Origin of the sequence: Phyllobacterium sp. SL163 (assembly GCF_049896885.1) — a bacterium.
Classification (GTDB): domain Bacteria; phylum Pseudomonadota; class Alphaproteobacteria; order Rhizobiales; family Rhizobiaceae; genus Phyllobacterium; species Phyllobacterium calauticae.
Genome location: NZ_JAFCVE010000009.1, coordinates 1 through 113515, shown reverse-complemented (window position 1 = coordinate 113515; position 113515 = coordinate 1). Strand labels below are relative to the sequence as shown.

The window sequence follows — 113515 nt, the reverse complement described above, 5'->3', positions numbered from 1 at the left end:
TGCCTTCATCGGCAGCTTTGCCCGCTTCTACGTCGAGACCAAGGAGCTGGAAGCGTCGCTGCAGAAGGCGGCGCTTTATGCGGCGGATTCGATCACGCGTCCGGGCACGCAGAAATCCTACGCGACGACGGCGGAGTTCGAGGCCTTCGTCGCTGCCAACAGGGCTTAAGGCCAATACCCGCAAGAATGAGGAACCAACCGTGCTGAAAAATCTCGATCCGCTGCTGAATGCCGATGTCCTCTATGCGCTGAAGTCCATGGGGCACGGCGACCGTCTGGTCATTTGCGATACGAATTTCCCCGGCGATTCCGTCGGCCGGCAGACCCGTCTCGGCCGCCTGCTGCGGATCGATAATGTGAGCGCGCCGCGCGCCGCCAGGGCCATTCTTTCGGTCATGCCGCTCGATACCTTCATCGATGACGCCGCCGCGCGCATGGAAATCGTCGGCAGCCCCGATGAGATTCCGGATGTGCAGAAGGAACTGCAGGCGGAAATCGATGCCGCCGAAGGCAAGCACTGGCCGATGGTCTCGATCGACCGCATGGCCTTCTACGAGCACGCCAAGAATGCCTATTGCGTCATCGCCACCGGCGAGCGGCGTTTTTACGGCTGCTTCATCCTGACCAAGGGCGTGATTGCGCCGGACGCAGCCTGAAATCTTTTGTTGCCGTTGCACTAAGCGTGGTGCGTGGTTCGACAAGCTCACCATGAGGGATGGAACGAGCTGCAGGAAACTATGTTCTGCAGCGTTTGTGATCAACCGTGCACCAGACCACTTCCCTCATGGTGAGCTTGTCGAACCACGCACCACCCAACGCCTTCAGACGTCCCGGCGCGGCGGCGCCGTCGAACCGCGCACCACCAGCGTTGCCTCGAGATAATCATCCTGCAAAGGCCCGTTGTCGGTACCCGTGATGGCGGCAAACGCCCGCGCGGCGATCTGCTCGACGGGCTGGCTGATCGTGGTCAGGCGCGGCGTCACCAGATTGGCCAGCGGAATATCGTCGAACCCGATGATCGACACGTCGTCCGGCACTTTGAGGTCGAGATCGCTGGCGGCGCGCAGAAGACCGATGGCCTGCTGGTCGCTGGCCGTGGCAATGGCGGTCGGGCGCTCATGCGGCGGACGGTCGAGCAGGAAGCGCCCGAGTGTTTCGCCCGACGCATAGTCGAAATGGCCCTCAACCGCCTCGCAGCGCACGCCTGCCGTGCCAAGCATGTTGAGGAAGCCGGCGCGCCGTTCGCGCGAAACCGGCGCATCGGCGGAACCGGCGATATAGGCGATACGCTCATGGCCGAGCGCCACGAGATGCGCAGCGGCAAGCGCTGCTCCGCGGTAGTGATTGACGGAAATGAGCGGCAATCCGGTAAAGCGCCGGTCGACGGCAACCGTCGCCACGTCGCTGCTCCAGCCCTTTGAGGCACCGAACTGCGTCGGCACGACGATGAGGCCGGTGGGATAGCTTTTGAGCAGGCTGTCGATCTGCGCCAGTTCGATCTTCGGATCGTCATTGGTGATCGACAACAGCACCGAGAAACCGGCCTGCGAGGCAATCGCCTCCACATGTTTTGCCAGTTCGGCAAAGAACGGGTTGGTGATATCGGGAATGACGAGGCCGATCATGTCCGTGCGGCTGCGGCGCAGACCGCGCGCGACGCCGTTCGGCCGGAAATTCAGCTCGCGAATGGTGGCTTCCACCAGTTCGCGCAGTTCCTTGCCGACGGTCTCGTTCTTCGCCAGAACGCGTGAAACAGTGCCGACGGAAACATTGGCCCGTGCTGCTACATCCTTGATGTTGACCATCTTCCCATGCCTGACCTGTTGCGGGTGCCGTGTGAAGCCGGCAACTCCATATATCCCTATGCTTTCGTCAATCTTTCACGATATTTGTCAAGGATTACTGCAAGGATAATCACAAATCCGGTGATCATCTGGCGCATGAAATCGCTGAGACCAAGCAGGATGAGGCCGTTGGCGAGCACGCCGATGATGCAGGCGCCGAGCAGGGTGCCGACAATGCTGCCGCGTCCGCCGCTCAGGCTGGTGCCGCCGATGATGACAGCGGCAATGGCATTGAGCTCGAAGCCGATGCCGATGATCGGGCTGGCGATGTTCAGGCGGGCCATGTAGATGATCGCGCCGATGCCGACGAGAACGCCGCAGATGGTGAATGCAGCCACCTTGTAGAAGAACACGTTGTGGCCGGCGAGGCGGGCCGCTTCCTCATTGTTGCCGATGCCGTAGAGCACGCGGCCGAACACGGTCTTGGTCAGCACGAACCAGCCGATTGCCACCAGCACCAGCGCAATCAGGAACAGGAGCGGAATGCCGTAGAAGGTCTGCGAGCCGAAGGCGTTGAAGGCGGCCGGGAAGGAATAGATGGTCGATGCATTGGTGACCTGCAGTGCCGCGCCGCGGGCAATGTTGAGCGTGCCCAGCGTGACGATGAAGGAGGGGATCGCCCACCAGGCGCTGATCAGGCCGTTGAGGAGGCCGAAGGCAATACCGGCCACGATGGCGCTGATGGTGGCGAGGAACACGGCAACAGCGGGATCGAGCCCCGGCAGCGTCATCACCGTACCAGCCACAACGGCGCAGAAGGACAGGACGGAGCCCACCGAGAGATCGATGCCGCCGATGAGGATGACGAAGGTCATGCCGATGGAAAGCACCAGATTGATCGTCACCTGCGTCAGGATATTGGTGACATTGCTGGAGGACAGGAAGTGCGGCGTGAAGGAAAACACGATGATCAGCGCGATGAGCGCGATGCCGATGCCCGCTTCGCGCAGCACGGTCTTGGTCGTTGTGGCGATGGTTTTGCTGCCCGCCTGCGCCGTGGTCAAATCAGTGGTGTCCATGGTTGCGTTCGTCCTTGTAGGCAAAGTTCAAAATGCGCTCTTCGGAAAAGTCCGCGCGTGCCACTTCACCGGCAATGCGGTGTTTCGACATGACGAGGATGCGGTCGCTGAGGGTGATGAGCTCGGGCAGTTCCGAGGAGACGATGAGCAGCGCCAGCCCCTTTTCCGAAAGGCCGCGCAACAGCGCGTAGATTTCGGCCTTGGCGCCCACATCAACGCCGCGTGTCGGCTCGTCGAGCAGCAGGATCTTCGGGTCATTTGCCAGCCATTTGGCCAGGACGACCTTTTGCTGGTTCCCGCCCGACAGGGTGGAGACCGCATCGGCGGTGTCACCATATTTCAGCTTGATCTCGCCGCCGAGCGCGCGCGTCAGCCGGGTTTCCTCGCGTTTGTCAAGAAGGCCGAGCCGCGAAACCTTGCGCAGGCTTGCTAGCGTGACATTGGCCGCAATTGCCATGCCGAGGATCAGGCCTTCCTCCTTGCGGTCTTCCGTGACGAAGCCGATGCCGTCACGAATGGCCTGTTTGGGATTGCGGTAGTGGCGCGGCTGGCCGTCGCGTTCAATCGTGCCGGACAGCGGCAGGTCGGCGGCGAAGATCGAGCGGAGCAGTTCGGTGCGGCCGGAGCCGACCAGTCCGGCGATGCCGAGGATTTCACCGTAATGCAGATCGAACGAAACGCCTTCCGCGTGCGGGGAGGCGGGATGGCGCAGGTTGCGCAGGGAAAGCGCGGTGCGGCCGCTCGTGTCGAGATCGCGCGCGGCGGCCATGGCGGCAGCAAGCTGGCGCCCGACCATGTTGGTAACCAGCTGATCGGTCGTCGTTCCCGCAATATCCGCCGTCATGACGGATTCGCCGTTGCGCAGGACCGTGACCCGATCACAGATGGAGAAAACCTCGTTGAGGTGGTGTGAGACAAACACGACAGCAACGCCCTTAGCCTTCAGGGCGGCGATGATCTGGAACAGCCGTTCGGTCTCGCGCGCCGTCAGGGTTGCGGTCGGCTCGTCGAGAATGAGAATGCGGCTTTCGCCCATCAGCGCGCGGGCGATTTCCACCAGCTGGCGGTGCGCCACACCGAGGGATTCCACCGGGCGGCGCACATCGACATCCCCCAGCCCGATGGCATCGAGCGCCTTGCGGGCTTTTGCGTAGAGAATCGGGTAATCAACCATGCCGAACGCCTTGCGCGGCATGTCCTCAAAGCAGATGTTTTCGGCAACCGAGAGGTAGGGCAGCAGGTTGAATTCCTGGTGGACGACCTGAATGCCGGCCTTCTTCGCATCGCCCGGCGTGTGCGGATCATAGGTCCCGCCGTCGAGTGTGATCTCCCCGGCATCCCGCTGGATGATCCCGCACAGGATCTTGATCAGCGTTGACTTGCCCGCACCATTTTCACCGACCAGCGCATGCACCTCGCCGGGGCGCAGCGAAAAGCTGACGCCGTTGAGGGCGACAACGCCGCCGAAGCGTTTCTTGACGCCCGAGAGTTCGAGCACCGGCCCTGCACCAGCACCAGCCGGTGCCGGAGCGGCTGCGCCTGCCATGTCAGTGTTTTCCATGATCATCGACCCGGTTGGCGGCTGTGCCGAACCAGACACAGCCGCGGTTTACCCCGCGTTACTTCACCTCGTCCGATGTCACGAGCTTGATGTCGGTCTTGACCCAGCCTTCGAGCGGCTTGCCGCCGGCCACGACGCCAAGCGCCTTGTCGATGGCGTTGGCGGCCATCTGCTGGCCGAACTGGTCGACTGTGGCAAGCAGCTTCTTTTCCTTCAGCAGCGGCTGGACAGCCGGGATGTTGTCAAAACCGACGACTTCGATCTTGCCTGTTTTACCAGCCGCTTCGATGGCCTTGACGACGCCGAGAACCATGGAGTCATTGGCTGCCATCACGCCCTGGATATCCGGATGGGCTGTCAGCATGTTGGAGAATACGGTGTTGGCTTCTTCGGTTTCCCAGTGGGCGGTGCGCGAGTCGAGCAGGTCGAGCTTGCCCGCCTTGACGGAGTCCATGAAGCCGAGCTTGCGCTGGGCCGCATTGTCGGCGCCGGGATTGCCTTCGATGATGACCACCTTGGCGCCTGCACCGAGCTTTTTGGCGAGCGCATCGCCGGCCATCTTGGCGCCTTCGCGGTTGTCCGGGCCGACAAAGGCGAGCTTCAGGCCTGCCTCCTGCTTGGCCTTGTCATCGAGCGCCACGTCGAAATTGACGACAGTGATACCGGCATCCACGGCACGCTTGATCGGCGGAACGAGCGCGCGGGAATCGGACGGGGCAACAACGATGGCATCGACCTTTTGGGTGATGAAGCTCTCGATGGCATTGATCTGCGTCTCGACATCGGTCTCGGACTGCATGCCGACGGCTTTCAGCGTGTAGTCGCCGCGCTTGGCCTCGTGGGCCTTTGCGCCCTCGAGCATGTTCTTGAAGAATTCATTGGCAAGGGATTTCATCACAAGCCCGACGACGGGCTTGTCGGCGGCATAGCTAACTGCAGGCATGGCGAGCGTGCCGGCCAGAAGGCTGGCGGCAATAAAACGTGCGAATTTCATTGTATTCCTCCCAGAATGACAAAAGACGTTCAGCGGTTTGCCACGTCCTCCAACATGGCGATGAAACGTTTCATTGCGCGGGCGCAATAGCGGCGTCTCAGCTCAATAGGAGCCCGAAGATCACGGATTTGTCAACATGAAACGTTTCATTCAAGAGATGGGCGGGCTGCTGCGAACGGAACGCTGCCTGCAGAACCTTACAGATAATCCGCGACGCGGTTGGCAGCCCAGTGGTAAAAACTGCCGGGAACAAGCGGCTGGTTGGTCGGGTCTTTCTTGTGGACGTGGAAGCCGATGAAATCCGGATGGTCGAGCGGTTCCAGTCCATAAGCCGGGTCAAAGATCCGCAAGGCATCGCGCGCCGTCCAGTAGTAGAAATTTTCCTTCGGCGCGGCATCCTTGAAGAAACCGTAACGCTTGGCCATGCGCGAAATGCCGTCATTGGCGAAGGCCGTGATGCCAATGGTGGCCGGGGTTACCTTCTGTCCGGTCATGCGGAACCATGCGGGGCGCATGACGCGGCGGCGAAAGCCCAGCCATGGCGGAACCACGACTGTTCCTTCCATATAGGCGTCGAACTCGCCGATGACGGGATTGTCCGGCGGCAGGTACATCGCCGATACGCCGAGGCGGAAGTGGTTTTCCCGGGCGAGGTAAGGCTTGTCAGTCGCCGGATGAAACTGCTTCATCAGATATATGTCGGTATCGAGCCAAAGGCCCTGCTGTTTCTTCATCAATGTGACGCGAAACAGGTCGCTGAACTGGGATACGACGTGGCCGGCATTCTCGATATCGGGAAAATCCGGGTCGATGCGCCGAAGATATTTTTTGTCCAGTATCGGCGCCGCATCGCAAATCTCGATGCCCTTGGGAAGGTTTGCGATCTCGTCGAACGCGTAGAGTTTCACCCGCTGTCCGGTCATCACCATCGATGCCAGACAGACCCGGTCCACCTCCCGAAGGCGCGGGCCATACCAGAAGGTGCAAATATCCATGAACTATTCCAGCGGAAAAAATTGTTAAAGTGCCAGTCCATCTATGAGAGTTGCTGATCCTGGTCAATCGCATTGTTAGACTAAAGTCGTAGACGTTTGGCCGCATTTCAACGACGCAAAACGTGAGGGAAGACACGGCCGGGTAGCGGAAATCAGAGTGGATCAATTTTCCACGGATCCGCATTTTTAAAAAAGCCGGACTCCCGCATTCCGCTTCGCTGGAATGAAGTTCTTTCATTCATTGTTGCGGCAGCAATAAATTGGCGCGAATTTGCCCCGGGTTGTGAAACCATCCTTTTCTTCCGGCGACGCGTTCCACTATGGTTGCCGCTCGTATCGGCACATCGTAAGACGCCGAAAAACAGTGGACAGTGATTTTCATGACCAAGAGCCTGACGCACCTTCAGCGTCTTGAAGCCGAAGCGATCCATATTTTCCGCGAGGTTGCCGCAACATTCACCAAGCCGGTGATGCTGTATTCGATCGGCAAGGATTCCTCCGTGATGCTGCATCTGGCGATGAAGGCCTTTTATCCGGCCAAACCGCCGTTTCCGTTCCTGCATGTGGATACCACGTGGAAATTCAAGGAGATGATCGCGTTTCGTGATTCAGAAGCGAAACGTCTCGGCTTCGACCTGCTGCTGCACAGCAACCAGGATGGCATCGACCAGGGCATCAGCCCCTTCGTGCATGGATCGAACACCCATACCCATATCATGAAGACTGTCGCCCTGCGGCAGGCGCTTGACAAATACGGCTTCGACGCGGCCTTCGGCGGCGCGCGGCGCGACGAAGAGAAGTCGCGGGCCAAGGAGCGCATTTTCTCCTTCCGCAACGCGCAGCATTCCTGGGACCCGAAGAACCAGCGCCCGGAAATGTGGAAGATCTACAACACGCGGGTCGCCAAGGGCGAATCCATCCGCGTTTTCCCGATCTCTAACTGGACCGAGCTCGACGTCTGGCAGTACATCCTGCAGGAGAACATCCCGATCGTTCCGCTCTACTACGCCGCCAAGCGGCCGGTGGTGGAGCGCGACGGCATGCTGATCATGCGCGATGACGAACGCATGCAGCTGCTGCCCGGCGAAAAGCTGCAGGAGAAGCTTGTTCGCTTTCGCACGCTCGGATGCTATCCCTTGACCGGTGCGATTGAATCCGATGCGGTGACCTTGCCGGAAATCGTCAGCGAAATGCTGATCGCCCGCACCTCCGAACGGCAGGGCCGCATGATCGACAAGGATGAAGCCGGTTCGATGGAGAAGAAGAAGCGCGAGGGCTATTTCTGATGAACACCGTTGCCCCGATCGAGGCTTCCGCCGCCGAGGAAATCCGCGCTTACATGGCCGAACAGGAAAAGAAGTCGCTGCTGCGCTTTCTCACCTGCGGTTCGGTCGATGACGGCAAGTCGACGCTGATCGGCCGTCTGCTCTACGACACCAAGCTGATCTTCGAGGATCAGCTGGCCGCCCTGCAGAACGACAGCCGCAAACATGGCACCAATGGCGAGGATATCGATTTTGCGCTGCTGGTCGATGGTCTTGAAGCCGAGCGCGAGCAGGGCATCACCATCGATGTCGCCTACCGCTTCTTCTCCACGCCCAAGCGCAAGTTCATCGTCGCCGACACGCCCGGCCACGAGCAATATACCCGCAACATGGCGACCGGTGCCTCCACCGCCGATCTTGCCATCGTGCTTGTCGACGCGCGGCAGGGTATCCTGCGGCAGACACGCCGCCACAGTTTCATCGCCTCGCTGCTCGGCATCCGCAACATCGTTCTGGCCATCAACAAGATCGATCTCGTCGATTACTCCCAGACCATTTTTGACAGGATTGTCGCCGACTACCAGGACTTTGCCGGCAAGCTCGGTTTCCAGTCGATCCAGCCCATTCCGCTTTCGGCCCGCTTCGGCGACAATGTGATTTCCGCCTCCGCCAACATGCCCTGGTACAAGGGCCCGGCGCTGCTCGAACATCTCGAAGACGTGCCGCTTGCCGATGCGGATGAGGAGCGCCCGTTCCGGTTCCCGGTGCAATATGTCAACCGGCCCAATCTCGACTTCCGCGGCTTCTCCGGCACCATCGCCTCCGGTGTCGTGTCACCGGGAGACGAGGTGGTCGTCGCCAAATCAGGCAAGTCCTCGCGGGTCAAGCGTGTGGTGACGCTGGACGGCGACCTTGACCGGGCTGTCGAAGGGCAGGCGGTCACGCTGGTGCTGGAGGACGAGGTCGAGGTATCGCGCGGCAACATGCTGGTGGCACCCGGTGCCCGGCCCGAGGTGGCGGACCAGTTTGCCGCGCATCTCGTCTGGTTTGCCGAACATGCGCTGATCCCCGGCCGTTCCTATATCCTGCGCACGGAGACCGATCAGGCGACAGCCACGATCACCGATCTCAAATACCGAATCGATATCAACAGCTTCGCCCAGGAAGCGGCCAAATCGCTTGACCTGAATGAGGTCGGCGTTGTCAATATTTCAACGCAGGAGCCGATTGCCTTCGACCCCTACAAGTCGAACCGCTCGACCGGGTCGTTCATACTGATCGACCGTCTGACCAATGCGACGGTCGGCGCCGGCATGATCGATTTCGGCCTGCGCCGCGCATCGAACGTGCATTGGCAGGCGCTGGATGTCAGCAAGGCATCGCGCGCCGACCAGAAGAACCAGAAGCCGGCGGTGATATGGTTCACGGGCCTGTCCGGTTCGGGCAAGTCGACGGTCGCCAATCTCGTTGAAAAACGCCTGTCGTCGCTCGGCAAGCACACCTATATTCTCGATGGCGACAATGTGCGCCATGGGCTCAACCGCGACCTTGGCTTCACCGAAGAGGACCGGGTGGAAAACATCCGCCGCGTCGGTGAGATGGCCAAGCTGATGGTGGATGCGGGCCTGATCGTGCTGGTCTCGTTCATTTCGCCGTTCCGTTCGGAGCGCCGCATGGTGCGCGAGTTGCTGGCCGATGGCGAGTTCCTCGAAATCTTCGTCGATACGCCGTTCGAGGAATGCGCGCGGCGTGACCCGAAGGGGCTCTACGCCAAGGCACTGCGCGGCGAGATCAAGAATTTCACCGGCGTCGACTCGCCCTATGAAGCGCCGGAGAATCCGGAACTGCATCTGCACACGGTCGGCCGCACGACGGAGGCACTTGCCTCGGAGGTGGAAAAGCTGCTGGTCGAGCACGGCATCATCTTCAATTACGATCAAAGCTCGTGGTCGATTTAAGGGCATGACCATCACCCTCCCGCCCCTCGATCATGCCGCCCTGCTTGCCGCCCTGGAAACAGCGGCCATTGCCGCCGGGCAGGAAATCCTGCGCATTTACGCTGATGGTTGTGATTTCGCGCTGAAGGATGACCAGTCGCCGGTCACGGAAGCCGATCACGCCGCCGAAGCCATCATCCTGGCGGCTCTGCGCAGGGCGACGCCTGACATACCCGTCGTGGCGGAAGAGGAAATCTCCGGCGGCCACGTGCCCGGCGATCTCGGCGCGCGCTTCTATCTGGTGGATCCGCTCGACGGAACACGGGAATTTGTCAGCCGCAACGGTGATTTCACCGTCAACATCGCGCTGATCGAAAACGCAGCGCCCGTTCTCGGCGTTGTCTATGCCCCCGTCCGCGGTGTGCTGTTCACGGGCGGCACTGCCGGCGCGCAGGAAGTTGCTATCGGCGAGGGCGGTGCGGTCACCGCGCGCAAAGCCATCGGCTGCCGCACCAGTCCGGACGACCTCATTGCCGTTGCCAGCCGCTCGCACCGCACGCCGGAAACCGATGCCTATCTGGAAAAATTCCGTATTGCCGACTGTGTGTCCGTCGGATCGTCACTGAAATTCGGCCTGCTTGCACGCGGCGAGGCGGATATCTATCCGCGTTTCGGCCGGACCATGGAATGGGATACGGCGGCGGGCGATGCGGTCCTGCGCGCTGCCGGAGGCATAACCCTGACGCTGGATGGCAATCCGCTCACCTATGGCCGCCGCAATCAGGCCGACGACGCCGATTTCGCCAATCCGGATTTCGTGGCCTGGGGAAAGCTATAGTCTGATCGCAATGACATTTGCGTGGTGCGTGGTTCGACAAGCTCACCATGAGGGATGTGGATTGGTGCAAGATCAATCGCGAAGGTTGCAGAGTGTAATTCCCTGCGATCCACGCCCTCCCTCATGGTGAGCTTGTCGAACCACGCACCGCGCTGTTGCCATCCGATCGCCGGTTACCCTGGTCGCTTCCTCAACAGGATCGTCACCACAAAAAACGCGCCGATGGAACTGGTAACGATACCGATGGGTAATTCCTGCGGCGCCAGCAACAGACGGGCCGCGAGGTCGCTGAGCAGGATCAGCAGGGCGCCGAGCACGGCGCAGGTGACGATCAGTCCCGCATGCAGCTGCCCGGAAAAACGCCGGGCAATGTGCGGGATCATCAGGCCGACAAAGCCGATGACACCAGCCACCGAGACAAAGATCGCGGTGGAGAAGGCGCAGACGATGAACACCGTGTTGCGCAGGCGCGTCACCCTTATGCCAAGGCTTTCCGCCGTGTTTTCGCCAGCCAGCAGGGCATCGAGATTGCGGTGGTTGTAGAGGGCGTAGACCAGGATGGCGGCAAGCCCGGTGAGGGCGAGCGGCAGGTTCTCCCAGCGGGCAAGGCCAAGGCCGCCGAGCGTCCAGAACATCACCGAATGCGCGGCGCGCTGGTCGCCGGCAAACACCATATAGTTGGTGAGCGCAGCAAACAGGAACGAGACGGCAAGGCCCGCCAGGATCAGCCGCTCCGGCCCCTGTCCCTGCACGCGCCGCACCAGCATCAGCACGACGATGGCCGCCAGCATGCCGCCGCTGAAGGCGGCAATCGGCAGCGTCCAGATGCCGAAGCGGTCGCCGATGACCGTAATCACCGAGACTGCTCCCGCCGCCGCACCATTGGAAAGGCCGAACAGGAACGGATCGGCGAGATCGTTGCGGGTAACGGTCTGCAGCAGCGCGCCGATAATGCCGAGCCCCGCGCCGACGCAGATCGCAAGGATGACCCGCGGCAGGCGCAGATCGACGATGATCTTGCCGACCGGGCCATTGACGACGGTATCGGAGAGACCGGCGGCATGGGCGAGGGCGCGCAGGACATCGCCGAGCGGAATGACCGTTGCCCCATAGGCAATCGACACGAGGGCGAGGGCCAGAATGGCCATCACCCCAGTCATCAGTGTCAGATGCTGACGGAAAGGCAGATGCACTCAGAATGCTTCCGGATGCATGGCCTTGGCCATCTTGGCGATGGCCTCGATATTGGCCGGTCCGGGCGTCAGTTCCGCATAGCGCAGGGCGACGAAGCGGTTGTTTTTGACCGCATCGGTTTCCTTCATTGCCGGATGGGATTTGAGGAAGTCGAGCAGCTTCTGGTAACCCGCATCATCCTGATAATCGAGGAGGACGAGGAATTCCGGATTGCGCGTCGCCACGGTTTCCCACGAAGTAGTGCCCCAGCTGGTGTCGAGATCGGTCATGATGTTGGTGCCGCCGGCTTCGCTGATCATCGCTGTCGGAATGGCAAACTTGCCTGCCGTAAACGGCTTGTCCTCGCCGGAATCATAGAGGAAGACGCGGGTGCCGCTCTTGTCACCGATCTTGGTCTTGATCGCGGCAAGTTCTGTCTTCCAGCCGCTGACGAGTTTATTTGCCTCATCTTCCTTGCCGAAGATTTTGCCGAGCTTTTCCATGTCGCCATAGAGCAGGTCCATGGTGGCGGCGGGCCGGGACTTGTCGAGATGAACGCAGCTTTCGGTCAGTTCAAGCGTCTTGATGCCATGCGGCGCAAGCGTGTCGGGGGTGACTTCACCGCCCGGCTTCATGCCGTAATTCCAGCCGGCGAAGAAGAAATCCGGTTCCGCCGCAATGAGATTTTCAAGGGTCGGATATTTCGGCGCAAGCTCGGGAATGGCGCCCAGCTGCTTCTTGAAGGCGTCGTCGAGCTTGTACCAGCCGGTAATGCCCGAAACCCCGACCATCGAGGATTGCAGGTGCAGGGCGAAGGCCATTTCGCTCATGTTGATGTCCTGGATGACCGCGCGCTTTGGCGCGGCCTCGAAGGTGACGGGCTTGCCGCAACTGTCGACCGTCACGGGAAACGCCCATGCGGGGGCGGACAGCGCCGATAAGGCGAGGGCGAGCAGCATTCTTTTCATCAAATTCTCCGTAGCTGAGCAGTTTGTTTTGTGGTTGGTCCGGGTGCTTCGAACACCATGAGGTCGCGATCCTGCGAGGGATGGCGCAGGCGCAGCACATCGAGATCGAAGACATCGCTGACGATGCGCGGCGTCAGCGTTTCGTCGGGCGTGCCGGCGGCGACGAGCTGGGCGGCATGCATGACGGCGACGTGGGTGGCAAACGGCGCCACCAGCGGCAGGTCGTGCAGGACCGCGATGGTTGTCACATCGAGACCGGCGACCAGCGCCAGCAATTCGCTGCGCGCTTTCGGGTCGAGGTGATTGGTGGGTTCGTCGAGAAACAGAATATCCGGCTGCTGGGCGATGGCGCGCGCCAGCTGCACGCGCTGCCTTTCGCCGCCGGAGAGCGAGCCGATGGGACGGCGCGAAAACGCGGCGATCCCGGCGCGGAGCAGGGCTTCCGTCACGATATCCCGGTCTTTCGCCTTGGTTAGGGTGCCCGTGTGCGGGATGCGGCCAAGGGATACATAATCGTCCACCAGCAATTGCGGGTCCGGCATGTCGGTCTGGCCGACGAAGGCAAATCTCCTGGCCCGTTCCTTCGGCGGCAGCCGGTCTATTGCCGTACCGTCGAGATGGACGTTGCCGGAGGAGGGGCGCAGCAGCCCGGCCAGCATGCGCAAAAGCGTGGATTTCCCGGCGCCATTCGGCCCGATGATGGCAAGACGCGCGCCGCGCACGATGTCGAGCGATACCTCATCCACCAGCGTCTGGCCGGCTGTGCGGAACGTCACCTCGTCGGCACGCAGGGCGACATGGCTCATGGGCGGATATCCGTGACTGCAGGCAAGGCACATGGTGTCAAATCCCAACCGGTAAACGTCGTCGCGTCATCGCGGACGCGTCGTTCTCGTATAGTAACGTTATAACATTAGTCAATGCCCGATATGTCATAGCTGCCCCGGCCGCGGCTGGCCGCCGGCGGTCTTGCACGGGGTGCAGAGGATAATCAGGTGGTCGGGTCTTGGCGTGGTCATGCCGGTGCCTTGCCTTGTGGACAAAGGTTAGGGGAACGCGGCCAATGCACCATCGCGACAATGCGGGAGAGGACATCGCATCGCTCCCGGCACACCCCGTCCGGTTCGAATTGTAGATGAGATGGCAGGTCTCCTGGCTCGCGGGTCTCAGCTTCGCCTTGCCTTCCCGACCTTCCGGTCAGTGGCACGTCAGGCATCGCTCACCGCTTACAGTTGCGGGGGCAGCCACGGTCTCGGTCCCTTTTGGGTACGCCTCACCGTGTTCCCTTTTCATCTCCCGCGTTGTCGTGCGGAAGAAACCATCGGCGCGGATGCTATGCGTCCAGCCGCGCAGTTGCAAGCACGTTTATGCGGCAATTTTTGCGGCTGCCAAAATTTTTGGCAAATGAAATATTTCAATTGGCCGGTAACTCGTTAGAGTGCGGGGAGCATTTGTGGAACCGCGGTTTTTTTGAATCAGACTTTTGAGGCGATATGGCAATTCACGCAGCAGTCTATCATCTGACGCATTACCGGTATGACCGGCCCATCATGCTCGGGCCGCAGATCATCCGGCTCCAGCCGGCACCCCATTCCCGGACAAAAGTTCTCAGCCATTCCCTGAAAGTCAGTCCGGCCAATCATTTCGTCAACCTGCAGCAGGATCCTTACGGCAATTTCCTCGCCCGCTTCGTCTTTCCCGAACCGGTGACGGAGCTGAAGATCGAGGTCGATCTCGTCGCTGATATGACCGTCTACAATCCATTTGATTTCTTCGTTGAACCGGTCGCCGAGACCTGGCCGTTCAGCTATCCCGAAGAGATCAGCGACGACCTGTCGATCTATATGAAGCCGGAATCGGCAGGACCGCTGGTTTCGGCTTTCCTTGCAACCATCGATCGCAGCCCGACGAACACGGTGAATTTCGTCGTCGATCTCAACGCACGTATCCAGCGCGAGATCGGCTATGTTATCCGCATGGAAACCGGGGTTCAGGAGCCGGACGCCACCTTGAACCTGCGCTCGGGATCGTGCCGGGATTCAAGCTGGCTGCTGGTGCAGGTCCTGCGCAATCTCGGTTTTGCTGCACGGTTCGTCTCCGGCTATCTCATCCAGCTGAAGCCTGATCTTGTCGCCATCGATGGTCCCGCCGGAACGGACAAGGATTTCACCGATCTGCATGCCTGGTGCGAAGTCTATCTGCCGGGGGCGGGCTGGATCGGTCTCGACCCCACCTCCGGGCTTCTGACCGGCGAAAGCCACGTACCGCTTGCCGCCACCCCGCACTATCGCAACGCTGCACCGATTTCCGGCATGGCGGAATTCGCCAATGTGGAATTCGGTTTCGATATGCGGGTGACGCGTGTGTCCGAGCACCCGCGCATCACCAAGCCGTTTTCCGACGAATCCTGGAATGCGCTCGATGCGCTCGGCGAAAAGGTCGACGCGATCCTGAACGAACGGGATGTGCGCCTGACCATGGGCGGCGAGCCCACATTCGTGTCCATCGATGATTTCGAATCGGGCGAATGGAACACCGATGCGGTCGGGCCGACCAAGCGCGAAAAGGCCGACAAACTGATCCGGCGATTGCGTGAGCGTTTTGCGCCGGGCGGTTTTCTGCATTACGGGCAGGGCAAGTGGTATCCGGGCGAAAGCCTGCCGCGCTGGACGTTCTCGCTTTACTGGCGCAAGGACGGCAAGCCGATCTGGGTCAACCCCGATCTGATCGCGCCCGAGAACGGCAAGGCTGACGTCAAGCCGGAAGATGCCGGGAAGCTGCTCGTCGCGTTGGCGCAGGAGCTCGGTGTTGAAGAAGAGATGGTGGCGCCCGCCTATGAAGATCCGGCGGAATGGATCATCAAGGAGGGCAATCTTCCCGACAATGTCGATCCGTCCAACTCCAGGCTGAAAGACCCGGAAGAGCGCAGCCGCATCGCCCGGGTTTTCGAGCGGGGCCTGACCGAGCCGAGCGGTTTTGTCCTGCCGGTGCAGCGCTGGAACAGCCAGGCCTCCGGCCCGCGCTGGCGCAGCGAAAAATGGAAGACGCGGCGCGGCAAGCTGTTCCTGGTGCCGGGCGATTCGCCCGTCGGATACCGCCTTCCGCTCGGCGCCCTGCCGCATGTTCCGGCCTCGGACTATCCCTATATCGTGCCGGTCGATCCGTCGGTGGATCGCGGGGCGCTTCCCGACCCAGCACCGCAGGCGCGTGAGAACATCCTGGCGGTTGCCTCTTTCACCGCGGACGAAGGCAACCAGCAGGAGCGGGTCGAGCAGGAACTGGGGGAAATCGGCGGGGCCGTGCGCACCGCCATATCGGTCGAGCCGCGGGACGGGCGCCTCAGCGTGTTCATGCCGCCGGTGGAGGCGCTCGAGGACTATCTGGAACTGGTTGCGGCGGCGGAAGCTGCGGCGCACAAGCTCGGCCTGCCGGTTCACATCGAAGGTTACAGCCCGCCGCAGGATCACCGCATCAACGTCATCCGCGTTGCGCCCGATCCCGGCGTGATCGAGGTGAATATCCATCCGGCGACTAACTGGCGCGACTGCGTGGCAACCACAACGGCAATCTACGAGGAGGCCCGCCAGACGCGGCTCGGTGCCGACAAATTCATGATCGATGGCCGCCATACCGGTACCGGCGGCGGCAACCATGTGGTGGTCGGCGGCGAAACACCGGCCAACAGCCCGTTCCTGCGCCGTCCTGATCTGCTCAAAAGCCTTGTCCTGCACTGGCAGCGCCATCCGTCGCTGTCCTACCTGTTCTCCGGCCTGTTCATCGGGCCGACCAGCCAGGCACCGCGCATCGACGAGGCGCGGCATGACAGTCTCTACGAGCTGGAGATTGCCCTCTCGCAGGTGCCCCGACCGGGCGAGGGCACACCGCCTTTGCCCTGGCTGGTCGACCGGCTGTTCCGCAATCTGCTGGTGGATGTTACCGGCAATACGCATCGTTCGGAAATCTGCATCGACAAGCTGTTCTCACCCGATGGTCCGACCGGCAGGCTCGGTCTGGTCGAGTTCCGCGGTTTCGAGATGCCGCCCAATGCGCGCATGAGCCTTGCCCAGCAATTGCTGATCCGCGCGCTGATCGCCCGGTTCTGGAACAATCCGATTCAGGGCAGTTTCGTCCGCTGGGGCACGGCACTGCATGACCGTTTCATGCTGTCGGCCTATGTCTGGCAGGATTTCCTCGATGTTCTCGCCGATTTGCGCGAGAACGGCTTTGATTTCCGGCCGGAATGGTTCGAGGCTCAGCTGGAATTCCGCTTCCCCTTCTGTGGGGAAATCGAAAATGAGGGCGTCAAGCTGGAAATCCGGCAGGCACTGGAGCCATGGCATGTGATGGGTGAGCAGGGTGCCATCGGCGGCACGGTGCGTTTCGTCGATTCCTCGGTGGAACGGCTGCAGGTCAAGGTCGACGGCTTCAATCCGGCCCGCTACAGCGTGGCCTGCAACGGGCGCGAGGTGCCGCTGAAGATGACGGACAGCCAGGGCACGGCGGTTGCCGGTGTGCGCTACAAGGCGTGGCAGCCGCGCTCCGGCCTGCATCCGATGATCCCGGTCAACACGCCGCTGGTTTTCGACATTTACGACCAGTGGTCGCAGCGGGCGATCGGCGGTTGCGTCTATCATGTCGCACACCCCGGCGGGCGCAGCTATGATACGTTCCCGGTCAATTCGAACGAGGCCGAGGCGCGCCGGCTGGCGCGTTTCGAGCCGCGCGGCCATACGGCCGGCGGATATGAATTGCGCAGGGAGCAGCCGTCGGGTGAATTTCCGATGACCCTTGATCTGAGAAGGCCGAGGCATTGAGATATGGTTGGCATCATGGCTGTGCGTGGTTCGACAGGCTCACCATGAGGGAGCGGGAGGATTGCAGGCAGACATATCCTGCGACGTGGCAGATTGACGTTGCAAACCACGCCTTTCCTCATGGTGAGCCTGTCGAACCACGCACTCCTGTCCTGCAGCACTCACAAACCGGTTATCGATAGACACATGTCACAGAGCGTGAAAACCAACCTACTCCCCGGTCTCCTTGCCAGCTACAAGCCCCTGCAGGGCGTGGCGGACGAGATGATCGATCCTAACGGGGCTGTTCGGCCCGGCTGGGAAAAGCTGCTGCGCTCGCTCGACACGCTCGGCCCCGAAAAACTCGCCACCCGCTTTGCCCGTGCCAACCAGTATCTGCACGATGCGGGCGTGTTTTACCGGGTCTATGACGAGACCGGTACGCAGGAGCGCGAATGGCCGCTCGCCCATGTTCCGCTTCTGATCAACGAGGATGACTGGCGCGCCATCACATCAGGGCTGACCCAGCGCGCCGATCTCCTGGAGGATATCGTTGCCGATATCTATGGTGACAACCGGCTGGTGCGCGATGGCCTGCTGCCGCCGGATCTGATTGCCTCGAACCCCGAGTTCCTGCATCCCGTCGCCGGTATCAAGCCGGCCAGCGGGCATTTCCTGCATTTCTGCGCTTTCGAGCTGGGGCGCGCACCCAATGGCCAGTGGTGGGTGCTGGGCGACCGCACGCAGGCGCCCTCGGGTGCCGGGTTTGCCCTGGAAAACCGCGTTGCCACCACCCGCGCCCTTTCGGATATTTCCGGCGCGATGAACGTTCACCGTCTTGCCGGTTTCTTCAAGGATTTCCGCGATTCCCTGCAGAGCCTGATCCACGATCCCGCAGGCCGCGCGGCCATTCTCACGCCCGGCCCGAACAATGAAACCTATTTCGAACACGCCTATATCGCCCGCTATCTCGGCATCATGCTGCTGGAAGGCGACGACCTGACCGTCAGCAAGGGCCGGGTCATGGTGCGCACCGTGTCCGGTCTGAAGCCCATCGATGTTCTGTGGCGGCGCATGGATGCCGCCTATATGGACCCGCTGGAGCTGAAGTCGGATTCGTGGATCGGCACCCCCGGCATGGTCGGCGCGCTGCGCCAGCGTTCCGTCTCGCTGGTCAATGCTCTGGGATCGGGCATTCTCGAAACCCGGGCGTTGCTCGCCTTCCTTCCGGCGATCTCGAAAGCCCTGCACGACCGTGATCTCGCCTTGCCGAGCATCGCCACCTGGTGGTGCGGCCAGGAGAAGGAACGCCAGCACGTGATGAACCGGCTCGACCAGATGATGGTCGGCCCGGCGCTGTCGACCCGGTTGCCGTTCGAAGACGTGCAGGCCACGGTTCTGGGGTCCGCCCTCGACGATGCGGCGCGTCAGGCCCTGTTGCACAAGCTCAAAACCGACGGCCGTGGACTGGTCGGGCAGGAAGCCGTCAAACTGTCGACGACGCCGGTCTATGTGGACGGCAGGCTGGAGCCGAGGCCCTTTGTCCTGCGCGTCTTTGCGGCGCGTCACGGCGATGGCTGGAGTTTCATGCCGGGCGGGTTTGCACGCGTCGGGTTCACGCTCGATACGGCGGCGATTGCCATGCAGCGCGGCGGGCAGGCGGCGGATGTGTGGATCACCAGTTCGGCGCCCGTGCGCAAGGATACGCTGCTGCCGCGCGAGGACGATGCCTTCCGCCGCAATGTGCCGGGCACGCTGCCGAGCCGTGCGGCGGAAAACCTGATGTGGATGGGCCGCTATATCGAGCGTGCCGAAGCCACGGCGCGTATCCTGCGGGCGTGCCATGCCCGCTATGCCGAGACGGCCAATGCGGAATTGCCGCTTCTGACGGAAATGCGCGATCAGCTCAAACCCCTCGGCATTGATCTCGATGAAGCCATTCCCAAGGGCCTCCTGCGTTCCATCGATGGCGCCATGCTCAGCGCCGGACGTATCCGCGACCGGTTTTCGCCCGATGGCTGGCTGGCGCTGCGCGATCTGTCGAAGACCGTGCACCGGTTCCAGGGGGTGGTGTCGCAGGGCGATGACGGCACCCGCGCCATGACGATCATCCTGCGCAAGCTGGCCGGGTTCTCCGGTCTGGTGCATGAGAACATGTATCGTTTCACCGGCTGGCGTTTTCTTGAAATCGGCCGCCGGCTGGAGCGCGGTATCCAGATGGCGCGCATCCTGGCAAACCTGTCCCGCCATGAAGCCCCGGAAGGTGCGCTGGAGATGCTGCTGGAAATCGGCGACAGCGTCATGACGCACCGCCGGCAGTACAGCGTCTATTCCGGCCGCCTCAGCGTGCTCGATCTTCTGGCGCTTGATCCGCTCAATCCGCGCTCGATCATTTTCCAGCTCGATGCGCTCAAAACCGAGTTCAATCTTTTGCCGCAGCGCGAGGCGGGTGCGCATATGTCCGCCTTTTCCAAGGATGTGCTGCGCCTGCACACGCAGCTTGCCATCATGGAATCCAGCGAACTGACCGCTGACAAGCTGCATCAACTCGCCAATGAAATCGGCGCGCTGTCCGACACCATCTCCGATACGTATTTTGCCTGAGGGGGTGAGGAATGCTCTATAACATCCGCCTCCACCTGCATTATGACTATGAACGCTCCGCAGCGGGCGGGCGCCACCATATCCGGGTGATGCCGCAGACCCTGCCGGGAATCCAGCGCGTGGTCGCCTCAAGTCTCTCCTTTGATCCTGCCGCGGCGGAACGCTCCGATTTTACCGATTTCTTCGCCAATACGGTGACCTCCATCGTCTACCGCAATCCGCACGAGACGCTCGATGTGACGATGACGGCCCGCATCAATGTGGCGCGGCCGCAGACCATGCTCGATGTTTCGCCTGATATCGCCGGTCTGATCCGGGAAATACGCGGCGTCTGGTCGGTGGCATCCGATGCGCCGCACCATTTCCTGACCTCCAGCGCCCACGCGGCCATCGACCCTGACATATCGGCCTACGCTGCGACAAGCCTCGGCAGGACGCGCACGGTCATGGAGGCGGCGGGCGATCTGTGCAACCGCATCCATGCGGATTTCGCCTATGATTCCGACGCCACCAATGTGCGCACCACGGCGCGGGAGGCGTTCGACCTGCGGGCGGGTGTCTGCCAGGATTTCAGCCACATCATGATTGCCGGCCTGCGCGGCATCGGCATTCCGGCGGGCTATGTCAGCGGTTTCCTGCGCACCATCCCGCCACCCGGCAAGGAGCGGCTGGAAGGTGCCGACGCCATGCATGCCTGGGTGCGTGTCTGGTGCGGGCGCGAGGCGGGCTGGCAGGAGTTCGATCCCACCAATGCGATGATGGCCGGCAATGACCATATCACCGTCGGTTATGGCCGGGATTATGCCGATGTCTCGCCCATCGTCGGCGTGCTGAAAACCAGCGGTTCGCAGGAAGCAAAGCAATCGGTGGATGTGATCCCGCTGGAGTAAAGAGCTTTTGTGCGTGGTTCGACAAGCTCACCATGAGGGAGGTGGGGGATTGCAGGGAGCCATATTCCGCAACGTTCAAGATTAGCGCTGCAGCCCACTAGGTTCTCTCATGGTGAGCTTGTCGAACCACGTATGATGGTTTTGCCAGCGTGTTTTGGAATATTGGAATAGTTTTTCTTGGTTTCCACGAAACGGGAGAATATGGTCTGCTTCAAGTGCCATTTGCGCCGGTGAATGGGATGAAATTTCGAAGTGCGATCCATGCTCCCCATTCCACCGCTGATGCTGACCACAGGTCCGGTTCCCGCCTATCCGCAAGTGCTTGCCGCGCTCGGAAAGCCTGTTCTTTATGACTATGATGCCGCCTTCCAGGCCTTCTATGCCGAGGTGATCGAAAAGCTGCGGCTGGCGCTGCGGCAGGACACGGCGCCGGTCATCATGCAGGGTGAGGCCATTCTCGGCATCGAAGCGGCTGCTGCCGCGCTGATTGGCTGTGACGATGTGGTTCTGAACCTTGTCTCCGGTGTCTATGGCAAGGGGTTTGCCGGCTGGGCCGCGCGCTATGGCAAGGAGGTCGTCGAGCTTGCCGTGCCCTATGACGACATCATCGACCCGCAGGCAGTTCGCGAGGCGCTGCGCCAGCGCCCGGATATCAAAATTGTATCGCTCTGCCATCACGACACCCCGTCCGGCACGCTCAATCCGCTGCGGGACATCGGCGCTGTCGTTGCCGAGCACGGGGCCTATCTCATTGTCGACGCGGTGTCGTCCTTTGGCGGGTTGGACGCCCATCCGCTTGAGGCGCATGCCGACATTTTCATTACCTCGCCATCGAAATGCCTGGGCAGCACGCCGGGTCTCAGCCTCATCGGCGTGAGCGAGCGGGCCTGGGCCAAAATCGAGGCCAACCCGGATGCGCCGCGCGGCTCGTTCCTCAGCCTTCTCGGCTGGAAAGGCGCCTCGGAGCCCGGAAAGCCCTTTCCGGTAACGCCGTCCATTGCGGAAATCTATGCGCTGGATGCGGCGCTGGATCTCTATGCCGCGGAGGGCGCCGAAAACGTCTGGGCCCGCCATGCGCAAACGGCTGAAATCACCCGCAACGGCCTGCTTGAGCTTGGCCTGAAGCTGTGGCCGAAAAAGCTGGAATTCTGCGCGCCCACGGCGACCGCTTTCAAGCTGCCCGGTGGTTTCAGCGACACGGCCTTGCGCGACCGGTTGCGCGATGAGCACGGCATCCTCCTGTCGCTCGGCCGCGCCGACACATCGGGCAAGCTGCTGCGCGTCGGGCACATGGGCGCGTCCGCCAAACCCGATTTTGCCCGCGCCACCATCAGGGCTCTCAGCCAGATTCTGTCCCGCCCACTCGGCCAAACCTATGCATAAGAGGATCGCAAGCATGTCCCGTATCCTGTTGAACCGACGCTCTTTTCTCCATCTGACCGCCAGCGCTGCCGCGCTCACCGCCATGCCGGGTCTTGGCTGGGCGCAGGGGGAAACGCCTGTCAAAGGCGGGCGTCTGATCGTCGCCGGGGACAGCGAACCGGCCAATCTCAATCCAGCCATCGTCGCGTCCAACGGCGTGTTCTTTGTCGCCAGCAAGATTGTCGAGCCGCTGGCCGAACAGTCCTATGACGGCAAGGACGGCCTGTCGCCGCGCTTGGCCACCGCCTGGGAGGGCTCAGCCGACGGCCTGACTGCAACGTTCAAACTGCGCGAAGGCGTGACCTGGCACGACGGCAAGCCGTTCACCTCGGCTGACGTTGCCTTCTCCGCACTCGAAGTGTGGAAGAAGCTGCAGAATCTTGGCCGCGTTGTCTTCAAGAACCTCGAGAGCGTCGAAACGCCGGATGACCACACGGCGGTCTTCAAATTCTCGCAGCCGACGCCGTTCCAGCTCATCCGCAATGCGCTGCCGGTGGTCACCTCCGTCGTGCCGAAACATCTCTATGAAGGCACGGATATCGCCAAGAATCCGGCCAACCAAGCATTGGTCGGCACCGGCCCGTTCAAATTCGGCGAACACAAGCCGGGCGAATATTATCTGCTGAAGCGCAATGAGGCGTACTGGCAGAAGGACCAGCCGCTGCTGGATGAAATCGTCTACCAGATCCTGCCGGACCGTTCATCCGCCGGCAATGCGCTGGAGGCCGAACAGATCCAGCTGGCTGCTTTCTCCGCAGTGCCGCTTGCCGATCTTGCCCGCATCTCCAAGGTGCCGGGCCTGAAGGTTTACGCCAATGGTTATGAAGGGCTGACCTATCAGCTCATCGTCGAAATCAATCATCGCCGCAAGGAACTGGCCGATCCGAAGGTGCGTCAGGCGCTTGCCCATGCCATCGACCGGGATTTTGTCGTCAAGACGATCTTCCTCGGCTATGCAAAACCGTCCACGGGGCCGGTTCCTGCCTATGACAAGGCGTTTTATGAGCCAGATGTGGCCGCCCATGCCTTCGATCCGGCCAAGGCGGAAGCGCTGCTCGACGAAGCGGGCTACAAGCGCGGCGCCGATGGCAACCGTTTCACGCTCAAGCTCCTGCCTGCCCCATTCTTCAATGAAACCAAGCAGTTCGGCGACTATCTGCGCCAGGCGCTGGCCAAGGTGGGCATTGATGCGCAGGTGGTCAGCAATGATACACCCGCCCATCTGAAGGCGGTCTATACGGACCATGATTTCGATATCACCGTGGCAACGCCGGTCTACCGTTCCGATCCAGCGATCTCCACCACCATCCTGTTCGAAAGCGGGCTGCCCGCCGGTGTGCCGTTCTCCAACCAGTACGGCTATGCCAATGCGGATGTGGACAAGCTGATCAAGGATGCCGCTTCCACCGTGGATAGCGACAAGCGCGCCGACCTCTATAAGCAATTGCAGAAGGTTGTGGCCGCGGACCTGCCGCTGATCAATGTGGCGGAATTCTCGTTCATCACCGTTGCCCGCGATACCGTGCAGAATGTGTCCGATAATCCGCGCTGGGCGGTGTCGAACTGGTCCAATGTCTGGCTGAAGGGGTAGGGCACAATGTGACACCGGTTATCTCTCCCCTACAAGGGGGGAGATCGCCCGCATTGTCCGCAGCAGACAAACCCGTTTGTCTTCCGGCATTATTGGCTCTAGTGTCCCCCTCCATTCGCATGACCTGTCGGAGCCCTTCTTGCCGCCACTCGCATCCTTTTTCCTGAAACGCCTTTTGGGTGCGATTCCGGTTCTGGCCGTTGTGCTCATCGGCAGTTTTCTGCTGCTGGAGGCGGCATCCGGTGATGCGGTGGATTCCTATGTCGCGGGTTCCGGCGGTATGGATGCCGACCAGCTGGCGCAGTTGCGCCAGGCATGGGGCCTTGATCAGGGCCCATTCCATCGTTTCATCGCCTATGTCTCGGCGCTCGGCCATGGCGATCTCGGCTGGTCGACGGCGTTTCAACGTCCAGTGCTTTCGGTGATCGTCGAACGCCTGCCGTTGACGCTGCTGCTGATGGGCATTGCCACGGCACTCGCCTTCTTCCTCGGTTCGCTGCTCGGCGTCATCGCCGGCGCGAAGCCCGGCTCCCTGCGCGACCGTTTCCTGTCCATCGGTTCGCTGGCGCTTTACGCTGTGCCCGGCTTCTGGCTGGGGCTGGTGCTGATCGTGGTCTTCGCCGTCGATCTGCGCTGGCTGCCGGTCGGCGGCATCGAGACCATCACATCCGGCAAGAGCGGATGGGCGCGCATGGCGGATATCGCCGCGCATCTGGTCCTGCCCGTCGCCTCGCTCGCCATGGTGTACCTCGCGCTGTATCTGCGCCTGATGCGCGACCGCATGAGCGAGGTCTGGCGCGATCCCTTCGTCACCGGCCTGAAGGCGCGCGGTCTCAGCCGTGGCCGCATCGTCTGGCGGCACGTGGCGCGCAATGCGGTCCTGCCTGTCATTACCATGCTCGGCCTGCAGGCGGCGGTCATGCTGGGCGGCAGCGTCGTGGTGGAAAGCGTTTTCGCCATTCCGGGATTCGGACGGCTGGCGGCGGAGGCTGTCTCGCGGCGCGACACGCCGCTGCTGCTGGGTGTCATCTTGTGCAGCGCCATAACGGTGATTATCGCCAATCTGCTGGTCGATCTCGCCTATGGCAGGCTCGATCCGCGCGTGAGGATCGGCCGATGACGATCTGGCGGCGTCTCAACCTTGAAGGCCGGGCCGGGCTGGTGCTGCTTCTTGCGCTGGTTCTCATGGCCTTGCTCGCCCCGTGGATCGTGCCGGGCGATCCGCTCGCCATCGTCGGCGAACCATTGCTGCGGCCTTTCTCATCGCAGGCGCATTGGCTGGGCACCGACCGTCTTGGCCGCGATGTGCTGTCGGAGCTTCTCTACGGCACGCGCACGACGCTGCTGGTGGCGTTCTTCTCGGCTGCGGCATCGCTCGTCATCGGCAGTCTGGTCGGCACGCTGGCCGGTTTTCTCGGCGGTATTGCCGATGCGGTGCTGATGCGGATCACCGAGGCATTCCAGACGGTTCCGGGTTTTCTGCTGGCGCTGGCAACAATCAGCGTGACCGGACCGAGCGTCCCGACCCTCGTTCTGGCCATCAGTCTCGGCACATGGACGCAGGCCGCGCGGGTGACGCGCGCGGAGGTGCTTTCCCTGCGCGAGCGCGATTTCGTGGCCGCCGCCCGCACATTGGGTATGCGGCCGCTGGAGATTGCCTTCCGGGAAATATTGCCGAATGCCTTTGGTCCGGCCGCCTCGCTCGCCGCCATTTCGGTGGCCGCGGCCATCCTCATCGAAGCGGCCCTGTCGTTCCTCGGCTTCGGCGATCCGAACCGGGTGACCTGGGGCAGCATGATTGCCGAAGGGCGCACGGTGCTGCGCGCGGCGCCCTATCTTTCCATCGTGCCGGGTCTGGCGCTGGTGGTCACGGTTCTCAGCGTGCATCTGATCGGGCGTGGCCTGTCGCGCAGTGAAAGGTTCCTCCAGCCATGAGCGAACCATTGCTGCGCGTGGAAAATGTCGGCGTGACCTACGGCAAGACCGTTGCGCTGGCGGATGTCTCGCTCGACCTCGACCGGGGCGGGCGGCTGGCTTTGATCGGCGAAAGCGGCTCGGGGAAATCCACTCTGGCCATGGCCGTTGCGGGGCTTCTGCCAAAACAGGCGCGCCAGACCGGCTCGATCGTCTTTCCCGGGACGTCGGGCCGCCCGCGTCTCGGCCGGGATATCGGTGTGGTGTTCCAGGACCCGGGCGGCAGCCTCGATCCGGTCATGAGGGTCGGCGACCAGATTGCCGAGGTTATCCGGGCGCATGAGGACACCAGCTGGATCGCCGCGCGGGTGCGCGCCGCCGACCTGATGGACCGGGTGCGTATCCCAAAAGCCCTGTCGCGCCTCAACAGCTATCCGCACGAATTCTCCGGCGGGCAGCGCCAGCGCATCGCCCTTGCATTGGCGCTGGCCGCCAATCCGTCGCTTGTCATCGCCGATGAGTTGACCAGTGCGCTCGACACGGTGGTACAGCGCCATATCGTCAACCTGCTGGACGAGCTGGTGCGCGAGGATGGGCTGACGCTATTGTTCGTCACCCATGACATCGCGTTGGCGTCCGAACGCGCCGACCAGATCGCCGTTCTCTACAAGGGACAACTGGTCGAACGGGGCACCGCAGCCGATGTTCTCGGCCAGCCCGCGCATCCCTATACCAAGGCGTTGATCGGCGCGCACCTGTCACTCGACACGCCGCGGCAAAGGCGGCTTGTTGAAATCAACCCTGACAGCCTGAACCTGCCATGAGTGAAACCGACAATTCCACTGTTCTCGAAGTGAAGGATGTTGCCAAGCGCTTTGGCGAGCGCAACGCATCGGGCCTGAAGAATATCGGATTTACCTTGCGGCGCGGTGAAACGCTGGCGCTGGTCGGGGCATCGGGATCGGGCAAGACGACGCTCGCCCGTCTCGTCATGCGGCTGGGCAATCCGGATGCGGGATCAATCCACCTGTGCGGCCACAATATCACGGCCCTGCGGGGCGAAGCCCTGCGGCTGCTACGCCCGAGATTCCAGATGGTGTTTCAGGATCCGCTGGCGGCATTCAATCCGCGCGCCACGGTCCGGCGCATTCTGGAAGACCCGCTGCGCCTGCACGATCTGGCGCCGAGGGACAACTATGGCCAGCTTATCGCCGCCGCGCTCGAACGGGTGGGGCTGAGCCCTGATCTGATGCAGCGCAGTCCGCTGGAACTGTCCGGCGGTCAGCGCCAGCGTATCGCCATTGCCCGGGCGATTGCCACCCGGCCCGACCTGATCGTGCTGGACGAGCCGGTATCGGCGCTGGATGTTTCCGTGCGGGCGCAAATCCTCAATCTCCTGCTCGATCTGCAGGAGGAAACCGGCGTGTCCTATCTCTTCATTTCTCACGATCTTGCCGTGGTTCGGGCCGTGGCCGACCGCATGATCGTGCTGGATGAGGGGCGGATTGTCGAAAGCGGCGAGACCGAACGGGTTCTCGCCGCCCCGCAGGCCGAAGCAACGCGGGTTCTGATCGATGCCGTGCCCAGGCTGCAGGTTCCCGCCGGTTGAGAACCTGGCGATCCCCGCTCCGGGAATAAAAATCCGCTCCCATGCTTTTCAAGCAATCGATTGGTAAAATTTGTTTCAAAGGTCGTCAGTCAATACAACCTGTGGTAGAAGATTCGCGTGGTATCGCCCAATAGTTCAATTTTTAAGGATGTCCTTCGCACGAAATTAGCCCGCAAACGCTAGTGTCGCGTGAAGTGGAATTGAGGTTGATAATTGTACGCTGAATATTTCCCTGTCTTTGCCGATCTCGTCCATCGTCTTGGGTTGGTTGCCCTGATCAGCATGGCCTATGGCTCCATTATCCGCGCTTTCAATCTGCCCTGGACGCGCGGCCTGATGGTTGGGCTTCTGTTCGGCGGTGCCGCCATCATTTCCATGCTCGACCCCGTCATCGTCGATGATGGCATCATCGTCGATGCGCGTTCCATCCTGCTGGCGCTCAGCGCACCGTTCGGCGGCGTTGTGGCGGTGCTGGTGTCGACAGCTCTAACGATCCTGTCCCGCGTCCTGATCGGAGGCGTTGGTGTGCAGGCCGGTGTCGTTGGTATTGTCATCATCGGCCTGATCAGCCTGATCTTCACGCTGGTCTACCGGCCCCAGACCTATTCCTGGAAACATTTCCTCATTCTCGGCCTGACGGTTCCGCTCTACACGCTGAGCATCTTCATCCTGCCGTTCGAGCAGGCGCTGCCGATTTTCCAGCGCATTGCCTTGCCGATACTGACCTTGAACGTTGCCGGGATTTTTCTCATCTCAATGTTCCTGCATCGGGAACGCCTGCGTGTCGACCGGGTGAAGACGCTGGAGGTGGACGCCCATACGGATCCGTTGACCAACCTTGCCAACCGCCGCCTGTTTGACCGGGTCGCGCGGCGCACCTTCCGCAAGGCGGCATCGACCGGTGGCGACGTCTTTTCGCTTGTCATGATCGACATCGATTCATTCAAGAGCATCAACGATCGTTGGGGCCACTCCAATGGCGATCTGGTGCTGGTGGAAATTTCCACCATCATTCGCTCGCTGGTGGGCAAATCCGATCTGGTCGCCCGCTATGGCGGGGAGGAGATAGCGATCCTGATGCCGTCCGCAGCCGCTGGCGAAGCCATGGCGATGGCCGAAGCGATCCGCCGGCGCGTCAACGAGACCTTTTTCGATCTCGGGCGCACGCGGGCCCATGTTACCGTCAGCGCCGGTGTCGCTACTTTTACAGCGCAGCATCAGTCAATGACGGAATTGATCGAGGAGGCGGACGTCGCGCTCTACCGGGCCAAGCGCCTCGGTCGAAACCGCATCGAGCTGGCGGCCATGGCTGCCTAGGGTTTGGATCCTACGCTGCTCACAGTAGGCTGTCGATGGCGCGGCAGCGTTGCAGCGCCCAATGCATGTCGTCGATCGCCCCGTCGACGGCGCTCTCATGGACCTGCTGCAGCCCGATGCGCAGCTGATAACACGCGAGTACGGTTTTGTCCTGGACGAGATCCGGCCGGTGAACCTCAAAATAGCGGGCCTGCTGCTCCATGCAGTCCAGCCACGGCCGCCAGAACAGGATATTGGCGATATCGTAGAGCGGATCACCGTACATGGCTTCCGACCAGTCGATAACGCCTGTGATCCTATGGCCATCGGTCAATACATTGTTCGAACCGAAATCCGCATGCACAAGCGCTCGCACATTGGGGCAGTGCCTGGCCAGTTCGGCACAGCGTCCGGCCATATCCGCGACCTGGTTATCGCCGGTCACGCTACCCCAGTCATAGGCTGACACGGCGGACAGGAATTCCTGCCAGCTTGCATTGCGTCCGTTTCCCGACGCATCGAACGGGCCGTAGCCGCGCGCTGAGCCAATGTCTGAGACAGCAATGGCCTGGAGGACATTGGCGACCGGTGCAAGAACCGGCGGCAGATCCTGCGGTGGCAAACCCTGCAGGGTGACACCTTCTGCCATGTGCGAGATGCAAAACCCGTTGCCGTCATCGAGAACGCCGTGAGCGACGACAGCGGGAATTGGCAGTGCGGGCGCGGAAAAATGCCGGCTCGCATAGGCGTCCTTGGCAAATCCATCAGCGGATCGGTTGATGCGCAGGACAAAGCGCTCGTTGCCCAGACTATAACGGAAGGCACGCGAATCCTCGCCTTCCGTGATCGGGACGAGCCGGACGGTCTCGCCCGTCAATTGCCGGAGCTTGCCTGCGGCGGCGGCCAGTGAAATATCAGGTTTTTGCATGACGGGAAGGCGGTCAGGCGCCGCCGGATTTTCCCCGTTCATGCACGATCCGCGCCATGGCCTGCGCTTCCGGGCCTTCCCTCTGCAGGCCCTCGGCAACGCCGGTCCGGTCAGCTTCAGCCCGGTTCTGGCTGACTTTCCATTTGCCTTCGATGCGGGTGATCGGGATTTCAACGCCGATAATGCCTTTCACCTGTCCGGCAATGAATGGCTCGGGCGCATCTTCCACGGCCCATGGCTGGGCGCGGCCACCTTCCTGCGTGCGGGTGAGGCTGCCGATCTGCCGGCGCAGCCATTCCGGATCGTCCTGTATCTGCGGTGTACCCCAGGCCTGGACAACCACGTAGTTCCAGGTTGGTACAACCTTGCCGTGTTCGCGCTTGGCCGCATACCAGGACGGCGTGATATAGGTGTTGGGGCCCTGGAAAATGACCAGCGCCTCGGCACCCGCCTGCAAGGCCGCCACCTGCTCGTTGGCCCTGGCCAGATGCGCGCGAAGGGTTCCGTTCGGCCCCGCATCCGCATCGAGCTCGAAGGGAATGAGGTTCGCCATCAACCCGTGTTCGCCGCTTGTCACCAGCATGGCCAGCGGATGCTTGCGGATCAATGCGTGCATCACGTCAAGGCGATCTTCACGAAACGCGGGTGGTCTGTACATGGATTGCTCCGGTCGATCTGGAGTGGTCATGGCTTCATGCCATGCATGGAACTTGGACTGGAATAATAGTGGATCGGTACGGCGGCGCAAGGCGCATGCATGACCGGGCCTGCCGGTACGGATGAATCTGGATTTTCCCGCTTGCTATTTCACGATGCGTCGTAAGATGATGAAGCGAGAAACAAGGAATGTCCCGAGGGCTGATGATGGACGAAGAACCCGAACTGGTTGTGTCGCGTTTGTCGAAGGAGTTCACGCGCGATGGAATCACCGTCAGCGTTGAGATTTATCGCCTTGCCGAGCAGAACGAATGGACGCTCGAAGTGGTGACCGAAGACAAGGATTCGATTGTCTGGGACGATCCGTTCGAAACGGACCAGGCTGCATTTGACGAATTTCTGCGTGCGGTCGAGGACGAGGGGCTGGCCGGCCTGATCGATCCCGACGGCGGCGATACGCTGCACTGACAGGCGCGTGGCATGTCCGCAGATCGGACATCGAATGGGAAAGCTGTTGAAAACACTGGTCGGAGTGAGAGGATTCGAACCTCCGACCCCGTCGTCCCGAACGACGTGCGCTACCAGGCTGCGCTACACTCCGTGACCAGCGATGCGGGGTATATACCGCCGAGTTTTTATGCCTGCAAGTCGTTTCATAAGCACTTCTTCAATTATACCCGTGCAAACATAAACCTTGTTCCGGAAATGGTTGAACCGGCCTTGTGATCGCTGCTGAAAGTCTTGTATCGGTAAAATACGGATGTTGCGATGTATCGCAAAGTCTGCCGGAAGAGAGCGAATTGTATATCGGACGAGATATCGACTGAAACAATGGGGTTGCATGCAATGACATCGGGAATGAAGCGGATTATCAGCTTTGTGATGAGTGGCGGTGTTGGTTCGAGGCTCTGGCCTTTGTCGCGCGAAGACTTTCCCAAACAGTTTCATAATCTTTCCGGTCAAGGTTCTATGCTGCTGCGCACCGTCAAACGCATGGGTGCACGCGGCGGCGAAATGCCTGTTCCGGTCTATCTGCTTGCCTCCGAACGGCATGCCGACCGCATCAGCCAGGATCTTTCCGGCGTCGATCTGGCGGGCGGGCGGGCGATTCTCGAGCCCATGGGCCGCAATACCGCGGCCGCCGTCGTGCTGGCAACCGAGATCACGCTGCGCGAACATGGCGATGATCTGGTGCTGGTCGTGCCCTCCGATCATGAAATCACCACGGACCGGGATTTCTGGAACACGGTGGAAGCTGGCACCGATGCGGCCATGGCCGGCCGGATCGTTGTGTTCGGCATCCAGCCGGACCGGCCGGAGACGGGCTACGGCTATATCGAGGTCGGACCGCAGAACGAAAACACGCGCGACGTTATCCGTTTCGTGGAAAAGCCGAACGAGGAAACCGCGATCCAGTATCTCGAATCGAAGAACTTCCTCTGGAATTCCGGTATCTTTCTGTTCCGCGCCAGCACCATGCGCGATGCCTTCCGTGCCCATGCGCCGCAGATCTGGGACGGTGCCGTCACGGCGCTCGACGAGGCGACAAGCAATGTCTCCGGCACCTACCTGCCGCACGATCTCTATGCGGAGGTGCCGTCGATTTCCGTCGACTATGCCATCATGGAACATGCGCAGGACATTGCGCTGGTCCCGGCGCGCTTCCGCTGGAACGATCTCGGATCGTGGCAATCCCTGCTCGAAGTCAGCTCGAGCGACGGCAGCGGCAATGTGATTGTCGGCGATGTCGTCGCCATCGATTGCGAGAACAGCTATCTGCGCAGCAATGGCCGCCTTTTGTCGGCCATCGGCCTGCGCGATCTTGCCGTCGTGTCGACCTCGGACGCGACATTCGTGGCGCCCGTTACCGAAAGCCAGAATGTCCGCAAGATCGTCGAACAGCTGGAAAAGACGGGACGGCTTGAAACCAAGTTTACCCCGGCGCAGGACCGGCTGCCGCAGGTCGGTGCCTATGAAAAGCGTGTGCGCCACTGGCTGTTCGAGGAAACGCTGCCGCTCTGGTCGACGGTCGGCGTCGACCGGCGCTATGGCGGTTTCCATGAGGCGCTGACCTTCGACGCCACGCCCATCATCAAGACCAAGCGGATGCGCACCACGGCGCGGCAGATTTATGCCTTTGCCGTGGCGCACGAAATGGGCTGGGACGGCCCGGCGCATGATCTGATCGACCACGGCATCCGCTTCATCACGGCCAATGGCCGCACGAAACGCGGCGGCTGGGTCAAGACCTTTAACCCCGATGGTACGGTCCTCGACGGGGCCGAAGATGCCTATGACCAGTCCTTCGTGCTTCTGGCGCTGGCGCATGCCCATCGGGCAGGCCATCCGCAGGCGCTGGGTCTTGCCACGGAAACCTTTGCCTTCATCGATGAGTATCTCGCCGATTCCAAGCTGCGCGGTTTTCTGGAAATGCCGGGGGATACCGGATTGCGCCGGTCCAACCCGCATATGCACCTGCTGGAATCCTTCCTTGCCTGGTACGATGTGACGGGCAACCGCGATTACCTGCAGCGCGCCGCGCGCATCGTCGATCTGTTCCGGCATCACCTCTTCGATGCGGAGACATGGACGCTCGGCGAATATTTTACCGATGACTGGGAGCGGGCACCGGGCGAAAAAGGCGAATGGACGGAACCGGGGCACCATTTCGAATGGGCCTACCTCCTGTCCAATTTTGCCAAGGCGTCGGGCCAGAAGGATATCATCCGCCACGCGCGCAAGCTCTACGCCTCGGCCATTGCCAACGGGCTGAACCGGACCACGGAACTCGCCTATGGCGCTGTATCCCGGCACGGCCTGCCGCTCGACACCAATTCACGCAGCTGGCCGCAGACCGAGGCGGTGAAGGCCGCGATTGCACTGGATGGCAATGGCGGACCGGACCTCAAGCCGGAAGTCGAAGCACGCGTGGGCCGTCTGTTCCGCTGGCATATCGAACAGGCGCCCAAGGGCCTGTGGATCGACCTGATCGATGAAAAGGGCAGGGCACGGGCCGAAGAGGTGCCGGCCTCGATCTTCTATCATCTCGTCTGTGCCCTGACGCAGTATGTGGATTACATCGGCAAGGCTTAATCCGGGGCTTGCACGGGCCAGGCACGCATGGCCGTTTCGGCAATGCCTGTCAATTCTTCGACACTGGCACCATCGCGCGCCTGCACCGACATGCCTTGAATGATGGTGCCATAAAAACGGGCAAGCTGGCGCACATCGGTGGTCTCCGGCAGTTCGCCCGTGCCGATGCCCTTGCGGATATAGTTCTCAATCATATCCAGACTGCCGCTGCGCATGGCGGCCAGACTATCGGCGACCCCTTTCACTTCCGATGCGCAGGAGAGAACCGCCGTCGAGATCATGCAGCCGCCCGGGCCTGCGGTGAACGTTTCCGCCGCGCCGCGCAACAGACGTCGGATCCCGTCATAAACCGTCTTTTCCTCCGTAAGCGCCGAGGGGAAATAGGCTCCGAAACTGCTGCGGTAGAGGTCGAGGACCTCCGCATACAGCGCTTCCTTCGAACCGAAGGCCGTGTAGAGGCTGGGCGGGGTAATGCCCATCGCCGCCGTCAGGTCGTTGATCGACGTGCCCTCGTAGCCGTGCTCCCAGAAAAGTTGCAGTGCTTTCTCCCGCGCCGCCTCCCGGTCAAAGCTGCGCGGACGGCCGCGCTTGCGGGCGGGTTCTTCAACGGTGCTGACAGATGGCTCGTTTATTTTCATAGTGACCACTAATAAAATTGTTGACGCGAAGCAGGCTTGTGCTAATCCTATTATATAGCGACCACTATTAAAAAAGGAACAGGCCGATGAACATACCAGTTGCTACCGCCCTGACAACACTTGCCTTGACCGCTCCGGCACTGGCTGCACAGGCCAGTTTCAAGGACCGGCTGGACGCCGTCATTGATCATGCCATCGCCGATCAGACCATCGTGGGCACCGTCATCCTGGTCGCCGAGAATGGCGAGATCGTCTATCGGCGCGCTGCCGGATTTGCCGATCGCGAGGCCGGGATTCCGATCAGGGAGAACGCCATCTTCCGCTTTGCGTCGATGACCAAGCCGATTGTTGCGGTTACAGCCCTGCGGCTGGTGGAAGAGGGAAAGCTGAACCTCGATGATCCCGTCACGCGATACCTGCCGGATTTCCGGCCAAAACTGGCCGACGGCCGCGAACCTGTCATCACCGTCCGTCAGTTGATGGACCATACGTCAGGCCTGAGCTACGGTTTCCTGCAACCCGCCGATGGCCCCTATCACAAGGCCAACATATCCGACGGTCTTGACCAGCCGGGGCTCTCCATCGAAGAAAATCTGCGGCGCATCGCAACGGTCCCGCTGTCGTTTGAACCCGGCACCGCCTGGGGGTACTCGGTCGGCATCGACGTTCTGGGCGCAGTGCTTGCCAAGGCCACGGGGAAAACGCTGCCCGAACTGGTGACGGAAAATGTCACAGGCAGGCTGGATCTCAAGGATACGGCATTCAGCGTGAGTGACCGGGCAAGACTGGCGGTAGCCTATGGCGATGCCAAGCCGCCGGTGCGGATGGAAGGACCGCACGTCGTGCCGTTCTTCGATGGCGGCGTCAGCTTTGCCCCGGATCGCATCTTCGATCCTGCTTCCTTTGCGTCAGGCGGTGCCGGCATGGCCGGAACAGCCGATGATTACATCCGCTTCCTCGAAACGCTGCGCAAGGGTGGTTCGCCTCTGCTGAAGGCAGGCAGTGTCGAGCTGCTGGCTGACAACCAGATTGGCGATATCGTCGTGACGGCCACGCCGCCGGGTTGGGGTTTCAGTCTCGGGTTTTCGATCCTGAAAGATCCTGCGGCGGCAGGCTCGCCGCAATCGGCAGGCACGTGGCAATGGGGCGGCGTCTATGGCCAGTCGTGGTTTGTCGACCCTAAGCGCAAGCTCACCGTCGTCGCGCTGACCAATACCGCCCATGCCGGCATGATGGGGGCATTTCCCGACGGTGTGCGCGACGCCGTCTACGGCAAATGATGGAGATGGCGGGACAGATCAATGTCCCGCCTCCACGCCTCAATAGGGGCTCTCGACCTTGCCCGTTTCCACATAGACCGACTTGATCTGGCTGTAGTGGTAAAGCGCAGCCAGACCGTTTTCACGGCCGACGCCGGACTGCTTGAAGCCGCCGAACGGCATTTCAACCGGTGCCAAATTGTAGGTGTTGATCCAGCATGTGCCGGCCTTGAGCTGGCTGATGACACGGTGCGCGCGGGACAGATCCTTGGTGAAGACACCGGCTGACAGGCCGAACTCCGTATCATTGGCGCGGGCGACAACCTCGTCCTCGTCGTTGAAATCGAGAACAGCCATGACGGGGCCGAAAATTTCCTCCTGCGCGATGGTCATGCCATCGGTGACACCGGTAAATATCGTCGGTTCGACATAGCAGCCGCCTTCAAAGCCCTGCATCTTCGGTACGCCGCCGCCAAAGGCGAGCGTGGCTCCCTCAGCCTTGCCCTTTTCGATATAGGCAACAACCTTGTCGCGCTGCGCCGCGTTGATCAGCGGTCCCAGATGGATTTCGGGATCGAGCGGATCGCCGAGGCGGATTGCCTTGGTGCGCGTCACCAGCCGGTCGAGGAACCTGTCCTTGATGCCCTTCTGGACAAAGACGCGGGTGCCGTTCGAGCAGACCTGCCCGGTGGAATAGAAATTGCCAAGCAGGGCACCGCCAACGGCGTTCTCCACATCCGCATCGTCGAAAATGATCAGCGGCGACTTGCCGCCGAGTTCCATCGTGGCGTGTTTCATGTGCGAACCGGCCTGTGCCAGCACCTTCTTGCCCGTGGGCACCGAGCCGGTCAGCGAGACCTTGGCCACGAGCGGATGATCGACGAGCTGCGAACCGACGTCGCCAAAGCCCTGCACCACATTGAACAGACCATCGGGCAGACCGGCTTCCCTGTAGATCTCTGCCAGAGCGAGGGCAGACAGCGGCGTGTTTTCCGACGGCTTGAAGATCATGGCATTGCCCGCCGCGAGCGCCGGGGCCGATTTCCAGCCTGCACCCTGGATCGGATAGTTCCATGCGCCGATGCCGACGCAGACGCCCAGCGCCTCGCGGCGCGTATAGGCATAGGAGCCGCCAAGCTCGATCATCTCGCCATTGAATCCGGCGATGATGCCGCCGTAGAACTCCAGCGCATCGGCGGCCGAAGCCGGATCGGCAACCAGCGTTTCCTGAATGGCCTTGCCGGTATCGAGCGTTTCCAGCTCGGCGATCTCGGCATTGCGGGCGCGCAGAAGGTCCGCCGCACGGCGCAGGATACGGCCGCGTTCCACCGGCTTGAGCGCCGCCCAGGCGGGCTGCGCAGCCGCCGCAGCCTGCACGGCCTGTTCGATCAGGGCCGGTGTTGCGCCAAACAGTTTTGCGATGATTTCGCCGGTCGCCGGATAGATCACATCGAGCGGCTTGCCGGCCTTGTCCTCGACGAAGCGGCCATTGATGAAATGCGATGCCTTCGGCTGCGCGCGCATGGTGTTCTCCTTGGGTTGTAATTTCAGCATAGGCGGTGTGCTATCGGTCACTCACTTCCCAGCGCGGATTGATCCACGGTTCCTGATTGGAGCGCGGCAGGGGATCGCGGCCAAGAATATGGTCGGACGCCTTTTCGCCGGTCATGATCGAGGGACCATTCAGATTGCCGTTGGTGACGCGCGGAAAAATCGAAGAATCCGCCACCCGCAGGCCCTCGACACCGATCACCCGGCATTGCGGATCGACCACGGCCATCGGATCGCTTGCCGCACCCATCTTGCAGGTGCCGCAGGGATGGAATGCGCTTTCCGCGTGTTCGCGCAGGAAGTCGTCGATGGCCTCATCGGACTGCACATGCGCGCCAGGCGAAATCTCGCGGCCGCGATAGGGATCGAGCGCCGCCTGGCCGAAAATCTCGCGGGTCAACCGCACCGCATGGCGGAAGTCCGCCCAGTCATCCGGATGCGACATGTAGTTGAAGACGATCGTCGGCTTTTCCAGCGGGTCGGACGAGCGCAGGGTGACGCTGCCGCGCGACTTCGAGCGCATCGGACCCACATGCGCCTGGAATCCGTGGCCCTTGGCTGCCGCCTTGCCGTCATAGCGGATGGCGGCGGGCAGGAAGTGATACTGGATATCAGGGTAGTCGACACCGGGTTTTGAGCGCACGAACGCGGCGGATTCAAAATGGTTGGTGGCGCCGTCGCCGGTCTTGAAGAACAGCCACTGCGCACCGATCCTTGCCTTGGAAAACAGCCCGAGTTTCGAATTGAGCGTGATCGGCTTCAGGCTTTCCTGCTGGATGTAGACTTCCATATGGTCCTGCAGGTTCTGGCCGACGCCGGCGCGATCGGCCACCACGGCAATACCATGCTCCTTCAGGTGCTGCGCCGGGCCGATGCCCGACAGCATCAGAAGCTTTGGCGAGTTGATCGATGATGCCGCAACGATCACCTCACGCCGCGCGCGCACGATTTCCGTCTTGCCGCGCCGGGTGATTTCCACCCCCGTCGCCCTTTGATTCTCGATAACCACACGCCGCGCGAAGCCATTGACGAGACTCACATTCCGCCGCTTCAGCGCCGGGCGCAGATAGGCATTGGCCGTCGACCAGCGGCGGCCATTGTGAATGGTCTGTTCCATGGCGCCAAAGCCTTCCTGCTTGGCGCCGTTGTAATCTTCGGTGACTTCGAAACCGGCCTGCCTGCCCGCATCGACAAAGGCGTGGAAGAGGGGATTGTCGCGCCGTCCACGCTGCACATGCATCGGACCGTTGGTGCCGCGCCACCCGGCCTCACCGCCATGGGAATGTTCCATGCGCTTGAAATAGGGCAGCACGTCCGCATAGGACCAGCCCGCCGCGCCACTCTCCGCCCAATGGTCGAAATCATGGGCGTGGCCTCGCACATAGACCATGCCGTTGATGGAGGAGGAGCCGCCGATCACCTTGCCGCGCGGGGTCACCAGCGTGCGCCCGCCCAAATGCGGTTCGGGTTCGGATGAGAACCCCCAGTCATAGGTGCTCATGTTCATCGGGAAGGAGAGGGCGGCGGGCATCTGGATGAACGGCCCCATATCCGTGCCGCCGAATTCGATAACGATGACCGAATGCCTGCCGTCCTCCGACAGGCGGTAGGCCATGGCGGAACCGGCCGAACCCGAACCGATGATGACGAAATCTGCTTCCATAGCTGGCCCCATTATTCGCCGCGCGGAAAACGCGCGTTTTCTTCCAGAACATTCAGATCCATGTGATTGCGCATGTAGCGCTCCGAGGCCTTCTGCAGCGGCTGGTAATCCCAGGGATAATAGGAGCCGTTGCGCAGCGCCTCATAGACCACCCAGCGCCGCGCCTGGCTTTCGCGCACGGCGGCGTCATAGGCCGCCATGTCCCAGCGCGCCCTGGCGGCGGCCGTGAACTGGGCAAGCAGCGCGGCATGGGCGGGATCACCGGCAAGGTTGGTCAGCTCGTGCGGATCCGATTCAAGATCAAACAGTTGCGGCGGATCGATCTCGCAATGCACGAACTTGTACCGGCCGTCGCGCATGCAGACCAGCGGGGCATTGGAGCCCTCCGCCGCATATTCCATCAGCACAGGGCCCTGCCGCTTGCCGCCCGCCATGACGCCGGTCAGGTCCTCGCCGTCGGTCCATGGTTTGACGGTGGCAATGTCGATACCGGCGAGCGCCGCAAGTGTCGGGTTGATATCGAGCGTCGAGGCCGGCTGGGTGACCAATTGCGGCGTGATGCCCTTGCCTGCAATCATCAGCGGCACGCGGGCCGACCCCTCGAAGAAATTCATCTTGAACCACAGTCCGCGTTCGCCCAGCATGTCGCCATGGTCTGACGTGAAGACAATGATGGTGTCGTCGAGCATCCGCGTTGCCCGCAGCACCTCCAGAATCTCGCCGATCTTGTCATCGACATAGGAAATATTGGCGAGATAGCCCTGGCGCGCCCGGCGGATATTATCGGGGGTAATATCGAATTGCGTGTAGTCGCAGGCCTGCATCAGGCGCTGCGCATGCGGGTCCTGCGCTTCGAAGGGGATGGCGGCAACGGCAGGTTCAAGCGCCGGCGAATTCTCGTAGAGATCCCAATATTTGCGCCGTGCCACATAGGGGTCATGCGGATGGGTGAAGGAGACCGTCAGGCACCACGGGCGGCGCGCCGGATCATCCGACGTGCGCGACAGCTGGTAGAGTTTTTGCGTGGCGTGAAACGCCACCTCGTCGTCATATTCCATCTGGTTGCTGGTTTCAGCGACGCCGGCGCCAGTGACCGAACCAAGATTGTGATACCACCAGTCGATGCGCTCGCCCGGTTTGCGGTAGTCCGGGGTCCAGCCGAAATCGGCGGGGTAGATATCCGTGGTCAGGCGTTCCTCTAGGCCGTGCAACTGGTCAGGCCCGACAAAGTGCATCTTGCCGGAAAGGCCGGTGTAGTAACCGGCGCGGCGCAGATGATGCGCATAGGTCGGAATATCCGAGGCGAACTCGGCGGCATTGTCATAGACGCGGGTGCGTGACGGCAGCTGCCCGGACATCAACGAGGCGCGGGCCGGGGCACAGAGCGGCGAAGCGGTATAGGTGTTGGCAAAGCGGGCCGAACGCTGCGCCAGCGCACGCAGATGCGGGGCATGGATGAAATCGGCCGGACCGTCCGGAAACAGGGTTCCGTTCAGCTGGTCGACCATCAGGATGAGAATATTCGGCCTTGTCATAGGGATGCTCCGGCGGCGGCTAGTTTCGTCGTCACGTAATCTTCCACGAGCGCGATTGCCGAGGCTGCCTCAGGCGCGCCATTGCGCAGCGCATGGCGGATATAGAGCCCGTCGATCATCGCGCCGGTGCCCTCGGCAATCTGCAGGGCGGTGTCCCGGTCGGTCATGCTGCTCAGCGCAAAGGCGAGGTTGGAGTGCATGCGCCGGGCATAGACACGCAGGAGCCGGCGGGTCTCGACCGACTGCTGCGCATGCACGTAAAAGGTCAGCCACGCCGCCACGGTCTGCGGCGCGAATTGTGAGGCGGAGAAGTTGACGGCGATGATGGCGGCAACGCGTTGTGCCGGTGTCTGCGCTGGCGCCAGCGCCGCCAGGAGGTCCTGCCCGAGTTCTTTCAGGAGATGGCGCATGGTGGCCAGGATCAGCTGTTCCTTGCCGCCGAAATAATGATGCGCCAGCGCCGGCGAAACCCCCGCTTCATGGGCGATTTCCGCGACGGTCACATCAAGCGAGCCGCGCTGGCCGATGGTGCGGATCGCCGCATCGATCAACTCCCGCTTGCGCAGTGGTTCCATTCCGACTTTGGGCATGCTGAAAAACCTCGTTCAGCGGCATTATTATTCTTGATTGACTGATCAATCAATAAAAATAGCGACGTTTTGGAGCGGTATTTGATGGGAGCGCGAACCACGCGGGATGGGAGATGCAACCACCGGCAAGCAACAAATGACTCATGAAGAAGTCACCAACCGCACGATAATTGCCAAACCACAGGCGCCGGTATTGCACTGCAACAAAGTCCTTTACCTTGAAACGATGCGGGTTCATGGTTACCTCAATAAGAATGACATTTTGGAGGAATGACATGACAGCCTGTATCGTTGGATGGTCGCATCTGCCTTTCGGAAAACTGGAGGGCGAGAGCGTGGAAAGCCTGATCGTCAAGGCGGCCGTCGCTGCACTCGATCATGCAGGCATCGGCCCGCAGGATGTCGACGAGATTGTCCTCGGCCACTTCAATGCCGGGTTCTCGCCGCAGGATTTCACCGCCAGCCTCGTCCTGCAGGCCAGCGATGCCTTCCGCTTCAAGCCCGCCACCCGGGTGGAAAATGCCTGCGCCACCGGTTCGGCTGCCGTGCATCAGGGCATAAAGACCATTCGCGCCGGCGCTGCCCGTGTTGTACTGGTGGTGGGTGTCGAGAAGATGACATCGACGCCGGGACCCGAGATCGGCAAGAACCTTCTCAAAGCCTCCTACCTGCCGGAAGAGGGCGATATCCCCGCCGGTTTTGCCGGGGTGTTCGGCCAGATTGCGGCGGCCTATTTCCAGAAATATGGCGACCAGTCCGATGCGCTGGCGACAATCGCCGCGAAGAACCACAAGAACGGTGTGGGCAATCCCTATGCGCAGATGCGCAAGGATCTGGGCTATGAATTCTGCCGGCATGAAAGCGAGAAGAACCCCTTCGTCGCCGGTCCGTTGAAGCGGACCGACTGCTCGCTGGTGTCGGACGGCGCAGCAGCGCTGGTTCTGACCGACACGCAGACGGCACTGAAGATGAAGCGCGCCGTGGCCTTCCGTGGCGCCGCCCATGTGCAGGATTTCCTGCCGATCTCCAAGCGCGACATCCTGCTGTTCGAAGGCTGCGCCGAAGGTTGGAAGCGCGCCCTCGATCAGGCCGGTGTCACCATCGACGATCTGTCCTTTGTCGAAACCCATGATTGCTTCACCATCGCCGAACTCATCGAATATGAGGCGATGGGTCTGGCCAAGCCGGGCGAGGGTGCCAAGGTCGCGCTGGAAGGCCAGACGGCCATGGGCGGGCGCCTGCCGGTCAATCCATCCGGCGGTCTCAAGGCCAAGGGTCATCCGATCGGCGCCAGCGGCGTCTCCATGCATGTGCTCTCGTCCATGCAGCTGACGGGCGAAGCCGGTGGCATTCAGGTGCCGGATGCCAAGCTTGCCGGCATTTTCAACATGGGCGGCGCTGCCGTCGCCAACTATGTGTCGATCCTCGAACGCATCAAATAAATCGTCCAATAGCGTTCTTTTCGAATCCGGGACTTCAAGTCCCGGATTCGTCGTGTCAAAAGCATCCGGCAAATCCATGAATTGAATCATCTTTTCCGGCAGAGGAAAAAGACATGTCGAACGGATGGAAAGAATCGGCATCCGCCTGGATTGCCGAACAGGCGGAAGACGGTGACTACGGCCGCGTTTATGTTCTCGACAAGCCGATGCTGGAACGCGTCAGCGGACGCGGCTTTAAAAACGCACTCGATGTCGGCTGCGGCGAAGGCCGCTTCTGCCGCATCCTCAAGGGCCTTGGAATCGAGCCGGTCGGTATTGACCCGACCGAGGAATTGCTGGCGCAGGCGCAGGCCCGCGACCCCGAAGGGGACTATCGTTTCGGGTATGCGGAGGCGCTGGAATTTCCGGATGCCTCTTTCGATCTGGTTGTAAGCTACCTCTCGCTCATCGATATTCCCTATCTGCGCAAGGCCATTACTGAAATGGTCAGGGTGCTTGCGCCGGGTGGGACCCTGCTGATTGCCAATCTCAACAGTTTCAACACGGCGGGACAACCGGGGGGCTGGCAGCCCGATATCAACGGCGATCCGCGTTTCTACGTGGATCATTATCTTGAGGAGCGTGTGGACTGGGTGGAGTGGCGCGGCATCCGCATCCAGAACTGGCATCGGCCACTGAGCACCTACATGTCGCTTCTCCTCGGCCATGGTCTCACCCTGCGCCATTTCGCCGAACCGGCACCTTATGGCGGCGATCCCGACAAGGCCGATCGCTACCGCCGGGTACCCTATTTCCTTGTCATGGAGTGGCAGAAGGGCGGCTGAGCGCAATTGTGCCGTTTTCGCCATTGGAAAGGCAAACGGGGCATCCTATAAGACCATCAATTCCGGCGGACGCCGGTCGATTTCCTGAGCAATGTAGGGCGTTATGAGCAATCCGGTTCTGGTTGAAGTTTTTCGCGGCGAAACAGTGGAGAGCCGCCATCGCGGCGCGGTTGTTGTCACAGATGGCGACGGCAAGATTGTCTATTCGGCCGGCGATATCGACCGGCCGACCTTTCCCCGTTCGGCGATCAAGGCAATCCAGGCGCTGCCGCTGGTGGAAAGCGGCGCTGCCGATGCCTATGGCTTCGGCAATGAGGAATTGGCCATGGCCTGCGCGTCGCATTCGGGCGAACCGCTGCATGTGAGCAAGGCCGCCGACATGCTCGGCCGTGCGGGTCTCGACCTCTCCGCGCTGGAATGCGGTGCGCATTGGTCATCCGATCAGTCCGTGCTGATCACCCAGGCCCGCAGCATGCAGGAGCCGACGGCGCTGCACAACAACTGCTCCGGCAAGCATTCCGGATTTCTTTGCACCTGCGTGCATCTCGGCATCGAGACCGCAGGCTATTCGACCCTGGGATCGCCGACGCAGACCATGGTATGCGAAGCCATGGAGAGCGTGACCGGCGCGGTTCATTCGCTGGATCATTGCGGCACGGACGGTTGCTCCATCCCGACCTATGCCATCCCATTGAAAAGCCTTGCCCATGGCTTTGCCCGCATGGCGACCGGCACCGGCCTGCCGCCGGTACGGGCCAAGGCAGCAAAGCGTCTGCTCGATGCCACCATGGCGGCCCCATATTATGTTGCAGGCACCAACCGCGCCTGCACGCGGCTGATGGAAATGGCGCCGGGACGCATCTTCGTCAAGACCGGTGCGGAAGGCGTTTTTGTGGCGGCTTTGCCGGAGTTCGGTCTCGGTATCGCGCTCAAATGCGATGATGGCGCGACCCGCGCCTCCGAAGCGATGATTGGAGCGGTTCTCGCGCGGATTTTCCGTGGGGATGCGGAGCTGGAATCGAAGCTCGACCGGTTTGCCGACCGCGAAATGCGCAACTGGAACGGCATCACCTACGGTGTTGTCAGCCCGGCCGATATCCTGACGGAAGCCGATATCAACTGAGAATATTGCGCGCGACGATCAGCTTGTCATAACCGCTGGCATTCTGCCGGGCGAGATCCTTGGTCACCGCATCCATCCAGCGATGGCCGAGAATGCCGCCCCGGACGGCCTTCTCGATGATATTGTCGGTGATGACAGCGGAGCCGACACCGTCGACGACGCTGACATAAATGCCGGTGCCCGCCTGCCGGATCACATTGCCCGTGGCGGTGAGGTTGCGCATATAGGGGCCCCAACCCAGCTTGATGCCGTAGAGGGCCGCGTTCTCGATGACGTTGCCCGTCACGGCAATATCCGCTTCGACGCTGATGCCGATGCCGAAACCCGGCGCATCGGCGGGATAGGGCCCGATGGCGGTGAGGTTGCGCACCACATTGCCGCTGCAGGTGCCCATGCGACCGCCGCCATCGAAATTGACCATGGAAATGCCGCTGGCCGCGCCATCGACGATGTTGTTGGCGATCACCGCGCCTTCGAAGGCGAATTCGGAATAAAGCGCCATCTCGCCGCTGCCGGTGCAATTGTTGCCGATGATCTGCACATTGTTTCCGGCATTGGCGCGGACTGCGGAGAAGGCGCACCCCACCAGCACATTGTTGGAAACAAGCACATTGCCGGCACGGAACACATTGATGCCATTGCCGTTCTGGCCGGTGCCACCGCCATCGGCGCGGATATTCTCGACGCGGTTGCCGCTGACGATGGTCCCGTCCGGCCCCTGTGCATCGCGAAAAATCAGAATGCCGCCATTGCCGCAATCGCCGATATGATTGGCGGTGATGTCGAGCCCGGCGGATTGCGACGCAAAAATACCCGCATCCCGGGCGCCGCTGATGCGGTTGTTGCGGATACTGCCGCCGCATTGAGAAAGCGCAATGGCGTTTTTGCCCGATGCCGTGAAATCGCAATCCTCGATGACAATCCGGGTGACATTGGCAGCATCGGCCAGCGCCTTGGCACCGCCGGCAAGCGGCTGGTTCGCGCCATCGATGACAAGCCCGCTGAGGCGGATCTGCGCGCCGCTGCTGGCCCTCAGAAAGGAACCGCCGCCGCCATAAACGAGGCGGGTTGCGCCGGAAATGCCGGCGAGATTGGTCCGTGCGGGCAAATCCACGCCGGAAACAATATAGGTTCCGGGCTGCAGGAAAATCTGATCACCGGTCGCGCTCGCCTTCTGCAGGAGGGCATTGAGCGCCTTGCCCTGATCATCAGGCGATCCCGGATTCAGCCCTGTGGATGCCGCCGCAAAAGCGCGGGCGGGCAGGAGTGCCCCGGCACCGAGCCCGGCCATTCCACCGAGAACAAGACGTCTGTCGATCACGGGCTTTACCTCAGGTTCAGCGTTTGGACAGGCCGAGGATTGTGTGTCTTTTGGCCAATCGATTGATGGCACTTGCAGCTTGGTCAGGCAAGGCATACCTTCACCGGATGAGCAGAGCTTTCACCAAGGAAGACGACAGCAATTCATCGATTGATCTGGGCGAGCGCCCCGTCAGTCCGCACCGGAATCTGGTGACCGAAAACGGTCTTGCCATGATCGATGCTGAGATCGCTGCCCTGCATGAGGAACTGGCCAAGGGCAATGCCGAGGCCGACCGCGACCTGATCGCGCGGGCCTCGCGTGACCTGCGTTACTGGACGGCGCGGCGGGAGACGGCGGAGGTTTCCCATCCCGACCCCGCCAGCTCCGTGGTGCGCTTCGGCATGACGGTGACCATCGCCGACGAGCATGATACCCGCCACAGCTGGGCCATCGTCGGCGAGGACGAGGCCGATGCCAGCCACGGCAAGATTTCGCACGTCTCGCCCATGGCGCAACTGATGTTCGGCAAATCGCTCGGCGATATTTTCGAACTCAACGGCCGCGAATGGGAAATCATCGCGATCGGACTGCCGCAGGTTGAATCAGAATAACCAGAGAAAGCTCTAAGCCATTCGGTTACAAGGGTTCTTTGGCTGATTGCCCCAATTGGGCTGGGAAAGGCAGGCTCAGCTTTGCGGATGCATCATAAGCCATTTTTATCTGCCTGAGAAACAATGGCAGACGGTATTAGGGTCAATCCCTTGTCAGTTTCTAAAACCTCAAGTTCGTCACCAATTTTAAGATTGTAACGATCAAGAATTTCATCTGGAATAATGAAACCAACTTCGTCTCCGATCTCGATCAAGGTGACCACATACATGATCTGCGCCCCAGTGTTGCGAACGAATTACAACACCTGCAGTCAAGTGAATCAAGATCGATGATCTCATCACTTCGTCTTACAGCCAGCCCTTTTTGCGGAAGATCAGCAGCGGGATGACGGCCGAGGCAATCATCATGCCGATAGCCATGGGATAGCCCCACATCGTCTTGAGTTCCGGCATGAACTCGAAATTCATGCCGTAGATCGAGGCCACCAGCGTTGGCGGCATGAAAGCGACGGCCGCCACCGAGAAGATCTTGATGATGGCGTTCTGTTCGATGGAGATGAGGCCAACCACCGTATCGAGCAGGAAGGTGATCTTGTTGGAGAGGAAGTCGACATAGGTGCTCAGCGACTGCGTGTCACGCTCCAGCGACTTGATCCACGCCTTCGTCTCTTTCTTGTAGCTGTTCTGTTCGGTAATTGCGGCGAGGTAGACCAGCAGGCGGCTCACCCCGGCAATGCTTTCCCGCACCTTCGACAGAAACGCACCCTGGCCGCCGATCCGCGTGAGGCTGTCGCGGAAATTCTTCGTCGTCATCGGCTTGTCATTGTCGGAACGGCGGAAGATCGTGTGGGAGTTCTGGTCGATGTCCGAGGCGACGCCTTCGAGAATATCGGCAATGCGATCCGTCACGGCTTCGATGATCCCGAGCAGAATGGTCACGCCGCTGCATTTGTCGTTGATCAGCCCGTTGCCGGGCTTCGACGCCCGGCTGACATAGAGGCTGAAGGCGCGCGGCTCGGCATAGCGCACCGTGACAAGGAACGAACCCGTCAGGATGAACGAGATCGGACTGATGGCGTGATGCTTGTCCTCGGTGAAATAGAGGATTGGTGCCGTCAGGTACTGTCCGCCATTTTCGGTATAGAAACGGCTGGACTCCTCGATCTCCACCATATCCTCGCGGGTAGGGATGGCGGTCTTGGTCCAGATCTCGGTCTGCACATCCTCGTCATGGGTGGGATTGAGCAGGTCGATCCAGACCGTATTGTCTGGCAGGGCATCGCCGACCTTGGCCGGGCGAGCGGCCAGATGATCTGCTTCAAGCGTATAAACAACGATCATGTCACAATGAACCCAGCAAGGTATCAATCAGCTTTTCCGCCGCTTCACCGATCACGGTCCCCGGCGGGAAGATAGCGGTCGCGCCTGCCTTGAGCACGGCATCGAAATCCTGGGGCGGAATGACGCCGCCGACAATGATCAGGATATCGTCGTGCTCGCGCCGTTTCAGCGCCTCTTTCAGTTCGGGAACAAGGGTGAGATGCCCGGCTGCCAGCGAAGACACGCCGACAATGTCGACATTGCTCTCAATGGCAAGCTCCGCCACTTCATCCGGTGTCTGGAACATGGCGCCGACGATCACGTCGAAGCCGAGATCGCCAAACGCCGTTGCAATCACCTTCTGGCCGCGGTCGTGGCCGTCCTGGCCCATCTTGGCGACGAGGATGCGCGGCTTTTCGCCGGTGCGCTTTTCATAGGCGGCGGCCTTGGCCTGCACCCGGTCGATCACCGCGCTCTTGCCGACTTCCTTGCGGTAGACGCCGGAAATGGTGCGGATATCGGCGACATGGCGGCCATAGGCTTTTTCCAGTGCCAGCGAAATTTCGCCGACCGTTGCCCGGGCCCGTGCGGCCTTGATGGCGAAATCGAGGAGGTTGCCGGTGCCGGATTTGGCGGCGCTGGTCAGGGCGGTCAAGGCGCCGTCCACGGCGGTCACATCGCGCGTGCCCTTGAGCTGCTGCAGCTTCGACAGCTGGCGGGCCCGCACCTCGGCATTGTCGATCTTCAGCACATCGATTTTGACGTCATCGGCCGGCCGGTAGGAATTGACCCCGATCACCGGCTGCTGGCCGCTGTCGATGCGTGCCTGGGTTCGTGCCGCTGCCGCCTCGATGCGCAGTTTGGGAATGCCCTGTTCGATGGCTTTCGCCATGCCGCCGAGCGTCTCGATTTCCTCGATATGGGCGAGCGCCCGCGTCGCCAGATCGTGGGTCAGGCGCTCCACATACGCCGAGCCGCCCCAGGGATCGATGATGCGCGTGGTGCCGGATTCCTTTTGCAGGATCAGCTGGGTGTTGCGGGCGATGCGGGCCGAATGGTCGGTCGGCAGCGCCAGCGCCTCGTCAAAGGAGTTGGTGTGCAGCGACTGGGTGTGCCCCTGGGTCGATGCCATCGCCTCGATCATGGTGCGCATGATGTTGTTGTAGGGGTCCTGCGCGGTCAACGACCAGCCGGACGTTTGCGAATGGGTGCGCAGGGAGAGCGAGCGTTCGTCTTTCGGGTTGAAGTTCTTCTTCAGCAGCACCGCCCAGAGCAGGCGCGCGGCGCGCATCTTGGCGACTTCCATGAAGAAGTTCATGCCGATGGCCCAGAAGAACGACAGGCGCGGCGCGAACGTATCGATGTCGAGCCCGGCGGCGACACCGGCCCGGACATATTCGATGCCGTCGGCAATGGTATAGGCAAGCTCGAGATCGGCGGTCGCGCCGGCCTCCTGCATGTGATAACCGGAAATCGAGATCGAGTTGAATTTCGGCATATTCTGCGAGGTATAGGAGAAAATGTCCGAAATGATCCGCATCGAAGGCTGCGGCGGGTAGATGTAGGTGTTGCGCACCATGAACTCTTTCAGAATGTCGTTCTGAATGGTTCCGGCGAGCAGTTTCTGGTCGACGCCCTGTTCCTCGGCGGCAACGATGTAAAGCGCCAGAATCGGCAGGACCGCGCCGTTCATGGTCATCGACACGGTCATTTCCCCAAGGGGAATCCCGTCGAACAATTGCTGCATGTCGAGAATGGAATCGATGGCTACGCCCGCCATGCCGACGTCACCGGCCACGCGCGGATGATCGCTGTCATAGCCGCGGTGCGTGGCAAGATCGAAGGCGACGGAAAGGCCCTTTTGGCCGCCCGCCAGATTGCGCCGGTAAAACGCGTTGGATTCTTCCGCCGTCGAAAATCCCGCATATTGCCGGATCGTCCAGGGCTGCTGGACATACATGGTGGGGTAGGGCCCGCGGATGAACGGGGCCGATCCTGGAAACGTGTCGAGGTGGGACAGGCCCTTCAGTGCCGCATCGCCATAGGTGCGCTTGACGCGGATACCTTCCGGGGTTTTCCACGCCGCTGCTTCGGGCTTGCGGGCAGATGCTTTGGGCTCTTGCCAGTCGATCTGGGTAAAATCGGGAACTCTCATTCTGCGGAAGCCTGCAATGTTTCATCGATGCGTGGGAAGGTCAGCGGCTCGCAGTGAACCACACCATCCGTCGGCAGCGGCATATGGGGGGCATCAAGCACGGTCACTGGCCGCTCTTCCTTCGCAGGGAAAAGTGTCGTTCCGATGATCGCCCGCGTGCCGGACCGGTATTCTTCGTTGCGCGCCGTCCGCGCCGCGATGATGCGCTGCTGGAAGCGGTCTTCGACCAAGCTTTGCAAAATGCCGCCTTCCTTTTCCAGCATCTGGAATTCCTTCCATGCGGCCTCGCACAGGGCGTCGGTCAAGGCTTCGATCGCACCCGAACCGGCTCCCGGATCGGCGACGAAGGCAAGGTTGCTCTCGTCGGCCAGTACCAGCTGGGTGTTGCGGGCAAGCCGCCGCGCAAACGGGTCGGGCAGGCCGTGGGTGATGGTATGCGGCAGGATGGCGAGGCTGTCGGCACCGCCCACCGCCGCCGCAAACGCCGCAATCGTGGTGCGCAGCGTGTTGGTTTCGCAGTCCTTTTTCGTCATCATCCGCATGGAGGTTTCCGCATGGATGGTTGCGGCAGACGGGGGAATGCCGCAGGCCTCCTGCAGGCGAGCCCAGAGGCGGCGCAGCGCCCGCAGCTTGGCGATGGACAGGAACTGATCCTGATCGACGGCGATGGAAAAACCGATATGCGGGGCGGCGTAGACAATCGGCTGGCGCGCTTGCTCGAACAGGCGGAAATGGCCCGATGCGATGGACAGCATGGCGCCCAGCTCCTGCGCCTCCGTTGCACCGGCATTGTGATAGACCCGGCCATCGGCTTCCAGCACGATCCCCGGCAGGTCGGTGGAGAAGAACCCGGCCAGCGACTGCGGCAGGGATGCCTTGAGCGCTGCCAGCGTCATGCGCAGGCGGCCGGTTCCGGCCAGCGTTGCCGCGGGATCGATCCCCAGCGAGAAGCTCAGTGTTTTCGGGTTGATATTGCGCGGGCGCATGTAATCGACGAACCAGTCGGCACAGGCGCGGCTTTTCGGATGCACGTCCATGCGCAGGTGGATCATCTCCAGATGCACGCCGCGCAGCACCTGATCGACCGCCTCGCGCGTTGACGGCAAACCGTAGCCAAACGCGTTGGGTGCCCCTTCGAACACCAGCGAAATACCGGTCGCGCCGTTTTCCAGATCTTCCAGAAGCTGCCTGTTGGCGCGAACCGGGTCCGGATCGTCGATGCGCTGGACGATATGCCATGGCTGCGCCGGATTACGGCGCGGGGTCAGTTTGGCATTCTTGCGGCGTTCATACAGCGGCTCGATGGGAATATTGTCGTCGGTCCGCGAGACGAGGGCCTCATGGAAATCCGCACCCTTCAGGGCCTTTTGCGCCAGTTTGACCCAGCCCTCGCGGTTTGCCGCGGCAAACGCCGTGTCCTTTAGGATAGACGCGTCCATGCTCACTCCCGGTCGAATCAAACCGGCTTTCCGCCGAATGAGATCATTTCGGCCGGAAACCGGCGTCACTGTTGGTTTTCGGTACGCAAAAACGCAATTTGCGTCAGGCCCGATATTTCCTGCCAACTTTAGGGGGTGTTATGCTGCTTCGCAATAAAACAAAACATCTGGCCCTGAGATAGTGGGCCCGGAAAACCCGCTTCAGCTGGTCGATATGGTCCAACTGTCGGCACCGTCGACGTGACGGACCGGTGAATCCCTGCTTTCCGCGGGATCGACGAGGCCGGCAGCAGCCTCGATCCGGTTATTGATGTGACCGGCCGGGACCGCCGTCATTGCTGGTCCGGTAGCGGGGAATGAAGACCCGGCGGCCGTCTGACCGTGCCATTCCGGAATGCCCATTCCACCCCGGACGATTACCGCGGTAGTCCCAGTGGCGCCTGCCATAATCGCGGCGGTAATAGTTCCGCCCGTAATAGTTGCGCCCGTAATAGCTGCGTCCATAGCGCGGACCGCCAAAATAGACCGAATCATAGTAGCCGCCGTAGCCGCCATAATAACCGCCATAGCCGCTATATCCCCGGTAGTAGGTACCTTCGACGCACCCGGACAGCGCCAGGCCTGAAAAGCCGATTACGGCTGCAACGATAAGAGACTTGATAGACATCGGATGTACTCCCGAACATCATACTTGTTTACTCAAACAAGTTCAGCCGCGAATGGTTCCTTAAATTCTTCTTCTGTTCCAGTAGATTTTATACGGCCAAGCCGGATGAACAGTCACAATTCAGCTGTTCCGGTAATCTATTGTGTTGTCTACAGAAAGTCGGCGTATGGCCACCGCGTGAAAATCAATGCGCCGCGCGCAGGAAAACATATTCGATCCCGTCAATCTCATCCATTTCCTCGCCGACCTTGGCAAAGCCCAGGCGCTGTACGATCCGAAGGGAGGGCGGGTTGTCCGGCGATACGGAGGCGGCAAAATGCTGGACGCCATGGACATCGCGCGCCCACTCCATGACGGCTTTGGCCGCTTCGGAAGCGTAGCCGTGGCCCCTGTCATTTTTGAAAATGAGATAGCCGAATTCGACGGCATTGCGCGCATGGGACTGCAGATAATCGGGATCGGGCCGGGTGTGAAACCGGATGTGGCCGATCATGCGCCGTTCCGCGGTCAATATGATCGCGCGCACGGACCACCGCAGATAATCCGGGTCTTCGCCCAGACGCATCCGACCAGCTTCAAGAGCACCGGGGTCCTCAAGCAATTCGTGCGGTATGGATGTTCCGGTCATGCGGCTGGCGTCGGCGAGATCACCGGCCAGGCAGGCGGTGACCGCATCAGCGGGCATGAGCCGAAGGGTAAGGCGGGGGGTGACGATGTCGTCGATGGCGGGTGCGGTGCGGTCTGTGATCATGCGCTGCAACCTATCCGCCCGATTGAAGCTCATCAAGCGGGCAGCGGCCGGTCAGGATCGGATGGCCGATCCCTTGTCGAGTACGGCGCACAGCTGCACGAACTCGGTCGCCTCGATGGGTGTATCGCCGTTGATGTAAATTCTCGACACGTCCCGAAGCTGGGGAATAGCCATGCACGCCTGATCGACACTCGGATATTTGTGCTCAGTCGAAGCCAGATTGTTGTCGAGGGTGAGTACGATTGTTTCTGCGTCGCGATTGACATCAGATGGATCGATCACGGTCTACTCCTGGTGCTCATTGACTTGCGAGCACCGATTTTACGGCAAAAGGCAGCAATGCCAAGCGGCGAAAAACCAGCGCTGTGGATAACCTGTCTGCTGCCCAGGTTGACATCGTCATGACCACAACGAACCCGGAAACAATCGAAATTAAAAGGAAAGCCTATATATCCAATGCCTTAGACCGTTGAAAACTGGCTTCCACGGTCGAGATCACGCCGTTGTTCTGTCTCACCATCATTTTCAGATAAAGACGTGCGTTGCGGATCTCCATGTGGGCGAGGAACAATTTCCCGGCATAGGCACCGCCGCTATTGCTGCGCCATTCACCCGTACCTTCCACGACTTTGACAGAGTCGGCTTTGGGCTTTTTAAACGTAGCTGCCCAGCCGTTGTTTGATGTTACATTTAACGACATGCCTGTTTTCGTGATTTCAATCTTGCAGGTTTTACAATCGCCTGCGTTCGAGCCGATTTGTTGCCATTTTCCTTCGAATGACCCTGGTTCTGCCTGTGCAGCAGTAACAAGCAGGAGGATGGCGGCTAAAGACAGAAACAGGTTGCGAAACATCGGCAGGCTCCAGTGGCTGCCGAGCAATCTATAGTGTCCATACCAATAAAAAATTGCAGGAAACGATGGTATTTTACGGATTGCTCCAAGGGCTAGGCACCGAGCGTTTCCGGCTTCTTGATCTCGATTTCGACAAAGGCAATCGCATGCGGGGAGCCGTTCATGACATCGTGCTTGATGCCGGACGGGCGCTGATAGGACTGGCCGGCGGCCAGCGGCACGTCGGTGACATCGGTTCCGTTGTGAATGCGCAGGGTTCCATCGACCAGCATGACGACGAAATAGGGCCATCCATGCTCATGCCAGCCCGTGACGGCGCCCGGCTGAAAATCCCAGCGGGTTATGCGCACGGCATCATCGTCTTGCTGAACGGTCGGTATTGCAGGCAGATCGCACTGGAAGGCCAATTGTCATATTCCCGATTGATATTGCAGTTTTCGTTGCCGATCCAATCCTGCCCGCGGCGGGAATGCAAGTGGCCTGGCCTGTTGTCACAGTCCGGGGCTGCATGTTTCCGCCGTGCGGTCCTGCTGCCGTTGCTCGCGCAGTGCCGCTGCCGCATTCAGTCCGGCGAACAGGCACAGGGCAGCGCACATCAGCGCGACGGCCAGACTGAACGGCTTTCGCAGCGTTCTGGCGTGCAGCGCGAGGCCGGTGCCATACACCAGCAGGGCCGGCACGGCATAGAAAAGCACCTGAAGCGGACCGTCGCAATCCACGCCGTCGATGCCTTGCGCCTTGTATTCGTTGACGGGTAGTCCGCCCGCCAGAAGCGCCAGCGGCAATGCCGCAGCCAGTATGAAATATCCCAGCCATTTCAGACGGATGCTTGCCATGAACACGATGATCTCAGGGAGCGCGAAGGGGATCCTGCAGGGAATGGGGCGGTATCTGGCCGGGCCCGGCATGTTTCTTTGAGAACAGCGCAAGGGCTCCCAGAAGGGCAAACATAAGAACAAGCACGCCGATCACAAGGCATTTGTGTCTCATCAGGCATCTCCATTGTGACGTCGATGTGACTGTGGAACAGTTTTTTGGCAGCAATCGGGTCGCAGGTCAAATTCGCTCCGCTGGCGCGTGCCGAATGAGCGATGCAGACAAGAAAAAACCCGGCAGGACGGCCTTGCCGGGTTTTGGTTCAGATGGAAATCAGCGGCAGACGCGGACTTTTCTGACGATGATTCGGCCATGCACACGGTGCCGTTCCGTCCGGACGAAACAGTGGCGATTCCACCGGCGATAGTGACGCCGGTAGCCTGGCCGGTAATCGACGTTCTGGACAACGCTGCCCGTCGTGCCGGAAGGGCTGGTGGTCTGGACCAGCGGTACGGAGAGCGGGGCCGCTTCGGACGGCGCGTTGAACCCCATCAGGGATGTAACGGCAATCGCCGTGGCAAGTATCAGGCTTTTCATGTGGAACCTCTGAGCTGTTGACACGACAACAATACATTGGCTTTGCGCCCGGTTCCCACATGACAAAAATTTTAGGTTCGGCAGCGCTGGGAAGACACTGTTGCAATCCTAGGGCGAATCGCCGGCTTGCCACCCGGGCAGAGTGCGCTGTTCGTCCTCGGTCAGATCCATCGCAAAGGTGCCAATGGTCCTGTTTCCCTTGGCAAAGGCCAGGACCGACAGGAGACTGGTTACCAGGGCCGGGTCTTCGGCTTTCGGATAGATGTGCAATGCAAGGGTGGCCATATCGACCCACGCCCGTTCATAGGCGTCCATCAACCATTCCGGAATCGGGGGATTGCGGTCATTGTTCAGGCGGGCGGCTTCAATGGTGGCGACAAGGGCGAAGGCGTTCCAATCCCTGAGCTTGAGCTGCCAGGCGATCCGCACGATTTCCGGGACGGCGGCATAGGCAGCCGTGTCCACATCCCCGTGATGATGCAGGTTTTCCCACAATTCGTCCCAGGCGAGGGTGAAATCCCCCTGTTCGAGTGCCTGAAGCGCATCGGACGGGTTGTAGAGATCACGATAGCCGCTGCGAAGTGTGTACCAGCGCTCATCGGTCCAAGCCAACAAACTCATGACTGTCCCCTGCATGTTTTCACCGGGTCAATCAATCGCGTTGTTCCGGCGAAAGCAAGAACGTCTGCTAATCCTGATAAATATAGGATGCGCACATATCGCTGTTGCTGGCCGGCGCCTTGTCGCCGGTGAACACGGCAACCTCCGTCAGCCCTTCGCCGGCGCGCCAGGTGGCGACATAGGAAACATCGCCGGACCCGCACAGCCTGTTGCCGTTTTCCAGTTCGGGATCCGCAGGGGTTTCGACTTTGTAGACCGATGCGTTGAGATTCTTTCCATCGACAATGAAGTGGTCGCCGAGCAACGACGAAAAAGCCAGCGCCTCGCCATTGGCAAAGGTAATGCTGAAATCGTCCATTTCTATATCGCCGGTGATGCTTTGGGCCGTATTGCTATAGGCTGTATAGGTGTCACCATCGGCCCATGATTGGCCGCCTTGGGCGGCGAGAATGAAAAAGGTGGCGGGCAGGAGATAAAGTAAGCGGTATTGCATGCGGGCCCTCCGGTCAAACCTGTCGGGGTGGATCGCGATACTGCCGCACCCCTTCTGGACGAATTTGCAGCGATCATCTTGGCATTGATCTCATGGGGCTTTTCCCGGCATCGTGCAAGCGCGAACGGCTGTCATCAAGCGCTTTAAAATTCCCTTTCGCGTCTTCCTGTACCAGGCCGGATTTGCTACCACGCCATGCCCGTATCGCACGGGAGAAACAGCCAGGCGCAAGGAAATCCCCGATATGAATGCAAACGTGGACACCAGCGACGCGACGCGCCCCGTTCAGGGGCAGCTCGAGGCCTACAATGCGCGCGATATCGATGCATTCATGCGGTTCTGGGCCGACGACTGCCAATACTACGCATTTCCCGATCAGCTGCTGGCCAATGGGGCGGCGGAAATCCGCGCACGACATATCGTGCGCTTCCAGGAACCCGATCTGCAGGGCAAGCTGCTCAAGCGCATGGCGGTCGGAACGATGGTGATTGACCAGGAAACGGTCACGCGCACCTTTCCCGAGGGGCCGGGCGAGGTGGATGTCCTTGCCATCTATGAAATCAACAATGGCAAGATCGCCAAGGCGTGGTTCAAAATGGGCGAGCCGAGGCTGTTTGTCTGATCAGTCCCGGCCGCTTCAACGCCTCACAGGTAGATTGTTTGCTACCCCAGATTTTGGCAAACATTGGCACGCACGGGCCTCGACAGGCCGACACCCGAAGGCACCACAAAAACCGCCATTTGCCGGGTTATCGCTTCGGCAAACGGCTGAAATCGTCAAAACTGCCCGGTTACACGCAACCGGCCGGGCAGCGGCTGTCAGCGGCGGATGGCGCGCCCGACGCCGACCAGAATGCAGGCACCGATGAATCCGGCGATGAGATAGCCGATCCAGCCGGTCAGAACGATGCCGAACACCGATAGAATGGCATTGGCAAGAACCGCGCCGACGATACCCAGAATGATATTCATGACGATGCCGGTGTCGCTCTTCATGAACATCTCGGCCAGCCAGCCGGCCAGACCGCCGATAATGATGGCTGCAATCCAGCCCACGCCTGCAGTTCCCATATCAATACCCTCCGTTGTGAACATTCACGATCATTCAAACGGCGGATCGCGCCGTTTGTTCCGCGCTGCAAAATCTATTTCCACTGTTTGCCCGGTCGCCAGTCGTCCTCGTCGTCCCGTTCCCGCAGCCAGCGCCTGATCTCGCGGCAGCTGCGCGGGCGGCCATCGCTGATCCGGCCGTCGGTGCAGGGGTCGTAGCGCTCCCGCCGTTCCCGGTAGCGGTCACGGCGCTCGAGCATGCGCAGGAGTTCACGGCAGCTGCGCGGCTTGCCGTCGCTGTAGCGGCCATCGGTGCATGGGTCCGTGTCGTACTGGACGAAAAGGGCCGGCGGCTCGGCCGCCATGGCGGGAGCAAGGCTCATCATGAGAGTGGCCGAGAGCAGGGCATGGCAGAAACGTCGCATGGTGGTTCTCCGGAACCGATGCGATGGGAGTGGCGGGAAGCATCGGTCCGCAACAGCAATCGGCGTGCACCATTGCCATAGCATTGCAAAATTGCGGGCCGAGGTAACTTATTTGCCCGGTTTGCGGCGCACGTGCGTGGCACGCCGCTGCCCCGAAGGTGCGGTCAGGGCACCAGGTAGTGCTGACCCCATTCGTTCCTGGGGATTTTTTCGCCGATCCGGTATTTGAAAGCGACGATTTCCATATTGTCGTCATTCGTCGCGCATTTGAATGCCAGATGATACCATTCGCCCCGGCTACGAAAGGCCGCGCCGCGCGATTTGATCGCGTGCTGGTCGACTTTCGGGTCGGCAAAGGCGTAGGCCAGCACCTTGTCGGGATTATAGCCGTTCTGGTCCTTGCGGATGCGCTCCATCGCTTCCACATCGCAGCGCTGTTCGAGCCGGGTCTGCGGATCGAGTTTCTCGAGGCCGGTTTCCATTCTGGTATCCATGGCAGCTGCGGATTGCAGGGACACGGCAAGAACGGCACACAGCAGCGTTGGCTTTTTCATGGATGGGATCAGCCTTCTCTATCTGCCGGCGGGCCGTGCCCTTGGCAGCGATGTTGAGGAATCAGGCGCTGGCCTGCTTGTCGAATCGCGGGGAGAGGAAATTTGCCCAAAGCGGCAGCAATGTCAAAAACTTATGCCCGCCGCGCGGTTACGATCCATGTGCCCGTGCCGATGAAGACGCCGTCCGGTGTCGTATAGGCGGCAAGTTCGCGCCGGATGGCCTCCCAGGCGGCCTCTGCCCCATCGGGAAACTGCCTGATATGCTCGCCGACAAAGCCGATCTTGAGGATGCTCAGCACTTCGTCGATCTCGCCGCCGCCGGTCGTCAGATCAAGCGGCGCGACACCGATGTCCGAAAAGCCGGCCGCTGTCAGGACAGAGCGAATACGCTCCGGTCTTGCCAGCGAAAATGCGCCCGGCCCCTGGCCCGGCAGATCGGGGGCGGGAAGGTGCCGGCTTGCAACCCGGATCGGCATTTCGAACCATTCCACCTCACGCCGGTCGCGCCAGCAGGCGAAGGCAAGCCGCCCGCCCGGTTTCAGCGCCTTGGCCAGATTGGCAAAAGCCGCCACGGGATCGTCAAAGAACATCACGCCGAAGCGCGAGAACAAGCCGTCGAACCGGGCCGGGCCGAAGTCATGGGTTTGCGCATTGGCCTCGATGAAACGCACATTGCCGAGACGTTCGGCAGCCGCCTCCGCGCCGCCCGTGGCCAGCATCGACGGGGAGAGGTCGGCGCCCGTGACGCTGCCATCCGGCCCCACGGCACGGGCCAGCGCCAGCGATGTGCGGCCGCAGCCGCAGCCCACGTCGAGGAAGGCCTCGCCCTGCCGCGGCGCGAGCGCCTTGATCGCCGCATCGCCGATCGGGCCGAGCATCCGTTCCAGTGCATCCTGCAGGATGATCCAGTTGTGCGACCGGCTGTCGTCCCAAACACCCGGTGTCCCTGTCTCCGGTTGGCTCGCATGGGGATCTGACATGGGAATCCTTGCTGTTGGCGGGCGCGTCACTGCTCCGCGATCATTCTTCCGCGCCGAGATCGAGATCGGCAAGTTCCTTTTCGCCGGCGCTGCGGGCTTCCTGCTCGGTCCTGTAGGGACCGATCTGCGGGCCGGCGTCACCATCGATCACCAGAACATAATACCAGCTTGTATCATTCTTCTGGCTGACGGCGACATGGCAGATCTGTTCGTTGCTCATGGGGATTCTCCGGCCTTCGGCGCACGATCTTTCGCACGCCATTGGCGCAGTCGAAGCCGGGGAGTGTCTGGTTGCATGGCACAATTATGGGAGTGAAGTCATGAGCCGTCAAGGCGAGGGGGCGGAACCCGCAGGTTTCGGGTGGCGCGGTGCGGACGCGAAAGCCATTGATGGCCGCGCTGGTGTGGTTGTCATGCCGGCTTTGTTGAGATCCAAGAGGCGATGATATGCATAGTTTGAATGGAAAAACCGCCATTGTCACCGGTGCCAGCTCCGGCATCGGCTACGAAACGGCCAAGCTGTTGGCGCGGGAAGGCGCCCGTGTGGTCGTTGCCGCACGGCGCGGGAATGAACTGGACAAACTGGTGGCGGAGATTGCCGGCGAGGGCGGTGAAGCCGCGGCGCTCGCGGGCAGTGTCGGCGATGCCGCCTATGCGAGGGCGCTGGTGGAGCTGGCCGAAGAAAAATTCGGTGGATTGGACATCGCCTTCAACAATGCCGCGACCAATGGCGAAATGGGCCCGACGCCGGATGTTTCGCTTGGCGGCTGGCAGGAGACCATCGACATCAATCTGACATCGGCTTTCCTGGCGGCAAAATATCAATTGCCCGCCATGCAGAGGCGGGGCGGCGGATCGCTGATCTTCACGTCGACCTTTGTCGGATATACCGCCGGCATGCCCGGCACGGCCGCCTATGCGGCCAGCAAGGCGGGGTTGATCGGGTTGATGCAGACACTGGCGGTGGAATTCGGGCCGCAGGGTATTCGCGTCAATGCACTGCTGCCGGGCGGTACCGATACGACCATGGCTGAAGCCTGGATCGACACGCCGGAAAAGCGTGCCTTTGTCGAAGGGATGCATGCGCTCAAGCGGCTGGCAAGACCAGCGGAAATAGCCCGTTCGGTGCTCTATCTTGCCTCGGATGCCTCCAGCTTCACCACGGGCACGGCCATGCTGGTCGATGGCGGCGTATCAATCAACCGGACATAGTGCCGGGCGTCGTTTGAGGTGACGGCGCGCACCAGGCTCACGGACATTTCTGGGTACATTTACCTATTCCATTGACACCCTGTTCCGTTCAATAAATGTAAGCATGCTGATGGTGAGTATGCGATCTGTCGAACTGGTCCCCCAAAGACGAAAGTGCCCAGGCCGCATATGGAACGACTGTTGGCAGAGGCTCGGTGCTCTCCATGGTAGTGACATGCAATGGCCGGTGTCGAGCCTCACAATCTCTCTGTTTTGTCTTCCATCATCTGGCCACTGCCGTTTCGGGCAGTGGCCGGCAGGCACGTTTTCTCCAGCCGCCGCACCGCATTTACAGGTCGTTAAGCATGCAGGCTTATTCTTGAGGCCTTGGAGGGCGTATATTCCATGTTGGATGTGAAGGCTGATCCGATGATAAGCGACAATGACAACGACAGCATCTGGACTGATTTCGTCTGCCGCACCTGTGCTCTGGCAATCTTCATGGTTGGCGTTGCGATACCGGTTGCGTTCAAGCTGTTTATCTAACCCGACCGGTTTCATTGCCGATTTGTAATTTGACCCGCGCCGCGCCGGGGATCACCATGGCGGCGCTGGTTTGTCGTGGGGCCAGCATGGGGCTCGACGGCTGCCAGTCCTTCGAAATTAGCTGTTGTCGAGCCTCCTCCCATCTCTTGCGTTTATGGAGGCAGTATCGCCTGCGCCGGCGCTGTTAACGTTACTCACAATAGAGCTATTCTAAAAACAACCGGAAAAGCGCATAACCAGCATCTCTCATACAATGTCATGAGACAATGTGAGGATAGTATGGTTGTGCGCGCCAGGATTACTTACGTCGATCCGCAAAACCACAGGAACAAGATATGTGTCCGGGCGCAGGGGTGCAGTGAAATGGCCCACGCGCATTTTCAGGCCGCCATGCGGCGATTGCGCCGGCGCATGCGGATGAAGATGCTTGTGGTCAACAGGTAGCCACCTCATCGAGTGCTGCCCGCAGGCGCGCCGTGGCAGGTTCCGCTTCACCGGATGTCAGCGCCGAAAAACCCAGGAGCAGACCTTGGCGCGGCATGGCTGAGATGTGCATGGGCGAAACCGGCATCACCTTGACCCCTCGAGCGGTACAGGCCGCCGCAACTGCCCGATCTGCCTGCCACGTTCCTGTGCTGCGGCCGACAAGATGAATGCCCTGGTGCGGGACCGCGACCGTCAAATGATCGGCAACCTGTTCCTGCAGCAGTGCAACCAGCAGGTCGCGCGATTTGCGGTAGCTCTCCCGCAGCCGCCGCAGATGGCTGGAAAAATAGCCCTCCGCCAGGAAATCCGCCAGAACGCTCTGCTGGAAGGGCGGCGGGAAGCGGTCCAAAAACGGGCGTATGGCTGCAAACGCCGGCACGAGATCATGCGGCACAACGGCGTAGCCGACACGGAAACTCGGAAGAAGCGCCTTGCTGAATGTGCCGAGGTAGATGACGCGTTCGTTTTCGTCCAGCCCCTGGAGCGAAGCCAGCGGCCTGCCGTCATAACGGAACTCGCTGTCGTAATCGTCTTCGATGATCCAGCTGTGATTGTCGCGCGCCCAATTGAGCAGTGCGAGGCGGCGCGGCAGCGACATGGCTGCGCCAGCCGGATATTGATGCGACGGCGTCACATAGATTGCACGCACCTGCCCGGATAGCGAAGGCAGCAGCGCCGTCTGCAAGCCATTGTCATCGACTTCAACGCCGACAAGCTCGGCGCCGTGCAGCGCGAATGCGTGGCGGGCGCCGGGATAGCAGGGGTCTTCCATCAAAATCCGGTCACCCGGCGTGACCAGGGTCCGGGCCACCAGATCGATGGCCTGTTGTGTGCCTGAGGTGATGAATATCTGGCTGGCGTCGCAGCGGACGCTGCGCGAGGCGGTGAGGTAGGCCACGATGGCTTCACGCAGCTCTTCCTGGCCTTGCACATGGCGGTAATGGTCGCGACTGAAGTTCAGATGACGGGCCGAAAGACGGCGCAGCAGCGCGCTCGTCCGTTCGTCGTGCACCACGCGGCCGGTGACGAACGGCACCTGCGTGCTGGTATCGAAGCTGCCGGCACTGGCGAGGGCGCGGCGGGCGGCTGCGGAAACGGTGCGCTCCGCCGGTTTCTCCGTCTGGGGTGTTTTCGGCGTCTGCTGCCGGGCGGGAATGCTGGCCGCAACGAATGTGCCCGCACCGTGCACGCCGCGCGCATACCCCTCGGTGATGAGGATGTCATAGGCCTCCGCAACCACGCCGCGTGAAAGCCCCCATTCCATGCCGGCAAGGCGCGTCGATGGCAGGCGCGATGCGGGACGGATCTGGCCGGTCAGAATTGCCTTGCGCAGCGACAGGTAGAGTTGACGCGCCACGGGCGAGGCCGCGTCCCTGTCAATGAACGGCTCGAACGAATGCACGGGACTTTCACGCCGGCGCGTTTTGCGGGGAACGGGCATTTCCTCTCCCAAGTGGTACACGCGGGCGGCGTGAAGTGGACCTGTATTTTATACAGGATTGCAGCTTTTATGAAGCCACTTATTCCTCCTCGTGCGAGTCAAGACCATGCGCTTCACCACTGCGATTTTTCTGTTCCTCGGCACCTTGCTGACCTCCGCCGGTTATGGCGCCACCTTCCTGCTCAACGATTATTTCCACACGCTTGGCGGCAATGAAGTCGATACGGGCCTGGCGCTGGCAGCGGCCATGGCCGGTACCTTCGTCGGCGTGCCGCTTGTCGGCTGGTTTTCCGGCCGGGCCGGTGCGGCCAATCTGGCGGCCTGCGGCGCCTTGAGCGTCGCGGCGGGTTTTGTTCTCCTTGCGATGCTGACCTCCATCACGCCGCTGATCGCCGTTGGCGGGTTTCTCATCGGCCTGGGCTGGGGCACCTTCTATCTTGCGGCGCCCATGGCGGTCATTGAAAGAACGGATGATGCGGATCGTGCATTCTGGTTCACCCGGTTTGGTGCGTTCCAGATGGCCGGCATCGGCGGCAGTCCGATTCTGGCGGATTTTGCCATTCGCACGCTGCATTTTGCGACGGTCACCACATTCCTGATTGTCGGCGGCATTGCCCTTGCTGCCGCAGTCCTGCTCGCGGCCTTCCAGCGGGTGGCGGTGGCATTGCATCCGGCCAGCGGTTCACGCCGGTGGCTGCGCGATTTTCCTGCCATCAGCCGCACGGCGGCAATCTATCCCATTGTCATGGTTGCCCTTGGCGCCTGCGTCTTCTCCGGCATCCTGACATTCCAGACTGCGCTGGTCGCCGGTACCGCAGCACGGGCAAGCACGTTCTTTGCCATTTATGCGGTTACGGTTGTCCTTTCACGCTGGCTGCTCGCACCGCTGGTCAACCGGGCACCCAAGGAGATCAGTGCGCAAGTCCTCCTGTTCATCATGGTTCTTGGCATCATTGCCATGTTCGCCGTTCCGGCGAGTGCCATGTTTCACGTGCTGGCCGCGCTGCTGCTCGGGATCGGCTACGGGCTCGTCTACTCCATCATTCAGACGCAGGCGGTCAACGACTCGCCCGCCGAACATCGCCCTGCCGCGCTCACATGGTTTGTCCTGTCCTATTTTGTCGGGGTGTTCGGCTTTCCGTCGGTCGGCGGCTGGATGCTGGTCCATGCGGGCAAGAACGGGCTTTTGCTGTTGATCCTGGCATGCGGCATGGCAGAGCTGGCGCTGGCCATGTGGACGGGCAGGATTGTCTACCGGTTCAACCAGGCTTCCATGCCCAGCGCTGCGGCGCGGCCGGTGGCAAAGCAGGCGGTCAGGAGGTAACCGCCGGTCGGTGCCTCCCAGTCCAGCATCTCCCCGGCGGAGAAAACGCCCGGCAGCGCCTTGAGCATGTATCCGTCATCGATGGCGTCCAGACGAATGCCGCCCGCCGAGGAAATGGCTTCGGCGATGGGGCGCGGGCGCAAGACCGCCAGCGGCGTGGCCTTGATCTGCCGCGCCAGCTTTTCCGGATCGGCGAGAGCCGCGGGAGGCGCGAATGTGCGCAGCAGGGCGATTTTCACGCCGTCGATGCCGGCGCCCTTGCGCAGGCGATTGGCGAAACTGGCCTTGCTGTCCTGCCGTGCCAGGTCCCTTGCCAGCCTTTCCACGCTCCGGCCCGGCGCAAGGTCGAGCATAAGGGCGGCCCTGCCTTCGCGTTCGAGCCGGTCGCGCAGACTGGCCGCATGGGTATAGACCAGACTGCCTTCGATCCCGTTCCGGGTGATGACGAACTCGCCGGGAAATGTACCCGCGCCTGACGTCGCCGTGACGGATTTTACCGGCTGGCCGGCAAACCGCTCCTTGAACCCATCGTCCCAAGCGACGTCAAAACCGCAATTGGCCGGACGAAACGCAGTGATCTCAACACCTTTCCCGCTCAGCCATGCCGTCCATCCGCCATCGGAACCGAGGCGGGGCCAGCTTGCACCGCCGAGTGCCAGCAGGGCGGCATCGCAATCGATGATCTTGGGGCCTTCGGGCGTGTCGAAGGCGAAACCGTTCTCGGCAAAGCCCGTCCAGCGATGCCGGGTCAGAATACGGACGCCGCGTGCCTCGAGCCGCCGCAGCCAGGCCCGCAGCAGCGGCGAGGCTTTCATCGCCGTCGGGAAAACCCGGTCGGATGATCCGGTGAATGTTTCCGTGCCAAGATCTGCCGCCCAGCGCTGCACATCGGCCGGTGTGAACCCGTCCAGTGCCGGGCGCAACCGTGCCGATGCGGCGCCGTAACGGGTGACGAAGCGGTCATAATCTTCCGAATGGGTGATGTTGAGGCCGGATTTTCCCGCCAGCAGGAATTTGCGGCTGACGGTCGGCATGGCGTCGTAGACGGTCACGGCGTGCCCGGTGCCGGACAGCATTTCCGCCGCCATGAGCCCGGCGGGGCCGCCGCCGATAATCGCTGTTTTCTTACCCTGCATATGTCTGTCCGACGCCCGAAACCCTGCGCTCACTCATGGCGCGGACGCGCCGCAAGTGCAAGGCCATCGGGCCGGAGAACCGGGCTCTGTCGCGCCATTGTAATAAAACAGTTGCAAGACACGTTAACACTTTCACGCATATGGGCTTTACGGCTTCTATAAAAAATCGCTACAAGGGTGCGTCGTGCGCTATGCGCGACACTCGATACATCTGCCCTACGGAGGTTCATTATGGCCACAGGCACAGTTAAATGGTTTAATTCTACAAAGGGCTTCGGCTTCATTCAGCCTGAAGATGGCGGTGCAGATGTATTCGTACACATCTCTGCAGTTGAACGCGCAGGTCTGCGTGATCTCAACGACGGCCAGAAAATCAATTACGAACTGGTGCGCGACAAGAAGTCGGGCAAAATGTCAGCGGATCAGCTGAGCGCCGCTTAAAGCGTCGCCAGCGGGACCGCCGTCATGGCGGTCCGCGATGACAGACCGGAATGAAACAGGTCGGACGAAAGTCCGGCCTGTTTTCGTTTGCATGGCTGGAAAAGCACTGCCAAACCAAGAAAAACAACCGCACTCTGGCGCTTTTGGCCATGTTGAGGCATCCTGTCAGGCGAGACTATGATCGTAGCAGGGGAGGACGCGAATGCGCTGCTTTACGGTACTTGGGCCCTCGCAGACCGGAAAATCCACGCTCGTGGAAAAACTCGGCGCGCTGGAGGGCGCGCCAAAGAAGTCGGTCTCGCCCTATGGGCTTAATCTGACGGAATTCACCTTCGGAAACGAGGCATGGTGCGCGCTGGACACGCCGGGCGGCAATGAAGCCCTGGCCCACGCGCAGGATGCTTTGATTGCCAGCGATGCCTGTATCCTTTGCGTCTCGCCCGTGCCGGAAGAGGCGGTGCTCGCCGCCCCGTACCTCAGGGTTATTGAAGCGTCGGGAACACCCTGCATCGTCTTTGTCAACCGCATCGACGAGCCAAGGGGGCGGATACGCGATGTCATTGCCTCGCTGCAGGGCTATTGCAGCCATTCCCTTGTCCTGCGGCAGATTCCGATCCGCGAAGGCGACAAGATTGTCGGCACCTGTGACCTGATCTCGGAACGGGCCTGGCGCTATCGTGAAGGCCAGACCTCCGCCCTGATCGCCATACCGGAAAGCGAGCTTGAACGGGAACACGAGGCGCGCGCCGAGCTGCTCGAACATCTCTCTGAATTCGACGACTGGCTGCTGGAAGAGCTGATCGAAGACCGCGAGCCGCCCAGTGACGCCGTTTTTGCCATCTCGTCGCGCGTGGTGCGGGAGAACAAGATCATTCCGGTGCTGCTGGGCGCGGCAAGCCACAGCAACGGCATGCTGCGCCTGATGAAAGCACTGCGCCATGAAGCGCCGCCGGTCGATGCCCTGCGCAAGCGCCTTGCCGCGGCCAACAGCACGCCGGAAAACGCACTGGCAGCCGTCAGTTTTCATGCCTATCACCGCCAGAACATCGGCAAGACCGTGCTGGTGCGTGCGCTGAAGGAAGGCCTCAAGCAGGGCGCGCTTCTGGGCGGCGGGCGTCTTGGCCCTGTGCAGGACCCTGGAACCGGGCGCCCCACGGCGTCGGGAACCGCAGCGCCGGGCGATGTGTTCAGCACCGTCAAGTCGGATCATCTGCCGGTGCCGTCCCTGCTGACAGTGGATGCAGCCATAGCGGCGCCGGAATGGACGACACCGCCCACACCCATGCTGGAGCGTATTCTCGTTCCCGAAAGCGAGCGGGATGAAACAAAGCTTTCCGAAACTTTGGCGAAACTGGTGGAAACCGACCGCGGGCTCAAGGTGGCGCAGGAAGAGGGCACCGGTGCCCAGCTTGTCAGCGTGCAGGGGCCGGTGCATCTGCGCGACCTGTGCAAAACCCTGGCGGAGGTCTTCCACGTCAATGTCACCGACCGCATGCCAAGTCCGGTCTATCGGGAGACGATCTCCAAACCCGCCGATGTTCACTACCGCCACCGCAAGCAGACCGGCGGCGCCGGTCAGTTTGCCGACGTGAAACTGAGCGTGCATCCCAACGGGCGCGGCGAAGGTTTTTCCTTTGGCGAAACGGTGAAGGGCGGGGCGGTGCCGCGCAACTACATCCCCGCGGTGGAAGCGGGCTCGCGCGAAGCGATGGAGCGGGGCCCCTTGGGTCTTCCTGTCATCGATGTCGGCGTGATGCTGACCGATGGCCAGCACCATTCGGTCGACAGTTCGGAATTTGCCTTCCGCGCTGCGGCAAAAATGGGCGTCCGGCAGGCGCTGTCGGAAGCGTCGGCCGTGCTCATGCAGCCGGTCTTCCGCATCGAAATTCACATACCATCGGTCTACTCGGGCAATCTCGTGCCCATTGTATCCGCCTTCAAGGGACAGGTTCTGGGTTTTGACCGGGATGACAACACCAAGGGCTGGGACGTTTTCCGGGCGATGATCCCCGGCAGTTCGCTGGATGAACTGGGGCGGGCCTTGCGCTCCGCCACGCAGGGCATCGGCAGCTTTTCCAAGGCCTTCGATCATTTCGAGGAGCTTTACGGCAAGGAGGCCGACGCCATCGTCACGGCGCAGGCCGCGCACGCCCATTGAACCGGCACCGGGCCGCCTCGGCGGGACGGCCCGGTATCGTATCAGTCTTGATGGCCGCTGACGGAAGCGAAGAACGCTTCCGGGCTTTCCACCTCGACAAGGCGCCGTTTCTCGATCAGCCAGAACCGGTTGCCGACCGCCCGGACAAAACTGCGGTCATGCGAGACCAGCAGGCAGCTGGCCTCATGCGCCATCAGTTCGGACTCCAGCGCTTCCTGCCCGTCAATATCCAGATGGTTGGTCGGTTCATCCAGCAGAAAGAAGTTCGGATTGGCCAGCCGCAGCACCAGCATGCCCAGCCGCGCCTTCTGCCCGCCCGACAGCACGCTGTTGGGCTTGTTCTGGATATCGATGCCAAGTCCGGCCCCGGCCAGAAGGGTGCGCGTGCGCTGGTCACCGATATCGAACCGCCGGCTGATCGTGTCGAACGGCGTATCGCGGTCCGGCAGGTCGGCCAGCGCCTGGTCGCCATAGCCAAGCACCAGCGAGGGCGTGGCCTTGACTGTTTCAGGCGAGCCCAGCGGATCGCTGATGGCGCGCCGGATCATGCCGACGAGGCGTGACTTGCCGGTGCCGTTGGCACCCAGAAGCACGATCCGGTCGCCCTGGCATATCCATTTCCTGCCGGTTTTGAACAGCAGCGTACCATCCGGCGTCTCAACGGAAGCATCGTCAAGCGTCACCAGCACCTTGGCGTGCGTGCCGCTGTTGGCAAGTCTTATCGCCCCGGCTGACCGTTCCTGATGGGCGGGCCGCGCGGCATCCTCCAGCTTTTCCGCCCGCTGCTTCAGCTGTTTCGTCTTCACGACCAGTAGGTCGCTGCCGGAATTGATGCCGATATTGTTGAGCTTGGCCGCCTGCTGGCGCAGCTGCTGCGCCACCTTCATATCGCGCTCGTAACGCCGCGCTTCCGCAGCGTCGATCTCGTCAAGCGCCACCCGGGCCCGCGTGTAGGGCAGGGCGAAGGCATGTGAATTCTCCGGCCGCAGGAACAGGGTCCTGTTGGTCGTCGCATCGAGAAAGGCCCGGTCGTGGCTGCAGATCACCACCGGCACATCGCGGGGAAGCGTGTTCAGCCAGTCTTCCAGCTGTGCGATCTTGGCAAGGTCGAGATGGTTGGTCGGCTCGTCCAGCAGCAACACATCGGGGTCGGTCACCCAGACGCGGGCAATCAGCGCAAGCCGCTGCCAGCCGCCGCTGAGCTGGCTGACGGTGCGCTCGCGCAAGACATCCGGCACGTCGAGCGAGGCGAGCACAACATCGACGCGCCAGCTTTCGGTCTCCTGCTGTTCGGCGGGCAGGGCCTGCAGGACCATGTCGTAAAAGGTGGTGCCGAGAAGCGCGTCCGGCACAGCCTGCTCGACATAGCCGATGCGCAGGCCGCGCGTGCGGGTGATGTCGCCTGTGGTGGAATCGAGCGTTCCCGCAAGACAGCGCAACAGGGTGGACTTGCCGCGGCCATTGGCGGCAACGATACCGAGACGGTCACCCGCGCCCACGACAAAACTCAGGTTGGTGAAAAGCGGGGCTCCAAGGGTGACGCCGAGGTTTCTTACATTGATGAGTGCCATTTTATTCTCTGGTCTGCCGGGCCATGTGCTGCGACGCAGTTCTCTTCTGCTGTCGTCGGATGCACGAAACGGTGAGGTAACCGTATTGGCTCGGTGGGTTGTGAAGAGACGCAAGGCCGCTCAAAAAGCGAGCAGACGCTGCGTGACCACGAAGGGCAGACCTGGAATGGGTATGGAAAGCTGTTTCCGGTCAGCCCTGCAAACGTATCTGCAGGGCGTTGACGGGGCCACGCTGGCGATGATGCCGGAAGAACGTATTCATGCGCAGCCCTCCTTTCCTGAATTGAGCTGGGTGCTCAATAACACCAGCCGTAATAAATGTCTATTGCCTTGGCATAAAACATTAGAGCCAGACCTTAGCGCGTGGCCATGCGTGAGAACGACGACATGCGTTCCACCACGACGAGACGCGAGACTTCACCGCGCTGGAACGCTTTGAGGAAGCGGCGATAATCCTTGAAAACCACGCATCCGTTCGAATCGCCGCGCGGTCCCAGCATGTAGGTGTGGGCGAGCAGACCGTTGCGGCCGAAGGCATTGCGGCCGTCGACCGGTGTCAGGCGGATCGCCGCGACGCCGTGGAAAAGCTGTTCGCGCATGGTCAGATTATAGGTATGCGGCGGTGTCGGCCCGCGGTTCGACTCGCGCGTATAGCGGGGATTGTCCAGCATGTGTCCCATGCCGGAATGCGCTTCAAGCCGTTCGCCATTGGGCAGGTAAACCGTGCGCGCCGAGATGTCATAGACGGCGACACCGTTGCGCGACCCGCCGAATAGTGATCCGAACAGGCTCTTCGATCTGGGCATGGCTTCGATGGCTGCATCATCCGGCCGGATAGAAGCCATCTTCACGTCAGGCCGCTGTTTTGCCGGAGCGGTGGGGGCTGCAGGAGCGGTCCCGGCAGCCAGTTTCGGTCGCTTCGAAGGGAGGGGAACGTCAACCGTGTCCTGCGTATCATCGGAAGAGGCCGCGTCGTCCGGTGCCACGCTGGCGGTCTTTCTGTCCGGCGCTTCTTCCGGCACGGGCACGGCCACTTCAAGGTCCGGCGCGAGCGGCCCCATCATCGGGTTGCTCTCGGTTGCAGAGGGTGCGTAGCTGGCGAGGATCGGTATTTCCGGTTCGTGGCGGCGCTTGTCCACGAGATCAGGCTGGGCGTTGAACGGATTGTCCGATGCCGTGGCCAGGGCCGCGCCTGCGGCGGCGATCTCCAGTTTTTCCCGGTCGGGGGCGTTGGCGGGCAGCGGTATGGAACCAACCGGCCTGCTGTCGAGCGCCGGCGCGGATCTGCCATTTGCTGCCAGCGCCAGGGCGCTGTTCACTATTGCGGCGCGGATTGCGTTCTGCACCTCGGCGTCGATCGGTCCGGATGGCGTGTTGAGAAGCGCGGTGACGTCGGATTCGGACAATGGCGATGTCTCAAGCATCACCAGCGCGGATGCGGGCTCGGCGAAGGCATCGTCATGGCTGACCACGACGCGGTCGGCTTTATTGGCGTTTTTGGCGTCCATCGGTGCGCCGTGGGGTATACGATGCCGCAATTCGGGATTGAGTGCTGCGAGTGCGGCACTGCTTGGCCTGCGGACCTTCTGATTGTTCGGGTCGACAAGCGCGATGCTGTCAAGCGCATGGGAGCCATGGTGCAGCACCGCCGGGCTTGCACCCAAGGAAGCCACCATTTTCTGCGTCGTGCTCACGGTTGCCAGAACCCACACGGTGGCGGCAATGCCGACGCCGATGGCCAGCGCGCTGACAAGCGCACCGCGCGGTTTGCCCACGCGAAAGGCCGAAGGGTTAAAGGAACCAGCCTGCCTGAATGTATCGGTCGCGAACGCCATCGTACTCTTTTTCCAAACGCTTACTCAAACCTGCGACTGCCCCAAAGGGGTCCGCCACGGCCAATACCAACCATCAGGCACGGAACACGCGTGTCTGGCGTCAATTGCCGACTGCCTGGGAGCATGAAGAATCTTGGTTACTAATTTCTTTATGTATCGGGGTCTTGTTGATCACGAATTGCCACAGTGCCGAAAAGAACATTGTTGATAATGCGCGTTTGGAACCATATCCGCGCGCTGCCCGCATCGATCGCGTCTTGCGCAAATGATGGCGGAGCCTATTAATGAAACCCTCGGGTTTCATCTTTCCTCAAAAGTTAATTTCGAGAGGACATATCCATGGAAAACGGTTCAAAAAAGGCCATATTATGGCTACTTGCGATTCCCTACATCGGACTTCTCTGGGTTCCCTTCTATAATTCCCGCGAACCGGAGCTGCTCGGCTTCCCCTTTTTCTACTGGTATCAGCTGGCTTTTGTGCCGTTGACGGCTTTCGTGACGTGGATCGTCTACCGGAGTGTGCGCTATGACGACTAATCTTGATCCGGTTGCCGTTTCGGTTTTTGTCTTCTTTTTCGCCCTTGTCACGGTGCTCGGATTCATTGCTTCCCGCTGGCGGGCGCCCAAGACCATGGCGCATATCGATGAATGGGGCTTGGGCGGCCGCAATTTCGGCACTTGGATCACCTGGTTTCTCGTCGGCGGCGATTTCTACACCGCCTATACGGTGATCGCGGTTCCGGCGCTGGTCTATGCGGTTGGCGCCTATGGCTTCTTTGCGCTGCCCTATACGATCATCGTCTATCCCTTTGTCTTCATGGTCATGCCGCTCCTGTGGAAACGGGCCAAGGACAATGGCTACGTGACTGCCGGCGATGTGGTGTTCGGGCAATACGGCTCGCGCGGGCTGGAACTGGCGGTGGCGCTCACCGGCGTCATCGCAACCATGCCCTATATCGCGCTGCAGCTGGTCGGCATGGCTGCCGTGCTGCAGGCTCTGGGCTTGACGGGCGAGCTGCCGCTGGCGGTCGCCTTCGTCATCCTGGCGCTTTACACCTATTCGGCGGGCCTGCGCGCGCCCGCGCTGATCGCCTTCGTCAAGGACATCATGATCTATATCGCTGTCATCGCCGCGGTGGCGCTGATCCCGTCGAAACTCGGCGGCTATGCCAATGTATTCGCCTCGGCGGATGCCGCCTTCAAGGCCAAGGGCTCGGGCAATCTGCTGCTCGGCGGCAACCAGTATGTGGCCTATGCGACGCTGGCGCTCGGTTCGGCGCTGGCAGCCTTCATGTATCCGCATACACTGACCGGCATCTTTGCGTCGAACAGCGGCAACACCATCCGCAAGAATGCGGTGATGCTGCCGGCCTATACGCTGCTCCTTGGTCTGCTTGCCCTGCTGGGCTATATGGGCCACGCCGCCCATCTCAACGTCTCCAGCCCGAACCAAGTGGTTCCGGCGCTGTTCCAGACCCTGTTCCCCAGCTGGTTCGCCGGTTTTGCCTTCGCCGCCATTGCCATCGGTGCGCTGGTTCCCGCCGCGGTCATGAGCATCGGCGCCTCCAACCTCTTCACCCGCAATTTCTGGAAGGCCTATGTCAATCCTCAGGTGACGGATGCGGGGGAGGCGAAGGTCGCCAAGGTGACGTCGCTGATCATCAAGATCGGTGCGCTGCTGGTCATCGCCTTCCTGCCGACGCAGTTTGCATTGGACCTGCAGCTGCTCGGCGGCATCTGGATCCTGCAGACACTGCCGGCGCTGGTGTTCGGGCTCTACTCGAACTGGTTCCGTGCACCGGGCCTGCTGGCCGGATGGCTCGTCGGCTTCTGCGGCGGCACCTATCTGGTGTGGATCAACGGCCTGAAACCGCTGCAGGCCATCAGCCTCGGCGGCGCACCGTTCACGGTCTATATCGGGCTGCTGGCGCTGGCTGCCAATGTTGTCGTGGCGGTGCTGGTCAATCTCGTCACGGTCCCGGCGAGAAAGCCTGCGTGAGGTAAAGAGCAGAATATACGGTGCGTGGTTCGACAAGCTCACCATGAGGGAAGCTTGTGGGCTGCAATCAAATCACCTCCCTCATGGTGAGCTTGTCGAACCACAAGGGAATGGCCAAACGAAAACGCGCGCCAGGAGGCGCGCGTTTGACATGCTGGTTGTGAATGGCCGCGCCGTGCGTCTCAGACGAACTGGCTGAGGCCCGGGATCGAATTGACGACTTCGTCAACCACGTCGCTGCCGGCCTTTTCACGGGCAAAGGCAATGGTTTCCTTGGAAATGCCGGAGATTTCGCTCATGCCGAGGCCAGCGCCCATCAGCTTGGAGCCGAGGCCCATGACGCCGGGCATCAGGCCGGACAGGAAGCCGCCGCCGGAATTGGCATCGGCAATGGCCGCGTCCGCGCCGGGGATGCTGCTGATCAGGTCGGTTGCCTTGGCCGGGCCTTCCTTCTGCAGGAAAGCAAGGATGAGGCCAACGGCCTTCTTTGCCGTTTCCGGATCGGTGCCGACATTGGCGGTAATGCGCGCGATAAGTTCGTCCATGAGCCTAATCTCCCGTGTGTCATGAATTACGTTTACGTAATATGCGGATATCATCCGCCTTGCAAGCCACTGCGTCAATCTGGATCAGCCGGCATGACATTCTTCAGGCGGCGCCGCTTCCGTTGTGACACGGGAAGATGACACAAAAACGTCAGCAATTTCAGCGCCGCCTTGCAATCTTATGCATGAGTCCCGGCTGCAAGGCATTGTCCCCCGGGCATCCGGCCTTTATACCGGATGGCAGAAACACCACAGTGAAGAGGATCACCCCCCATGGCCGCTGACGACAGTATCTTCCTTGGTGCGAGCCGCAAACCGGATGACAGCTATCAGCAGGCCGAAGCGCTGCTGCTGAAATACGGCAACCGCCACGGCCTGATCACCGGCGCGACAGGGACGGGCAAGACCGTCTCGCTGCAGGTTCTGGCGGAAGGTTTTTCGCGTGCGGGCGTTCCGGTCTTCTGTGCCGACATCAAGGGCGATCTGTCGGGCATCGGCGCGAAGGGCGAGGAAAAGGATTTTCTCGTCAAGCGGGCGGCGGAGGTCAGGCTCGATCCCTATGCGCTCGAGGCGTCGCCGGTTATTTTCTGGGATATTTTCGGCGAACAGGGCCATCCGATCCGCGCCACCATTTCCGAAATGGGGCCGCTGCTGCTCTCGCGACTGATGAACCTCACCGAAGCGCAGGAAGGCGTGATGAACATCGCCTTCAAGATCGCCGACGAAGAGGGGCTGCTGCTGCTCGACATGAAGGACCTGCAGGCTCTGCTGGTCAATATCGCCGAGCGTGCCGAGGAAATTTCCGCGCGTTACGGCAATGTTACCAAACCTTCCGTCGGCGCCATCCAGCGTTCCCTCCTGGTGCTTGAGCAGCAGGGCGGCACGAAATTCTTTGGCGAACCGGCGCTGCGCATCGCCGATATCATGCGCACCAGCACCAATGGCCGCGGCGTGGTCAGTGTGCTGGCCGCCGACAAGCTGATGATGAATCCGCGGCTTTATTCCACCTTCCTGCTCTGGCTCCTGTCGGAGCTGTTCGAGGAACTGCCTGAAATCGGCGATCCGGAAAAGCCACGCCTCGTCTTCTTCTTCGATGAAGCGCATCTTCTGTTCAATGAGGCCCCGAAAGCCCTGCTCAACCGGGTGGAGCAGGTGGTGCGCCTCATCCGCTCCAAAGGGGTCGGGGTCTACTTCATTTCGCAGAATCCGCTGGATGTGCCGGAAACCGTTTTGGCCCAGCTCGGCAACCGCGTGCAGCATGCGCTGCGCGCCTATACGCCGCGCGAGCAGAATGCGGTGAAGACGGCGGCCGATACCTTCCGCCCCAATCCGGATTTCAACACGTTCGCGGCAATCACCAACCTGTCCACCGGCGAAGCGTTGGTGTCGACCCTGGCGGAAAAAGGCGTGCCGTCCATCGTGCAGCGCACGCTGATCCGCCCGCCCGCGGGACGCATCGGCCCGTTGACCGTTGACGAGCGGCAGAAGCTGATCAATGCCAGCCCGGTTGCCGGCCAGTATGACCAGATGATCGATCGCGAATCCGCCTATGAGGTCCTGCAGAAAAAGGCGGCGCAGGGACAGGCGGAAGCTGCAGCCACGAAGGAACAGGAAGCCGACAGCACCAGCGGCTGGCGCCTGCCGGATATTCTGGGCGGCGGCAGCAGCACGCCGGGCCCGCGCGGCGGTCAGCCCCGTGCCCGCCAGACGGTGGCGGAAGCGGCGATGAAATCGGTGGTCCGTTCGGTGGGCAGCTCGCTTGGCCGCGCGCTGGTGCGCGGCATCCTGGGAAGCCTGAGCAAACGCTAGGGCTACGACAGCGGACAAGGCGGGCGCCGATGAACAGCACAGGCCAATCTTTTGCTCTGCCACGCCCCGTGTTGCGATTGATCGCCGCCATTCTCACCGCCGTGCTGGCCACGGCGGGAACCGCCCTTGCCAAAGACAGCGAAGCGGTGATCGGCGGGGTGCCGGTCCATGTGTGGGAACCGGACCAGCCGACGATTGCCCGCCAGCCGGTCATTTTCTTCTCGCACGGGTTCCACGGCTGTTCGACCCAATCGAAATTCCTGATGCGGGCCTTTGCCAAGGCGGGCTACATCGTCTTCGCGCCCAATCATCACGATGCGACCTGCAACAATGGCGACCAGAGCATTCTCGACAAGCCGCAGGTTTCCCTGCGCAAGCCCCTGCGCTGGACGGAGGCCACGTTCAGGAACCGCGCCGATGATTTCAGCAAGGTGATTGCCGCCCTGAAGCGCGACCGGCAGTGGAACAGCCGGATCAACTGGAACGAGATGGGGCTCGCGGGGCATTCCCTCGGCGGCTATACCGTGCTGGGCATGAGCGGCGCCTGGCCCGGCTGGCGCATCGACGGTGTCAAGGCAACGCTCGCCCTGTCCCCCTATGTCGGTCCCTATCTGCACCGGGATTCACTGCGGCATCTCGAAGCCCCGGTCATGTACCAGGGCGGCACGCGCGATATTTTTGTGACCCCGAAAGTGAGGCGGCCGGGCGGCGGCTACGACCTGTCGAAGGGCCCGAAATATTACGTGGAATTCCTGGGTGCGGGTCATCTGACGTGGACCGATCTCGGCCTGTTCACCCGCACGCGCATCAGTGAAGCCAGTGTCGCCTTCATGGATCGCTATGTCAGAGGCAAGACCGGCGATGCGCCGCTCAGCAGTCTTGCCGGGCGGTTCGGCGTGTCGGATTTTCGCTATGAACCCCGGTGATTCGGCGATGGGAATGCGGGTTTGGCGGTCTCACGAATTGTTTATCGCCCGGTGAACGGTGCAGGCATCCTTCAGGCAGTCTTTCTGTTGCGGGAGGGCAACAGTCCGCCACCCGCCTTGTTTGCGCCATATTGCCAACGGTCCGTTGCCACATTTTATGTGCGTTTAGAGCTGGTAAACCCGATCCATGCTATCTCACACTCCATCTCCCACCGCTAAATTGGTTCAATGATGCAAAACATGATTTCCCGCCGCGGTTTCCTGACTGCATTGACCGCAACAGCGGCCGTCGGCCTCGCCGGATGCGCCGCAATCCCGGATATGCCGGTTATCAAGGTTGACGACAATGGCCAGCCGCTCGCACCGCAGGCGGATGTCGATCCGGCCTTTGGCTCCTATGAAGCCATGTATGCGGCGCGCGAGGATGACGGCTATCAGTTGCCCGCCATTCCGATCAAGAGGATGAACAAGCGCTATCTGCGTCAGGTCGTACAGGACCCGACCGGCGAACAGCCCGGCACCATCGTTGTCGATACCCAGAACAAGTTCCTCTATCTGGTGCGCGAAGGCGGTCAGGCGATCCGTTACGGCGTCGGCATCGGCCGCGAAGGCTTTGCCTGGTCCGGCCGCGCTGTTATCCAGTGGAAGCGCCACTGGCCAACCTGGACTCCGCCGGATGAGATGGTTGCCCGCCAGCCGGAGCTGGTGCAGTACAGCGCCCGCAATGGCGGCATGCAGCCCGGCCTGACCAATCCGCTCGGCGCTCGCGCCCTCTACATCTTCCAGAATGGCCAGGACACGCTTTATCGCCTGCACGGCTCGCCGGAATGGTGGTCCATCGGCAAGGCGGTTTCGTCGGGCTGCGTGCGCCTGATCAACCAGGACATTATCGATCTCTATGATCGCGTGCCGAACAAGACGCCGATCCTGGTGATGTAATCTGTCGCCTTTGTCCACATGGAAGGCCGGTGACCTGGGGTTGCCGGCCTTTTTCTTTGAGCCAAAAGAAAAGCAGACCCGGCAAGGGGTCCGCCAAGAAGCCGTATCCTGAGGGGAGCGGGGGGAAATGATACGGTGCGTTTTCTCACAACATTTGAAGTCCGGAACTGACAAACGGCTCAATGCTGCCGTGTCATAGTGGACAGGCGATAGTCCGATGCGCAATTCATCAAAAGTATGAGAAGCCGTGGTTTGACGCGGAAAAGTGCTGGTTATGGCGGTCCGTTTGTCGCAATTTGCCTTCCGCAGTGTCTGAACCATTGACCTTGCGGTCGAATAACCCTTCGATAGGGCGACCTATTCTCAGCGACGGAATCACTCTCATGGCAGTCAATACAGCAGCGCAATCAACCACCTGGACCTATGTCGACGGTGACTGGCACGAGGGCAATGTGCCTCTGATCGGGCCGCGCAGCCACGCCATGTGGCTGGGTTCGACGGTTTTTGACGGCGGACGCTGGTTCGAGGGCGTCTCGCCCGATCTTGACCGCCATTGCGCCCGGGTGAATGCCTCCGCCGCCGCGCTTGGTCTCCAGCCGACCATGAGCGCGGAAGACATTGCCGGTCTTGCCCGCGACGGGCTGAAAAAATTCGATGGACGGATCGCCGTCTATATCCGGCCGATGTACTGGGCCGAGCATGGCGGCTATATGGGTGTGCCCGCCGATCCCGCTTCAACCCGCTTCTGTCTCAGCCTGTACGAATCGCCGATGCAGGAGCCCACGGGTTTTTCCGTCACCGTTTCGCCCTTCCGCCGTCCGAGCTTCGAGACGATGCCGACCAATGCCAAGGCCGGTTGCCTCTACCCCAACAATGGCCGCGCCATTCTCGAAGCCAAATCCCGCGGTTTCGACAATGCGCTGGTGCTCGATATGCTCGGCAATGTCGCTGAAACCGGCAGCTCGAACATTTTCATGGTCAAGGACGGGCACATTTTCACGCCCGCGCCCAATGGCACGTTCCTGTCCGGCATCACCCGCGCCCGCACGATCGACGTGCTGGCCGATTACGGTTTCCGCACGACGCAGGCGACCTTGACGGTGCAGGATTTCCTCAACGCCGACGAGATTTTCTCCACGGGGAACCATTCGAAGGTCGTGCCCGTTACCCGTATTGAAGGCCGCGACCTTCAGCCGGGTCCGATCACCAAGAAGGCGAGGGAGCTCTATTGGGAGTTCGCCCACTCCACGCCGAAAATTTAACGCTGAAACCGGATCAAACCGAAATATTGATCCGTTCCGCATTGCCCCCGGGGAAATACGGACCGAGAGCCTTTCTCGCCATCCGGAAACCCGAAAGGCCGGGTGAATTTGGTTCAAATCCAGCGGGGCTTGACTTCGCCCGATGGGTAAACATCGGTCTCGTCAACCCCCTCGACCTTGAACCAAATTCTTTCCGGCAGAACTATTCTATTTAGGTGAGAAAGGCTCTATGTAACGAACGCAGGTTTTGTCAGGATTGGCGTGCGCCCCGACGGGCTAACCAATTCTGATCACAGATTGAATCGAAGAGGAGACTTCCATGGCTTTCGAACTGCCCGCACTGCCGTATGATTACGACGCGCTCGCCCCCTTCATGTCGCGCGAGACGTTGGAATATCATCATGACAAGCACCACAAGGCTTATGTTGACAACGGCAACAAACTGGCTGCCGAAGCCGGTCTTGAAAATCTCTCGCTTGAAGAGATCGTCAAGCAGTCCTATGGCAAGAATGCCGGCCTTTTCAACAATGCCGGCCAGCATTACAACCACCTGCATTTCTGGCATTGGCTGAAGAAGAACGGCGGCGGCAAGAAGCTTCCGGGCGCTCTGGAAAAGGCCATTGACTCGGATCTCGGTGGCTACGACAAGTTCCGCACCGATTTCATCGCTGCCGGCACCACACAGTTCGGCTCCGGCTGGGCATGGCTCTCCGTCAAGAACGGCAAGCTTGAAATCTCCAAGACACCAAACGGCGAAAACCCGCTGGTTCATGGCGCAACGCCAATCCTCGGCGTCGACGTATGGGAACACTCCTATTACATCGACTACCGCAATGCCCGCCCGAAATACCTCGAAGCTTTCGTCGACAGTCTCATCAACTGGGATTACGTCCTCGAACTCTACGAAAAAGCCAAATAAGCTTTTTCCCGCGTGATATCGATGGAAAGGCCCCGTCAAGGATGGGGCCTTTTTCTATTGTCCGCCCGGGCCGGCCGGAGCCAGCGTCCCACTGGCACCATCACAGAATACGGATAATCGGACCGTCGTCAAGTCTTATTGCAAATGATTTTCATTTGCATTTTGTGGCAATGGCGCTGCCAGACACCGCGGAGCGATGTCGGGCAGGGCGAGGGCAGGGAAATCTAGTTCCCGACAACCACCGTGTCGTCAGGCCCGAGCAGGCGCCCGTCATCGGAGCGCAGCTCCAGCCGCCGCACCGGTTTACCCGTTTCGCGGTCGACCAGTTGGACTTTCGCCTGATAGCTGTCGGAGTAGTATTCTTCACCCCATTGCCGCAGGGCGACAAGCAGCGGGAAGAGATCGCGGCCTTTTTCGGTCAGCACATATTCATTGTAGGCGCTGCCATCGGCGCAGGGCGCGATGGTGAAAATGTCATGGGCAACGAGATTACGCAGCCGCGTCGACAAAATATTCTTGGCCAGGCCAAGACTTCTCTGAAATTCCCCAAAACGCCGCGATCCCTCAAACGCGTCGCGTATTATCAGCAGTGACCACCAGTCTCCGATCGCATCCAGTGGCCTTGCCACCGGGCACGGATCATCCTTGTGGCTCGTTCGCTTGACCATTGTAGTCCCCCTTTTTTGGTCGCAGAGCAGTGCTCATCTTGTTTCTCCCTCTGCGAAGGGTAGTTGCAATATAAAACCGATGGAGCTAAGACGCAACAGGTTTTAATTTGCAACCACATTCGCAGGAGGATGCGATGAAGCTTGAGCAGGACGATAATCTGGTCACTGGCGGTGGACAAGCGGTCTATACGGATGAAATTGCTGAAAAAACGCCTTTCAGCGGGCCGCAGGCCATAGAATTCTCCCGCCCCCTGGCACTTCTGTTTGCCATTGCCTGCGGACTGGCCGTGGCGAACGTCTATTTTGCCCCGCCGCTGCTCGACGCCATTGCCGACAGCTTTGGCATGAGTCACGCCACCATCGGCATGATTGTCTCGATTTCGCAGGTCGGTTACGGGCTGGGCCTGCTGCTGATCGTGCCGCTGGGTGATCTGATCGACCGCCGCCGGCTGATCGCCGGTCAATCGGTTCTCTCCGCGCTGGCCCTGCTGGCGGTGTGCTTTGCCCCGACCACGCTCGCGCTGCTGGTGGCGATGGCCGCCATCGGCCTGCTCGCCGTTGTCACGCAGGCGCTCGTCGCCTATGCCGCCAGTCTGGCAAAGCCGCATGAGCGGGGGCAGGTGGTCGGCATCGTCACCAGCGGCATCGTCATCGGTATTCTGCTGGCCCGCACCATTGCCGGTGCCATGGCCGATCTGGCGGGCTGGCGCTCGGTCTATGCCGTCTCGGCGGTGCTGACGCTGATCATTGCAGCGCTGCTGTTTCACTTCCTGCCACGCAACGAAGTGCGGCGGACAAAAATCGCCTATCCGAAGCTGATCAAGTCTGTCTTCCTGTTGTTTGCCGAGGAGCCGGTGCTGCGCATCCGTGCCGTCATTGCCATGTTCATCTTCGCCGACATCACCATGCTTTTGACACCGCTGGTGTTGCCGCTGAGCGCGCCGCCCTTTTTGCTCTCGCACACGCAAATCGGGCTGTTCGGTCTTGCCGGCGCTGCCGGAGCGCTGGCGGCCTCGCGGGCAGGGCGCTGGGCCGACCGGGGGCATGCACAGCGCACCACCGGCATTGCCCTGACCATCATGCTCCTGTCGTGGCTACCGGTCGCCTTCATGCAGGTGTCGCTGTGGTTCCTGATCATCGGCATCGTGACCATCGATTTCGCCCTGCAGGCGGTGCATGTTTCCAACCAGAGCCTGATCTACCGTGTGCGTCCGGAAGCGCAGAGCCGCCTGACGGCGGGCTATATGATCTTCTACTCAATCGGCAGTGCGGCAGGCTCGCTCGGCTCCACGCTGGTCTATGCCTCCGCCGGCTGGACAGGAGTCAGCCTTGCGGGGGCGGGCATCAGTGCGCTTGCCCTGATGTTCTGGGCTGCAACCCGTCATCGCACGCCAGCCGGAGCGATGGCAGAGGCGCGGCAACATTAAACCCTTGGCGATGGGCATGCATGGCCCCGGCGATGACATCAAAATCCTCCGGGCTGATGGCTAACACCCCGAAGCGGAACTGGTAGCCCCAGTTCTGCCTGCCCCTGGTGAAGCTGAGACTGTCGAGCAGCGGGCGGATGTCCGCTTCCGTGGCATCGAACCAGCCGATATTGCGGCGCCACGGCACGAATCCTCCGCCCATGTCGTGACGGTAGGCGTCTTCCGCCTGCACCATGCCGATGGCGGTGAAAGCCTGCAGGCGGTTCTTGCCGCCGAATATCTCGGTCGGCGAATAATAGACCACCCCGTCGCCGGGCTTGATGCGCTTCAGCGGGCCTTCCTTGCCGTGGCACACCTGCATGAAGCCGTCCTGCAGGCCGCGGCGGACATGGTCCGCCGAAGCAACTGCGATCCAGTGCCGGCTCATTGCGCCGTTCCCTGTTCCGGGGTTGCGGCAAACATCCGCAGCCGGTGACCATCCGGATCGAGGGCAACAAAGGTGTAGCCGAAATCCATGTGCACCGGCGCCTGAACGATCGGCAAACCGCGTGCCGCCCAGTCCTTGTGCGTTGCCTCGACTTCGCTGTCCGTATCCACGCTGAACACGAGTTCGCTGCCTGAACCAATGCTGGTAACGGCCGGTTCAACCTTGTCATGCGCCCAGACGCCGAGCAGCAGGCCGGAGTCGAGGGCAAACATGGCAAAATTGACCGTTTCTTCCAGCGGTTCGCGCTTGAGCAGAGCCGCATAGAAGGCGCGGCTGGCAGGGGCATTGGCAACGTAGAGAATGATGAGATTGGGGTTGGCCACGGCATTTTTCCTTCAGGTTGTGATGGGAACACCATAAAACGGCATGCTGCCAGTTTCTGGCAGTAGTGATCAGCGCGGCTGGGCGATGCCCTGTGCGTCGCGCCACTCCTGCAACAGGACCTGCCGGCGCTTGGGATAGCGTATATCCGTTGCTTCGAGCCGCGACAGCCGGTCGGTGCGGAAATGCCGGAAATCCTGGCGCAGTTCACACCAGGCAACGATGACGCGCATTTTGTCGAAGAATCCCAGCGCGAAGGGCCAGATCAGGCGGCTGGATTGACTGCCATTGCCGTCGCGATAGGTGATATCGAGCTTGCGCTCACTGCGGATCGCTTTGCGCACGTCGGCAAGGTCGATGCCATCGGTTGCCGATCCGTCCCCGGGACCGACCAGCAGGGCAGAGGTGTCGACGCTCTCTCGCAGGTCGTCCGGCAGCACCGCGGCGATTTTGTTGAGGGCATCGCGCGCTGCTGTGGAAAGCCGGTTGTCCGGCTGTTTGGCCACCCAGCGCGAGCCGAGCACCAGCGCTTCGATCTCCTCTTCGGTGAACATCAGGGGCGGCAGCATGAAGCCGGGGCGCAGCACATAACCGAGGCCGGGCTCACCCTCGATATGCGCACCCTGCGCCTGCAGGGTGGCGATGTCGCGATAGAGCGTGCGGATGCTGATGCCGGTTTCCTCCGCCAGCACCTTGCCGCTGACCGGACGCCGATAGCGGCGCATGGTCTGGATCAGGTCGAGAAGGCGCTGGGATCGGGACACGGTTACTCACCTGCGGGGATGCGTTGCTACATCATGCCATATTTTGGCAGTGGTTGCATCAAGCCTTGTTGGCTTCCAGATAGGGCGCATAGAGGCTGCCGTCGCTGGCTGAACGCCGGAATTCCAGCACCCGCTGGCAGAAGGCGTCGAGTTCCGGATCGTCGGTCAGCACGTTCAGGATGAAACCGGTTTCGTCCCGTGCCGCGCTGCCGCCGTGATGGCCGGTGCGCTCGATCCAGAAGCTGGGAAAATTCTGGCGCGGCCGGCATGAATTGGATGAGCTGACAGCATACTGGTTGAGCCAGGCATAGCCCTGGATCAGCGGCTGGATCGCATGGGCCTCGATCCGGTCGCGCGATACATTGTCCGTGTAGCAGGAATGGAAGACCAGCTCGACCTTGCCGGCGTGTTCCTGCCAGAGTTCGGGAAAGGCCCAGTCGAGGCAGATGAGAAAACCGCAGCGCACACCCTTGATATCGAGAGTCAGCGGCGTATCGCCCGGCGCAAAGGCGCGCAGATCGTTGATCGAGCAGCGCCGCTTGTCATAACGCCCGGCAATCGCTCCCCTATCGTCAAACACGAACAGCGCATTGGTGGGCCGGGTGTGCGCGTGATCCCAATGCACCGAACCGGTGACGATCCAGATCGCATGGGCGCGAGCCGCCTCGGCAACCCTGTCCATGGCGGCGTTGAGCGTTGCCCATTCGAAATCATCCCAGGATGGCCATGTCGCGGCGCCATAGCCGGAGAGGGCGCATTCGGGAAAATGCACGACATCAGCACCGGCAGATGCGGTGCGGGCGATGAGATCGAGCATATGGGCCAGATTGGCGTTGATGTCATGCGAAACCGGAAACTGGCAGGTGGCAACCGTCAGCCGGGCGGGCTTGCCGCGCGCGGAAGGCGGGACATCCCAGACGTGGTCGGCGCGTTTTTTCTTCACGGGCTTTTCCTTCGACTCACCAGCACCATGGAGTTTACCCGATTGCCGCTTATGCAAGAACCGGTGCGCTGCGCTGGCAGCGGACATTTTCGGGGGTAAGACACTTAAGTCAATAATTAAGTATTAGTTGCGCGATCGCCAATCGCGTGATACTTAAGTAATCACTTAATGAATTGACCGGCAAGGGAGGACATCATGACCGGAGGTTCCGTCAACCATGCAACCATCATTGTCGAGCGCACCTATGATGCCCCGCCGGAGCGCGTATTTGCTGCCTGGTCCAGTGTCGAGGCGCTCCTGCGCTGGAACGCCATGGGCGATGGCTGGCACGCGGCCTATGATCACTTCGATTTTCGTGTCGGCGGCGGTGACATCTTCCGTTTCGGCAAGACCGGCGGCGAAACCTATGTCAGCACCAGTTCCTACCAGGATATCGTGCCGAATGAACGGATCATTTCCGCCGGCACGATGAGACGCGAAACGACGCCCATTTCCAGCAGCATCGTGACCGTTGACCTCACGCCGTCGGGCAAGGGCTGCCGCCTTGTCCTCACAGAACAGGCGGCCTTTCTTGATGATGAAGACAAGCCGGAATACCGCCGGGCCGGCTGGAGCGCCATGCTCGACAATCTCGGCGCGGTATTGAAAAACCAGACGGTTTCAATCTGATCAGGGCGCTGAAACGATCCATTCGGCAAAGGCGGCCATTGCTGGTGTCGGCGTGCGCGATTGCAGCCGCGTCAGCCAGTAGCTTCCCAGCGAGATCGAGGTCTGGAACGGCTGTTCGATGGCGCCTGCGGTCAGGTGGCGTGAAAACATCATCGGCGGCGCAAGAGCAACGCCGATTCCCTGCAGGGCGGCTTCCATCATGGCCAGGGACGAGTCGAACACGATGGCCTTGTTCAATTGGGGCGAGGCGGGAACATTGGCCGCCGCGAACCAGTTGTTCCACTCATCCATGCGATAGCTTCTCAGCAGCGTGTGACTGGCAAGATCGGCGGGCTCCAGCAGCGTCTCGGCCAGCTGCGGCACGCACAGCGGTGAGAGCGGCGCCTCGAACAGGCGGGTCGCATCCGTGCCGTGCCAGGCGCCGTTGCCGAACCGGATGGCAAAATCAAGCCCTTCCGCCGCCATGTCGACCCGATTGTTGTTGGTCGACAGACGAACCTCGATAAAGGGAAACTGTCGCTGGAAATTCGGCAGTCTCGGCAGGAGCCAGCCGACGGCGAATGTGCCGACCGCCCCCAGAAACAGCAGCTCGCGGACCTGTCCGCCCTCGATCCGGTCAAGCGTGTCGGCCATCCGGTCGAAGGAGCCGGTGACCACGGGCAAAAGTGCTTCGCCTTCCGCCGTTATCTTCAGGCCGCGCGGCAGGCGCAGGAACAGCGGTACGCCCAGACGCATTTCCAGGCTCTTCACCTGCTGGCTCACCGCAGCCTGCGTCACGCACAATTCGATGGCCGCGCGGGTGAAGCTCAGGTGCCGCGCGGAAGCTTCGAAGGCTCTGAGGCCGTTGAGGGGGAGAAATGGCCGAACCATGTGTGCCCTAGTGGAACGAATTTGACATTCGCATCCCATCTAACATCACGCGCAACATGCGAATGTCAAATTCAAAGTTCCACTAGAATCATAAGCTTGCTAGTGGCCCTTTGATTCTGACATTTGCCTGAGTTGCTTGTATCAAAGGGTTGCAAATGTCAGAATCGGGCCACTAGTTTTTCTTATGTCTGCCCCGAGATATCATGTTTTGACAGGGCATCCCAGCCGGTTAGATAGATGCGGCTCAGCAGGTCTGCGATGCAATGCGGAAGCCAGTCTTATGTCAGGCGATCTCCATGACCAGCACCTGCGGGGTTTTCAATCGGCGCGCAATCCGCGCCGGTCGCGGACCCGTCCACAATGCCGAACCAGCAAAGGAAGTCGAAGAAATGCCAGCGAAAGCCACCAGAGTTCTGCTCTCCATCCTGTTTGCCGCCTGTGCGCCGGCCGCCATGGGGCATGCGGCCGACAAACCGGCGACGGCAGTCAGGGCCGTCGTGGATGCGGCAATCAGGCCGGTCATGGAAAAATACAATATTCCCGGAATGGCCGTCGCCGTGACGATCAAGGGAAAGCCCTATCTGTTTGACTACGGCGTTTCCTCCCGGGAAACCGGCAAGCCGGTCACGGCCGATACGCTCTTCGAGATCGGATCGATCAGCAAGACCTTCGTGGTCACGCTTGCGGCCTATGCGCAGGCAAACGGTCAGCTTTCCCTGTCGGACAAGACCAGCAAGTATCTGCCGTCCATGCGGGATACGGCCTTCGGCAATGTCAGCCTGATGCACCTTGGCACCCATACGCCGGGCGGCTTCCCGGTGCAGGTTCCCGACGAGGTGAAGAACGACGACCAGCTGATGACCTATCTGCGGAACTGGAAGCCGGCCTATGCCGCCGGAACATACCGGACCTATGCCAATCCGAGCATCGGCATGCTGGGTTACATCGCGGCAAAGGCGATGAACCGGAATTTTGCCGCGTTGATGGAAGGGCAGCTGTTTCCGGCCCTTGGCTTGAAAAGCACCTATATCGACGTGCCGGACACCAAAATGGCGGACTATGCCCAGGGTTATACCAGGAAGGATGTTCCGGCCCGGGTGAGCAAGGCGGTCCTTTCCTCGGAAGCCTATGGTGTGAAAACCACAAGCACGGACCTGATCCATTTCCTGGAAGCAAACATGAAAATGGCCAGGCTGGAAGGCAAGCTGCAGCGGGCGATCGCCGATACGCATACCGGCTATTTCAAGGTCGGTGCGATGACGCAGGATCTGATCTGGGAACAATATGCCTATCCGGTCGATCTGAAGACGCTACTGCGCGGCAACTCTCCCGACATGCTCAAGCCGACGCCGGTGACCGCGCTGACGCCGCCGCAGCCTGCCCGCGACGATGTACTCATCAACAAGACAGGTTCCACCAACGGGTTCGGCGGCTATGTCGCGTTCGTGCCGAAAAAGCAGTTCGGCATCGTCATTCTGGCCAACAAATACTATCCCAATGAGGACCGCATCCGCATGGCCTATCAGATACTGACGCGGCTGGATGCCAACAACGGCGCGAGCGAATAAGGGATGCCCTAGCGGGCCGTGCGAAGGTGTTTTCACATATTCGCACGGGCCGTTTTTATATGTGATCGCCCGCATCCCCCGTGCCATTGCTGCGCCATATTGATTATTCATCTCTGGTTCATGGGATTAGACTTAAGTCTATTCCCAAGGGACTTAACATGTCGAAATGCACGTTCTCAGGGCGCATTTCACTGGAGGCACTATGAAAAAGTTGATGTCAGCTCTTTTTGCCGTCGTGATGTCGATCGGAGCCCTCGGAGCAGCCGGACCGGTGTCCGCCGCCCCGATGACTGTCGAAAAGCCCATCACCGCAACAGGGCCAGCGGCTGCAGACAGCAATGTGCAGCGCGTTCAGTATTACCGTGACTATTACGATCGCCGCTACGACCGCCGCTATTATCGTCACTATGACCGCCGCTGGGATCGCCCGCACTGGCGTCACCGCTATGATCGCCGTTGGGACCGTCGTTGGGACCGCCGCTATTATCATCGCTATGACCGCCGTTGGGATCGCCCGTACTGGCATCACCGCCATGATCGCAGATGGCGCCGTATCTGACGGACAGAAAGCAAAACCCCGGCCGAAAGCCGGGGTTTTTCGTATGCGAACCAATGTCTGTCATACGAAAATGTGATCGTATGGGGCGGGTGCAATCCGGGATGTTTACTGTAGGGTTCGGACCCGGGAATGCCCCTGAAAACCCTTGAAGCCACATGTTTTTGAAGCCACGAGAGTTGGAGACATCCATGAAGAGACTGATTGCATTCGCTGCGGCGCCTTTGCTGGCCATGACAGTGTTTTCGGCTGCCGCAGGCGCTGATCCGATTGCGGACCGGCAGGCGATTATGAAGGATCAGGGCAAGACCATCGGCAGTATCGCCCCGATTGCCAAAGGCGAAAAGCCGTTTGATGCGGCTGCGGTGCTGGCGGCTCTCAGCAAGCTGAACGAGGATGCCCAAAAGATCGATCCGGCAGCGCTGTTTCCGGCCGGCAGCGACACCGGCGGCGAGACCACCGCTTCGCCGAAAATCTGGGAAGACAATGCGGGCTTCGTCGCTGCTGTCAACAAGTACAAGGCCGATGCCGCAGCAGCGGCTGCCACCAAACCGCAGGACCTTGACAGCTTCAAGCTTGCCTTCGCGCAGGTCTCGCAGAATTGCGGCGCCTGCCATCAGACCTTCCGCATCAAGAAGAACTGATCGGACAGGCGGGGGAGGCACAATGATCCGCAAGCTGCTGCTGCTCGTCATTGTGGCTGCCATGGCGGGGGGCGCCGGATTCTGGTTGCTGTCGGCGCCGTCGCGGGTTGATCCGGCACGGCTTGCCGCCGCGGCTCCCGGTGATGCCAAGCGCGGCGAACGGGTATTCTGGTCGGGGGGCTGCGCCTCCTGCCATGCCGCACCGGGCGCCAGAGGCGATGCGCGTCTGGTGCTGACAGGCGGCCATGAGCTGGTCACGCCGTTCGGTACCTTCGTTACCCCTAACATTTCTCCCTCCGGCAAGGGCATCGGCGCCTGGTCGTTCGAAGACCTGGCCAATGCCATGCTCGCCGGGGTATCGCCGGATGGAAGGCACTATTATCCCGCCTTTCCCTACACCTCCTATGCGCGCATGCAGGTGCAGGATATCGCTGATCTCTATGCCTACCTGAAAACGCTGCCGCCGTCGGACAATGTGGCGGCGGATCACCGGCTGCGTTTCCCCTTCACCGTTCGCCGGGGATTGGGGCTGTGGAAGCGCCTCTATCTGGCATCCGATCCGGTTCTCACGATCGCCGATGCCACGGATGCGATCAAGCGCGGCCAGTATCTGGTGGAAGGCCCCGGCCATTGCGGTGAATGCCACACACCGCGCAACGCCATTGGCGGGCTGGACAAGAGCCGCTGGTTGGCCGGCGCAAAGGCGCCCGAGGGCAAGGGTGTCGTTCCCAACATCACAGGCGGCGAGGGCGGTATCGATAGCTGGTCGGAAAAGGATATCGCCTATGCCCTGGAAAGCGGGTTTACGCCCGATTTCGACTCGCTCGGCGGGTCGATGACCGATGTCGTGTTGAACACGGCGCATCTGGAGCCGGCTGACCGGGCGGCGATCGCGGCTTACCTGAAAGCTATTCCTGCCCATCCCCGCGGTTTCCCCAAGCCCTGAACGCACGCCGCCGGGATGGCCTTTCGGCCAAACGATTTCACTTCATCCGGCTTGGCAGGGCATGATTTTCCCGATCCCGCCCATTGTTCAATATTTATGACGTCGATCCGGTTCCGCGTTTACCCCATCCTTGCGTGTGAGGTGCCTGCCCGTGGCAGCCCGCAGGAGATGGAAAGGATGGCATCGATGGTTACACGCAGACAGACTCTTTCGCTGATCGGGGCGGCGGCCGTGACCGCGCTGGTGCCGTTGACCGTCCGGGCGGCCGCTACGGTGCCGGTCAAAACACTGCGCATCGGCTGGCAGAAGAACGGTGTCCTCGCCCTGGCCAAAGGGACGGGCGCGCTGGAGAAACGCTTTGCAGCGCGCGGCATCGCCGTAAGCTGGGCCGAATTCTCCTCCGGTCCGCCGCTGCTCGAGGCGCTGGGTGCCGGTGCGGTCGATTTCGGTCCGACCGGCGATGTGCCGCCGCTCTTTGCGCAGGCCGCGGGCGGCAATCTGGTCTATGCCGGCACCTACAAGGGCTCGCCGGACGGATCGGCCATTCTGGTGCGCAAGGATTCGCCGATCAACAGTCTTGCCGATCTCAAGGGCAAGCGCGTTGCCTTCAAGCGCGGCTCGAGCGCGCACAATTTTACGGTCAAGGCGCTGCGCACGGCGGGCCTGTCGGTGAACGACATCACGGCGTCGGACCTGTCGCCGCCGGATGCGGCGGCGGCTTTTTCCTCCGGCCAGATCGATGCGTGGTCGATCTGGGACCCCTATCTGGCGGTTGCCGAAAAACGCCCCGAAACCCGTGTTCTGGCAACGGGCCGGGGAATCGTCGACAGTTGGTCGTATTTCCTCAGCAATGGCGATTTCGCCGCTGCCCATGGCGATATCCTGAGCGACGTGCTGGACGAACTGGCGCGGGTTGGCCGGGCGGCGCAGGACAATCTGGACGAAACCGTCGCCGCCCTGTCGAAAATCACCGGCGTGCCCGAGGACATCCAGAGGGTCACGCTGACTCGCGACGATGCCCAGCTGGGCAATGTCGGAGCCGTCACCCCGGAGGTTGTTGCCTATCAGCAGGCGCTGGCGGATGAGTTCTATGAGCTGAAGATCATTCCCAAAAAACTCAACGTCAGCGATATCGTCTGGAAGGGCAGGCCCGCCTGAGCCGCCCATTCGGGGGGAATCAGGACTTGCTATCCTCATTGCGCAGATTGGCATTGACGCGATTGAGAAAGGCCACGAACTGCGCCGTCTCGCCGGCGGAAAAACCCGTCATGGCCAGAATGTTGCCCTCGTTCAGCGCCGCATAGGCCTGCGGCAGGCGCTCGAAGGCGAGCGCGGTGAGCTCGATGATCTGGCTCCGCCGATGGGCCGGATCGGGCTTGCGCTGAATGAAGCCGTCCCGTTCCATCCGGGCCAGCGCCTGGGCCATGGACGGCTGTTCCACCTGCAGCAGCCGGGCCAGATCGGCCTGCGTCGATGCTTCGCCATTCTTCACCGCCACCAGAACCGGGAGATACGCCGCGCCGAGACCAAGCGGCCGCAGCCGCTCCTCGCCTCTGCGCATCAGCTCTCGCGCTGCCTGCTTGATGAGGAAAGATGGGGTTTGTCTCGGGTCCGGGCCGGGCATGGCGATTCTCCTTGCATAGGACCCTATGATATAATAATAGGACCCTATGCAATCTACCAGTGAGATGATGAACATGTCAAAGAATTCAGGGATCGCCATTGTCGGCGGTGGCCCCGGCGGGCTGTTGCTCGCGCGTATGTTGTATCTGAAGGGCGTCGCCTTCACGGTTTATGAGCGGGATGAATCGGCCCTGCATCGCGGGCAGGGCGGTATGCTCGACCTGCATCCCGGAACCGGGCAGTATGCCATGAAGCGAGCCGGGCTGTTTGCCGAGTTTCAGCATTTTGCGCGCTACGAAGACCAGGGCACGCGGCTTTATGACAAGCACGGCCTGCTTGTCTACAAGGACGATGCCTCCGACGGAGACCGCCCGGAGATTGACCGCAGCCAATTGAGAGACCTGCTTTTGCGGTCCATTCCGGCAGACAGTGTTCGCTGGGGCTGCCGTTTGACGGAAGCCCTGGGGTGCGATGACGGCACGTTCGAACTGCATTTCGAAAACGGTTCCGTCGCCCGGCATGATTTCGTTGTCGGAGCTGACGGCGTAGGGTCAAGGGTGCGTGCACTGGTGACGGACGAAAAGCCCCGGCATATCGGACTGACCCTCTATGAACTTGCGATCGACGATGCCGACGCGCGCCATCCCGATATTGCGGCGCTGGTCGGACGCGGCACGATGATTGCCAAGGGCGACGGCAAATCGATCTTCGCGCAGCGCAACGCCAATGCGCATATCCGCGTCTATGCGGCGCTGCGGGGCAAGGAGAAGCCGGGGTTCGAGGCGACGAAGGAAAGCCTTGCCGCGCAGTTCGCCGGCTGGGACGGCAGTCTGCTGCAGCTCATAGAATCGGCAAAGGACCCGGTGCGGCCCTGGCCGATTTGCGCGCTGCCAGTCGGGCACCGCTGGCAGAGCCGCGCTGGTGTGACGCTGATCGGCGATGCAGCGCATGTCATGCCACCGGCGGGCGAGGGTGGCAATCTGGCGCTGCGCGATGCCGCCGATCTCGCCGATGCCTTGACCGGGAACGAGGACCGGCCCATCGCCGTCCGGGCTTACGAAGCCACGATGTGGGCGCGGGCCGCGACTGCTGCCAGCAATGCAATGCAGGCGATGGATGACGGTTTTGCTCAGGACAGTCTGGAAGCCACGATGAAGCGGATCAGCGGCGCGGCCTGAACTCAGCGCCTGTTGCACCCGATCAGCACGGAGTTCCCGTCGACATATTTGCTGCGCATGGTGTAGAGCCAGCCGCGGCATTCTTCCATCGTGCGGAAGCAGCGAAAGTCGGAAACCGGCACATTGTCGCTGCCCATGGAAATGATCGGATTGTCGGTCGTGCCGGAATAGCGGCCGACGATCACGCCTGATCCGCGCGGCGGGTTGTTGCAGCGCTGCCCGGCAAATTCGCTGACATTCTTGCGAACCGCTGCCTGCACCCCGGTTGTATCCAGAACCGAAAGCAGGGGCTGGGCGGCGAACGCCACGCCGAGCATCAGGACAAGAGCGCTTCGTTTCATCATAAACCTCCGCAGTGAACCAAGTCTGACATTGCTTCCCCACAAACGCTTTGTGCCTTTATAGCCGAAACCGCAGCACGTGTAACCGTGATGAGGTGCACGGGCGAACACATCTGCGCGACCAAAGTCGAATTGACGGCGGAATAAGAAATAGGAATATTATCCCTTGAGTGCTTTCACGAGGAATTCAAACCACCGCGGTTCCTGAGACCGTTTTGAGGATTTCGTCGATGGCAACACGATTTTTTGACGATGCGCCCCATGCTTGGGAGCTTGCCGGGCCGGGCTCGGTCCGGGTTTCCGTCCGTGCCTTGCAACTGGCGCGCGATTTTGCTGCAGAAATCGAGCGAACGCGGCCGGGCGAAAGCCGGATCGTTTCCTTCGGCTGGGCCGATGCCCGCAGCTTTCGCCAGGCCAATCAGCCGGGGCTATGGCGACATATCGGCCCCGGTATCGATCTGGCGGCATATGAGAGGCGGAAACTGCCGGAACACGCTCTGGCAATATTTGGAAATATGGAAATTGTCTTCAAGATTCCGGCTTATATCCTGGCAGTAAAGACAGAGCGCCTTATCGATACCGATCCGGATGACAGGTCAAAACTGATCTTGCGATAGGGGTACACGCGCGGGAAATGCCGTGCTGATATTTCCAGCTACCCAGTGCACCGGCCGCCCGCTGGTGTCAACGGGCGGCGGGGATGACGTGCCTGTGATCAGGCCGCGGTCTTGTTCACGAGCTTGAGGGCATAGGCATAGACATAGGCGACTTCCTCCAGATGGGAGAAGCGGCCGGAGGCACCCGCATGCCCCGCATCCATGTTGACGCGGAACAGCACGGGATGATCGTCGGTCTTGAGCTCGCGCAACTTGGCCACCCATTTGGCCGGTTCCCAGTAGGTGACGCGCGGATCGGTCAGCCCGGCGACCGCCAGAACAGGCGGATAGGCCTGTGCCCGGATATTGTCGTAGGGCGAATAGGACGCCATGTAGGCATAGTCCGTCGGCGAGGTGATCGGATTGCCCCATTCGGTCCATTCGGGCGGGGTGAGCGGCAAGGTATCGTCCAGCATCGTGTTGATGACGTCGACAAAGGGCACTTCGGCGATGATGCCGCCAAATGCCTCCGGCGCCATGTTGGCAACCGCGCCCATCAGCAGGCCGCCGGCGGAGCCGCCATGGGCTATGGTGCCTTGCGGGCTGGTAAAGCCTTCCGCCACGAGATGGCGGGCGACCGCGATGAAATCGCTGAACGTGTTCTTCTTGTGCAGGCGCTTGCCATTCTCATACCAGGCATAGCCCTTGTCCTTGCCGCCGCGAATATGGGCGAGGGCATAGATGAAGCCGCGATCGACGAGCGACAGGCGCGTGGTGCTGAAACTTGCCGACATGGTCGAGCCGTAAGAGCCATAGCCGTAGAGCAGGCAGGGTGCGGAACCATCCAGTTTCGTATCGCGGTGATAGACGATGGAAACCGGCACGGTTTCGCCGTCCGCCGCCGGAGCCAGCAGCCGCCGCGTGACATAGTCGTCCGGGTTGTGGCCGGAGGGGACTTCCTGGGTTTTCAGCAGCGTGCGCTCGCGCGTGCGCATATTGTAGTCGTAGAGTTGCGATGGCGTGGTCATGGAGGAGTAGGAGAAGCGGATGACCTCGCTGTCATATTCGGGGCTGCCCTGCAGGCCGAGGGAAAACGCCTCTTCGTCAAAGGCGATGGCGTGTTCCTCGCCCGTGTGGCGGTTGTGGATCATGATGCGCGGCAGGCCGTTTTCCCGCTCCAGCCAGACCAGATAATCCCTGTAGGCGCCATGGCCGAGCAGCAGGCGTCCCGGCTTGTGCGCCACCACCTCGGTCCAGTTGGCCGGTTCCGGCGCGGTCACCGGCGTGCTCATGATCTTGAAATCCTTGGCACCGTCGATGTTGGTGAGGATATAGAAGACATCGCCGCCTTCGGTCATGCTGTATTCCACACCGGACTGGCGCGCGGCGACAAGGCGGGGTTCGGACGCGGCATCCCTGGCATCGAGCAGCCAGACTTCCGACGTTTCGTGATCGTGACAATCGATGAAGATGAAATCATCGAGCGCGCTGCCGCTGACGCCCATGAAAAAGCCGGGATCCGTTTCCTCATGGATCAGGCGGTCCGCGCTCTCCGGCTGGCCGAGCACGTGGTAGAACAGGCGCGACGGGCGATGGTTGGCATCCACCTTGGTGTAGTAAAAGCCGGTTGACTGGGCATTCCACACGCCGTCGCCCGATGTTTCGGTGACCACATCGGTTGCGTCGGCCAGCGTCGTCAGATCGCGCACCCGCAATGTGTAGAACTCGGATCCCTTGTCATCGAAACCCCAGATCATTTTGGCGTGATCCGGCGAATGATCGGCGGAAGCCAGGCTGAAATAGGCCTTGCCTTCGCCTTCCAGATCGCCGTCCAGCAGCATCGTCTCCGCGCCGCCGTCGCGCGGTATGCGGAAGAAGCGCGGATGCTGGCCGCCGGTCTTGTAGGACGTGCCATAGGCAAAGGGGCCGTCCTTGGAGGGGACCGAGGAATCGTCTTCCTTGATCCGCCCTTTCATCTCGTCGAACAGGGTGCTCTGCAGCGCCTTCGTGTCGGCCATCAGCGCGGTTTGATAGGCGTTTTCTGCTTCCAGGTGGCTGCGGATGGCCGGATCGAGCACGGACGGATCCTTGAATACGTCCTGCCAGTTGTCGGCGCGCATCCACGCATAGTTGTCGACACGGGTTATGCCGTGGCGCGTGTCCGATACCGGGTGTTTGGCTGATTGCGGGGCGGGAAGAGAGGTGAAACGTGATGTTTTGGTCATGAAATACTCTCAGTACAGTGGATGGAAAGGCTGATGACTTTGCAACGGAACAATGTCGCACTTTGCCGGAGAACACGATGACAATCACATCTGCGAAGGATTCGTCAATCCTGCCTGTCCGGAACAGAGCCTTGCATCGGATGTGCCGATAGACGAGATCCGCCGGTTCATCTGCGAATACTGTGGCGCGCCGCCTGCAACACTATTGCGACGCTCGCGCGCCCGTCGCCAATCCGGTGACGAAAGTCGCGTCTTTTGCCGGTTTTACACCCGTTCGACCGCTGATCCGGGCTCTTGAGCAGGATTTTTCGCGCATATTTCCACGTAATTTGTCTTTTTGATCAAAAACAGAATTACTTATTATTGTCTCATGTTGCACTAAAGTAGGTCTGGCACTGCTCTGAGCGGCCTCCGTTGTTATAGAATGCTTGTGAAATGCGGATTGGTTCCTCATTTTTGCCATTTTTGGTCTTAGTGGTGTTGTGCGGATGTTCACGTGTGAACATTTATGTTATCATACGTGTAGCGGGATTTTAGCTTTCCTGGCCCAATCAGCACCAGGTTCGCAGTAAATTCAATATCAAGGAAAAATTACAAATATTTCTTTTTTAGGTGAAGTATTGATTTGACAATTAGGGCTCCATCCTGAATACAGTGTCGTCATCAGTGTCAGGGTTTCTGATATTTGCAGATTTATACTGCTTGCTTTCCCGTGTAATACCAACTTTTCAAATTAGATGAAGGATTTGGACTTTGATGACAACATTCGACAATTCAAATACAGCTGCTGGAGACGTTCTCCTGGAACTGACCGCTGAATTGGTTGCTGCTTATGTAAGCAACAATTCAGTGCCATCTGGCGATCTTCCCGCGCTTATCGCTGATGTCCACGCTGCTCTTGGTCGGGTCGGCAGTGGTGCAGAAGCAGTCGTCGCGATTCAGGAAAAGCCAAAGCCTGCAATCAACCCGAAGAAATCCGTTGCGGATGACTACATCGTCTGCCTCGAAGACGGCAAGAAGTTCAAGTCTTTGAAGCGTCACCTGATGACCCATTACGGTCTGACGCCTGAGCAGTACCGCGAGAAGTGGGATCTGGATGCCTCCTATCCGATGGTTGCACCCAATTACGCTGCCGCGCGCTCGCGTCTGGCCAAGAACATGGGTCTCGGCCGCAAGCGCAAGAAGGCTGCGTGACAGCAAGCGGTTCAGACTATTCGCAAGACGGCGCCTTCGGGCGCCGTTTTGTTATCCGGGCTCTATTTCCCGCGCATAGGCGCCGGCACGGATTTCAGCCCGTCATGGATTTCAGCCCCTCATGGACTTCAGCAAAGTATCCAGGGCTTGCTTGAGACCGATATGACGATTGAGGTCATAGCTCCAGTGCCCCTTGCCGCCCTTGATCCTCTCTCGTTCAATCAAACGCTTTAACCGCCTGCAATAGGTCTGCTTTTCGGCCGCACCAAGCGCGATCACCGCGTCAAGGTCTTCGCCGCAGAGGATTTGCAGCGCCAGGCGTTGCCGCGCCATGCTGCGCTGTGCGTCCCTCGCAGCCAGGAATGCCGCCTTCTGCCTCGTCCATTCGCTCTGAGCCATGTTTCCGTCCTCGATGGTGGATGGACACACTTTGCCTTGGTTTAAGGAGTGTAGGACAAAAGTCCTAGATTACGTGGGCGGTTTCAAAAAATAATTCATGAAAACAATGGCATGATGTTTGTGCGCGGGAAAACTTATCCACGGTCTTGCTGGGAATAATATAAGAAGATATTCCTATATATGAAGTGGAGCGAGCATGTCCGAGAATTTCCCCCATCTGATCCGCTCTGCCGGCGAGGCGCGGGCGATGATTGAGATCCTCCGTCAAGCGCGTCCGAAACCGAAGCGGGCAGAGCCCGTTGCCCCGGATGGGAGCGAACTGCCGGACGACCGTCTCTTTCATGTCTGCGACGGCGTCATCGACATTCTCGCCAGCTTCTTCAATGTCAGCGGCCGCGAACTGCGCGCGCATTCCCGTTGCGAGCGGTCGGTGGCCCGCGTCCGGCAGATCGGCATGTATGTGGCGCATGTTACGTTGTCGCTGAGCATGACGGAGGTTGGGCGTGCCTTCGGGCGCGACCGCAGCACGGTCAACCATGCCTGTCATCTGATCGAGGATATGCGCGACGAGCCGGAGTTCGACCGGGTTGTGCAGACCCTTGAAAACATTCTGCGGGCGGCGTTCCTGCGCAGCGGCATGGTGCGCCAATGAGCGTCCGGGGCAAAAGCGGTGCCGGCGTGCGCCGGGTGCTGTGCTTTCTGGCCAAGGCAGCCGCAGAACCTGCAACTGCAGGCAATGGCAAGATGACGCTGGAAAGTGCAGGGGGCGGCGCGATTTCCATCGGGACGGCGGTGCTGGACCATGTCCTGCGCGAAGGACTGGCGCGCGCCGCTGACGGTATGCTCATCATCACCGATGCGGGCAGGGCGTTCCTGCGCCGGCTGGATGGCGGGGCCGATGTCTTCGCCGCCCAGCATCGCCTTGAAACGCTGGCGGCAGCGGGCAACCGGCCCGGCGTGGCACGGGTGCGGCGCAACGAAGCGGAATCGCCGCTCGGCCTGTTGCGCCGGCGCAGGGATTCATCCGGCGCCCCGCTGATCAGCGAGGCCGCCTTCAAGGCCGGGGAGCAATTGCGCAACGATTATACGCTCGGCAATTTCATGCCGCCGCTTGGCGCCAACTGGAGTGCCGTGGGGAGCGGTGCCAGCCGCCGATCCGGCAATGGCGTCCTGGAAATCACCGATGCCGTACTGGCAGCACGGCAGCGGGTCGAGCGGGCGCTGGATGCGGTCGGGCCGGAATTGTCCGGCGTGCTGGTGGATGTCTGCTGCTTTCTCAAGGGCCTCGAGAGTGTCGAGCGGGAACGGCAGTGGCCGGTCCGTTCCGCCAAGCTCATCCTCAAGACCGCGCTGGCGGCATTGGACAGACATTACTGCCCGCCATCGCCCGCCCGGCGCAATCCGCGCATCATTCACTGGGGAACCGGGGATTATCGCCCGACGCTTGCGCGGTAGCAGCACCGTTGTCCGTGTCCTCAGTGCTGTGTGGCGCTGGCTGATCCGAGGGCCGCCTGCGCCTCGTTGCGGATGCGGGCAACCATCGAGCGCAGGCCGTTGGAGCGCTGTGGTGTCAGGTTTTCGTTCAGGCCCAGCTTCTTCAGGATGGCTTCCGGATCGATGGCGAGGATTTCCGACGCCTTCCTGCCGGAATAGAGCACCATCATGATGGCGACGAGGCCGCGCACGATATGCGCATCGGAATCGCCGAGGAAATCGATGACCGGATCGGCGCCATCGCTCGGCGTGCTCTTCAGCCAGACCTGGCTGACACAGCCATTGACCTTGTGCGCCGCATCGCGGGCGGCATCCGGATAGGGCTTCAATTCGCGGCCGAGATCGATGACATAGCGGTAGCGGTCTTCCCAATCGTCCAGGAAGTCGAAATCCGCGATGATGTCGTCAATTGTCTGTGCCATAGGTCCAGTCTCACATGTGATGTGGCACATATAGTGATGCGAAAGCCGGACGTCATCGTTTTTCCTGTCGCGCAGGCTACTTCTTTGCGATTGTGCCCGTTGTCTTGCCGTCGACGGCATTGGCCTGTTCGCGCTGGCGGACGGCCGCTTCCAGAATTTCGCGCATCGCCATCTCGCGCAGCTTGGCCTTGATCAGATCGCTCTTGTCCGTGGCAGTGGCGGCATCGGCGGTGTCCCCATGGGCGGCGGCAACGGCCGCATCGGCGCCGTTGGTCTTGGCGCCCAGCTGCGTATCGAGATACTGATAACCCACCTTGGCCACTTCACTGGCGCGAACGCCCGCATTGTTCAGTGCCGCCTTGCCGGTTTCGCAGGCATTGGGATTGCGCGTGCAGAACTGGCTGAGATCGCTGATCGTTTCGCGTGCGGCAAAGAAAGCCTCGAGCGGGCCGGGCTGGGCCGTCCCTTGCGGATTGTCCTTTGAGTCCACTGGAATGAACAGCGAAATCAAAAACATCCAGAAGCAGAACTTGATCGCAAACCTGATCAGGAAGAACATTTCAGATATCCTCTGCCAACACCGGAACCGCTTCCCAGGAGCAGCCCATGCCGAGACATTGCCACAGACAAGGCAAAAACCGGTTGAGACGCGGTTTTGCATTTGAGCGATCATAGAAACCAAGGATTAAGAAATCTTGGAGCCCGAAATGCCGGTTTTGCGATTCGACCAGCAAATCACCGGCAACCCGAAACCCTTCATTTACCATGCATTGAAAAGCGTCCTCACATTCGGCTGAAACCGGTTGTGCGGGACATCTGTGTCCCCGGTTTTATCCTTTCCTTAAAGCCTCGTCTGCAAAAGTTAACGGCGACATTGAAATGACCGTGACGCATCCGGCCCCGGCCGGACCGTCCGGATAGCAGGAAAAAACTGGTGCCGATTCATTCCGTCACACTGCCCAGAATTGCTGATGCCTACCGGCGCCATTGCAAACGCTGGGTGAGCACATCTGTTGCCGGCGCAGCCGAACGCGACAGGGACGCCCGCATGGCCGGTGCCTTCCTCGCCATGCCGTTCCTGCTGGCCGTTGCGCTGGCCGCCAGCCACTCCCTGTTCAGTGAAGCCGGTGGCATGCTCAGCCTCGGCGTCGGTGTTTTTGCCCTGCCGATGATTTTCTGCGGAACGCTCTCGCTGGTTCGCAATAGCACCCGGCTGGGTCTGGCTGCGCTGGCATCCTACGGCGCTGCCATCGCGCTGATCGCCGTCATGGCGCCGTCCGCCAATCTCCTGCTCTGGATCATGGGCGCGGCGATCCCGCTCGAAGCCTGGTTCGTCATGCGCTCGCAAAAGGCGCTTGTCCTCTCAGGCGGCATTGCCGCGGCGGTGCTTGCCGTCCTCCTCGGCGTGTCCGTGTGGATGGGCGGCAACGTCACGCTGACGGCATTCTCCCTGCTGGCCGCGCTCGCCTACGGGGCAACGCTGCTGGTCCGTTCCGCCGGTGCGCTGGTGGCGCGCGGTCAGGAAGCGCGCCGCGACGACCGTGTCGCCGATCTGGAGAGCGCCGTTGACGGCGTGGTGATCGGGCTTGGCCGCGACGGCATGATCACGGCATTGTCCTGCAAGGCGCAGGAGCATTTCGGCGTAGCCCGCAGCCTGCTGATCGGCACGGCGCTGGTCGACCGTGTGCACGTTTCGGACCGCGTGCATTTCCTGGCATTCCTGTCGGATTTGCGCAGCGGGACGGCCGCCACGGCGGCGGAGATAAAGCTGCGCTGCGTTGCACCGGGCGATGCGGCGAAACCGGCGCATACCGTGCGCTTTGCCACCTATCGCCTTTCCGGCGTGCCGCAGAGCCGGGACAATGGCTTCGTCATCGTGGCAACGGATATTTCCGGCGTCGTTGCCGACCGTTTTGCGCTCGATGCCGCGCGCACCCAGGTTGAGACAGCCGAGGTTACCAAGGGCCGCTTCCTTGCTTCGGTCAGCCATGAGCTGCGCACCCCGCTCAATTCCATCATCGGCTTTTCCGATGTGCTGCTGCAGGAAATCTGCGGCAAGCTGCCCGATGCGCGCCAGCGCGAATATGTCGAGCTGGTGCATCAGTCCGGCACGCACCTGCTCTCCGTTGTCAATGCCATCCTCGACGTATCCAAGATCGAGGCCGGAACCTACCCGATCATGGCCGAGCCCTTCGCCTTCAAGGATGCGGTCACCATGGTGCATGACATGATGGCGCATCAGGCCTCGCAGAAGAACGTGACGCTGTGCGACCGCGTCAGCCGCAACATCGGCATTGTTGTTGCCGACCAGCGCGCCATCCAGCAGGTGCTGATCAACCTGGTGTCCAATGCGGTCAAGTTCACCGAGAGCGGCGGCGTGGTGACCATCGACGCCGGGCTGCATGGCGACATGCTGGCCTTCTCCGTCAGCGATACCGGCATCGGCATTGCCGAGGCGGATCTTCTGACGCTCGGCCAGCCGTTCCGCCAGGTGCAGAACGATTACACGCGCAGGCACGAAGGCACCGGCCTTGGCCTTGCCACCGTCAAGGGCCTGATCGGCCTGCATGGCGGCCAGATGGACATCCGCAGCCGTCCCAGTGAGGGCACGGTGGTGAATGTCCTCATTCCACTCGCCGGTCCGCGGATCGAGCCGGTTCCGGCGGAACCGGTCAATATCGTCGAATTCCGGGCCGACGGCGACAGTGAGGGAGGTTCGCATGCGCAAGCCCGCAAATCGGCCTGACAGCCGGAAGCGCCGCGCCCCCAAGCGCGGCCACATGGCCCGTATCGCCATCGGGGCAGGCGGGCTGATTGCCCGCAACCCGACGATCACCGGCGGCGCGACGGCCTTTCTGGTGACCCTCGGCTTCATCTCCGCCAATGCGCTGTGGTACCAGCCGCAGGTGCATGACGGCGTGTTCTTCCGCACCCGGCCGGAACTGGTGTTCAAGCCCATCAAGCACGATGGCGGCGTATTCGGCACGCCGCAGAAGCAGAGCGCCGTCGATGCGCCGGTGCGCAAGGTCAATTCGGTTCCTGTGCCGCAGGGCAATCCTGATCCGGTCGCTGCGGCCATCAACAATGCCGCCGGCAATGGCGGCACGCCGGTGCTGGCACCCGGCGGCGATCCGGAAGTGGCGAAGATGCAGCAGAAACTGCTGTCGCTCGGCTTCTACAACGGCGCGGTCGACGGCCTCGCCGGCAAGGGTACCCGCGCCGCCATCGAGGCCTACCGCAAGGCCTCGGCCGATATGGGCATCGAGACGGCCCAGCCCGCCGTCGGCAGCGCCAGCGACACCACTGCCAGCATTGCAATCCCGGCCGCCAAGCCCGGCCACGACGCCGAAAAAGCCACCGTCCAGACCGTATCGGCCACCCCGGCCGACAAGCTGACGGCAGGCACCAGCCTTGCCCCGGCGGAGGTCGTCCGCATCCAGGCGGGCCTGCGCGCCTTCGGCAATGACAAGGTGGAGATCGACGGCAAGGTCGGTGCCAGCACCAAGACCGCCATCCGGGAATTCCAGAACCTGTTCAAGCTGCCGGTCACCGGCGAGCCCGATGCGAAACTGCTGGCCAAGATGCAGGAAATCGGCCTGATCAACTGATGAGGCTGGGCATATGCGTCTGACATCGGAATTCTGGGTTTCCGCGCTGGTGCGCCGCATCAACGGCAGCGGTGCCTTCGCCGCGCTTGGCCATAAGGGCGCGGCGGAAGCCGGGGCGATCTTCATCAAGTTCCGCAATGCCGACGGCAGCTATGACCTCTTCGGCCCGGCGCCGCAGATGGTCTATGACGAGACCAAGCCGGACGAACGGCAGTTCACCCTGTTGCAATCGGCGGTGGCCGAAGCCGAGGCGGATGCGGCGCTGGACAAGCAGAAGCGCTGGGACCGGGATCTGTGGATCGTCGAGATCGAGGATTATCGCGGCGAGCGTGACGACCTGTTTCCGCTCGCCCGCGACTGACCACGGACGGGCGGTTGTTACGACACCCGGCGCTTGGCCGGGCCGGGCGCCGTGCCGCCGCGTTCGAAATCCGCCGCCATTTCCCGCAGTTTCTGCCGCAGCTTCTGCGAGTTTTCCTCGGTCTTCCAGCGCTGGATCGTTGCCTGCGCCTTGTCCTGGTCGATCTGGCGGTAGGACTGCACGAACAGGCGCAGCGAATGCAGATCCTTGTGCACGAGGCCGAACAGGCCGGTCAGCATCAGATGCGCCGCTTCCGCCGAAAGCCCGAGCGCGGCGAGCGCGATGGTCAGTTCGGCATTGAGCCCATGGCCGATGATGCGTTCAGCGGTTTCACCGTCGAGATCGAGCGCCGCAGTGAAGGCGGCGCGGAACGTATGGGTTTCATCGAGCAGGGCGGCATCGATCAGCCGGTCGGCCAGGGCCTGATCGGTGGACTGGCCGGCATCGGATGCGCGCATCAAAGCGCGCAGCGCCTCGCGGGTTTCGCGCAGGCGCGGCGATTCGGGTTCGGCACGATCCAAGGCTTCATTCTCCTCATGGGCGGGCAATCCGCTCTGCAGCGCCAGGGCGCGGTCAATGGCCGGATCGTGAAAATGGCGCAGGGTCTGCAGCAGCGCTGCGTCCTCCACCGTGCGCCGGGCGATGACGCGGGCATGGCCGATGCCCTTGCGCTGGATCAGGCCGATGAGATCGCCCGGCTTGAGCACCGGCGAGCGCAGGAGCAGCGGCGCTGAGATATCCACATCATCCTCGGCGAGCGCCAGGATCAGGCGCTTGGGCGCATGCGGCATTTCGGACAGGGCGGCGGCGGCATGGCGGCGCACGCGCGGCGAGGCGAGGGCGAGCAGCGGAACGGCGAGATCCTCCAGCTGCTGGGCATCGCTCTTTGCCGGTCTTGCGACGCAGCAGAAGGCGGTGATCGATGCGGTCAGGAGATCGTCAGCCTTGCTGCCGCCATTGCGGTCTTCAAGTGCCCGAAACTCAGGATACTTCACGAACACACTCCACTCGATTACGCACGACGCTGCCAGACAATGGCTAAAATGAGCCATGAAGCGTTAGCAATCCGTTAACCCTGCGGGTGTCTAATGAAATTATGCGCGAAATGATCGCGCGCGAGCGGACCGGGACCGGTCCGCACCCCCGACGGGGAGCAAGGCAGCCACTTTGTCCGGCGCTTTGGCCGGATGCAAAGACCAGCATGAGCGTTTGCGTATCAAGGAGATCAACGAGCCGAACGGATGGATGAAATGGGTTTTATCATTACCTTTCCAAGCCGCGCCATGCGTGAGCGCATGGGCGCCAGATCCGAGCCGCGGTCGACACCCGCACAGATCATGATTTTTCCGGGCGTGCGCTACGAGCGCGTTGTGAAAGACAAACGCACCCGTGACAAGGACAAGCCGGGGCACCGGTTTTTTGATCCCACACCTCAGCCGAGCTGACGCGAACAGCACGCGGCGCCGCCATTGCCGAACCGCAGCGTCTGCGGTTTACGCATTCCCGGCGCTTCGCCTGACCGGCACACGTGGCGGCTGCACCCGGCTTCGCCTCCACGTTGCCATGATGGAATGTTACCTGCAGTAGAAAATTGGAAAGCAATACAACTAAAGGTATATAATACTATTGTATCTTTGCCACATCCAGCCAAAAGGGCATACGCTTTGGCAATGGGCACTTGAACTTTGCAGCTTCTTGTGAATCAATCGGTTCACATTGCATATTATTTCGATTCGTCGTTTTGACGGTACTTTTGTTTTTTGACTGAACTTTATATTGGGAGTCATATTTCATGCCTTTTCACGCCACAGCTGCGGCTGCATCCGCACGTCCAAACCGCATCTCCACCCTCCGCAACCATCTCCTGTGCAGCGTCTGCGCGGCTATGCTTCTGGCTGGTTCCAGCACGATGGCGTGGGCGGAGGACCCTGCGCCGCAGCCTGTCCCCAAGGTCAGTAAGACGGTCGAGGCAGGCACGAGATTGGCGATTAGGGAGGGTGACAGGGTGGATGAGGTCGTCGTCAACAAGGATGGCAAGCTTGATATCTATCCCAAAGGCACAGCGACCACCGTCACCGTGAATGAAGGCGGCGATGCCCAGATCTATAGCCAGATCGGCACGGCCACCGTTGCTGGCAAGGATAGTCTGTTGCGTGTTTATAATAGCGAGGGCACGGTTGGCACCGTTACAATCAACAAAGATGGCAAGCTGGAGGTTTGGGTAAACGGCACAGCGACCACCGTAAATGTGAATGGCGGCGGTTATGCTGGGGCCATGGGAGGTAACATCGGCACGGCGACTATTACCGGCGAGGATAGCAAGCTGGTAGTTACGTTCGGGAGCACGGCTGGCACCGTCAATGTCAACAAGGATGGCAAGCTGGAAGTGTGGTTTGGCGGCAAGGCCGACACCGTCACCGTGAATGAAGGCGGCAATGCCGAGACCTATAGCCAGATCGGCACGGCCACCATTATCGGCAAGGATGGCAAACTGGATGTTAAGAAGGGTGGCACGGCGGGCACTGTCAACGTCAACAAGGATGGCACGCTGGGTGTTCATTCCGACGGCACGGTCGACACCGTCAACGTCAATGATGGCGGCTATGCCAAGACAGTAGGCAAGATCGGCACGGCCACCATTATCGGCAAGGATAGCAAGCTGGAAGTTGCGCTTGGCGGCACGGCCGACACTGTCAACGTGAAAGACGGCGGCTATGCCTTGGCCAATGATCACATTGAGACAGCCACCGTTGGTAAGGATAGCAGACTGAGAATTGCGGACAACGGCACGGCGAACAACGTTACGGTCGATACGGGCGGCAAGTTGACGCTGATTATGGCCAGCAGCGTCAAGGACGTAACTGTCAATGGCGAAAAAGCGTGGAATGTTCCCAATGACCCCTTGGGTGATGCGACGGGTGGTCTTGGTGGCATTGCGCATGTCTATGGTGGTGAAATCACCAAGGGAACTGTCAATAAGGGCGGCTTGTTGGAAATAGAAAATGTGCAGGAAGCTGACAACAGCATCATCGTCAACGCGGGTGGACTGCTTCGCGTCACGTCCAATGATGAAATTGTGGGTGGAGTCAGTAAGGCCACAGTAAATGATTCCGGTATCGCGGATATCTATGGCTGGATTGACGATGTCGCGGTCAACAAGGGTGGGGTGCTGCGTGTATTTGCCAAAGGTCTTGCAACGAGGAGCCTCGCGGTAAGTGGCGGCCATGCCACGACTGCTGGCAACATCAAAGCGGCCACCATTAGCAAGGACGGTGAGACGGTTGGTGTACTGGATGTCCTCGATAAGGGAACGGCAGGCGCTGTCCATATCAATACGGGCGGTGCGCTTGGTGTCGAGGCTGGAGGTGTGGCGGAGGACGTCACCCTGGATGGCGGCAATGCCGTGACCAAGGGCAAGATCGTAAAGGCCACTGTCAACCATGGTGGCAAGCTGGAGGCCAATAATGGCGGCTTTGTGAAAGACCTCGCCATTGAGGGCGTCGAGGCGTGGCGCTTTAGTCACACCAAGAATGAGGCAGGCGATTATCCAATACTAAGCGGTGTCGGCGGTACCGCGTTTATCTCCGACGAAGGGAGCCATCTTGAAAGCGGCACGGTCGGCCTGGGCGGCGCGCTGGCAGTCGAAGACAAAGCAGCGGCTGACACGGTCACTGTCCGCAATGGCGGCAAGCTGGATGTCATGACGGGAGGTACAGCGGATGATGTCACTGTTCACGGCGAGAAGGTCGAGCTCGACAAGGACGGCAAGGAGATCCACGTTGCCGCCTTTGCGACAGTTTCCGGCACGGAAAGCCGGATCACGAAGGCGACGGTCAACGTCGATGGCGTGCTAAGGGTCAAAGACAAGGCAGCGGCTGGCACGGTCACTATCAACAAAGGCGGCTTGCTGGATGTCTATAATGGCGGCACGGCGGGGACGGTCAACGTCGATGGCACGCTAATAGTCGAGGATGAGGCAAGCGCAGGTGCCGTCACCGTCAATAATGGCGGCTTCCTGGATGTCTTGAAACGGGGTGAAGTGAAAGACCTCGCCATCGAGGGTGTAAAGGCGTGGAGCTTCCGTGATACTAAAAATGAGGCGGGCGAGTTTCCGGTTGTCGGCGGTGTCGGCGGTTTCGCGTTTATCTCCGACGAGGGGAGCCATCTTGAAAGCGGCACGGTCGGCCTAGGCGGCGATCTGACAGTCAAAGACAAGGCAGCGGCTGACACGGTCACGGTCCGCAATGGCGGCAGGCTGGATGTCTATAATGGTGCCTTGGTGAAAGACCTCACCGTCGAGGGCGGCAAGGCGTGGGATGCATCTGGGGATGGCGGCATCGGCGGTATCGCGTTTATCTCCGGTGAAGGGAGCCATCTCGAAAGCGGCACGGTCGACCTGGGCGGCATGCTGGAAGTCAAAGGCAAGGCAGTGGCTGGCACCGTCACTGTCCGCAATGGTGGCTGGCTGGATGTCTTGAATGGAGGCCTGGTGAAAGACGTCACCGTCGAGGGTGACAAGGCGTGGGATGTAACAACGGGCTTGGGCGGCGTCGGTGGCGTTGCGTTTATCTCCGGTGAGAGGAGTCATCTCGAAAGCGGCACGGTCAACTTGGGCGGCAAGCTGGTAGTCGCCAATCAGGCAACGGCTGACACGGCCACTGTCCGCAATGGCGGCAGGCTGGATGTCTATAATGGTGCCTTGGTGAAAGACCTCACCGCCGAGGGTGTCAAGGCGTGGGATGCAATAACGGGCTTGGGCGGTGTCGGCGGCGTTGCGTTTATTTACGGTGAGGGGAGCAGGCTCGACCATGGCACGGTCGACCTGGGTGGCAAGCTGGTAGTCAAAGACAAGGCAGCGGCTGACACGGTCACGGTCCGCAATGGCGGCAGGCTGGATGTCCATAATGGTGCCTTTGTGAAAGACCTCACCGTCGAGGGTGTCAAGGCGTGGGATGCAACAACGAGCTTGGGCGGCATCGGCGGTTTTGCGTTTATCGACGGTGAGGGGAGCAGGCTCGACCATGGCACGGTCGATCTGGGCGGCGGGCTGGCAGTCGTCAACAAGGCAACGGCTGGCACCGTCACCGTCAACAAAGGCGGCAGTCTGGCTGTCACGACCGGAGGCAAAGCGGATGATGTCACCGTAAAAGATTACGGCACCGCCTATACCAGCGGCGAGATCGTCAGAGCCGTCGTCGATTCGAATAGCATGCTCACTGTTCAGGCTGGCGGCAAGGCCGGTGATGTCACCCTGCGTGGAAACACCGGAAATGTTGGACTTGTTGTCTCTGCCGGGGGCAAGGTGACTGACATCACGTCCGCTGGCGGCAAGGCTGCAATCTCAGGGGAAGTCACAGGCAGAAGTACCTTCTATGGTGGCCAAGTCTTTGTCAACGCGGGCGGAAAGATGGCTGATGTCAGCATGAATGGCGGCACTGCAGTTGTCTTTGATCAAGGCCAAATCACCGGCAAGAGCACCGTCGACAACGGCGGATATTTTGGTGTTGCGGCCGGCGGCAAAGCCGGTGACATCATACTGAATGGTGGTCCATCAGCCGTCAATGACAGTTATATGGGGGTATTGGGAACCGTAGGCGATATCACGATCAACCAAAACGGTCATCTCAGCGGTACCGGCACTGTCGGGAATGTGAAGGTGCACGCGGGTGGCTATATCTCTCCTGGCACGGGGGAGGGAGACGGCATGTTGTCTCCACTGAAAGCAACCGGCAATGTGACGTTTGACAAGGGCAGCTTTTTCGGCGTGAGGATCGCCAATGACGGCACCAAGGCCGGTAAACTGGACGTGCAAGGAAAGGCCGAGCTTCTTGGTGGTGTCGTCTGGGTGCGTGCGCAAGATATCGACAAAGAAACAGGCAAGCTGGCAATACTCAGCAAGGAGCAGCTCGGGAAACTGTTCCAGAAAAGCTTTGTTGTTCTGGAAGCCAGGGACGGCGTGGTGGGGAAGTTCGAGAAGGTCGAGCAACAGGCCAATTACAATTACATCACGCCCTCGCTTGCCTACGATAACACGACAGTCAAGCTTGGTTTTGAGCTGACCGAATTGGCCAAGAACAACGAGGCAGCGGAAAAGCTTGCCGCCGAGAAGCAGAAGCAGGACGAGGCTGAGAAGCAGGCCGCCCAGAAAACGATACAGGTCCTTGACGGCCAGCTGAAGAAGAACGAGGCAGAGGTTGACCGGGTGAAGGGCGAGATGCAGAAGCTCGAGGAACAGGTGAAGGCGCAGAAAGACGCTGACGAGAAGCAGAAGGTTGCCGACCGGGCGAAGGTGGCAACCGAGGCGAAGGCGGCTGAGGAAAAGATACAGAAGCTTAACGCCGAGCTGAAGCAGAAGCAGGACGAGGCCGACAGTGTGAAGGCTGAGAAGCAGGCCGCCCAGAAAACGATACAGGTCCTTGACGGCCAGCTGAAGAAGAACGAGGCAGAGGTTGACCGGGTGAAGGGCGAGATGCAGAAGCTCGAGGAACAGGTAAAGACGCAGAAAGACGCTGACGATAAGCAGAGGGTTGCCGACCGGGAGAAGGTTGCAACCGAGTTGAAGCAGAAGCAGGACGAGGCCGACCGCCAGAAGACCGAGAAGCAGGCCGCCCAGAAAACGATACAGGACCTTGACGGCCAGCTGAAGCAGAAGGGGGCAGAGATTGACCAGGTGAAGGCCGATAAGCAGAAGCTTGAGGACCAGGTGAAGGCGCAGAAAGACGCTGACGAGAAGCAGAAGGTTGCCGACCGGGCGAAGGTGGCAACCGATGCTAAGGCGGCTGAGGAAAAGATACAGAAGCTTAACGCCGAGTTGAAGCAGAAGCAGGACGAGGCCGACAGTGTGACGGCTGAGAAGCTGAAGCTTGAGGAACAGGCGAAACTGGTCGCCGAGGCCAAGGCCGCAGAGGAAAAAGCCAAGCAGGAGGCAGCGGCACTGGCTGAAGCGGAGCGCCTGAAAATTGTGGCTCTGGAAGAGCGGGTCAAGAACCTTGTTCTGGTCGATGCGGTCACACCCAACCAGAAGAGCACCGGCCATGCGGTGATGCAGCTTGGTCTCGGCAACCGCCTGCTGCAGACCGTGCTGTTCTCGCAAAAGGGCGAAGTGCTCCATTATGACACGCTGTCGGGTGAAGCCCATGCCACCTTGCGCGGCACGCTGTTGCAGGATGCGGGGCTGGTCAGCGGTGCGGCGTCCGAGCGGGTGCGTGCCGCCTTTGACGGCGTCGGTGCCAAGCCTGCACCGGTTGCAACGCCGCTCGCCTATGGTCCCGATGACAAGGACAAGCGGAGTGCCGGTGAGGCCTTTGCCGCCGCAACCCCTGCACCAGCCGCTGCAACAACGGCGCTGTGGGGGCAGGCCTATGGCGGCTGGAGCCATGGTGCCAGCGATGGGAATGCCGCCGCCTATAGCAGAAGCACCGGCGGCATCGTCACCGGCATGGATGCCCTGATTGCCGGGACGTGGCGGCTGGGTGTGCTGGCCGGTTATGGCTCGACCTCGCTGCATGGAGCCGGGTCGTCCGTCTCCGCCGACAGCTATCAGCTCGGCATCTATGGCGGCACCAGGATCGATGCGCTGACGTTGAGCCTCGGCACGGTGCTGGCGCATCATGAGATCGATACGCGCCGCACGGTCAGTTTCGGTGATATCGCCGAGACGGACACCGCCGGCTACAGCGCCAACACGGTGCAGCTCTTCGGCGAGGCCGCCTACCGCATCGAGACGCCCTATGCGGCACTCGAACCCTTTGCCGCGGCGGCCTATACCCGCCTGAAGACATCGGGCTTCAGCGAAACCGGCGGCATTGCCGCCCTGTCGGCACCATCATCCAGCACGGACCTGACGACGACGACACTCGGGCTGAGAGCCTCGCGCGCCTTCACCCTCGGCGATGCCACGACGCTGACGGCGCGCGGCATGGCCGGCTGGCGGCACGCCTATGGCGATGTCACACCGCAGGCACAGTTCGCCTTTGCCAGCGGCGGTGACAGCTTCGACGTCAGCGGCCTGCCGATTGCGCAGGACACCGCGTTGGTTGAAGCCGGCCTCGCCTTCGATATCGGCAGGGCCACCACGCTCGGCCTCACCTATACCGGACAGTTCTCCTCCGGCGTCAACGACAACTCAGTCAAAGCCGATCTGACGGTGAGGTTTTGAGGCCGCGGTTTGAAAAATGGCGGCAGGCTGCGCAAGTGGCCTGCCGTTTCCTTGCGCTATAGGTGGCGGGGTTTGAACCCGTTATTGCTGCAGGCCGGGATCGGCCCTGGCATAGATCTAATGGGACCGCGTGGGTTTGCGGTGTCGCTGGCGCCGTTCTTTGCCGCCTACGTCATTCTCGTCAGTTCAAGACTGATAAGACGCAGGAACTAGCGCGCGCATTGTTCTCTTCTCGGAGAATCATGCGGAGATACACCACAAGGTATAAAACGCTGATAGATTCTAGTTATGCGAGAAAATTGAACAAAACTTTTTAATACTTTAGTCTAAATTGTCGTCAAAATCAGCGGGTTAACGATTTACCTATATGTTTTGCACTTGACTATTACACGTCATTGCAACTCTATTTGCCTCATATTTTAGTTTTCTATTTCTGTATTTCAAACGACGCTTATATCGGGAACCATATTTCATGTCTTTTCATGCCACAGGTGCGGCTATTTCCGCGCGTTCTGATCGTTTGTCCAAATTCCGCAAGCACCTGATGAGCAGCGTCTGTGCTGCGCTAATCGTTGCTGCTGTCGGATCCGGCGCCCATGCGCAGGAGGTGCCGGGCAAGTATTTCAATGCCGATGGCAGCAGGACGGATGATCTGGAAAAAGCGGCTGCGACATGGCGGACACCCGAGTTTGTAAAATCACATGCTCTTGGTCTGATGAAAGCTGAATATGCTTATGCTCGGGGTGCTGCAGGTGCTGGGATCAAGATTGGTATTATGGACGCGGGCGCCTATGGAGATCATCCGGAATTCGATTTGCAACGCCTAGTGAATATACATGTGGAAGGTATGTATGACATTGACATTACGACATTAGGCGGTGTCCCCATTGTAAAAAAGGGAGACGCTTATGCTGTAGACGGGGTTTGGCACAAGAGCAACGTTGCCATCCCTAACGGTCAATCTCATGCAACAGGCAGCGCAGGCACAATAACTGCACGCCGCGATGATCAGGGAACTCATGGCGTTGCATTTGATAGCGTGGTTTATGCCGCCCGGTCGGGTGAAATGTACCTCTATAATGATCACCAAGGCAGTCTTGACAACAACTACAAGGAGCAAAAGGAGAAGGATCCGGAAATCTTTCGCCAATCCATGGGTGCACTCGTCAAAGCGGGTGTCCGTGTCATTCTGGCAGAATGGCAGCTCTATCCGAGACCTATGGATCGCGGTACCCAAACAGGCACTTTGGCAGACCTAAACATACAATACCTTAGCGGTAAAGATGGTAAGATGCTTGAAGCGATGCGTAATGCAGCCCAAGCCGGGGTACTTCACGTTGTTGCGAACGGCAACTTTGCATCGCAAACGCCCCACATTGGGGCAGCTCTTCCCCATTTTGAACCGGGACTAGAGGCCAATTGGCTTGCGGTTTCTGCAGGCGCTGGCGATGATGATGCATTGGCGAGTTACTCGAATAAATGCGGTCCGAGCCGCTATTTCTGTATCACTATATCGGATTCTATATTCGCGCCGACAAGCACCGTTAATTCAAAAGGTGTAGTGACCGCAGGCTACAAGAACCACAATGGCACTTCAGGGGCATCTGCCGAGGCTGCCGGTATTATGGGTGTGATGCTGAGCCGCTATCCCTATATGACAGCACCACAGGCGCGAACAGTTCTGCTTACAACTGCCCGAGATGTTGGCGACAGGGGTGTCGATTCAAATTTCGGATTCGGGTTCGTTGATCTCAAAACCGCCATGGAAGGCCCTGGCCAGTTTCTCGGCCGGTTCGATGCCAATCTGGGTGCCGGTGTGAAGGACACCTGGAGCAACGACATCTCGCAAGTGGCACTGGATCAGCGCAAGCGAGAAGAAGTGGAAGAAGTGGGGGCGTGGGCCGCACGTAAGAAGGCGCAGGGCTGGGAGAGTGGCATTGGCAATGAACAGAGATCGAAGATCGAGAAAGAGGTGAAACAGCAATTTGCACCAGCCGCCTTCGATAAGACCAAAGCTTTGTTGGGAGCTGTTTTCAAGGCCAATGATGCAAGTTCGTATGACATCGCAACTTATATCGCAACTTATGATGCTGCGCTGGAAGCGGTGAACGCCGATCCTCTGGCCGCTGCCATTCTAAAGGTTTACACAGCAAAATATCCCGAATGGACTTCTGGATATGATGCACAACAATATTATGGCGAGTTTTCAAAACCGGGTTTTGACAACATAAAACTAACGATAGAAAACGATCTGTTTGACTTGGCAAAACTTGAATACTCTGCAACCGAACCCCGCGCGGCCTATCTCTCCGGCAAGCTGGCCGATCCCAAATCCTATGATGCGGGGCTGACGAAGTCCGGCCCCGGCTCGCTGTGGCTTACCGGCAAGAACACCTATCGCGGCGATACTTTGATCAATGGCGGCGAGCTTGGCATCGGGCTTGGCGGTTCGATCATTTCGGCATCGATCATCAATGATACGGGGCTTTTGACCGTCGATGGCACGGCGGCGGCGGTAACGGCGAATGCGGGCGGGCAGGTGAAGGTCAATGCCACGGGTGTCACCGGCGATCTCGCCTTGAACGGCGGCTTTGCTTCCGTCGATGGCCGCAGCGGTGCGGCGGCGGTCAATGCCAACGGCGTGCTCGGCGGCATCGGCACAGTCCAGCGGCTGGCCGTGCATGGCGGCGGCCTGGTTTCGCCGGGCAATTCAATCGGCACGCTGCGTGTGGCAACCGATGCCAGCTTCGACAAAGATGCCGGCCTGGTCGTTCAGGTGGCTGCCGACGGGCGCAGCGACCGGCTGGAGGTGGCGGGCAAGGCGACGCTGCTCGGCGGCGTGGTCACGGTGACGACAGAAGATGGCAAGGCATC

Annotated in this window: 106 protein-coding genes, 1 tRNA gene and 1 riboswitch (1 of these 108 cut by a window edge); of the genes, 54 read left to right on the top strand and 53 right to left on the bottom strand. The window is 60.8% G+C overall.

The features are described from left to right. Together rbsK and ACP7B1_RS20075 are read left to right on the top strand one after the other, a co-directional pair. Window positions 1-169: the 3' portion of a ribokinase gene (gene rbsK / locus ACP7B1_RS20080; protein ID WP_346305211.1), read on the top strand. The gene continues 761 nt to the left of window position 1, outside the view; the window shows 169 of its 930 coding nt (coding positions 762-930); its start codon lies beyond the left edge, outside the window; its stop codon occupies window positions 167-169. Between the two features lie 31 nt (window positions 170-200). After that, on the top strand, window positions 201-656 hold the full coding sequence (locus ACP7B1_RS20075; protein ID WP_346305210.1) for an RbsD/FucU family protein: 456 nt from the start codon (window positions 201-203) through the stop codon (window positions 654-656). Window positions 657-821: 165 nt separating this feature from the next. Here the strand turns inward: ACP7B1_RS20075 and ACP7B1_RS20070 are convergent, their stop codons facing one another. The 5 genes from ACP7B1_RS20070 to ACP7B1_RS20050 all read right to left on the bottom strand — a co-directional run bounded on the left by ACP7B1_RS20070 (window position 822) and on the right by ACP7B1_RS20050 (window position 6413). Then, window positions 822-1805 (bottom strand): LacI family DNA-binding transcriptional regulator, encoded by a 984-nt coding sequence (locus tag ACP7B1_RS20070; protein WP_346305202.1) that lies wholly within the window; start codon window positions 1803-1805, stop codon window positions 822-824. Between the two features lie 56 nt (window positions 1806-1861). Continuing rightward, complete coding sequence (locus tag ACP7B1_RS20065; protein WP_346305203.1) at window positions 1862-2863, bottom strand: ABC transporter permease; 1002 nt, start codon at window positions 2861-2863, stop codon at window positions 1862-1864. After that, a complete protein-coding gene (locus tag ACP7B1_RS20060; protein ID WP_426137217.1) occupies window positions 2850-4409 on the bottom strand; it encodes a sugar ABC transporter ATP-binding protein in 1560 nt (519 codons plus the stop codon). The genes ACP7B1_RS20065 and ACP7B1_RS20060 overlap by 14 nt, the downstream gene beginning before the upstream one ends. Window positions 4410-4482: 73 nt before the next feature. After that, a complete protein-coding gene (locus tag ACP7B1_RS20055) occupies window positions 4483-5418 on the bottom strand; it encodes a sugar ABC transporter substrate-binding protein (RefSeq protein ID WP_346305205.1) in 936 nt (311 codons plus the stop codon). A 197-nt stretch (window positions 5419-5615) separates the two neighbouring features. After that, window positions 5616-6413: a hypothetical protein gene (locus tag ACP7B1_RS20050; protein WP_346305206.1), complete on the bottom strand. Its 798-nt coding sequence runs from the start codon at window positions 6411-6413 to the stop codon at window positions 5616-5618. 380 nt (window positions 6414-6793) lie between these two features. Between ACP7B1_RS20050 and cysD the strand changes: the two genes are divergently transcribed. The 3 genes from cysD to cysQ are packed head-to-tail and all read left to right on the top strand — an operon-like array spanning window position 6794 to window position 10453. Then, window positions 6794-7699 carry a sulfate adenylyltransferase subunit CysD gene (gene cysD / locus ACP7B1_RS20045; RefSeq protein ID WP_223611473.1) on the top strand — a complete coding sequence of 302 codons (906 nt, stop codon included), beginning with the start codon at window positions 6794-6796 and terminating at the stop codon, window positions 7697-7699. Next, window positions 7699-9636 carry a sulfate adenylyltransferase subunit CysN gene (cysN, locus tag ACP7B1_RS20040; protein WP_426137216.1) on the top strand — a complete coding sequence of 646 codons (1938 nt, stop codon included), beginning with the start codon at window positions 7699-7701 and terminating at the stop codon, window positions 9634-9636. The genes cysD and cysN overlap by 1 nt, the downstream gene beginning before the upstream one ends. A gap of 4 nt (window positions 9637-9640) precedes the next feature. After that, window positions 9641-10453: a 3'(2'),5'-bisphosphate nucleotidase CysQ gene (gene cysQ, locus ACP7B1_RS20035; protein WP_346305536.1), complete on the top strand. Its 813-nt coding sequence runs from the start codon at window positions 9641-9643 to the stop codon at window positions 10451-10453. A 173-nt stretch (window positions 10454-10626) separates the two neighbouring features. On the opposite strand, the gene ACP7B1_RS20030 is transcribed toward cysQ, so the two are convergent. From ACP7B1_RS20030 to ACP7B1_RS20020, 3 genes are read right to left on the bottom strand one after another with little or no spacing between them, the layout of a single operon-like run. Next, on the bottom strand, window positions 10627-11613 hold the full coding sequence (locus ACP7B1_RS20030; protein WP_346305541.1) for a FecCD family ABC transporter permease: 987 nt from the start codon (window positions 11611-11613) through the stop codon (window positions 10627-10629). A gap of 33 nt (window positions 11614-11646) precedes the next feature. Continuing rightward, window positions 11647-12594, bottom strand: coding sequence for an ABC transporter substrate-binding protein (locus ACP7B1_RS20025; RefSeq protein ID WP_346305537.1), 948 nt, complete (start codon window positions 12592-12594; stop codon window positions 11647-11649). After that, window positions 12594-13400, bottom strand: a complete 807-nt coding sequence (locus tag ACP7B1_RS20020) for an ABC transporter ATP-binding protein (RefSeq protein WP_346305538.1) — start codon at window positions 13398-13400, stop codon at window positions 12594-12596. The genes ACP7B1_RS20025 and ACP7B1_RS20020 overlap by 1 nt, the downstream gene beginning before the upstream one ends. Window positions 13401-13719: 319 nt before the next feature. After that, window positions 13720-13932, bottom strand: a riboswitch (cobalamin riboswitch). Window positions 13933-14087: 155 nt separating this feature from the next. Here ACP7B1_RS20020 and ACP7B1_RS20015 point away from each other — a divergent pair. The 10 genes from ACP7B1_RS20015 to ACP7B1_RS19970 all read left to right on the top strand — a co-directional run bounded on the left by ACP7B1_RS20015 (window position 14088) and on the right by ACP7B1_RS19970 (window position 28734). Further along, window positions 14088-17408 (top strand): transglutaminase family protein, encoded by a 3321-nt coding sequence (locus ACP7B1_RS20015; protein ID WP_346305539.1) that lies wholly within the window; start codon window positions 14088-14090, stop codon window positions 17406-17408. Window positions 17409-17594: 186 nt separating this feature from the next. After that, a complete protein-coding gene (locus ACP7B1_RS20010; RefSeq protein WP_346306986.1) occupies window positions 17595-19991 on the top strand; it encodes a circularly permuted type 2 ATP-grasp protein in 2397 nt (798 codons plus the stop codon). Window positions 19992-20002: 11 nt separating this feature from the next. Further along, complete coding sequence (locus ACP7B1_RS20005; protein WP_346306985.1) at window positions 20003-20881, top strand: transglutaminase family protein; 879 nt, start codon at window positions 20003-20005, stop codon at window positions 20879-20881. 261 nt (window positions 20882-21142) lie between these two features. Then, entirely contained in the window at window positions 21143-22264 is a 1122-nt protein-coding gene (ppaT, locus tag ACP7B1_RS20000; protein WP_346305672.1) for a pyridoxamine--pyruvate transaminase, read from the top strand. 13 nt (window positions 22265-22277) lie between these two features. Beyond that, a complete protein-coding gene (locus tag ACP7B1_RS19995; RefSeq protein ID WP_426137215.1) occupies window positions 22278-23894 on the top strand; it encodes an ABC transporter substrate-binding protein in 1617 nt (538 codons plus the stop codon). 139 nt (window positions 23895-24033) lie between these two features. After that, the gene (locus ACP7B1_RS19990) at window positions 24034-25014 is read left to right on the top strand and encodes an ABC transporter permease (RefSeq protein WP_346305670.1); all 981 of its coding nucleotides are present in this window, start codon (window positions 24034-24036) and stop codon (window positions 25012-25014) included. Next, a complete protein-coding gene (locus ACP7B1_RS19985; RefSeq protein ID WP_346305669.1) occupies window positions 25011-25829 on the top strand; it encodes an ABC transporter permease in 819 nt (272 codons plus the stop codon). The genes ACP7B1_RS19990 and ACP7B1_RS19985 overlap by 4 nt, the downstream gene beginning before the upstream one ends. Next, entirely contained in the window at window positions 25826-26632 is an 807-nt protein-coding gene (locus tag ACP7B1_RS19980) for an ABC transporter ATP-binding protein (RefSeq protein ID WP_346305668.1), read from the top strand. Before ACP7B1_RS19985 ends, ACP7B1_RS19980 begins: the two co-directional genes overlap by 4 nt. Beyond that, entirely contained in the window at window positions 26629-27417 is a 789-nt protein-coding gene (locus ACP7B1_RS19975) for an ABC transporter ATP-binding protein (protein WP_426137214.1), read from the top strand. Before ACP7B1_RS19980 ends, ACP7B1_RS19975 begins: the two co-directional genes overlap by 4 nt. Window positions 27418-27630: 213 nt before the next feature. Then, window positions 27631-28734, top strand: a complete 1104-nt coding sequence (locus tag ACP7B1_RS19970; RefSeq protein ID WP_346305666.1) for a diguanylate cyclase — start codon at window positions 27631-27633, stop codon at window positions 28732-28734. Between the two features lie 19 nt (window positions 28735-28753). Here the strand turns inward: ACP7B1_RS19970 and ACP7B1_RS19965 are convergent, their stop codons facing one another. Then, window positions 28754-29683: an aminoglycoside 3'-phosphotransferase/choline kinase family protein gene (locus tag ACP7B1_RS19965; protein ID WP_346305665.1), complete on the bottom strand. Its 930-nt coding sequence runs from the start codon at window positions 29681-29683 to the stop codon at window positions 28754-28756. Further along, complete coding sequence (locus tag ACP7B1_RS19960) at window positions 29655-30299, bottom strand: FMN-binding negative transcriptional regulator (protein WP_346305664.1); 645 nt, start codon at window positions 30297-30299, stop codon at window positions 29655-29657. Before ACP7B1_RS19960 ends, ACP7B1_RS19965 begins: the two co-directional genes overlap by 29 nt. A gap of 188 nt (window positions 30300-30487) precedes the next feature. On the opposite strand from ACP7B1_RS19960, the gene ACP7B1_RS19955 reads away from it, so the two are divergent. After that, the gene (locus ACP7B1_RS19955) at window positions 30488-30766 is read left to right on the top strand and encodes a hypothetical protein (protein ID WP_426137213.1); all 279 of its coding nucleotides are present in this window, start codon (window positions 30488-30490) and stop codon (window positions 30764-30766) included. Window positions 30767-30822: 56 nt separating this feature from the next. On the opposite strand, the gene ACP7B1_RS19950 is transcribed toward ACP7B1_RS19955, so the two are convergent. Further along, window positions 30823-30899 (bottom strand) — tRNA-Pro (locus tag ACP7B1_RS19950). A 257-nt stretch (window positions 30900-31156) separates the two neighbouring features. Between ACP7B1_RS19950 and ACP7B1_RS19945 the strand changes: the two genes are divergently transcribed. Then, window positions 31157-33391 carry an AGE family epimerase/isomerase gene (locus ACP7B1_RS19945; RefSeq protein ID WP_426137212.1) on the top strand — a complete coding sequence of 745 codons (2235 nt, stop codon included), beginning with the start codon at window positions 31157-31159 and terminating at the stop codon, window positions 33389-33391. Here the strand turns inward: ACP7B1_RS19945 and ACP7B1_RS19940 are convergent. After that, window positions 33388-34029 (bottom strand): TetR/AcrR family transcriptional regulator, encoded by a 642-nt coding sequence (locus ACP7B1_RS19940; protein ID WP_346305662.1) that lies wholly within the window; start codon window positions 34027-34029, stop codon window positions 33388-33390. The two genes, ACP7B1_RS19945 and ACP7B1_RS19940, sit on opposite strands and share 4 nt — an antisense overlap. Window positions 34030-34115: 86 nt before the next feature. On the opposite strand from ACP7B1_RS19940, the gene ACP7B1_RS19935 reads away from it, so the two are divergent. Continuing rightward, complete coding sequence (locus ACP7B1_RS19935; RefSeq protein ID WP_346305661.1) at window positions 34116-35309, top strand: serine hydrolase domain-containing protein; 1194 nt, start codon at window positions 34116-34118, stop codon at window positions 35307-35309. A gap of 39 nt (window positions 35310-35348) precedes the next feature. Here ACP7B1_RS19935 and betB read toward each other — a convergent pair whose 3' ends face one another. From betB to betI, 4 genes are read right to left on the bottom strand one after another with little or no spacing between them, the layout of a single operon-like run. Beyond that, on the bottom strand, window positions 35349-36812 hold the full coding sequence (betB, locus tag ACP7B1_RS19930; RefSeq protein ID WP_346305660.1) for a betaine-aldehyde dehydrogenase: 1464 nt from the start codon (window positions 36810-36812) through the stop codon (window positions 35349-35351). Between the two features lie 40 nt (window positions 36813-36852). Next, the gene (gene betA / locus ACP7B1_RS19925; RefSeq protein ID WP_346305659.1) at window positions 36853-38502 is read right to left on the bottom strand and encodes a choline dehydrogenase; all 1650 of its coding nucleotides are present in this window, start codon (window positions 38500-38502) and stop codon (window positions 36853-36855) included. Window positions 38503-38513: 11 nt separating this feature from the next. Continuing rightward, window positions 38514-40037: a choline-sulfatase gene (gene betC / locus ACP7B1_RS19920; RefSeq protein ID WP_346305658.1), complete on the bottom strand. Its 1524-nt coding sequence runs from the start codon at window positions 40035-40037 to the stop codon at window positions 38514-38516. Beyond that, a complete protein-coding gene (gene betI, locus ACP7B1_RS19915; RefSeq protein ID WP_346305657.1) occupies window positions 40034-40627 on the bottom strand; it encodes a transcriptional regulator BetI in 594 nt (197 codons plus the stop codon). The genes betC and betI overlap by 4 nt, the downstream gene beginning before the upstream one ends. Before the next feature lie 106 nt (window positions 40628-40733). On the opposite strand from betI, the gene ACP7B1_RS19910 reads away from it, so the two are divergent. The 4 genes from ACP7B1_RS19910 (at window position 40734) to ACP7B1_RS19895 (ending at window position 44016) form a co-directional block, all read left to right on the top strand. After that, on the top strand, window positions 40734-40901 hold the full coding sequence (locus tag ACP7B1_RS19910) for a hypothetical protein (protein ID WP_426137211.1): 168 nt from the start codon (window positions 40734-40736) through the stop codon (window positions 40899-40901). Between the two features lies 1 nt (window position 40902). Beyond that, window positions 40903-42069, top strand: coding sequence for an acetyl-CoA acetyltransferase (locus ACP7B1_RS19905; protein ID WP_223611449.1), 1167 nt, complete (start codon window positions 40903-40905; stop codon window positions 42067-42069). A 113-nt stretch (window positions 42070-42182) separates the two neighbouring features. Then, window positions 42183-42893 (top strand): class I SAM-dependent methyltransferase, encoded by a 711-nt coding sequence (locus ACP7B1_RS19900; protein ID WP_346305655.1) that lies wholly within the window; start codon window positions 42183-42185, stop codon window positions 42891-42893. Window positions 42894-42996: 103 nt separating this feature from the next. Beyond that, complete coding sequence (locus ACP7B1_RS19895) at window positions 42997-44016, top strand: asparaginase (RefSeq protein ID WP_346305654.1); 1020 nt, start codon at window positions 42997-42999, stop codon at window positions 44014-44016. Here ACP7B1_RS19895 and ACP7B1_RS19890 read toward each other — a convergent pair. After that, window positions 44009-45337, bottom strand: a complete 1329-nt coding sequence (locus ACP7B1_RS19890; RefSeq protein WP_426137210.1) for a TIGR03808 family TAT-translocated repetitive protein — start codon at window positions 45335-45337, stop codon at window positions 44009-44011. The genes ACP7B1_RS19895 and ACP7B1_RS19890 overlap by 8 nt on opposite strands. A gap of 107 nt (window positions 45338-45444) precedes the next feature. Between ACP7B1_RS19890 and ACP7B1_RS19885 the strand changes: the two genes are divergently transcribed. Next, window positions 45445-45930 (top strand): GreA/GreB family elongation factor, encoded by a 486-nt coding sequence (locus ACP7B1_RS19885; RefSeq protein ID WP_130268915.1) that lies wholly within the window; start codon window positions 45445-45447, stop codon window positions 45928-45930. A 92-nt stretch (window positions 45931-46022) separates the two neighbouring features. On the opposite strand, the gene ACP7B1_RS19880 is transcribed toward ACP7B1_RS19885, so the two are convergent. The 13 genes from ACP7B1_RS19880 to ACP7B1_RS19820 form a co-directional block, all read right to left on the bottom strand. Continuing rightward, on the bottom strand, window positions 46023-46199 hold the full coding sequence (locus ACP7B1_RS19880) for an AbrB/MazE/SpoVT family DNA-binding domain-containing protein (RefSeq protein ID WP_346305652.1): 177 nt from the start codon (window positions 46197-46199) through the stop codon (window positions 46023-46025). A 79-nt stretch (window positions 46200-46278) separates the two neighbouring features. Further along, window positions 46279-47271, bottom strand: coding sequence for a magnesium/cobalt transporter CorA (corA, locus tag ACP7B1_RS19875; RefSeq protein ID WP_346305651.1), 993 nt, complete (start codon window positions 47269-47271; stop codon window positions 46279-46281). 1 nt (window position 47272) lies between these two features. Continuing rightward, window positions 47273-49405, bottom strand: coding sequence for a methylmalonyl-CoA mutase (scpA, locus tag ACP7B1_RS19870; RefSeq protein WP_346305650.1), 2133 nt, complete (start codon window positions 49403-49405; stop codon window positions 47273-47275). Then, entirely contained in the window at window positions 49402-50844 is a 1443-nt protein-coding gene (locus ACP7B1_RS19865; protein ID WP_346305649.1) for a methylmalonyl-CoA mutase subunit beta, read from the bottom strand. The genes scpA and ACP7B1_RS19865 overlap by 4 nt, the downstream gene beginning before the upstream one ends. 304 nt (window positions 50845-51148) lie before the next feature. Beyond that, window positions 51149-51511 (bottom strand): hypothetical protein, encoded by a 363-nt coding sequence (locus ACP7B1_RS19860; RefSeq protein ID WP_346305648.1) that lies wholly within the window; start codon window positions 51509-51511, stop codon window positions 51149-51151. Window positions 51512-51695: 184 nt separating this feature from the next. After that, entirely contained in the window at window positions 51696-52262 is a 567-nt protein-coding gene (locus tag ACP7B1_RS19855) for a GNAT family protein (protein ID WP_346305647.1), read from the bottom strand. Between the two features lie 51 nt (window positions 52263-52313). Next, a complete protein-coding gene (locus ACP7B1_RS19850; RefSeq protein ID WP_204276690.1) occupies window positions 52314-52544 on the bottom strand; it encodes a hypothetical protein in 231 nt (76 codons plus the stop codon). A gap of 163 nt (window positions 52545-52707) precedes the next feature. Beyond that, on the bottom strand, window positions 52708-53115 hold the full coding sequence (locus tag ACP7B1_RS19845; protein WP_346305646.1) for a hypothetical protein: 408 nt from the start codon (window positions 53113-53115) through the stop codon (window positions 52708-52710). 92 nt (window positions 53116-53207) lie between these two features. Next, window positions 53208-53522 carry a cupin domain-containing protein gene (locus ACP7B1_RS19840; RefSeq protein WP_346305645.1) on the bottom strand — a complete coding sequence of 105 codons (315 nt, stop codon included), beginning with the start codon at window positions 53520-53522 and terminating at the stop codon, window positions 53208-53210. An 84-nt stretch (window positions 53523-53606) separates the two neighbouring features. Next, a complete protein-coding gene (locus ACP7B1_RS19835) occupies window positions 53607-53951 on the bottom strand; it encodes a hypothetical protein (RefSeq protein WP_223611437.1) in 345 nt (114 codons plus the stop codon). 313 nt (window positions 53952-54264) lie between these two features. Next, a complete protein-coding gene (locus tag ACP7B1_RS19830; protein WP_346305644.1) occupies window positions 54265-54528 on the bottom strand; it encodes a hypothetical protein in 264 nt (87 codons plus the stop codon). Between the two features lie 108 nt (window positions 54529-54636). After that, a complete protein-coding gene (locus tag ACP7B1_RS19825; protein WP_346305643.1) occupies window positions 54637-55149 on the bottom strand; it encodes a hypothetical protein in 513 nt (170 codons plus the stop codon). Between the two features lie 67 nt (window positions 55150-55216). Then, window positions 55217-55642 (bottom strand): hypothetical protein, encoded by a 426-nt coding sequence (locus ACP7B1_RS19820; RefSeq protein ID WP_346305642.1) that lies wholly within the window; start codon window positions 55640-55642, stop codon window positions 55217-55219. A 244-nt stretch (window positions 55643-55886) separates the two neighbouring features. Between ACP7B1_RS19820 and ACP7B1_RS19815 the strand changes: the two genes are divergently transcribed. Further along, complete coding sequence (locus ACP7B1_RS19815) at window positions 55887-56264, top strand: nuclear transport factor 2 family protein (RefSeq protein WP_223611433.1); 378 nt, start codon at window positions 55887-55889, stop codon at window positions 56262-56264. 197 nt (window positions 56265-56461) lie between these two features. On the opposite strand, the gene ACP7B1_RS19810 is transcribed toward ACP7B1_RS19815, so the two are convergent. The 5 genes from ACP7B1_RS19810 to ACP7B1_RS19790 all read right to left on the bottom strand — a co-directional run bounded on the left by ACP7B1_RS19810 (window position 56462) and on the right by ACP7B1_RS19790 (window position 58871). Then, on the bottom strand, window positions 56462-56713 hold the full coding sequence (locus ACP7B1_RS19810) for a GlsB/YeaQ/YmgE family stress response membrane protein (RefSeq protein ID WP_223611432.1): 252 nt from the start codon (window positions 56711-56713) through the stop codon (window positions 56462-56464). A gap of 74 nt (window positions 56714-56787) precedes the next feature. After that, window positions 56788-57117 (bottom strand): hypothetical protein, encoded by a 330-nt coding sequence (locus ACP7B1_RS19805; RefSeq protein WP_346305641.1) that lies wholly within the window; start codon window positions 57115-57117, stop codon window positions 56788-56790. 164 nt (window positions 57118-57281) lie between these two features. After that, window positions 57282-57671, bottom strand: coding sequence for a DUF930 domain-containing protein (locus tag ACP7B1_RS19800; RefSeq protein WP_346305640.1), 390 nt, complete (start codon window positions 57669-57671; stop codon window positions 57282-57284). 131 nt (window positions 57672-57802) lie between these two features. Beyond that, the gene (locus tag ACP7B1_RS19795; RefSeq protein WP_346305639.1) at window positions 57803-58651 is read right to left on the bottom strand and encodes a class I SAM-dependent methyltransferase; all 849 of its coding nucleotides are present in this window, start codon (window positions 58649-58651) and stop codon (window positions 57803-57805) included. A 40-nt stretch (window positions 58652-58691) separates the two neighbouring features. Then, entirely contained in the window at window positions 58692-58871 is a 180-nt protein-coding gene (locus tag ACP7B1_RS19790; protein ID WP_346305638.1) for a hypothetical protein, read from the bottom strand. A gap of 227 nt (window positions 58872-59098) precedes the next feature. Here ACP7B1_RS19790 and ACP7B1_RS19785 point away from each other — a divergent pair, with 227 nt between their 5' ends. Together ACP7B1_RS19785 and ACP7B1_RS19780 are read left to right on the top strand one after the other, a co-directional pair. Beyond that, window positions 59099-59863 carry an SDR family oxidoreductase gene (locus tag ACP7B1_RS19785; protein WP_346305637.1) on the top strand — a complete coding sequence of 255 codons (765 nt, stop codon included), beginning with the start codon at window positions 59099-59101 and terminating at the stop codon, window positions 59861-59863. Between the two features lie 384 nt (window positions 59864-60247). Beyond that, complete coding sequence (locus ACP7B1_RS19780) at window positions 60248-60388, top strand: hypothetical protein (RefSeq protein WP_223611426.1); 141 nt, start codon at window positions 60248-60250, stop codon at window positions 60386-60388. Between the two features lie 433 nt (window positions 60389-60821). Here ACP7B1_RS19780 and ACP7B1_RS19775 read toward each other — a convergent pair whose 3' ends face one another. Continuing rightward, a complete protein-coding gene (locus tag ACP7B1_RS19775; protein ID WP_346305636.1) occupies window positions 60822-62315 on the bottom strand; it encodes a PLP-dependent aminotransferase family protein in 1494 nt (497 codons plus the stop codon). 106 nt (window positions 62316-62421) lie between these two features. On the opposite strand from ACP7B1_RS19775, the gene ACP7B1_RS19770 reads away from it, so the two are divergent. After that, window positions 62422-63639 (top strand): MFS transporter, encoded by a 1218-nt coding sequence (locus ACP7B1_RS19770; RefSeq protein WP_346305635.1) that lies wholly within the window; start codon window positions 62422-62424, stop codon window positions 63637-63639. Here the strand turns inward: ACP7B1_RS19770 and ACP7B1_RS19765 are convergent. Further along, window positions 63567-64775 (bottom strand): TIGR03862 family flavoprotein, encoded by a 1209-nt coding sequence (locus ACP7B1_RS19765; protein ID WP_346305634.1) that lies wholly within the window; start codon window positions 64773-64775, stop codon window positions 63567-63569. The two genes, ACP7B1_RS19770 and ACP7B1_RS19765, sit on opposite strands and share 73 nt — an antisense overlap. A gap of 231 nt (window positions 64776-65006) precedes the next feature. On the opposite strand from ACP7B1_RS19765, the gene ACP7B1_RS19760 reads away from it, so the two are divergent. Beyond that, on the top strand, window positions 65007-65216 hold the full coding sequence (locus ACP7B1_RS19760; RefSeq protein ID WP_162700345.1) for a cold-shock protein: 210 nt from the start codon (window positions 65007-65009) through the stop codon (window positions 65214-65216). A gap of 202 nt (window positions 65217-65418) precedes the next feature. Then, on the top strand, window positions 65419-67374 hold the full coding sequence (locus ACP7B1_RS19755; protein ID WP_426137209.1) for an elongation factor G: 1956 nt from the start codon (window positions 65419-65421) through the stop codon (window positions 67372-67374). Window positions 67375-67415: 41 nt separating this feature from the next. Here ACP7B1_RS19755 and ACP7B1_RS19750 read toward each other — a convergent pair whose 3' ends face one another. After that, a complete protein-coding gene (locus ACP7B1_RS19750; RefSeq protein WP_426137208.1) occupies window positions 67416-68945 on the bottom strand; it encodes an ABC-F family ATP-binding cassette domain-containing protein in 1530 nt (509 codons plus the stop codon). Window positions 68946-69301: 356 nt separating this feature from the next. Then, window positions 69302-70780 (bottom strand): DUF2778 domain-containing protein, encoded by a 1479-nt coding sequence (locus ACP7B1_RS19745; RefSeq protein ID WP_426137207.1) that lies wholly within the window; start codon window positions 70778-70780, stop codon window positions 69302-69304. A 339-nt stretch (window positions 70781-71119) separates the two neighbouring features. Here ACP7B1_RS19745 and ACP7B1_RS19740 point away from each other — a divergent pair, with 339 nt between their 5' ends. Next, complete coding sequence (locus ACP7B1_RS19740) at window positions 71120-71317, top strand: DUF3311 domain-containing protein (RefSeq protein WP_223611419.1); 198 nt, start codon at window positions 71120-71122, stop codon at window positions 71315-71317. Further along, window positions 71307-72779: a monocarboxylate uptake permease MctP gene (mctP, locus tag ACP7B1_RS19735; RefSeq protein WP_223611418.1), complete on the top strand. Its 1473-nt coding sequence runs from the start codon at window positions 71307-71309 to the stop codon at window positions 72777-72779. Before ACP7B1_RS19740 ends, mctP begins: the two co-directional genes overlap by 11 nt. Window positions 72780-72961: 182 nt before the next feature. Here mctP and ACP7B1_RS19730 read toward each other — a convergent pair whose 3' ends face one another. After that, a complete protein-coding gene (locus ACP7B1_RS19730; protein WP_105737238.1) occupies window positions 72962-73324 on the bottom strand; it encodes a hypothetical protein in 363 nt (120 codons plus the stop codon). Between the two features lie 273 nt (window positions 73325-73597). Here ACP7B1_RS19730 and ACP7B1_RS19725 point away from each other — a divergent pair, with 273 nt between their 5' ends. The 5 genes from ACP7B1_RS19725 to ACP7B1_RS19705 all read left to right on the top strand — a co-directional run bounded on the left by ACP7B1_RS19725 (window position 73598) and on the right by ACP7B1_RS19705 (window position 79179). Then, a complete protein-coding gene (locus ACP7B1_RS19725; protein WP_346305853.1) occupies window positions 73598-75133 on the top strand; it encodes a helicase HerA-like C-terminal domain-containing protein in 1536 nt (511 codons plus the stop codon). Between the two features lie 29 nt (window positions 75134-75162). Further along, the gene (locus tag ACP7B1_RS19720) at window positions 75163-76059 is read left to right on the top strand and encodes an alpha/beta hydrolase family protein (protein ID WP_288192905.1); all 897 of its coding nucleotides are present in this window, start codon (window positions 75163-75165) and stop codon (window positions 76057-76059) included. Window positions 76060-76290: 231 nt separating this feature from the next. Continuing rightward, on the top strand, window positions 76291-76998 hold the full coding sequence (locus ACP7B1_RS19715) for a L,D-transpeptidase family protein (protein ID WP_223611415.1): 708 nt from the start codon (window positions 76291-76293) through the stop codon (window positions 76996-76998). A gap of 383 nt (window positions 76999-77381) precedes the next feature. Beyond that, complete coding sequence (locus ACP7B1_RS19710; RefSeq protein ID WP_223611414.1) at window positions 77382-78260, top strand: branched-chain amino acid aminotransferase; 879 nt, start codon at window positions 77382-77384, stop codon at window positions 78258-78260. Window positions 78261-78579: 319 nt separating this feature from the next. Beyond that, window positions 78580-79179, top strand: a complete 600-nt coding sequence (locus ACP7B1_RS19705; RefSeq protein WP_105737248.1) for a superoxide dismutase — start codon at window positions 78580-78582, stop codon at window positions 79177-79179. Window positions 79180-79403: 224 nt separating this feature from the next. Here the strand turns inward: ACP7B1_RS19705 and ACP7B1_RS19700 are convergent, their stop codons facing one another. Then, a complete protein-coding gene (locus ACP7B1_RS19700; RefSeq protein WP_346307893.1) occupies window positions 79404-79847 on the bottom strand; it encodes a winged helix-turn-helix transcriptional regulator in 444 nt (147 codons plus the stop codon). 134 nt (window positions 79848-79981) lie between these two features. Between ACP7B1_RS19700 and ACP7B1_RS19695 the strand changes: the two genes are divergently transcribed. Further along, window positions 79982-81274: an MFS transporter gene (locus tag ACP7B1_RS19695; RefSeq protein WP_346307894.1), complete on the top strand. Its 1293-nt coding sequence runs from the start codon at window positions 79982-79984 to the stop codon at window positions 81272-81274. Here ACP7B1_RS19695 and ACP7B1_RS19690 read toward each other — a convergent pair. The 4 genes from ACP7B1_RS19690 to ACP7B1_RS19675 all read right to left on the bottom strand — a co-directional run bounded on the left by ACP7B1_RS19690 (window position 81192) and on the right by ACP7B1_RS19675 (window position 83789). Then, window positions 81192-81701 (bottom strand): EVE domain-containing protein, encoded by a 510-nt coding sequence (locus ACP7B1_RS19690; protein ID WP_346307895.1) that lies wholly within the window; start codon window positions 81699-81701, stop codon window positions 81192-81194. The genes ACP7B1_RS19695 and ACP7B1_RS19690 overlap by 83 nt on opposite strands. After that, window positions 81698-82084, bottom strand: a complete 387-nt coding sequence (locus ACP7B1_RS19685) for a VOC family protein (protein ID WP_346307896.1) — start codon at window positions 82082-82084, stop codon at window positions 81698-81700. Before ACP7B1_RS19685 ends, ACP7B1_RS19690 begins: the two co-directional genes overlap by 4 nt. Before the next feature lie 69 nt (window positions 82085-82153). After that, window positions 82154-82846 carry a helix-turn-helix transcriptional regulator gene (locus tag ACP7B1_RS19680; RefSeq protein ID WP_346307897.1) on the bottom strand — a complete coding sequence of 231 codons (693 nt, stop codon included), beginning with the start codon at window positions 82844-82846 and terminating at the stop codon, window positions 82154-82156. A 58-nt stretch (window positions 82847-82904) separates the two neighbouring features. Continuing rightward, window positions 82905-83789: a carbon-nitrogen hydrolase family protein gene (locus ACP7B1_RS19675; protein WP_346307898.1), complete on the bottom strand. Its 885-nt coding sequence runs from the start codon at window positions 83787-83789 to the stop codon at window positions 82905-82907. Between the two features lie 195 nt (window positions 83790-83984). On the opposite strand from ACP7B1_RS19675, the gene ACP7B1_RS19670 reads away from it, so the two are divergent. Next, window positions 83985-84458, top strand: coding sequence for an SRPBCC family protein (locus ACP7B1_RS19670; RefSeq protein WP_426137206.1), 474 nt, complete (start codon window positions 83985-83987; stop codon window positions 84456-84458). Here ACP7B1_RS19670 and ACP7B1_RS19665 read toward each other — a convergent pair whose 3' ends face one another. Beyond that, window positions 84459-85328 carry a LysR family transcriptional regulator gene (locus tag ACP7B1_RS19665; protein WP_346307900.1) on the bottom strand — a complete coding sequence of 290 codons (870 nt, stop codon included), beginning with the start codon at window positions 85326-85328 and terminating at the stop codon, window positions 84459-84461. A 389-nt stretch (window positions 85329-85717) separates the two neighbouring features. Between ACP7B1_RS19665 and ampC the strand changes: the two genes are divergently transcribed. The 5 genes from ampC to ACP7B1_RS19640 all read left to right on the top strand — a co-directional run bounded on the left by ampC (window position 85718) and on the right by ACP7B1_RS19640 (window position 90200). Continuing rightward, window positions 85718-86896, top strand: a complete 1179-nt coding sequence (ampC, locus tag ACP7B1_RS19660; protein ID WP_426137234.1) for a class C beta-lactamase — start codon at window positions 85718-85720, stop codon at window positions 86894-86896. 214 nt (window positions 86897-87110) lie between these two features. Then, window positions 87111-87455, top strand: a complete 345-nt coding sequence (locus ACP7B1_RS19655) for a hypothetical protein (protein WP_346307901.1) — start codon at window positions 87111-87113, stop codon at window positions 87453-87455. 188 nt (window positions 87456-87643) lie between these two features. Next, the gene (locus ACP7B1_RS19650) at window positions 87644-88096 is read left to right on the top strand and encodes a c-type cytochrome (protein ID WP_346307902.1); all 453 of its coding nucleotides are present in this window, start codon (window positions 87644-87646) and stop codon (window positions 88094-88096) included. A 22-nt stretch (window positions 88097-88118) separates the two neighbouring features. Further along, window positions 88119-89042: a cytochrome c gene (locus ACP7B1_RS19645; RefSeq protein ID WP_346307903.1), complete on the top strand. Its 924-nt coding sequence runs from the start codon at window positions 88119-88121 to the stop codon at window positions 89040-89042. Window positions 89043-89228: 186 nt separating this feature from the next. Continuing rightward, on the top strand, window positions 89229-90200 hold the full coding sequence (locus ACP7B1_RS19640) for an aliphatic sulfonate ABC transporter substrate-binding protein (protein ID WP_346307904.1): 972 nt from the start codon (window positions 89229-89231) through the stop codon (window positions 90198-90200). Window positions 90201-90219: 19 nt separating this feature from the next. Here ACP7B1_RS19640 and ACP7B1_RS19635 read toward each other — a convergent pair whose 3' ends face one another. Next, window positions 90220-90666 (bottom strand): MarR family winged helix-turn-helix transcriptional regulator, encoded by a 447-nt coding sequence (locus ACP7B1_RS19635; RefSeq protein ID WP_403170860.1) that lies wholly within the window; start codon window positions 90664-90666, stop codon window positions 90220-90222. Between the two features lie 73 nt (window positions 90667-90739). Here ACP7B1_RS19635 and ACP7B1_RS19630 point away from each other — a divergent pair, with 73 nt between their 5' ends. Further along, on the top strand, window positions 90740-91843 hold the full coding sequence (locus ACP7B1_RS19630) for an NAD(P)/FAD-dependent oxidoreductase (RefSeq protein WP_346307905.1): 1104 nt from the start codon (window positions 90740-90742) through the stop codon (window positions 91841-91843). A 2-nt stretch (window positions 91844-91845) separates the two neighbouring features. On the opposite strand, the gene ACP7B1_RS19625 is transcribed toward ACP7B1_RS19630, so the two are convergent. Further along, window positions 91846-92184 (bottom strand): metallophosphoesterase, encoded by a 339-nt coding sequence (locus tag ACP7B1_RS19625; RefSeq protein WP_346307906.1) that lies wholly within the window; start codon window positions 92182-92184, stop codon window positions 91846-91848. Window positions 92185-92414: 230 nt separating this feature from the next. Between ACP7B1_RS19625 and ACP7B1_RS19620 the strand changes: the two genes are divergently transcribed. Continuing rightward, on the top strand, window positions 92415-92801 hold the full coding sequence (locus ACP7B1_RS19620) for a hypothetical protein (protein WP_346307907.1): 387 nt from the start codon (window positions 92415-92417) through the stop codon (window positions 92799-92801). A gap of 98 nt (window positions 92802-92899) precedes the next feature. Here ACP7B1_RS19620 and ACP7B1_RS19615 read toward each other — a convergent pair whose 3' ends face one another. Continuing rightward, window positions 92900-95005 (bottom strand): S9 family peptidase, encoded by a 2106-nt coding sequence (locus ACP7B1_RS19615; protein WP_346307908.1) that lies wholly within the window; start codon window positions 95003-95005, stop codon window positions 92900-92902. Window positions 95006-95761: 756 nt separating this feature from the next. On the opposite strand from ACP7B1_RS19615, the gene ACP7B1_RS19610 reads away from it, so the two are divergent. Then, window positions 95762-96199: a MucR family transcriptional regulator gene (locus ACP7B1_RS19610; protein WP_091880604.1), complete on the top strand. Its 438-nt coding sequence runs from the start codon at window positions 95762-95764 to the stop codon at window positions 96197-96199. Window positions 96200-96310: 111 nt separating this feature from the next. Here the strand turns inward: ACP7B1_RS19610 and ACP7B1_RS19605 are convergent, their stop codons facing one another. Further along, a complete protein-coding gene (locus ACP7B1_RS19605) occupies window positions 96311-96598 on the bottom strand; it encodes a cytoplasmic protein (RefSeq protein WP_346307909.1) in 288 nt (95 codons plus the stop codon). Window positions 96599-96794: 196 nt separating this feature from the next. Here ACP7B1_RS19605 and ACP7B1_RS19600 point away from each other — a divergent pair, with 196 nt between their 5' ends. Further along, window positions 96795-97250: a helix-turn-helix domain-containing protein gene (locus ACP7B1_RS19600; protein ID WP_346307910.1), complete on the top strand. Its 456-nt coding sequence runs from the start codon at window positions 96795-96797 to the stop codon at window positions 97248-97250. Continuing rightward, window positions 97247-98053 (top strand): DUF6456 domain-containing protein, encoded by an 807-nt coding sequence (locus ACP7B1_RS19595; protein WP_346307911.1) that lies wholly within the window; start codon window positions 97247-97249, stop codon window positions 98051-98053. The genes ACP7B1_RS19600 and ACP7B1_RS19595 overlap by 4 nt, the downstream gene beginning before the upstream one ends. 20 nt (window positions 98054-98073) lie before the next feature. Here the strand turns inward: ACP7B1_RS19595 and ACP7B1_RS19590 are convergent, their stop codons facing one another. Together ACP7B1_RS19590 and ACP7B1_RS19585 are read right to left on the bottom strand one after the other, a co-directional pair. Beyond that, complete coding sequence (locus tag ACP7B1_RS19590; RefSeq protein ID WP_346307912.1) at window positions 98074-98514, bottom strand: SufE family protein; 441 nt, start codon at window positions 98512-98514, stop codon at window positions 98074-98076. Window positions 98515-98590: 76 nt separating this feature from the next. Beyond that, the gene (locus tag ACP7B1_RS19585) at window positions 98591-99073 is read right to left on the bottom strand and encodes a DUF5330 domain-containing protein (protein ID WP_346307913.1); all 483 of its coding nucleotides are present in this window, start codon (window positions 99071-99073) and stop codon (window positions 98591-98593) included. 375 nt (window positions 99074-99448) lie between these two features. On the opposite strand from ACP7B1_RS19585, the gene ACP7B1_RS19580 reads away from it, so the two are divergent. From ACP7B1_RS19580 to ACP7B1_RS19570, 3 genes are read left to right on the top strand one after another with little or no spacing between them, the layout of a single operon-like run. Next, window positions 99449-101260, top strand: coding sequence for a sensor histidine kinase (locus ACP7B1_RS19580; RefSeq protein ID WP_346307914.1), 1812 nt, complete (start codon window positions 99449-99451; stop codon window positions 101258-101260). Then, window positions 101235-102122: a peptidoglycan-binding domain-containing protein gene (locus ACP7B1_RS19575; RefSeq protein WP_346307915.1), complete on the top strand. Its 888-nt coding sequence runs from the start codon at window positions 101235-101237 to the stop codon at window positions 102120-102122. The genes ACP7B1_RS19580 and ACP7B1_RS19575 overlap by 26 nt, the downstream gene beginning before the upstream one ends. Before the next feature lie 13 nt (window positions 102123-102135). Beyond that, a complete protein-coding gene (locus ACP7B1_RS19570; RefSeq protein ID WP_426137205.1) occupies window positions 102136-102483 on the top strand; it encodes a DUF1491 family protein in 348 nt (115 codons plus the stop codon). A 17-nt stretch (window positions 102484-102500) separates the two neighbouring features. On the opposite strand, the gene ACP7B1_RS19565 is transcribed toward ACP7B1_RS19570, so the two are convergent. Then, window positions 102501-103478: a DUF2336 domain-containing protein gene (locus tag ACP7B1_RS19565; protein ID WP_346307917.1), complete on the bottom strand. Its 978-nt coding sequence runs from the start codon at window positions 103476-103478 to the stop codon at window positions 102501-102503. Between the two features lie 255 nt (window positions 103479-103733). Between ACP7B1_RS19565 and ACP7B1_RS19560 the strand changes: the two genes are divergently transcribed. The 3 genes from ACP7B1_RS19560 to ACP7B1_RS19550 form a co-directional block, all read left to right on the top strand. After that, a complete protein-coding gene (locus ACP7B1_RS19560; RefSeq protein WP_346307918.1) occupies window positions 103734-103928 on the top strand; it encodes a hypothetical protein in 195 nt (64 codons plus the stop codon). Between the two features lie 347 nt (window positions 103929-104275). Next, window positions 104276-110641 carry an autotransporter domain-containing protein gene (locus tag ACP7B1_RS19555; RefSeq protein ID WP_426137204.1) on the top strand — a complete coding sequence of 2122 codons (6366 nt, stop codon included), beginning with the start codon at window positions 104276-104278 and terminating at the stop codon, window positions 110639-110641. A 472-nt stretch (window positions 110642-111113) separates the two neighbouring features. Continuing rightward, on the top strand, window positions 111114-113515 hold a 2402-nt coding region (locus ACP7B1_RS19550; RefSeq protein WP_426137203.1), incomplete at its 3' end, for a S8 family serine peptidase.

Excerpts from the sequence above, each read along its gene's own strand:
- ACP7B1_RS19625 (WP_346307906.1), bottom strand. The coding sequence starts at position 92,184 with ATGAAACGAAGCGCTCTTGTCCTGATGCTCGGCGTGGCGTTCGCCGCC.
- ACP7B1_RS19695 (WP_346307894.1), top strand. The coding sequence starts at position 79,982 with ATGAAGCTTGAGCAGGACGATAATCTGGTCACTGGCGGTGGACAAGCG.
- ACP7B1_RS19620 (WP_346307907.1), top strand. The coding sequence starts at position 92,415 with ATGGCAACACGATTTTTTGACGATGCGCCCCATGCTTGGGAGCTTGCC.
- ACP7B1_RS19615 (WP_346307908.1), bottom strand. The coding sequence starts at position 95,005 with ATGACCAAAACATCACGTTTCACCTCTCTTCCCGCCCCGCAATCAGCC.
- ACP7B1_RS19590 (WP_346307912.1), bottom strand. The coding sequence starts at position 98,514 with ATGGCACAGACAATTGACGACATCATCGCGGATTTCGACTTCCTGGAC.
- cysN (WP_426137216.1), top strand. The coding sequence starts at position 7,699 with ATGAACACCGTTGCCCCGATCGAGGCTTCCGCCGCCGAGGAAATCCGC.
- ACP7B1_RS20005 (WP_346306985.1), top strand. The coding sequence starts at position 20,003 with ATGCTCTATAACATCCGCCTCCACCTGCATTATGACTATGAACGCTCC.
- ACP7B1_RS19795 (WP_346305639.1), bottom strand. The coding sequence starts at position 58,651 with ATGTCAGATCCCCATGCGAGCCAACCGGAGACAGGGACACCGGGTGTT.
- ACP7B1_RS20015 (WP_346305539.1), top strand. The coding sequence starts at position 14,088 with ATGGCAATTCACGCAGCAGTCTATCATCTGACGCATTACCGGTATGAC.
- ACP7B1_RS19575 (WP_346307915.1), top strand. The coding sequence starts at position 101,235 with ATGCGCAAGCCCGCAAATCGGCCTGACAGCCGGAAGCGCCGCGCCCCC.
- ACP7B1_RS19820 (WP_346305642.1), bottom strand. The coding sequence starts at position 55,642 with ATGCAATACCGCTTACTTTATCTCCTGCCCGCCACCTTTTTCATTCTC.
- ACP7B1_RS20070 (WP_346305202.1), bottom strand. The coding sequence starts at position 1,805 with ATGGTCAACATCAAGGATGTAGCAGCACGGGCCAATGTTTCCGTCGGC.
- ACP7B1_RS19860 (WP_346305648.1), bottom strand. The coding sequence starts at position 51,511 with ATGTCTATCAAGTCTCTTATCGTTGCAGCCGTAATCGGCTTTTCAGGC.
- ACP7B1_RS19815 (WP_223611433.1), top strand. The coding sequence starts at position 55,887 with ATGAATGCAAACGTGGACACCAGCGACGCGACGCGCCCCGTTCAGGGG.
- mctP (WP_223611418.1), top strand. The coding sequence starts at position 71,307 with ATGACGACTAATCTTGATCCGGTTGCCGTTTCGGTTTTTGTCTTCTTT.
- ACP7B1_RS19790 (WP_346305638.1), bottom strand. The coding sequence starts at position 58,871 with ATGAGCAACGAACAGATCTGCCATGTCGCCGTCAGCCAGAAGAATGAT.
- ACP7B1_RS19740 (WP_223611419.1), top strand. The coding sequence starts at position 71,120 with ATGGAAAACGGTTCAAAAAAGGCCATATTATGGCTACTTGCGATTCCC.
- ACP7B1_RS20050 (WP_346305206.1), bottom strand. The coding sequence starts at position 6,413 with ATGGATATTTGCACCTTCTGGTATGGCCCGCGCCTTCGGGAGGTGGAC.
- ACP7B1_RS19935 (WP_346305661.1), top strand. The coding sequence starts at position 34,116 with ATGAACATACCAGTTGCTACCGCCCTGACAACACTTGCCTTGACCGCT.
- ACP7B1_RS19880 (WP_346305652.1), bottom strand. The coding sequence starts at position 46,199 with ATGTATGTGGTCACCTTGATCGAGATCGGAGACGAAGTTGGTTTCATT.
- ACP7B1_RS19715 (WP_223611415.1), top strand. The coding sequence starts at position 76,291 with ATGCAAAACATGATTTCCCGCCGCGGTTTCCTGACTGCATTGACCGCA.
- ACP7B1_RS19570 (WP_426137205.1), top strand. The coding sequence starts at position 102,136 with ATGCGTCTGACATCGGAATTCTGGGTTTCCGCGCTGGTGCGCCGCATC.
- ACP7B1_RS19605 (WP_346307909.1), bottom strand. The coding sequence starts at position 96,598 with ATGGCTCAGAGCGAATGGACGAGGCAGAAGGCGGCATTCCTGGCTGCG.
- ACP7B1_RS20030 (WP_346305541.1), bottom strand. The coding sequence starts at position 11,613 with ATGACTGGGGTGATGGCCATTCTGGCCCTCGCCCTCGTGTCGATTGCC.
- ACP7B1_RS19755 (WP_426137209.1), top strand. The coding sequence starts at position 65,419 with ATGCGCTGCTTTACGGTACTTGGGCCCTCGCAGACCGGAAAATCCACG.
- ACP7B1_RS19785 (WP_346305637.1), top strand. The coding sequence starts at position 59,099 with ATGCATAGTTTGAATGGAAAAACCGCCATTGTCACCGGTGCCAGCTCC.
- ACP7B1_RS19725 (WP_346305853.1), top strand. The coding sequence starts at position 73,598 with ATGGCCGCTGACGACAGTATCTTCCTTGGTGCGAGCCGCAAACCGGAT.
- betA (WP_346305659.1), bottom strand. The coding sequence starts at position 38,502 with ATGGAAGCAGATTTCGTCATCATCGGTTCGGGTTCGGCCGGTTCCGCC.
- ACP7B1_RS19560 (WP_346307918.1), top strand. The coding sequence starts at position 103,734 with ATGGGTTTTATCATTACCTTTCCAAGCCGCGCCATGCGTGAGCGCATG.
- ACP7B1_RS19640 (WP_346307904.1), top strand. The coding sequence starts at position 89,229 with ATGGTTACACGCAGACAGACTCTTTCGCTGATCGGGGCGGCGGCCGTG.
- ACP7B1_RS19845 (WP_346305646.1), bottom strand. The coding sequence starts at position 53,115 with ATGTTTCGCAACCTGTTTCTGTCTTTAGCCGCCATCCTCCTGCTTGTT.
- corA (WP_346305651.1), bottom strand. The coding sequence starts at position 47,271 with ATGATCGTTGTTTATACGCTTGAAGCAGATCATCTGGCCGCTCGCCCG.
- ACP7B1_RS19975 (WP_426137214.1), top strand. The coding sequence starts at position 26,629 with ATGAGTGAAACCGACAATTCCACTGTTCTCGAAGTGAAGGATGTTGCC.
- ACP7B1_RS19595 (WP_346307911.1), top strand. The coding sequence starts at position 97,247 with ATGAGCGTCCGGGGCAAAAGCGGTGCCGGCGTGCGCCGGGTGCTGTGC.
- ACP7B1_RS19825 (WP_346305643.1), bottom strand. The coding sequence starts at position 55,149 with ATGAGTTTGTTGGCTTGGACCGATGAGCGCTGGTACACACTTCGCAGC.
- ACP7B1_RS19800 (WP_346305640.1), bottom strand. The coding sequence starts at position 57,671 with ATGAAAAAGCCAACGCTGCTGTGTGCCGTTCTTGCCGTGTCCCTGCAA.
- ACP7B1_RS19810 (WP_223611432.1), bottom strand. The coding sequence starts at position 56,713 with ATGGGAACTGCAGGCGTGGGCTGGATTGCAGCCATCATTATCGGCGGT.
- ACP7B1_RS19655 (WP_346307901.1), top strand. The coding sequence starts at position 87,111 with ATGTCAGCTCTTTTTGCCGTCGTGATGTCGATCGGAGCCCTCGGAGCA.
- ACP7B1_RS19960 (WP_346305664.1), bottom strand. The coding sequence starts at position 30,299 with ATGTACAGACCACCCGCGTTTCGTGAAGATCGCCTTGACGTGATGCAC.
- ACP7B1_RS19635 (WP_403170860.1), bottom strand. The coding sequence starts at position 90,666 with ATGCCCGGCCCGGACCCGAGACAAACCCCATCTTTCCTCATCAAGCAG.
- ACP7B1_RS19690 (WP_346307895.1), bottom strand. The coding sequence starts at position 81,701 with ATGAGCCGGCACTGGATCGCAGTTGCTTCGGCGGACCATGTCCGCCGC.
- ampC (WP_426137234.1), top strand. The coding sequence starts at position 85,718 with ATGCCAGCGAAAGCCACCAGAGTTCTGCTCTCCATCCTGTTTGCCGCC.
- ACP7B1_RS19980 (WP_346305668.1), top strand. The coding sequence starts at position 25,826 with ATGAGCGAACCATTGCTGCGCGTGGAAAATGTCGGCGTGACCTACGGC.
- betC (WP_346305658.1), bottom strand. The coding sequence starts at position 40,037 with ATGACAAGGCCGAATATTCTCATCCTGATGGTCGACCAGCTGAACGGA.
- ACP7B1_RS19905 (WP_223611449.1), top strand. The coding sequence starts at position 40,903 with ATGACAGCCTGTATCGTTGGATGGTCGCATCTGCCTTTCGGAAAACTG.
- ACP7B1_RS19830 (WP_346305644.1), bottom strand. The coding sequence starts at position 54,528 with ATGAAAAGCCTGATACTTGCCACGGCGATTGCCGTTACATCCCTGATG.
- ACP7B1_RS19965 (WP_346305665.1), bottom strand. The coding sequence starts at position 29,683 with ATGAACGGGGAAAATCCGGCGGCGCCTGACCGCCTTCCCGTCATGCAA.
- ACP7B1_RS19865 (WP_346305649.1), bottom strand. The coding sequence starts at position 50,844 with ATGGACGCGTCTATCCTAAAGGACACGGCGTTTGCCGCGGCAAACCGC.
- ACP7B1_RS19895 (WP_346305654.1), top strand. The coding sequence starts at position 42,997 with ATGAGCAATCCGGTTCTGGTTGAAGTTTTTCGCGGCGAAACAGTGGAG.
- ACP7B1_RS19985 (WP_346305669.1), top strand. The coding sequence starts at position 25,011 with ATGACGATCTGGCGGCGTCTCAACCTTGAAGGCCGGGCCGGGCTGGTG.
- ACP7B1_RS19885 (WP_130268915.1), top strand. The coding sequence starts at position 45,445 with ATGAGCAGAGCTTTCACCAAGGAAGACGACAGCAATTCATCGATTGAT.
- cysQ (WP_346305536.1), top strand. The coding sequence starts at position 9,641 with ATGACCATCACCCTCCCGCCCCTCGATCATGCCGCCCTGCTTGCCGCC.
- ACP7B1_RS20065 (WP_346305203.1), bottom strand. The coding sequence starts at position 2,863 with ATGGACACCACTGATTTGACCACGGCGCAGGCGGGCAGCAAAACCATC.
- ACP7B1_RS19765 (WP_346305634.1), bottom strand. The coding sequence starts at position 64,775 with ATGCAGGGTAAGAAAACAGCGATTATCGGCGGCGGCCCCGCCGGGCTC.
- ACP7B1_RS19900 (WP_346305655.1), top strand. The coding sequence starts at position 42,183 with ATGTCGAACGGATGGAAAGAATCGGCATCCGCCTGGATTGCCGAACAG.
- ACP7B1_RS19645 (WP_346307903.1), top strand. The coding sequence starts at position 88,119 with ATGATCCGCAAGCTGCTGCTGCTCGTCATTGTGGCTGCCATGGCGGGG.
- ACP7B1_RS19775 (WP_346305636.1), bottom strand. The coding sequence starts at position 62,315 with ATGCCCGTTCCCCGCAAAACGCGCCGGCGTGAAAGTCCCGTGCATTCG.
- ACP7B1_RS19665 (WP_346307900.1), bottom strand. The coding sequence starts at position 85,328 with ATGGTTCGGCCATTTCTCCCCCTCAACGGCCTCAGAGCCTTCGAAGCT.
- ACP7B1_RS19710 (WP_223611414.1), top strand. The coding sequence starts at position 77,382 with ATGGCAGTCAATACAGCAGCGCAATCAACCACCTGGACCTATGTCGAC.
- ppaT (WP_346305672.1), top strand. The coding sequence starts at position 21,143 with ATGCTCCCCATTCCACCGCTGATGCTGACCACAGGTCCGGTTCCCGCC.
- ACP7B1_RS19770 (WP_346305635.1), top strand. The coding sequence starts at position 62,422 with ATGCGCTTCACCACTGCGATTTTTCTGTTCCTCGGCACCTTGCTGACC.
- ACP7B1_RS19705 (WP_105737248.1), top strand. The coding sequence starts at position 78,580 with ATGGCTTTCGAACTGCCCGCACTGCCGTATGATTACGACGCGCTCGCC.
- ACP7B1_RS19910 (WP_426137211.1), top strand. The coding sequence starts at position 40,734 with ATGGGAGATGCAACCACCGGCAAGCAACAAATGACTCATGAAGAAGTC.
- ACP7B1_RS19945 (WP_426137212.1), top strand. The coding sequence starts at position 31,157 with ATGAAGCGGATTATCAGCTTTGTGATGAGTGGCGGTGTTGGTTCGAGG.
- betI (WP_346305657.1), bottom strand. The coding sequence starts at position 40,627 with ATGCCCAAAGTCGGAATGGAACCACTGCGCAAGCGGGAGTTGATCGAT.
- ACP7B1_RS19940 (WP_346305662.1), bottom strand. The coding sequence starts at position 34,029 with ATGAAAATAAACGAGCCATCTGTCAGCACCGTTGAAGAACCCGCCCGC.
- ACP7B1_RS19700 (WP_346307893.1), bottom strand. The coding sequence starts at position 79,847 with ATGGTCAAGCGAACGAGCCACAAGGATGATCCGTGCCCGGTGGCAAGG.
- ACP7B1_RS19995 (WP_426137215.1), top strand. The coding sequence starts at position 22,278 with ATGTCCCGTATCCTGTTGAACCGACGCTCTTTTCTCCATCTGACCGCC.
- ACP7B1_RS19730 (WP_105737238.1), bottom strand. The coding sequence starts at position 73,324 with ATGGACGAACTTATCGCGCGCATTACCGCCAATGTCGGCACCGATCCG.
- ACP7B1_RS19610 (WP_091880604.1), top strand. The coding sequence starts at position 95,762 with ATGACAACATTCGACAATTCAAATACAGCTGCTGGAGACGTTCTCCTG.
- ACP7B1_RS19600 (WP_346307910.1), top strand. The coding sequence starts at position 96,795 with ATGTCCGAGAATTTCCCCCATCTGATCCGCTCTGCCGGCGAGGCGCGG.
- ACP7B1_RS19750 (WP_426137208.1), bottom strand. The coding sequence starts at position 68,945 with ATGGCACTCATCAATGTAAGAAACCTCGGCGTCACCCTTGGAGCCCCG.
- ACP7B1_RS19780 (WP_223611426.1), top strand. The coding sequence starts at position 60,248 with ATGTTGGATGTGAAGGCTGATCCGATGATAAGCGACAATGACAACGAC.
- ACP7B1_RS19650 (WP_346307902.1), top strand. The coding sequence starts at position 87,644 with ATGAAGAGACTGATTGCATTCGCTGCGGCGCCTTTGCTGGCCATGACA.
- cysD (WP_223611473.1), top strand. The coding sequence starts at position 6,794 with ATGACCAAGAGCCTGACGCACCTTCAGCGTCTTGAAGCCGAAGCGATC.
- ACP7B1_RS19720 (WP_288192905.1), top strand. The coding sequence starts at position 75,163 with ATGAACAGCACAGGCCAATCTTTTGCTCTGCCACGCCCCGTGTTGCGA.
- ACP7B1_RS19955 (WP_426137213.1), top strand. The coding sequence starts at position 30,488 with ATGTCCCGAGGGCTGATGATGGACGAAGAACCCGAACTGGTTGTGTCG.
- ACP7B1_RS20020 (WP_346305538.1), bottom strand. The coding sequence starts at position 13,400 with ATGAGCCATGTCGCCCTGCGTGCCGACGAGGTGACGTTCCGCACAGCC.
- ACP7B1_RS20010 (WP_346306986.1), top strand. The coding sequence starts at position 17,595 with ATGTCACAGAGCGTGAAAACCAACCTACTCCCCGGTCTCCTTGCCAGC.
- scpA (WP_346305650.1), bottom strand. The coding sequence starts at position 49,405 with ATGAGAGTTCCCGATTTTACCCAGATCGACTGGCAAGAGCCCAAAGCA.
- ACP7B1_RS19745 (WP_426137207.1), bottom strand. The coding sequence starts at position 70,780 with ATGGCGTTCGCGACCGATACATTCAGGCAGGCTGGTTCCTTTAACCCT.
- ACP7B1_RS19835 (WP_223611437.1), bottom strand. The coding sequence starts at position 53,951 with ATGGCAAGCATCCGTCTGAAATGGCTGGGATATTTCATACTGGCTGCG.
- ACP7B1_RS19670 (WP_426137206.1), top strand. The coding sequence starts at position 83,985 with ATGACCGGAGGTTCCGTCAACCATGCAACCATCATTGTCGAGCGCACC.
- betB (WP_346305660.1), bottom strand. The coding sequence starts at position 36,812 with ATGCGCGCGCAGCCGAAGGCATCGCATTTCATCAATGGCCGCTTCGTC.
- ACP7B1_RS19760 (WP_162700345.1), top strand. The coding sequence starts at position 65,007 with ATGGCCACAGGCACAGTTAAATGGTTTAATTCTACAAAGGGCTTCGGC.
- ACP7B1_RS20055 (WP_346305205.1), bottom strand. The coding sequence starts at position 5,418 with ATGAAATTCGCACGTTTTATTGCCGCCAGCCTTCTGGCCGGCACGCTC.
- ACP7B1_RS19855 (WP_346305647.1), bottom strand. The coding sequence starts at position 52,262 with ATGATCACAGACCGCACCGCACCCGCCATCGACGACATCGTCACCCCC.
- ACP7B1_RS20060 (WP_426137217.1), bottom strand. The coding sequence starts at position 4,409 with ATGGCAGGCGCAGCCGCTCCGGCACCGGCTGGTGCTGGTGCAGGGCCG.
- ACP7B1_RS19555 (WP_426137204.1), top strand. The coding sequence starts at position 104,276 with ATGCCTTTTCACGCCACAGCTGCGGCTGCATCCGCACGTCCAAACCGC.
- ACP7B1_RS20025 (WP_346305537.1), bottom strand. The coding sequence starts at position 12,594 with ATGAAAAGAATGCTGCTCGCCCTCGCCTTATCGGCGCTGTCCGCCCCC.
- ACP7B1_RS19630 (WP_346307905.1), top strand. The coding sequence starts at position 90,740 with ATGTCAAAGAATTCAGGGATCGCCATTGTCGGCGGTGGCCCCGGCGGG.
- ACP7B1_RS19585 (WP_346307913.1), bottom strand. The coding sequence starts at position 99,073 with ATGTTCTTCCTGATCAGGTTTGCGATCAAGTTCTGCTTCTGGATGTTT.
- ACP7B1_RS19805 (WP_346305641.1), bottom strand. The coding sequence starts at position 57,117 with ATGCGACGTTTCTGCCATGCCCTGCTCTCGGCCACTCTCATGATGAGC.